General features: G+C 67.4%; 103 protein-coding genes, 2 tRNA genes, 1 pseudogene and 1 riboswitch (1 of these 107 cut by a window edge). Of the genes and pseudogenes, 50 read left to right on the top strand and 56 right to left on the bottom strand.

Annotation, left to right across the window (positions count from 1 at the left end; all coding sequences use genetic code 11):
- Positions 1-3393 carry the 5' portion of a methylmalonyl-CoA mutase family protein gene (locus tag IMW82_RS00535; RefSeq protein WP_211003558.1) on the bottom strand. 228 nt of this gene lie to the left of the window's left edge, so the window shows 3393 of its 3621 coding nt (coding positions 1-3393); it begins with the start codon at positions 3391-3393; the stop codon falls past the left edge of the window.
- A 274-nt stretch (positions 3394-3667) separates the two neighbouring features.
- On the opposite strand from IMW82_RS00535, the gene IMW82_RS00530 reads away from it, so the two are divergent.
- A complete protein-coding gene (locus IMW82_RS00530; protein ID WP_244754120.1) occupies positions 3668-4564 on the top strand; it encodes an energy transducer TonB in 897 nt (298 codons plus the stop codon).
- A 79-nt stretch (positions 4565-4643) separates the two neighbouring features.
- Here the strand turns inward: IMW82_RS00530 and IMW82_RS00525 are convergent, their stop codons facing one another.
- Together IMW82_RS00525 and IMW82_RS00520 are read right to left on the bottom strand one after the other, a co-directional pair.
- On the bottom strand, positions 4644-5549 hold the full coding sequence (locus IMW82_RS00525; protein WP_211003557.1) for an alpha/beta hydrolase: 906 nt from the start codon (positions 5547-5549) through the stop codon (positions 4644-4646).
- A 10-nt stretch (positions 5550-5559) separates the two neighbouring features.
- The gene (locus tag IMW82_RS00520) at positions 5560-6162 is read right to left on the bottom strand and encodes a TetR/AcrR family transcriptional regulator (RefSeq protein WP_211003556.1); all 603 of its coding nucleotides are present in this window, start codon (positions 6160-6162) and stop codon (positions 5560-5562) included.
- 107 nt (positions 6163-6269) lie between these two features.
- Between IMW82_RS00520 and IMW82_RS00515 the strand changes: the two genes are divergently transcribed.
- The 5 genes from IMW82_RS00515 (at position 6270) to IMW82_RS00495 (ending at position 11829) form a co-directional block, all read left to right on the top strand.
- Positions 6270-7067 carry a M48 family metallopeptidase gene (locus IMW82_RS00515; RefSeq protein WP_108471566.1) on the top strand — a complete coding sequence of 266 codons (798 nt, stop codon included), beginning with the start codon at positions 6270-6272 and terminating at the stop codon, positions 7065-7067.
- 115 nt (positions 7068-7182) lie between these two features.
- Entirely contained in the window at positions 7183-7518 is a 336-nt protein-coding gene (locus tag IMW82_RS00510; RefSeq protein WP_211003555.1) for a YXWGXW repeat-containing protein, read from the top strand.
- A 206-nt stretch (positions 7519-7724) separates the two neighbouring features.
- Positions 7725-8828 carry a Glu/Leu/Phe/Val dehydrogenase dimerization domain-containing protein gene (locus IMW82_RS00505; protein WP_108471568.1) on the top strand — a complete coding sequence of 368 codons (1104 nt, stop codon included), beginning with the start codon at positions 7725-7727 and terminating at the stop codon, positions 8826-8828.
- A 129-nt stretch (positions 8829-8957) separates the two neighbouring features.
- Entirely contained in the window at positions 8958-10505 is a 1548-nt protein-coding gene (locus IMW82_RS00500; protein WP_211003554.1) for a phospholipase D family protein, read from the top strand.
- A gap of 166 nt (positions 10506-10671) precedes the next feature.
- On the top strand, positions 10672-11829 hold the full coding sequence (locus IMW82_RS00495; RefSeq protein WP_211003553.1) for an isovaleryl-CoA dehydrogenase: 1158 nt from the start codon (positions 10672-10674) through the stop codon (positions 11827-11829).
- A gap of 160 nt (positions 11830-11989) precedes the next feature.
- On the opposite strand, the gene IMW82_RS00490 is transcribed toward IMW82_RS00495, so the two are convergent.
- Positions 11990-14848: a S8 family serine peptidase gene (locus IMW82_RS00490; RefSeq protein WP_211003552.1), complete on the bottom strand. Its 2859-nt coding sequence runs from the start codon at positions 14846-14848 to the stop codon at positions 11990-11992.
- A gap of 228 nt (positions 14849-15076) precedes the next feature.
- Here IMW82_RS00490 and IMW82_RS00485 point away from each other — a divergent pair, with 228 nt between their 5' ends.
- The gene (locus IMW82_RS00485) at positions 15077-16261 is read left to right on the top strand and encodes an acetyl-CoA C-acyltransferase (RefSeq protein ID WP_211003551.1); all 1185 of its coding nucleotides are present in this window, start codon (positions 15077-15079) and stop codon (positions 16259-16261) included.
- 155 nt (positions 16262-16416) lie between these two features.
- Positions 16417-16782 (top strand): hypothetical protein, encoded by a 366-nt coding sequence (locus IMW82_RS00480; RefSeq protein WP_108471572.1) that lies wholly within the window; start codon positions 16417-16419, stop codon positions 16780-16782.
- Positions 16783-17027: 245 nt separating this feature from the next.
- Here the strand turns inward: IMW82_RS00480 and IMW82_RS00475 are convergent, their stop codons facing one another.
- The gene (locus tag IMW82_RS00475) at positions 17028-19556 is read right to left on the bottom strand and encodes a TonB-dependent receptor (RefSeq protein WP_211003550.1); all 2529 of its coding nucleotides are present in this window, start codon (positions 19554-19556) and stop codon (positions 17028-17030) included.
- A 45-nt stretch (positions 19557-19601) separates the two neighbouring features.
- The gene (locus IMW82_RS00470; RefSeq protein ID WP_211003549.1) at positions 19602-21620 is read right to left on the bottom strand and encodes a tetratricopeptide repeat-containing sulfotransferase family protein; all 2019 of its coding nucleotides are present in this window, start codon (positions 21618-21620) and stop codon (positions 19602-19604) included.
- Between the two features lie 320 nt (positions 21621-21940).
- Here IMW82_RS00470 and IMW82_RS00465 point away from each other — a divergent pair, with 320 nt between their 5' ends.
- The 4 genes from IMW82_RS00465 to IMW82_RS00450 all read left to right on the top strand — a co-directional run bounded on the left by IMW82_RS00465 (position 21941) and on the right by IMW82_RS00450 (position 28188).
- Positions 21941-23011 (top strand): SRPBCC family protein, encoded by a 1071-nt coding sequence (locus IMW82_RS00465; protein WP_211003548.1) that lies wholly within the window; start codon positions 21941-21943, stop codon positions 23009-23011.
- Between the two features lie 55 nt (positions 23012-23066).
- Positions 23067-24389, top strand: a complete 1323-nt coding sequence (locus IMW82_RS00460; protein ID WP_211003547.1) for an amino acid permease — start codon at positions 23067-23069, stop codon at positions 24387-24389.
- A complete protein-coding gene (locus IMW82_RS00455; RefSeq protein ID WP_211003546.1) occupies positions 24386-26488 on the top strand; it encodes an FAD-dependent oxidoreductase in 2103 nt (700 codons plus the stop codon). The genes IMW82_RS00460 and IMW82_RS00455 overlap by 4 nt, the downstream gene beginning before the upstream one ends.
- 92 nt (positions 26489-26580) lie before the next feature.
- Complete coding sequence (locus tag IMW82_RS00450) at positions 26581-28188, top strand: carboxyl transferase domain-containing protein (RefSeq protein WP_211003545.1); 1608 nt, start codon at positions 26581-26583, stop codon at positions 28186-28188.
- Between the two features lie 19 nt (positions 28189-28207).
- Here the strand turns inward: IMW82_RS00450 and IMW82_RS00445 are convergent, their stop codons facing one another.
- The 7 genes from IMW82_RS00445 to IMW82_RS00415 all read right to left on the bottom strand — a co-directional run bounded on the left by IMW82_RS00445 (position 28208) and on the right by IMW82_RS00415 (position 32919).
- A complete protein-coding gene (locus IMW82_RS00445) occupies positions 28208-28948 on the bottom strand; it encodes a hypothetical protein (RefSeq protein ID WP_345777107.1) in 741 nt (246 codons plus the stop codon).
- Positions 28949-29042: 94 nt separating this feature from the next.
- Entirely contained in the window at positions 29043-29888 is an 846-nt protein-coding gene (locus IMW82_RS00440) for an FTR1 family protein (RefSeq protein WP_211003544.1), read from the bottom strand.
- A gap of 4 nt (positions 29889-29892) precedes the next feature.
- Entirely contained in the window at positions 29893-30219 is a 327-nt protein-coding gene (locus IMW82_RS00435; protein WP_211003543.1) for a cupredoxin domain-containing protein, read from the bottom strand.
- Positions 30220-30335: 116 nt separating this feature from the next.
- Positions 30336-31415, bottom strand: a complete 1080-nt coding sequence (gene cgtA / locus IMW82_RS00430) for an Obg family GTPase CgtA (protein WP_211003542.1) — start codon at positions 31413-31415, stop codon at positions 30336-30338.
- Positions 31416-31585: 170 nt separating this feature from the next.
- The gene (gene rpmA / locus IMW82_RS00425; protein WP_077514119.1) at positions 31586-31843 is read right to left on the bottom strand and encodes a 50S ribosomal protein L27; all 258 of its coding nucleotides are present in this window, start codon (positions 31841-31843) and stop codon (positions 31586-31588) included.
- 19 nt (positions 31844-31862) lie between these two features.
- On the bottom strand, positions 31863-32177 hold the full coding sequence (rplU, locus tag IMW82_RS00420; protein WP_108471581.1) for a 50S ribosomal protein L21: 315 nt from the start codon (positions 32175-32177) through the stop codon (positions 31863-31865).
- Between the two features lie 112 nt (positions 32178-32289).
- Positions 32290-32919 carry a DUF2059 domain-containing protein gene (locus IMW82_RS00415; RefSeq protein WP_211003541.1) on the bottom strand — a complete coding sequence of 210 codons (630 nt, stop codon included), beginning with the start codon at positions 32917-32919 and terminating at the stop codon, positions 32290-32292.
- Between the two features lie 149 nt (positions 32920-33068).
- On the opposite strand from IMW82_RS00415, the gene uvrA reads away from it, so the two are divergent.
- Both uvrA and IMW82_RS00405 read left to right on the top strand, forming a co-directional pair.
- Positions 33069-36008 (top strand): excinuclease ABC subunit UvrA, encoded by a 2940-nt coding sequence (gene uvrA, locus IMW82_RS00410; RefSeq protein ID WP_211003540.1) that lies wholly within the window; start codon positions 33069-33071, stop codon positions 36006-36008.
- Positions 36005-36448: a thioesterase family protein gene (locus IMW82_RS00405; protein WP_211003539.1), complete on the top strand. Its 444-nt coding sequence runs from the start codon at positions 36005-36007 to the stop codon at positions 36446-36448. The genes uvrA and IMW82_RS00405 overlap by 4 nt, the downstream gene beginning before the upstream one ends.
- A 13-nt stretch (positions 36449-36461) precedes the next feature.
- Here IMW82_RS00405 and IMW82_RS00400 read toward each other — a convergent pair whose 3' ends face one another.
- Positions 36462-36962, bottom strand: a complete 501-nt coding sequence (locus IMW82_RS00400; RefSeq protein WP_211003538.1) for a GNAT family N-acetyltransferase — start codon at positions 36960-36962, stop codon at positions 36462-36464.
- 193 nt (positions 36963-37155) lie between these two features.
- Here IMW82_RS00400 and IMW82_RS00395 point away from each other — a divergent pair, with 193 nt between their 5' ends.
- Entirely contained in the window at positions 37156-38613 is a 1458-nt protein-coding gene (locus tag IMW82_RS00395; RefSeq protein WP_211003537.1) for a DUF4139 domain-containing protein, read from the top strand.
- Between the two features lie 17 nt (positions 38614-38630).
- A complete protein-coding gene (locus tag IMW82_RS00390; protein ID WP_211003536.1) occupies positions 38631-39389 on the top strand; it encodes an enoyl-CoA hydratase/isomerase family protein in 759 nt (252 codons plus the stop codon).
- Positions 39390-39426: 37 nt separating this feature from the next.
- Here IMW82_RS00390 and IMW82_RS00385 read toward each other — a convergent pair whose 3' ends face one another.
- The 3 genes and pseudogenes from IMW82_RS00385 to IMW82_RS00370 form a co-directional block, all read right to left on the bottom strand.
- Positions 39427-40275 (bottom strand): sulfurtransferase, encoded by an 849-nt coding sequence (locus tag IMW82_RS00385; protein WP_108471588.1) that lies wholly within the window; start codon positions 40273-40275, stop codon positions 39427-39429.
- Positions 40272-41053, bottom strand: a pseudogene (locus tag IMW82_RS00380) (DUF1289 domain-containing protein). Before IMW82_RS00380 ends, IMW82_RS00385 begins: the two are co-directional and overlap by 4 nt.
- A gap of 27 nt (positions 41054-41080) precedes the next feature.
- Complete coding sequence (locus tag IMW82_RS00370) at positions 41081-41815, bottom strand: FKBP-type peptidyl-prolyl cis-trans isomerase (RefSeq protein WP_108471591.1); 735 nt, start codon at positions 41813-41815, stop codon at positions 41081-41083.
- A gap of 154 nt (positions 41816-41969) precedes the next feature.
- Between IMW82_RS00370 and IMW82_RS00365 the strand changes: the two genes are divergently transcribed.
- Positions 41970-42752 (top strand): enoyl-CoA hydratase-related protein, encoded by a 783-nt coding sequence (locus tag IMW82_RS00365; protein ID WP_108471592.1) that lies wholly within the window; start codon positions 41970-41972, stop codon positions 42750-42752.
- 13 nt (positions 42753-42765) lie between these two features.
- Here IMW82_RS00365 and IMW82_RS00360 read toward each other — a convergent pair whose 3' ends face one another.
- The 6 genes from IMW82_RS00360 to IMW82_RS00335 all read right to left on the bottom strand — a co-directional run bounded on the left by IMW82_RS00360 (position 42766) and on the right by IMW82_RS00335 (position 50060).
- The gene (locus IMW82_RS00360) at positions 42766-43674 is read right to left on the bottom strand and encodes a DUF1684 domain-containing protein (RefSeq protein WP_211003535.1); all 909 of its coding nucleotides are present in this window, start codon (positions 43672-43674) and stop codon (positions 42766-42768) included.
- A complete protein-coding gene (locus IMW82_RS00355; RefSeq protein ID WP_211003534.1) occupies positions 43658-44563 on the bottom strand; it encodes a DUF1684 domain-containing protein in 906 nt (301 codons plus the stop codon). Before IMW82_RS00355 ends, IMW82_RS00360 begins: the two co-directional genes overlap by 17 nt.
- 34 nt (positions 44564-44597) lie before the next feature.
- Positions 44598-46406, bottom strand: a complete 1809-nt coding sequence (gene mutL / locus IMW82_RS00350) for a DNA mismatch repair endonuclease MutL (RefSeq protein ID WP_211003533.1) — start codon at positions 46404-46406, stop codon at positions 44598-44600.
- Between the two features lie 41 nt (positions 46407-46447).
- Complete coding sequence (locus IMW82_RS00345) at positions 46448-47926, bottom strand: N-acetylmuramoyl-L-alanine amidase (protein WP_211003532.1); 1479 nt, start codon at positions 47924-47926, stop codon at positions 46448-46450.
- Positions 47927-48091: 165 nt separating this feature from the next.
- Positions 48092-48568, bottom strand: coding sequence for a tRNA (adenosine(37)-N6)-threonylcarbamoyltransferase complex ATPase subunit type 1 TsaE (tsaE, locus tag IMW82_RS00340; RefSeq protein WP_244754119.1), 477 nt, complete (start codon positions 48566-48568; stop codon positions 48092-48094).
- Positions 48561-50060, bottom strand: a complete 1500-nt coding sequence (locus IMW82_RS00335; protein WP_211003530.1) for an NAD(P)H-hydrate dehydratase — start codon at positions 50058-50060, stop codon at positions 48561-48563. The genes tsaE and IMW82_RS00335 overlap by 8 nt, the downstream gene beginning before the upstream one ends.
- 15 nt (positions 50061-50075) lie before the next feature.
- Here IMW82_RS00335 and queG point away from each other — a divergent pair, with 15 nt between their 5' ends.
- On the top strand, positions 50076-51173 hold the full coding sequence (gene queG / locus IMW82_RS00330) for a tRNA epoxyqueuosine(34) reductase QueG (protein ID WP_211003529.1): 1098 nt from the start codon (positions 50076-50078) through the stop codon (positions 51171-51173).
- 4 nt (positions 51174-51177) lie between these two features.
- Here queG and panD read toward each other — a convergent pair whose 3' ends face one another.
- The 5 genes from panD to pcnB form a co-directional block, all read right to left on the bottom strand.
- The gene (gene panD / locus IMW82_RS00325; protein ID WP_108471598.1) at positions 51178-51570 is read right to left on the bottom strand and encodes an aspartate 1-decarboxylase; all 393 of its coding nucleotides are present in this window, start codon (positions 51568-51570) and stop codon (positions 51178-51180) included.
- A 100-nt stretch (positions 51571-51670) separates the two neighbouring features.
- The gene (panC, locus tag IMW82_RS00320; protein ID WP_211003528.1) at positions 51671-52516 is read right to left on the bottom strand and encodes a pantoate--beta-alanine ligase; all 846 of its coding nucleotides are present in this window, start codon (positions 52514-52516) and stop codon (positions 51671-51673) included.
- Between the two features lie 17 nt (positions 52517-52533).
- Positions 52534-53325, bottom strand: a complete 792-nt coding sequence (gene panB / locus IMW82_RS00315; RefSeq protein WP_345777124.1) for a 3-methyl-2-oxobutanoate hydroxymethyltransferase — start codon at positions 53323-53325, stop codon at positions 52534-52536.
- Between the two features lie 93 nt (positions 53326-53418).
- Positions 53419-53898 (bottom strand): 2-amino-4-hydroxy-6-hydroxymethyldihydropteridine diphosphokinase, encoded by a 480-nt coding sequence (gene folK, locus IMW82_RS00310; RefSeq protein WP_211003526.1) that lies wholly within the window; start codon positions 53896-53898, stop codon positions 53419-53421.
- Complete coding sequence (gene pcnB / locus IMW82_RS00305) at positions 53895-55253, bottom strand: polynucleotide adenylyltransferase PcnB (RefSeq protein WP_211003525.1); 1359 nt, start codon at positions 55251-55253, stop codon at positions 53895-53897. Before pcnB ends, folK begins: the two co-directional genes overlap by 4 nt.
- Positions 55254-55439: 186 nt before the next feature.
- Here pcnB and IMW82_RS00300 point away from each other — a divergent pair.
- Positions 55440-55515: transfer RNA gene (locus tag IMW82_RS00300), tRNA-Glu, on the top strand.
- A 175-nt stretch (positions 55516-55690) separates the two neighbouring features.
- Positions 55691-56014 carry a ferredoxin FdxA gene (fdxA, locus tag IMW82_RS00295; protein ID WP_108471603.1) on the top strand — a complete coding sequence of 108 codons (324 nt, stop codon included), beginning with the start codon at positions 55691-55693 and terminating at the stop codon, positions 56012-56014.
- 67 nt (positions 56015-56081) lie between these two features.
- Here the strand turns inward: fdxA and IMW82_RS00290 are convergent, their stop codons facing one another.
- A complete protein-coding gene (locus IMW82_RS00290; protein ID WP_108471604.1) occupies positions 56082-56672 on the bottom strand; it encodes a hypothetical protein in 591 nt (196 codons plus the stop codon).
- Between the two features lie 34 nt (positions 56673-56706).
- Positions 56707-57603, bottom strand: a complete 897-nt coding sequence (gene dapA, locus IMW82_RS00285; RefSeq protein ID WP_211003524.1) for a 4-hydroxy-tetrahydrodipicolinate synthase — start codon at positions 57601-57603, stop codon at positions 56707-56709.
- Positions 57604-57729: 126 nt separating this feature from the next.
- Between dapA and IMW82_RS00280 the strand changes: the two genes are divergently transcribed.
- From IMW82_RS00280 to IMW82_RS00250, 7 genes are all read left to right on the top strand, one after another.
- Positions 57730-58305 carry a glycine cleavage system protein R gene (locus IMW82_RS00280; protein WP_234411321.1) on the top strand — a complete coding sequence of 192 codons (576 nt, stop codon included), beginning with the start codon at positions 57730-57732 and terminating at the stop codon, positions 58303-58305.
- Between the two features lie 105 nt (positions 58306-58410).
- Complete coding sequence (locus IMW82_RS00275) at positions 58411-58872, top strand: peroxiredoxin (RefSeq protein ID WP_108471607.1); 462 nt, start codon at positions 58411-58413, stop codon at positions 58870-58872.
- A gap of 64 nt (positions 58873-58936) precedes the next feature.
- Entirely contained in the window at positions 58937-60319 is a 1383-nt protein-coding gene (locus IMW82_RS00270; protein ID WP_108471608.1) for a PhoH family protein, read from the top strand.
- Between the two features lie 94 nt (positions 60320-60413).
- Positions 60414-61511 carry a class I SAM-dependent methyltransferase gene (locus IMW82_RS00265; RefSeq protein WP_211003523.1) on the top strand — a complete coding sequence of 366 codons (1098 nt, stop codon included), beginning with the start codon at positions 60414-60416 and terminating at the stop codon, positions 61509-61511.
- A gap of 62 nt (positions 61512-61573) precedes the next feature.
- Positions 61574-62527: an aspartyl/asparaginyl beta-hydroxylase domain-containing protein gene (locus IMW82_RS00260; protein ID WP_211003522.1), complete on the top strand. Its 954-nt coding sequence runs from the start codon at positions 61574-61576 to the stop codon at positions 62525-62527.
- 57 nt (positions 62528-62584) lie between these two features.
- Positions 62585-63487, top strand: coding sequence for an RNA polymerase sigma factor SigJ (gene sigJ / locus IMW82_RS00255; RefSeq protein WP_211003521.1), 903 nt, complete (start codon positions 62585-62587; stop codon positions 63485-63487).
- Between the two features lie 38 nt (positions 63488-63525).
- Positions 63526-63981, top strand: coding sequence for a carboxymuconolactone decarboxylase family protein (locus IMW82_RS00250; protein ID WP_211003520.1), 456 nt, complete (start codon positions 63526-63528; stop codon positions 63979-63981).
- A gap of 79 nt (positions 63982-64060) precedes the next feature.
- Here IMW82_RS00250 and IMW82_RS00245 read toward each other — a convergent pair whose 3' ends face one another.
- The 3 genes from IMW82_RS00245 to grxC all read right to left on the bottom strand — a co-directional run bounded on the left by IMW82_RS00245 (position 64061) and on the right by grxC (position 65884).
- On the bottom strand, positions 64061-65074 hold the full coding sequence (locus IMW82_RS00245) for an isocitrate dehydrogenase (RefSeq protein WP_108471613.1): 1014 nt from the start codon (positions 65072-65074) through the stop codon (positions 64061-64063).
- Between the two features lie 166 nt (positions 65075-65240).
- Positions 65241-65624, bottom strand: coding sequence for a carboxymuconolactone decarboxylase family protein (locus IMW82_RS00240; protein WP_108471614.1), 384 nt, complete (start codon positions 65622-65624; stop codon positions 65241-65243).
- Positions 65621-65884, bottom strand: a complete 264-nt coding sequence (gene grxC, locus IMW82_RS00235) for a glutaredoxin 3 (RefSeq protein WP_108471615.1) — start codon at positions 65882-65884, stop codon at positions 65621-65623. The genes IMW82_RS00240 and grxC overlap by 4 nt, the downstream gene beginning before the upstream one ends.
- Before the next feature lie 112 nt (positions 65885-65996).
- On the opposite strand from grxC, the gene IMW82_RS00230 reads away from it, so the two are divergent.
- From IMW82_RS00230 to IMW82_RS00195, 8 genes are all read left to right on the top strand, one after another.
- The gene (locus IMW82_RS00230; protein ID WP_211003519.1) at positions 65997-67619 is read left to right on the top strand and encodes a M48 family metalloprotease; all 1623 of its coding nucleotides are present in this window, start codon (positions 65997-65999) and stop codon (positions 67617-67619) included.
- Positions 67620-67694: 75 nt separating this feature from the next.
- Complete coding sequence (gene phoB / locus IMW82_RS00225) at positions 67695-68384, top strand: phosphate regulon transcriptional regulator PhoB (RefSeq protein ID WP_211003518.1); 690 nt, start codon at positions 67695-67697, stop codon at positions 68382-68384.
- A 74-nt stretch (positions 68385-68458) separates the two neighbouring features.
- Positions 68459-69727, top strand: a complete 1269-nt coding sequence (phoR, locus tag IMW82_RS00220) for a phosphate regulon sensor histidine kinase PhoR (RefSeq protein ID WP_211003517.1) — start codon at positions 68459-68461, stop codon at positions 69725-69727.
- A 52-nt stretch (positions 69728-69779) separates the two neighbouring features.
- A complete protein-coding gene (gene ppk1 / locus IMW82_RS00215; RefSeq protein WP_211003516.1) occupies positions 69780-71873 on the top strand; it encodes a polyphosphate kinase 1 in 2094 nt (697 codons plus the stop codon).
- Between the two features lie 84 nt (positions 71874-71957).
- Positions 71958-73475 (top strand): Ppx/GppA phosphatase family protein, encoded by a 1518-nt coding sequence (locus IMW82_RS00210; RefSeq protein ID WP_211003515.1) that lies wholly within the window; start codon positions 71958-71960, stop codon positions 73473-73475.
- Positions 73476-73544: 69 nt separating this feature from the next.
- The gene (locus IMW82_RS00205) at positions 73545-74255 is read left to right on the top strand and encodes a peptidylprolyl isomerase (protein ID WP_211003514.1); all 711 of its coding nucleotides are present in this window, start codon (positions 73545-73547) and stop codon (positions 74253-74255) included.
- A 7-nt stretch (positions 74256-74262) separates the two neighbouring features.
- A complete protein-coding gene (locus IMW82_RS00200) occupies positions 74263-74991 on the top strand; it encodes a UDP-2,3-diacylglucosamine diphosphatase (RefSeq protein ID WP_211003513.1) in 729 nt (242 codons plus the stop codon).
- 469 nt (positions 74992-75460) lie between these two features.
- The gene (locus IMW82_RS00195) at positions 75461-75748 is read left to right on the top strand and encodes a hypothetical protein (protein ID WP_211003512.1); all 288 of its coding nucleotides are present in this window, start codon (positions 75461-75463) and stop codon (positions 75746-75748) included.
- A 55-nt stretch (positions 75749-75803) separates the two neighbouring features.
- Here IMW82_RS00195 and mobQ read toward each other — a convergent pair whose 3' ends face one another.
- A complete protein-coding gene (gene mobQ, locus IMW82_RS00190) occupies positions 75804-76928 on the bottom strand; it encodes a MobQ family relaxase (RefSeq protein WP_211003511.1) in 1125 nt (374 codons plus the stop codon).
- Positions 76929-77145: 217 nt separating this feature from the next.
- Here mobQ and IMW82_RS00185 point away from each other — a divergent pair, with 217 nt between their 5' ends.
- Positions 77146-77433 (top strand): conjugal transfer protein TraD, encoded by a 288-nt coding sequence (locus IMW82_RS00185; RefSeq protein WP_211003510.1) that lies wholly within the window; start codon positions 77146-77148, stop codon positions 77431-77433.
- Here the strand turns inward: IMW82_RS00185 and IMW82_RS00180 are convergent.
- The 7 genes from IMW82_RS00180 to IMW82_RS00150 form a co-directional block, all read right to left on the bottom strand.
- Positions 77411-78985 (bottom strand): DUF6538 domain-containing protein, encoded by a 1575-nt coding sequence (locus IMW82_RS00180; RefSeq protein WP_211003509.1) that lies wholly within the window; start codon positions 78983-78985, stop codon positions 77411-77413. The genes IMW82_RS00185 and IMW82_RS00180 overlap by 23 nt on opposite strands.
- An 84-nt stretch (positions 78986-79069) precedes the next feature.
- A tRNA-Ser gene (locus IMW82_RS00175) sits at positions 79070-79162 on the bottom strand.
- A 77-nt stretch (positions 79163-79239) separates the two neighbouring features.
- Entirely contained in the window at positions 79240-79446 is a 207-nt protein-coding gene (csrA, locus tag IMW82_RS00170) for a carbon storage regulator CsrA (protein ID WP_108473126.1), read from the bottom strand.
- 267 nt (positions 79447-79713) lie between these two features.
- Positions 79714-82341, bottom strand: coding sequence for an alanine--tRNA ligase (gene alaS / locus IMW82_RS00165; protein ID WP_211003508.1), 2628 nt, complete (start codon positions 82339-82341; stop codon positions 79714-79716).
- Between the two features lie 84 nt (positions 82342-82425).
- Positions 82426-82962, bottom strand: coding sequence for a regulatory protein RecX (locus IMW82_RS00160; protein ID WP_211003507.1), 537 nt, complete (start codon positions 82960-82962; stop codon positions 82426-82428).
- Between the two features lie 32 nt (positions 82963-82994).
- The gene (gene recA / locus IMW82_RS00155) at positions 82995-84032 is read right to left on the bottom strand and encodes a recombinase RecA (RefSeq protein WP_108473123.1); all 1038 of its coding nucleotides are present in this window, start codon (positions 84030-84032) and stop codon (positions 82995-82997) included.
- Positions 84033-84177: 145 nt separating this feature from the next.
- Complete coding sequence (locus IMW82_RS00150) at positions 84178-84687, bottom strand: CinA family protein (protein WP_211003506.1); 510 nt, start codon at positions 84685-84687, stop codon at positions 84178-84180.
- 90 nt (positions 84688-84777) lie between these two features.
- On the opposite strand from IMW82_RS00150, the gene mutS reads away from it, so the two are divergent.
- Positions 84778-87369 carry a DNA mismatch repair protein MutS gene (mutS, locus tag IMW82_RS00145; protein WP_211003505.1) on the top strand — a complete coding sequence of 864 codons (2592 nt, stop codon included), beginning with the start codon at positions 84778-84780 and terminating at the stop codon, positions 87367-87369.
- Positions 87370-87562: 193 nt separating this feature from the next.
- The gene (locus IMW82_RS00140) at positions 87563-89005 is read left to right on the top strand and encodes a catalase (protein ID WP_211003504.1); all 1443 of its coding nucleotides are present in this window, start codon (positions 87563-87565) and stop codon (positions 89003-89005) included.
- A gap of 10 nt (positions 89006-89015) precedes the next feature.
- Here IMW82_RS00140 and IMW82_RS00135 read toward each other — a convergent pair whose 3' ends face one another.
- From IMW82_RS00135 to IMW82_RS00120, 4 genes are all read right to left on the bottom strand, one after another.
- Positions 89016-89666, bottom strand: a complete 651-nt coding sequence (locus IMW82_RS00135; protein WP_211003503.1) for a response regulator — start codon at positions 89664-89666, stop codon at positions 89016-89018.
- A gap of 93 nt (positions 89667-89759) precedes the next feature.
- The gene (locus IMW82_RS00130) at positions 89760-90158 is read right to left on the bottom strand and encodes an RNA-binding S4 domain-containing protein (RefSeq protein ID WP_108473113.1); all 399 of its coding nucleotides are present in this window, start codon (positions 90156-90158) and stop codon (positions 89760-89762) included.
- Between the two features lie 30 nt (positions 90159-90188).
- Positions 90189-90776 carry a response regulator gene (locus IMW82_RS00125; protein ID WP_108473112.1) on the bottom strand — a complete coding sequence of 196 codons (588 nt, stop codon included), beginning with the start codon at positions 90774-90776 and terminating at the stop codon, positions 90189-90191.
- A gap of 71 nt (positions 90777-90847) precedes the next feature.
- Positions 90848-91741 (bottom strand): AEC family transporter, encoded by an 894-nt coding sequence (locus IMW82_RS00120; RefSeq protein ID WP_108473164.1) that lies wholly within the window; start codon positions 91739-91741, stop codon positions 90848-90850.
- Between the two features lie 142 nt (positions 91742-91883).
- On the opposite strand from IMW82_RS00120, the gene IMW82_RS00115 reads away from it, so the two are divergent.
- From IMW82_RS00115 to IMW82_RS00100, 4 genes are all read left to right on the top strand, one after another.
- Positions 91884-93020, top strand: coding sequence for a phosphotransferase (locus tag IMW82_RS00115; RefSeq protein WP_211003502.1), 1137 nt, complete (start codon positions 91884-91886; stop codon positions 93018-93020).
- A 32-nt stretch (positions 93021-93052) separates the two neighbouring features.
- Positions 93053-93150: riboswitch (TPP riboswitch) on the top strand.
- A 54-nt stretch (positions 93151-93204) separates the two neighbouring features.
- Positions 93205-95388: a TonB-dependent siderophore receptor gene (locus tag IMW82_RS00110; RefSeq protein ID WP_211003501.1), complete on the top strand. Its 2184-nt coding sequence runs from the start codon at positions 93205-93207 to the stop codon at positions 95386-95388.
- 13 nt (positions 95389-95401) lie between these two features.
- A complete protein-coding gene (gene pnuC, locus IMW82_RS00105) occupies positions 95402-95971 on the top strand; it encodes a nicotinamide riboside transporter PnuC (protein ID WP_211003500.1) in 570 nt (189 codons plus the stop codon).
- Between the two features lie 89 nt (positions 95972-96060).
- Entirely contained in the window at positions 96061-96687 is a 627-nt protein-coding gene (locus tag IMW82_RS00100; protein WP_211003499.1) for a DUF4124 domain-containing protein, read from the top strand.
- 18 nt (positions 96688-96705) lie between these two features.
- Here the strand turns inward: IMW82_RS00100 and IMW82_RS00095 are convergent, their stop codons facing one another.
- The gene (locus tag IMW82_RS00095; RefSeq protein WP_211003498.1) at positions 96706-97329 is read right to left on the bottom strand and encodes a phosphatase PAP2 family protein; all 624 of its coding nucleotides are present in this window, start codon (positions 97327-97329) and stop codon (positions 96706-96708) included.
- Between the two features lie 212 nt (positions 97330-97541).
- On the opposite strand from IMW82_RS00095, the gene IMW82_RS00090 reads away from it, so the two are divergent.
- The 3 genes from IMW82_RS00090 to IMW82_RS00080 all read left to right on the top strand — a co-directional run bounded on the left by IMW82_RS00090 (position 97542) and on the right by IMW82_RS00080 (position 100339).
- Positions 97542-98111, top strand: a complete 570-nt coding sequence (locus IMW82_RS00090; protein WP_211003497.1) for a hypothetical protein — start codon at positions 97542-97544, stop codon at positions 98109-98111.
- A gap of 233 nt (positions 98112-98344) precedes the next feature.
- Positions 98345-99310 (top strand): restriction endonuclease, encoded by a 966-nt coding sequence (locus IMW82_RS00085; RefSeq protein WP_211003496.1) that lies wholly within the window; start codon positions 98345-98347, stop codon positions 99308-99310.
- A gap of 75 nt (positions 99311-99385) precedes the next feature.
- Positions 99386-100339, top strand: a complete 954-nt coding sequence (locus IMW82_RS00080) for an HNH endonuclease signature motif containing protein (RefSeq protein ID WP_211003495.1) — start codon at positions 99386-99388, stop codon at positions 100337-100339.
- A 246-nt stretch (positions 100340-100585) separates the two neighbouring features.
- On the opposite strand, the gene htpG is transcribed toward IMW82_RS00080, so the two are convergent.
- Both htpG and htpX read right to left on the bottom strand, forming a co-directional pair.
- Positions 100586-102454: a molecular chaperone HtpG gene (gene htpG / locus IMW82_RS00075; RefSeq protein WP_211003494.1), complete on the bottom strand. Its 1869-nt coding sequence runs from the start codon at positions 102452-102454 to the stop codon at positions 100586-100588.
- 177 nt (positions 102455-102631) lie between these two features.
- Positions 102632-103525: a protease HtpX gene (gene htpX / locus IMW82_RS00070; RefSeq protein ID WP_211003493.1), complete on the bottom strand. Its 894-nt coding sequence runs from the start codon at positions 103523-103525 to the stop codon at positions 102632-102634.
- 103 nt (positions 103526-103628) lie between these two features.
- Between htpX and gluQRS the strand changes: the two genes are divergently transcribed.
- The 3 genes from gluQRS (at position 103629) to IMW82_RS00055 (ending at position 106355) form a co-directional block, all read left to right on the top strand.
- A complete protein-coding gene (gene gluQRS / locus IMW82_RS00065) occupies positions 103629-104495 on the top strand; it encodes a tRNA glutamyl-Q(34) synthetase GluQRS (RefSeq protein ID WP_108473104.1) in 867 nt (288 codons plus the stop codon).
- 115 nt (positions 104496-104610) lie between these two features.
- Complete coding sequence (phbB, locus tag IMW82_RS00060) at positions 104611-105351, top strand: acetoacetyl-CoA reductase (RefSeq protein WP_211003492.1); 741 nt, start codon at positions 104611-104613, stop codon at positions 105349-105351.
- Positions 105352-105443: 92 nt separating this feature from the next.
- Positions 105444-106355 (top strand): sel1 repeat family protein, encoded by a 912-nt coding sequence (locus IMW82_RS00055; protein WP_244754117.1) that lies wholly within the window; start codon positions 105444-105446, stop codon positions 106353-106355.
- An 85-nt stretch (positions 106356-106440) separates the two neighbouring features.
- On the opposite strand, the gene IMW82_RS00050 is transcribed toward IMW82_RS00055, so the two are convergent.
- Complete coding sequence (locus IMW82_RS00050; protein WP_211004276.1) at positions 106441-107223, bottom strand: tRNA threonylcarbamoyladenosine dehydratase; 783 nt, start codon at positions 107221-107223, stop codon at positions 106441-106443.
- 147 nt (positions 107224-107370) lie between these two features.
- On the opposite strand from IMW82_RS00050, the gene IMW82_RS00045 reads away from it, so the two are divergent.
- Entirely contained in the window at positions 107371-107760 is a 390-nt protein-coding gene (locus IMW82_RS00045) for a cytochrome c (RefSeq protein ID WP_211003490.1), read from the top strand.
- A 56-nt stretch (positions 107761-107816) separates the two neighbouring features.
- Here the strand turns inward: IMW82_RS00045 and IMW82_RS00040 are convergent, their stop codons facing one another.
- The 6 genes from IMW82_RS00040 to IMW82_RS00015 all read right to left on the bottom strand — a co-directional run bounded on the left by IMW82_RS00040 (position 107817) and on the right by IMW82_RS00015 (position 111947).
- A complete protein-coding gene (locus IMW82_RS00040; RefSeq protein ID WP_211003489.1) occupies positions 107817-108119 on the bottom strand; it encodes a DUF962 domain-containing protein in 303 nt (100 codons plus the stop codon).
- A gap of 148 nt (positions 108120-108267) precedes the next feature.
- Entirely contained in the window at positions 108268-109143 is an 876-nt protein-coding gene (locus tag IMW82_RS00035; protein WP_211003488.1) for a pirin family protein, read from the bottom strand.
- 10 nt (positions 109144-109153) lie between these two features.
- Positions 109154-110215: an NADH:flavin oxidoreductase/NADH oxidase gene (locus IMW82_RS00030; RefSeq protein WP_211003487.1), complete on the bottom strand. Its 1062-nt coding sequence runs from the start codon at positions 110213-110215 to the stop codon at positions 109154-109156.
- Positions 110216-110267: 52 nt separating this feature from the next.
- A complete protein-coding gene (locus IMW82_RS00025) occupies positions 110268-111185 on the bottom strand; it encodes an alpha/beta fold hydrolase (RefSeq protein ID WP_211003486.1) in 918 nt (305 codons plus the stop codon).
- Positions 111186-111270: 85 nt separating this feature from the next.
- Positions 111271-111480 carry a cold-shock protein gene (locus IMW82_RS00020; protein ID WP_007507924.1) on the bottom strand — a complete coding sequence of 70 codons (210 nt, stop codon included), beginning with the start codon at positions 111478-111480 and terminating at the stop codon, positions 111271-111273.
- 257 nt (positions 111481-111737) lie between these two features.
- Positions 111738-111947, bottom strand: a complete 210-nt coding sequence (locus IMW82_RS00015) for a cold-shock protein (protein ID WP_056384767.1) — start codon at positions 111945-111947, stop codon at positions 111738-111740.
- A 327-nt stretch (positions 111948-112274) separates the two neighbouring features.
- Between IMW82_RS00015 and IMW82_RS00010 the strand changes: the two genes are divergently transcribed.
- On the top strand, positions 112275-112748 hold the full coding sequence (locus tag IMW82_RS00010; RefSeq protein WP_244754116.1) for a hypothetical protein: 474 nt from the start codon (positions 112275-112277) through the stop codon (positions 112746-112748).
- Between the two features lie 37 nt (positions 112749-112785).
- Here the strand turns inward: IMW82_RS00010 and IMW82_RS00005 are convergent, their stop codons facing one another.
- Complete coding sequence (locus IMW82_RS00005; RefSeq protein WP_211003485.1) at positions 112786-114021, bottom strand: crosslink repair DNA glycosylase YcaQ family protein; 1236 nt, start codon at positions 114019-114021, stop codon at positions 112786-112788.
- Between the last annotated feature and the right edge of the window lie 223 nt (positions 114022-114244).

Here is a 114244-nt window from a genome sequence, read left to right as displayed (position 1 = left end):
CTCGATCTCGGTGGCAATCTCCCCGCCATGATCCTTCGGCAGGAACGTATTCACGCCGATCAACGGCAACGAGCCATCGTGCTTCTTGTGCTCGTAATACATCGACTCTTCCTGGATCTTGCCGCGCTGGTACATAGTGTCCATCGCCCCAAGCACCCCGCCCCGCTCGCTGATCGCCTCGAACTCCTTGTACACCGCTTCCTCGACCAGGTCGGTCAGCGTGTCGACCACGTAGCTGCCCTGCCACGGGTTCTCGTTGAAGTTGAGGCCGAGCTCCTTGTTGATGATCATCTGGATCGCCACGGCGCGGCGCACGCTTTCCTCGGTGGGCGTGGTGATCGCTTCGTCGTAGGCGTTGGTGTGCAGGGAGTTGCAGTTGTCGAACAGCGCGTACATCGCCTGCAGCGTGGTGCGGATGTCGTTGAACTGGATCTCCTGCGCGTGCAGCGAGCGGCCTGAAGTCTGGATGTGGTACTTCATCATCTGGCTGCGCGCGCTGGCGCCGTAGCGCTCGCGCATGGCGCGGGCCCAGATGCGGCGGGCGACGCGGCCGATCACGGTGTATTCCGGGTCCATGCCGTTGGAGAAGAAGAAGCTCAGGTTGGGCGCGAAGTCGTCCACCTTCATGCCGCGGGCGAGGTAGTACTCGACGATGGTGAAGCCGTTGGAGAGGGTGAAGGCGAGCTGGCTGATCGGGTTGGCGCCGGCTTCGGCGATGTGATAACCGCTGATGCTGACCGAGTAGAAATTGCGCACCTTGTGGTCGACGAAGTACTGCTGGATGTCGCCCATCATGCGTAGCGCGAATTCGGTGGAGAAGATGCAGGTGTTCTGCGCCTGGTCTTCCTTCAGGATGTCGGCCTGCACGGTGCCGCGCACCTGGGTCAGGGTTTCGGTCTTGATGCGCGCGTAGGTTTCGGCATCGACCAGTTCGTCGCCGGCGACGCCGAGCAGGCCTAGCCCTAAGCCGTCGTTGCCCTTGGGCAGGTCGCCCAGGTATTGCGGGCGCTGGCGGCCTTCGTAGAGCTTGGCGATTTTCTTTTCCGCGGCCGCCCAGCGAGCGTCGTCGGCCTTGAGGTATTTCTCCACGTTCTGGTCGATGGCGGTGTTCATGAACATCGCCAGGATCATCGGCGCGGGGCCGTTGATGGTCATCGACACCGAGGTGCTGGGCGCGCTCAAGTCGAAGCCGGAGTACAGCTTCTTCATGTCGTCGAGCGTGGCGATGTTGACGCCGGAGTTGCCGATCTTGCCGTAGATGTCCGGGCGCGGCGCAGGGTCTTCGCCGTACAGGGTGACCGAGTCGAACGCGGTGGACAGGCGCGTGGCGGCGCCGCCCTGACTCAGGTAATGGAAGCGGCGGTTGGTCCGCTCGGGCGTGCCTTCGCCGGCGAACATGCGGGTGGGGTCTTCGCCGCTGCGGCGGTACGGGTAGACGCCGCCGGTGTACGGGTAGTGGCCGGGCAGGTTTTCCTTGCCGAGGAAGGTGACGAGTTCGCCCCAGTCCTTCGACTTCGGCGGGGAGACTTTCGGGATTTTCTGGTGGCTCAGCGATTCGCGGTAGTTGTCGACGCGGATGACCTTGTCGCGGACCTTGTATTCGTTGACGTCGGCGGTGACCGAGGCGAACAGCGCCGGCCATTCGCGCAGCTGGTGGATGGCCTCGTGGGTGAGTTCCTTCAGCGCGGCGTTGTAGCGCTGGCGCAGCAGCAGGAGGCTGCGGTCCACTCCGTGCTCGTCATTCCGGCGCAGGCCGAAATCGCTCTTTTGCTGGTCGTTCGCAGGTGATGCGATCCCGGTCTGCGCCGGGATGACGGACTGGGAGGTTGGCGGCATTTGCAGATCGGCGCTGCGGTACAGCTCCAGCGGCCGCGGCAGCTTGTCGTCGCCCAGTTCCTTCAGCGACTCGTAGTAGTGCTGCGCCTTGCTGGCGTATTCGGCCTGGGTCTCGATGCCCTTGTTGATGGCGCGGCCCTGCTCGGCGATCTCGGCGAGGTAGCGCACGCGGCTGCCTGGGATGAGCACGGTGGCGCGGGGTTCCTTGAGGGTGGTGTCGAGCTGCGGGGTCCAGTTACATCCGGCTTCGGCTGGGGCTACCCCACCCTGCCCTCCCCTGGAAGGGGAGGGTTCAACAGCGCCGAGATGCAACTTCTCGCGCATCAGGCGGCACAGGTTGGTGAACATCCAGGTCACGCCCGGATCGTTGAACTGGCTGGCGATGGTCGGGTAGACCGGCACGTCCTCGTCTTTCACGCCGAACGCGGTGTGGTTGCGCTTCCACTGCTTTCGCACGTCGCGCAGCGCGTCTTCGGCGCCGCGCTTGTCGAACTTGTTGAGCACCACCAGGTCGGCGAAGTCGATCATGTCGATCTTCTCCAGCTGGCTGGCGGCGCCGTAGTCGCTGGTCATCACGTAGACCGGGAAGTCGACCAGGTCGACGATCTCCGAATCGCTCTGGCCGATGCCGGCGGTCTCGACGATCACCAGGTCGTACGGCTGGCTCTTCAGGAAGTCGATGCAGTCGTGCAGCACCACGCTGGTGGCGGCGTGCTGGCGGCGGGTGGCCATCGAGCGCATGTAGACGCGGTGGCTGCGCAGCGAGTTCATGCGGATGCGGTCGCCCAGCAGCGCGCCACCGGAACGGCGGCGCGTGGGGTCGACCGCGAGCACGGCGATGCGCATCCCGGGGAAGGCGTGCAGGAAGCGCAGCAGCAGTTCGTCCACCACCGACGACTTGCCGGCGCCGCCGGTGCCGGTGAGGCCGAGCACGGGCGTGTGCTTGCCGGCCAGCTTCCACTGCTTGCGCTGGTGGTCGAGTTCGGTGTCGCCGAGCTTGCCCTCCTCGATCGCCGAGAGCATGTGGCCGATCGAGATCTCGTCGTCGATGTCGACCTTGGGCAGCGTGTGGGTTTCGGACTCCGCGCGTTTCGCGGCGGCGCTGCCGGCGCGCTGCATCACGTCCTCGATCATCTCCACCAGGCCGAGCTTCATGCCGTCGTTGGGGTGGTAAATGCGCTCGACGCCGTAGGCCTGCAGCTCGCGGATTTCTTCCGGCGTGATGGTGCCGCCACCGCCGCCGAACACGCGCACGTGGCCGGCGCCGCGCTCGCGCAGCATGTCGACCATGTACTTGAAGTACTCGACGTGGCCGCCCTGGTAGGACGACAGAGCGATCGCGTCGGCGTCTTCCTGCAGCGCGGCGCGTACCACGTCTTCCACCGAGCGGTTGTGGCCCAGGTGGATCACCTCCGCGCCCTGCGACTGGATGATCCGCCGCATGATGTTGATCGCCGCGTCGTGGCCATCGAATAGGCTGGCCGCGGTGACGAAACGCAGTGGGGTGGTTTCCGTCTGCGGGGCGCTGGCGGGGACGTGCTTGGCGGGGGAACTCATGGCAACTCCGGACATCGGTGCTTGAACCCCGTGATTCTAGTGGGAATCGGCATCAAGAGCTTGTTGCGACGCGCTTACCGGGAGGCATGGCCCCGAAGCCCCGGACGAAGTCCGCTGCGCAGGATCGTGTTCCGCGGGTAACTGTTTGACCGCATACTGGGCGCCAGCAAGGGGACACATGACGCACTGGAATGGACGGCCGCCGATCCCGGGATCGCGCTGTCGAAAGGGCAAGGTCTGACGCATGGCGGATGGAAGCCGACTCGATCGACTCATGCCGGCCGCGCCGAACGGCATCAACTTCAACGCAACTTCAAGGACAGCACGCATGAAGAAGGTCATATTCGCCGCATGCCTCGCCATGGCCACGCTGGCCGCCCAGGCCAGTTCCCGTCAGGACGTCGAATCTTCCGCCGTCGTCAGCGGAACCATCGTGCTGGCCAAGGACGGCACGGTGCAGACTGCCGTCATCGACGATGGGGCCAGGTACGGGCAGCCCATCGCGGACATGGTGCGCAAGGCCGCGTTGCAGTGGCGCTTCCAACCCGTGCTGCGCCATGACGAACCCGTGGTCGCCAAGAGCAGCATGCATGTCCGGGTGGTGCTCAGGAAAATGCCTGACGGCAACTACAATGCGCGCATCAAGGGCGCCACGTTCGGCGACAGCCGCACGGACTCCACCGACTCGCTGCGCGATATCGAAAGCCGCAAGAAAATTCCGCCGCAATATCCCCAGCGCGCGATCCAGGCCCGCGTGCAGGGAACGGTGTACCTGGCGCTGCGCGTGGACCGCAGCGGCCACGTGGTCGAAGCCGTCGCCGAGCAGGTCAACCTCGGCAGCATCGGCCCGGACAGCCTACTCGAGCAATACCGCAAGATCCTGGCCGAATCGGCCCTCAGGGCGGCGCGCCAGTGGAACTACGCGATCCCCACGACAGGCCCGCTGGCACGGCAGGACAGCTGGACGGCGCATGTTCCGATCAACTACACCTTGAACGAGCTGGGTGCGCCCAAGCCCGATCGCACCTGGGTGAGCTACGTCCCCGGGCCTTACGTGCCAGCCCCCTGGGTCGACAAGCCCGACATCAACGCGGCCGATGCCCTCGCCGACGATACCGTGCGGACCGACGGCGCAGGCCCGACCCTGCTCTCCCCGTTCAACCACGGCTGAGTTGCTGCAGCGCCCGCCGACGGGCGGGCGCATCGGCATGTGCGGCAGCGCGCCCACTGGCCGGAGGTGAATGCCTGGCTCAGGCCACGCCGTATGGCAGGTTTGGCGAACCGACCACGCGCTCGCCCACCAGCTCGCCGCGCATGAAGGCGAGCGCGGCGTCGATCACCTCGGGTGCATCGAGCACGCGCCGATGGCCCAGGCCCTGCGTGGTGTACAGGCGCGCGCCGGGCCAGAGCCGGGCGTAGCGTTCACCTTCGGCCCACGGCACGTCGGCGTCCTCCAGGTCGTGCACGATCAGCGCGGGCTGGCCCAGCGCGGGCAGCCGGCGTTCCACTCGCAGCTCGTCGATGTGCATGCCGGTGCGTCGATGCAGCCATGCGTAGAACGGTTCGCGCAGGTAGCCGGCCAGGTGTACGAAGCGGAAGAAGCGCCCTGCCGCCGCATTCATGTCGGCGGCCGGCGCCACCAGAATCAGCCGCCCGGCCTGCCAGTGTTCGTCCTGCGCAAGGGCGAGCGCGGCACCGCCGAGCGAATGGCCAATCGCCAGCGCGGCATTGCCGTAGTGCGCGCCGACCGCGCGGATCGTGGCGATGAACTCCGGCAGGGTGCACAGCCTGCCGCTGCTGTGGCCGTGGCCGGGCTGGTCGAACGTCACCACGGCGAATCCCTGCGCGCGCAGCTGCGCCACCCACGGCAGGAAGCGCAGGCCGAAGCTGGACCAGCCGTGCGCCAGCAGCGCGTAGGGTTGGGTCGACGGATTGCCCCAGACGTAGGTGGCGACGGTTTCGCCGTCGACCTGCAACGCGCCGCGCTGCATGTCCGCGTCGCCCTGCGCTGCCTGCGCGCGGCTGCGGCTGCTGGCGAACGGGGTGGCGAACAGGCGCGCGGCGCGGTTTGCCGTGCGCTGCGGCGCGAGCCGGCCGCCCAGCACGAAGCCGGTGCGTACGGTGGTGAGCTTGAGTCGGTCGATCATGGTGGACATGGGTGTTGTCTCAGGGTTGCCAGCTGCGCCACAGGCGCTCAAAGGCCGCGCGGGTACGCTGGCCGGCTTCGTCGAATCCGAACAGCCCGGCGTCGTGGTGCAGGCCAAGCATCAGCGCATAGATCTCGAAGGAGAGCTGGGCGACGTCGGTGTCGGCACGCAGTTCGCCCAGCCCGACCGCCTGCGTGATCGCCTTCTGCAACTCGTCGCGCCAGCCGGCCTGCTGCTGCACCACGCCGTCGTGCAGCGCCCCATCGCGGCCGTCGTACTCGCTGGCGGCGGACAGCAGCACGCAGCCGCTCTGGTGCTCGCGGCCCCATTCGAACCAGTTCGCCACGATCGCGCGCAGCCGCGGCAGGCCGCGCGGCTGCTTCAACGCGGGCAGCAGCACCTGGGTCAGGAAGCGCTGGCGACCGGTATCGAGCACGGCCAGTTGCAGGTCTTCGCGCGAGCCGAAATGGGCGAACACGCCGCTCTTGGACATGCCCACGTCCGCCGCCAGGCCACCGATCGACAGGCCTTCCAGCCCGTCGCGGCGGGCCAGCGCGTAGGCGTGGTCGAGGATGGTGTCGCGCGTGGCTGCGCGCTTGCCGGGGTGAGTGGCGATCGTCATGGTACCGAAAATAGCACGACCGTTCGTTCTATATCAAACGCGAGCTCACGCGGTCTCGGCAAACCCAACGGGTATGCTCTGCCACTGCAAGCCAAGGAGGATCCCGCATGAACATCCGCAACCTGACCATCCCGCTCGCCACCGCCCTGCTGGCCGCCTGCGTCACCTCGCCGACCGGCCGCTCGCAGCTGATGATGGTGTCGGACAGCCAGATGAGCCAGATGGGCCTGAGCGCATTCAACGACATGCGCAAGCAGGGCAAGTTCGTGGACGCGCCGCGCGAACGCGCCTACGCCACCTGCGTGGCCAACGCGCTGATCGCGGTGCTGCCGCCGCCGTGGAACACCCAGCAATGGGAGGTGCAGATCATCGGCGACGACACGGCCAACGCGTTCGCCCTGCCCGGCGGCCGGATCGGCGTGAACCGGGGCATGTTCAAGGTCGCCACCGACCAGGACCAGCTGGCGGTGGTGCTGGGCCACGAGTTGTCGCACGTGGTCTCGCGCCACGGCGCGGAGCGGGTGTCGGACAACATGGCGACCCAGGCCGCGGTAGCCGCCGGCACGATCTACGCCGGTTCGCGCGGCAGCGATGCGGGCAACGCCGCGGCGCTGCTCGGCGTGGGCGCGCAGGTAGGCATCCTGCTGCCGTTCTCGCGTACCCAGGAAAGCGAGGCGGATACGCTGGGCCAGCGCTACATGGCGCAGGCCGGTTTCGATCCGCGCGCGGCGGTGACGCTGTGGGACAAGATGGGCGCGCAGGGCGGCAGCAAGCCGCCGGCGTTCCTGTCCACCCACCCCTCGTCGGGCAACCGCGCGCAGGCGCTGGACCGGCAGGCACAGCAACTGCTGCCGGTGTACCAGCAGGCGCGGGCCAGCGGCCACGCGCCAAACTGCCGGATGTAGGCCGACCCGGACGTAATCGCCCGCTGAACGAGGGGCGGCACGCCGTCAACTGCGCGCGCAGCCCCCTCGTTTTCCGTCCTGCCTGCCGCAGTTCGCGGCGCTGACGGAGAACACGATGACCCGCACCCCTCTCAAGCTGGCCCTGTTGGCCGGACTCGGCCTGACATTCGCCGGCGCCCTGTACGCGCCGCCCGCCGCGGCGCGCACCCAGGTGGCGGTCGGCATCGACATCGGCGTGGCCCCGCCGCCGCCCCGTTTCGAGCGGCTGCCGCCGGCGCGGCGCGGTTATGCGTGGGCGCCCGGCTACTGGCGCTGGGATGGTTATGCTCATCGCCACGTATGGGTCGGCGGCTCCTGGGTCAGGGTGCATCCGGGCCGCCACTATCGGCCGGCGCATTGGGTGCATCACGGCCACCAGTGGCGCTTCCGGCCCGGTTACTGGGGTCGTTGAGCACTCCGTACGCCGCTGGCTTGTTGCGTCGCGTCACCAACTGCGGGAGCGACGTATTAAACTTGACGCTTTGATTCATCGCCCCGACCCCGGTCGGGGCGATGAGTTTCAGGCGTTTTCACACCCTCCGGCGGATTCCCGCGATCTCTTCCGCCACCCTCTTGCAGATGCCCACCGGCACCGTAAATCATGGAGTCACTGTTCCAATGATCTTTGAAACCATCGCCAACACGGGTCACGAAGAAGTCGTCTTCTGCCACAACAAGGACGCCGGCCTGAAGGCCATCATCGCGATCCACAACACGGTGCTGGGCCCCGCGCTCGGCGGTCTGCGCATGTGGCCGTACAAGACCGAGCAGGAAGCGGTGAACGACGTGCTGCGCCTGTCGCGCGGCATGACGTTCAAGAACGCGGTGGCCGGCCTGAACCTGGGCGGCGGCAAGGCAGTGATCATCGGTGATCCGAGCAAGGATAAGTCCGAGGCGCTGTTCCGCGCGTTCGGCCGCTTCGTCAATTCGCTCAACGGCCGCTACATCACCGCCGAGGACGTCGGCATCGACGTCAACGACATGGAATACGTGTTCCGCGAGACCGAGTACGTCACCGGCGTGCACCAGGTGCACGGCGGCTCCGGCGACCCGTCGCCGTTCACCGCCTACGGCTCGCTGCAGGGCCTGATGGCCGCCCTGCAGTTCAAGCACGGCAACGAGGACGTGGGCAAGTACAGCTACGCGGTGCAGGGCTGCGGCCACGTCGGCGGCGAGTTCATCAAGCTGCTGCGCGAACAGGGCGCCAAGGTGTTCGTCACCGACATCAACAAGGAAGCGGTGCAGCGCTGCGTGGACGAGCTGGGCTGCGAGGCGGTGGGCCTGGACGAGATCTACGACGTCGACGCCGACGTGTATTCGCCGTGCGCGCTGGGCGGTACCGTCAACGAGCAGACCATCGACCGCATCAAGGCCAAGATCATCTGCGGCCCGGCCAACAACCAGCTGGCCACCGATGCGATCGGCGACGAGCTGCAGCGCCGCGGCGTGCTGTACGCGCCGGACTACGCGGTCAATGCCGGCGGCGTGATGAACGTGTCGCTGGAGATCGACGGCTACAACCGCGAGCGCGCGATGCGCATGATGCGCACGATCTACTACAACCTGGGGCGCATCTTCGAGATCTCGAAGACCGAGAACATCCCGACCTACCGGGCCGCCGACCGCCTGGCCGAGGAGCGCATCAACGCGATCGGCAAGCTGAAGCTGTCGCACATGGGCAACGGCGGCACCCGCTTCCAGGGTCGCATGCGCGGCCAGTAAGCCGTGCCGTTACGGGCATGCCGGCTTTTGCCCGGCTACACGAAGGCCTGCCGCCACCCGCGGCAGGCCTTTGCTTATGCGGGGCAGTAATCGAATAATCGGGCGTCGGAGGTGCCACGGGTGCGCACGATGATGATCTGGCTGGGCTGGGGGTTATTCGCGCTGGTGTTGCTGGTGATCAGCGGGCTGCTGCTGGCCGACCGCCTGACCCCGCGTGCCACCGGCGTGCCCAGCACCGCGTTGCCGCCGCAGCCCGCGCAGACCCCGATCGACCGCGAGCTGGCCCCGTACCTGGCCGCGCACCCGGGCGAGACGGCGGCCACCCTGCTGCCCGAAGGCCTGGATGCGTTCGCCGCGCGCGCCGCCTCCGCACGTCTGGCCGGGCGCAGCCTCGACCTGCAGTACTACATGTGGCACGACGACCTGGTCGGTCACCTGCTGGCGCGCGAGGTGTACGCCGCGGCCGAGCGCGGCGTGCGCGTGCGCCTGCTGCTGGACGACATCAACACCAAGGGACTGGACCCGGCGCTGCTGGCGCTGGACGCACACCCGAACATCGAGGTGCGGCTGTACAACCCGTTCCGCAACCGCAGCGGCGTGTGGCGATTGCTGGAGATGGTGCAGCGCTTCTTCAGCGTCAACCACCGCATGCACAACAAGGCGTGGATCGCCGACGGCCGGGTCGCACTGGTCGGCGGCCGCAACATCGGCAACGAGTATTTCGACGCCGACCGCAGCGTGAATTTCCGCGACCTGGACATGCTGCTGCTCGGCCCGGCGGTAGCCGACGCCAGCGCGATCTTTGACGATTTCTGGAACTCCCGCGCCGCCGTGCCGATCGAGGCGCTGAACCCGCAGACACCGCAGCGCCTGCACCAACTGATGGCCGGCTTCACCCACGAATCCAGCGGGCCGGAGGCGCGGGTCTACCTGAGCCGGGTCGCCGCCTCGCCCTCGGCGCAGCGCCTGGTCAACCACGACCTGTCGCCGCACTGGAGCACGAACATCACGGTGGCGTCCGACCCGCCGCTGAAGACAAAGTCTGCCGACCGCAGCGATTGGCTGCAGCCGCGGCTGGCCACCCACCTGGGCGGCGTGCACGGCGAGGTGCTGCTGATCTCGCCCTACTTCGTTCCCGGCAGGAAAGGCACGGCGACCCTGCTGGGGCTGGTACGCGGCGGCACCCGCGTCGGCGTGGTCACCAACTCGCTGGCCGCGAACGACGTGCCCGCCGTGCACAGCGGCTACGAGCGCTACCGCAGGCAGTTGCTGAATGGCGGCGTGAGCCTGTTCGAGATCCGCCGCCACGGCCCGGTCACCACCCACGGCCTGTTCGGCAGCAGTGGCGCCAGCCTGCACACCAAGGCGTTCGTGATCGACGGCACGCGCGGCTTCGTCGGCTCGTTCAACCTCGACCCGCGCTCGGCCAACCTCAATACCGAGATGGGCGTGTTGTTCGACGACCCCGGCCTGGCCCGCGACCTGCGCCAGGAATACCTGCGGCTGGCCGCGCCGGCGCTGAGCTACCAGCTCCGCCGCGGCGCGGACGGCTCGCCGCAGTGGCTGGACCACACCACGCAGCCGCCGCAGGTGCTCGAACACGAGCCCGACACCGGCTGGTGGCAGCGTGCGGTCACCCGCGTGATCAGCTGGCTGCCGATCGAGTCGCAGCTGTAGCGTTTTTACAGGGCGGACACTGGCCGCCACCCGACGCCGGTGCACGCGCCAGAAGCGAGGGACAATGTCCGGGCTGCAAAAGCCGGGCGTTCCAGACACCTGCGACTCACCGGCGCTGCCGGGCAACGTAGGCTAAAATCGCCGGCCTGCATCCAAGGAGTTCGCCATGCGTCCGTTTCCGCTCGGAGAAGACATCGACCTGCTGCGCGAGTCCGTGCATGTGTTTGCGGAAAAGGAGATCGCCCCGCGCGCGGACAAGATCGACCGCGACAACCTGTTCCCGGCCGACCTGTGGCGCAAGTTCGGCGAGATGGGCCTGCTTGGCGTGACGGTTGCCGAGGCATACGGCGGCAGCGGCATGGGCTTCCTGGCGCACATGGTGGCGATGGAGGAGATCTCGCGCGCGTCCGGCTCGGTCGGCCTGTCCTACGGTGCGCATTCCAACCTGTGCGTCAACAACATCTTCCACAACGGCAACGAAGCGCAGAAACAGAAGTACCTGCCGAAGCTGTGCAGCGGCGAACACGTCGGCGCTCTGGCGATGAGCGAGCCGGGCGCCGGTTCCGACGTGGTCGGCTCGATGAGCTGCAAGGCCGAGCTGCGCGGCGACGTGTGGGTCGCCAACGGCAACAAGATGTGGATCACCAACGGGCCCGACGCCGACGTGCTGCTGGTCTACATGCGCACCGCGCCGCGCACCGCCGGCAGCCGCTGCATGACCGCCTTCATCGTCGAGAAGGGCATGAAGGGTTTTTCCACCGCGCAGAAGCTGGACAAGCTGGGCATGCGCGGCTCGAACACCTGCGAGCTGGTGTTCGACAACTGCGAGATCCCCGCCGCGAACATCGTCGGCGAAGTCAACGAAGGCGTGCGTGTGCTGATGAACGGGCTGGACACCGAGCGACTGGTGCTGTCCGGCGGCCCGATCGGCCTGATGCAGGCGGCGATCGACATCACCCTGCCCTACGTGCGCGAGCGCAAGCAGTTCAACGCGCCGATCGGCACCTTCGAGATCATGCAGGCGAAGGTCGCCGACATGTACACCGCGCTGCAGAGCTCGCGCGGGTTTGCCTACATGGTGGCGCAGCAGTTCGACAGCGGCGTCAAGTCGCGCATCGATCCGGCCGCCTGCCTGCTCAACGCCTCGGTCAACGCGGTGAAGGTGGCATTGGAGGCGATCCAGTCGCTCGGCGGCAACGGCTACATCAACGAGTTCCCCGCGGGCCGGCTGCTGCGCGACGCCAAGCTGTACGAGATCGGCGCCGGCACCAACGAGATCCGCCGCATGCTGATTGGCCGCGAGCTGTTCCACGGCAAGGCTTGAGTTACATACACCGACAAAGGCATCGGCGCCGGCACATCGAACCGAATTCCGCCGCATGCTGATCGGCCGCGAGCTGTTCCACGGCAAGGCGTAATTTCGCCACATCGGAAAACAAAAGGCCCGCACCATGCGGGCCTTTCGTTTGTGTGCACCGATATGCTCAGAACGCCCAGCTGAAACTGGCGCTGGCCATCTGCGCCTGCCGGCCCTGGCCGAGATAACGGTCGTAGCCGAACTGCAGGCTGGCGCGCGGCGTCATCTTCCAGTCCAGCGTGGTGCCGAGCATGCCGCCGTAACGCGACAGGCCGATGCCGCCCACGGGAGCGAACTGGTTGATGCCACTGAAACTGGCATCGAACACGTCGCCGCGCAGGCCGAACGATTGCTGCCACAGCATGCGTCCCTGCAGGCTGAGGCTGCCGCCACCGGCCAGCGCCCATTCGTGGCTGGCACGCAGGCCCGTGCCGGCCTGCCAGCGCGCCGTGCTCTGCGCCGCCGATTTCAGGCCAAAACCGTAGGCGCCCAGCTCGTCGAAACCATCGCGCCGGATCTGCGCGTACTGCAGGTTCATGTACGGGGTGAGCTGCGTGCGGCCCAAGGCGAAGCGGTAACCGCTTTCGCCATAGGCCACGCCATAGCGGCCATGGACGTCGCTGGCGACCCCGGCGAACTGGTTGCCCAGTTGCAACTGGCGACGCATGGTTTCCCGATAGTTGCCGACGCCGAAGCGGCCCATGGCGTACCACGAACCATGCACCATGCCGCCGTAAAGCATGCCTTCCAGCGCGCGGCTGCGGCCCTGGTCTGCGCTTTCGGCCAACCGCCCCAAGCCCTGGCTCTGGCTGAGCGCATAGCCGGCGATGCCATTGCTGCCGACGCGCAGGTCCTGCCCCACCAATGCACCGCTGAGGTCGTAGCCGACGTGCCCGTAGCCGCTGCGTGACATGCCGCCGTGATAACCAAGGCCCTGCGTCCAGGCACCGGCCTGTGGTGCATCGAGCAGGCGGTCGAAACGGTCGGACAGTGCCCGCGTACCGGCGTCGATCGCCTCGAAGGTCATCGCCGCGCTGGCCGCGTGCAACTGGCCGGATAGGCTTTCCAGCGAACGCTGCATGACATCGGTGGACACCGCGTGCTGCAGACTTGCGGCGCCGGCGACAAAGCCCGCGCCGGTGGGTGTGCCGCCGGCGACACCCTGCAACTGGCTATTGATCTGCTGGAACGCGCTCTGCGTGCGCAGCGCGGCGCCGAAGCTGGCGGCGGTGTACGGCAGGCCCTGGATCTGGCTCAGGTTCACCTGCTGCACGTCGAGCCAGGCGCTGCTGGCGTCGTAACCCAGCGTAGCGGTCAGCGCCACGCTGGGCGCCGCGCTCAGCGCCGAAAAAGTGCCCGTCAAACCACCATAAGCGGACAACACCGTCGTATGCGAGTTGAGCGTGTAATTGGCATTGGCGCCGTACACGTAAAGATCGCCGCCGGACAAGGTGGCCGTGCCGTTCACGTACAGCTGCGAGCCCAGCGATACCGCCATTCGCCCGTTGCCCTGCTGCACGTAGTTGCCACTCAGATGGACGTCGCCCTGGCTCACCACCAGCACGCCGGCATTGGTCACGTCGTTGTAGACCGAGAAGCCGGTGGGATTCAGCTGCGTGGAAGCGGACATCAGCGTGCCCGCCGCGCCAATCTCCACCGGGCTGTGCAACCCCGCCACGGCGAGCGTGCCGCCCTGCACCTGGGTGAGGCCGGTATAGCTGCTTTCGCCGCCCCAGAGGTTCAGCCGGCCCGACCCCTGCTTGATCAACCCGCCGGCACCGGAGATCGGATTGCTCCAGGTCGAGGTACCGCTGAAATTCACAGTGACATCGCCCCAGTCGAACTTTGCCGGCCCCTGGACTGCCGCGAACACGTCCAGGGCTCCGTAGCCGAACGTGGGGTCGGGACCGGGCGCGCCGAGATCGCGCGCGGTGCCGAGCAGGGTCTGCCGCACCAGGTCGTTGCTGAAATACGGAAAAGCCTGCCACACCAGCGCTGCCGCGCCCGACACCTCCGGCGCCGCGAATGAGGTACCGCTGACGACCCAGTAGGTGGGGTTGGTGGTGCTGGCCGTGGTGTCCTTGTCCAGCACGATCACGTCACCCGGCGCGGCCAGGCAATAGTTCATGGTCCGCCCGCAGGCGTTGGAATAGCTCGCCAGCTGGGTGGGATGGTTGCTGTCCAGCGCCACCGCGACCAGCCAACCCTGGTCCAGCCCCAAGCCCGGCGCCACCGTGGGCAGGCTGGCGATGTCGCTGGGACTGGTGCGTGATTCGTTGCCCGCCGCGAACACCACCAAGCCGCCATGCTGCACCACGAACGGCTGGTAGGCCTGGCCGAAGGCCTGGTTGATCGAGGCGTTGGTGGTGTCCCAGTAGATGCCGCCCCAGGAGTTGTTCATCACCTGCACGCCGGCACTGATCAGGGCCGGGTTGAGCGTCTGTGCGAAGAAGGCCGCGTCGGCGGCGGTCACCGCGTTGCCCTGGCCGGAACCGTCATCCTTCGGTGTGACGTCGCTGATGATGCGTGCCGAGACCAGGCTGGCACCGGGCGCGATGCCACCGGGAAACTTGTCGAACGCCCGGCCGGCGGCGATCTCCGACACCCAGGTGCCGTGGCCGACCACGTCGTCGATGGACGTGTTGTTGGTCGTGGGGTCAACGTAGATCAGTTCCTGCGTGACCCGCCCGGTCACGGTGGGATTGCTGCGCATGATGCCGCTGTCGACCACGCCGATGGTCACGCCGGCGCCGGTGTAGCCCAGGCTTTGCGCGGCGTTGGCCCGGGTGATCGAGAGCTGGGCATCCAGCGGTGGTTGGGTACTGGGCGGCGGTGAGGGTGGTGGCGCCGGCGGCGGGGAAGACGGCACCGCTGGCGGCGGCGTGGGCTTGCTGCCGCCGCCCCCGCCGCAGGCACTCAGCCCCAGTGCCATGGCCACCAACCAAGCCATTTCGCGACGTCGCCAACCCGAGTCGAGCATTTTCATTCCTACCCCTGACCACACCATCCGATCCCATGCAGCGATGGCGCGATGGATACGCCGCCGCTTGCCCCGACGCGTATCTTGGCACAACGAAAATCCAATGAAACAGGGTGCAAATCCAGGCGCCGCAAGGACTTGCGGCTGTTTGCCGAGCTTTGCGGCAGGCTGCGATAATTGTGCGGTTGTCTGTCAGGCGTTCGCGCCCCTCAAGTCTTGCAAGCGGAGTTACCCATGTCGGATGTCAGCGTCGTCATCGTCGGTGCCAAGCGCACCGCCATCGGCTCCTTCCTCGGCCAGTTCACCGGCGTCCCCACCCCGAAGCTCGGCGCCACTGCGATCCGCGCCGCGCTGGAGCAGTCCGGGGTCGCCCCGGCCGACGTCGGCGAGGTGATCATGGGTTGCGTGCTGCCGGCCAACCTCGGCCAGGCGCCGGCGCGCCAGGCGTCGCTGGGCGCCGACCTGCCGGCCGGCACCGGCTGTACCACCATCAACAAGGTGTGCGGCTCGGGCATGAAGGCGATCATGCTGGGCCATGACCTGATCAAGGCCGGCTCGGCGAGCGTGGTGGTGGCCGGCGGCATGGAGTCGATGACCAACGCGCCGCACATGGTGCAGGCGCGCACCGGCATCCGCTACGGCGACGGCCAGCTGGTCGACCACATGGCCTGGGACGGCCTGACCAACCCGTACGACGGCAAGGCGATGGGTGTGTTCGGCGAGCTGTGCGCCGACAAGTACCACTTCACCCGCGAAGCGCAGGACGCGTTCGCGATCGAGTCGGTCAACCGGGCCAAGGCCGCGCAGCAGAACGGCGCGTTCGCCGGCGAGATCGTGCCGGTGACAGTCAGCGGCCGCAAGGGCGACGTGGTGGTCGACACCGACGAGCAGCCCGGCCGTTCCGACATCGCGAAGATCCCCTCGCTGAAGCCGGCCTTCCGCAAGGAGAACGGCACGATCACCGCGGCCAGCTCGTCCAGCATCTCCGACGGTGCCGCCGCCGTGGTGCTGCTGTCGGCCGACGATGCGAACAAGCGCGGCCTGAAACCGCTGGCGCGCATCGTGGCGCACGCCACCCACTCGCAGGAACCGGAGTGGTTCACCACCGCGCCGGTCGGCGCGATCCAGAAGGTCCTGGACAAGGCCGGCTGGAAGGTGGGCGAGGTCGACCTGTTCGAGATCAACGAGGCGTTCGCGGTGGTCGCAATGACCCCGATGAAGGAACTCGGCATCCCGCACGACAAGCTCAACGTCAACGGCGGCGCCTGCGCGCTGGGCCACCCGATCGGCGCCAGCGGCGCCCGCCTGGTGGTGACCTTGTTGAACGCGCTGAAGACGCGCGGCCTCAAGCGCGGTGTCGCGTCCCTGTGCATCGGCGGCGGCGAGGCAACGGCAATCGCCGTGGAGCGCGTCGACTGACGCCGATCCATGACCAGCAGGTGATATCCACATGACGGCCGGATAAATCGGTTTTTAATACGCACTGAAGCACCACGACAAAAATGTGGCGCAATTAACGCGAAAGCGCTATTAATACACGGCCAAACGGCATTCCACGGCAAAGGAGATCCACCATGAAATTTACGCGTACCCTACTCGCCGCCGCGCTCGTCGCGCTGTTGGCGGCATGCAGCAACGGCGCGCAGGATTCCGCGCAAGAAGCCCAGAAGTCGGCCGACACCGCTCAGCAAGCTGCCGATACCGCGCAGAAGGCTGCTGAGGCTCCGGCTCCGGCTGCTGCTCCGGCTTCTACCGCCGCGGCTCCGGCTGCTGCTCCGGCGTCCACCGCTGCGGCTCCGGCTGCTGCCGGCACCGCCGCCCCGAGCGCTGCTGACAGCATGAAGAGCGCTGCCAGCAACGCCGCTGACGCCGCCGGCAAAGCTGCCGCCGCCGCCAAGGACGCTGCTGCCGCCGCCAAGGACGCCACGAAGGGTCATTGATCCTTCCGGCCATGGCTCCAGAAAAACGGCCGCCTCGTGCGGCCGTTTTTTTTGGCCCGTGCCACCCGTTTGCAGGCGCCTGGGTGCCCGAGCGCGGCCACTGCCGATGATTCGATTGGCATCGAATGGAAGGAAGCGATCCCTCCACGAAAATCCGCCTGCTCATCCTGCAGGGTGCCGTCCACCCATGAAAAGCCCCGGCTCGCGCCAGGGCTTTCCGTCCTGCATGACCAACAGTCGATCGCCTAGAATTCCTGCTTGAAGCGGATGCCGAACGTGCGCGGCTGGCTGAAGCCCGTGTACACCTGCCCGTTCGGATACTGCGGCACCACATTGTGGGCACCGCAGATCGTCACGCCGCACTCGGTGAACTTGTACAGCGCCGCCCGCTTGTCGAACACGTTGTCGACATAGGCGTTGAGCGACCAGCTGCCCTTCTGGATACCGGCGGAAAAATCGACCGAGTTGTACGCCGGCAGGTCGCCGAGCAGGCTCCGCTCGAGCAGGCGCAGGTCGGTCGTCCGCCGGCCCACGTGCACGAACGCGGCCTGGACGAACGCATCGTTCTCGCCCAGGCTGAAGGTGTAGCGCGCCACCAGGTTGGCCTTGAAGCGGGGCGTGATCGGTAGCTGCGTACCCTTCGGGGCCAGCGGTCCGCTCACCACCGCGCCGGTGGACGGGTTGACCGTGCCGGCAGGGCAATAGGTGACCGTGTTGCCGTTGGCATCGGTGAAGCCGCAGTAGTTCGCGGTCAGCTTGGCGTCGTACAGCGCGATGCCCGTACTGAGATTCAGGTTGTAGGTGGCCTGCCAGACCAGTTGCGACTCCAGTCCGTCGATGCGGGCCGAGTTGGCGTTCTTGATCTGGGTGAGGCCGTTGGCGCCGAGGATGTTGAACTGGAAGTCGTTCCATTTCTCGCGGAACACTGCGCCGTTGAACGACAAACGGTTGTCGAACCAGGAGGTCTTCCAGCCCAGCTCCAGGTTGGTCAGGAAGTCCGCCTGGTAGGGCGGCAGCTGGCCGGCACGGTTGACGCCGCCCGGGCGGAAGCCCTCGGAGCGGGTGGCATAGATCATCTTGGTAGGCGAGATGTTCCAGGTCACGTTGACCTTGCTGAGCGAGCCGCTTTCCTTCACGTGCTTGTTGAAGTCCAGGCACGGCGCATCGATGAACGGCTGCGGCGAGATGCAGCCGGCCTCGCCGTAGCTCGAATTCGGCGAGAAGCCCTTGCTGAAGCCGTAGAAGCCGTACAGGTCGTTGCTGGTGCGGAAATAGCGTTCGCCGACCGTGGCGGTGAGTACCTCGGGAATGAGGTCGTAGGACAGTTCGCCGAACAGCGCCTTGTCGTAGTCGTAGCGCATCTGCCGGGTCAGCCAGATCGTGTTGGGCCAGCCGGCGACCGACAGCGAGGTGGCCAGGTTGTTGATCTGGTAGTCCTGCATGATGTCGTGCTTCTGCTTCTGCCAGAACGCGCCGGCGACGAGCCGCAGTCGGTCCTCGCTCGGCGAGACGATGCGCAGTTCGTGGCTGCTGTTGGTGTAACGATCGCGGTCGCTGATGAACTCGGACGGGTTGATCAGGTTGCCGCTGTTGTCGTTGATGTAGGCGCCGTAGGACAGCAGGGTGTCGTACCAGAACGAGTAGTCGTTGTAGTCGGTTTGCTCTTCCTGGTTGCGCTTCAGATGCGCGTAGGCGTAGGTCAGGTCGAAGTTGCCGATCTTACCCTGCACGGTCAGCGCCCCCTGCCACCAGCGGTCGTTGACGCGCTCGGGATAGAAATGAGTGACCGCCAGGTCGCCGACGGAAGGGTCGCTGGCGAAGGTGCCGTGCGAGATGGTCTGCTGCCCCATCAGGGTCGGGCTGATCGACCAGTTGTCGTCAAGGTCGACCTTCAGCGCGGCGCGGGCGCCGTTGGTGTTGACGTCGTTGTAGTGCTTGCGGGCGTGCCCGAAGCACTCCAGCATCGGGCCCGGCGTGCAGTTGTCGGCATTGCTGACGGTGATGCCGGACACCGGGAAGGTACGCGAGCCGGCCTTGTTGTCGATGTAGCCGGCGTCGTGCTCGCGCCAGCCGACCAGGCGCACCGCCGCGTTCTTGCTGATCGGCAGGTTGAGCATGCCTTCGGCAGTGAAGCCGACGCCGCCGTGCGCCACCTTGTTGACGCCGAGCGTGTAGTTCGCCGCAAAGCCGCCGGGATCGGGCTTGTTGGTGATGATGCGCAGCGCGCCTGCCTCGGCGCTGGCGCCGTACAGCGTGCCCTGCGGTCCGGCCAGCACCTCGATGCGGGCGATGTCGTACATGTGGATGTCGAGCGGGCCCTGGATGGTGGTGACTGGCTGGTCGTCCAGGTACACGCCCACGCTGGGCTGCGAGCCGGAGTGGTTGGTGTTGCCGCCGCTGGCGACGCCGCGCATGTAGATGCTGGCGAAGCCGGGGCCGGTGGCGATGCCGCCGCCGCCCTGCTGGAAGGTGACGCTGGGCAGGTACTTCACGTAGTCGTTGAAGTTCTGCACGTGCAGCGCTTCGAGCTGGTCCGTCTCCAGCACGTTGATGCTGATCGGCACCTTCTGCAGGTTCTCGGTGCGCTTCTGCGCGGTCACGTTCACCACGCTGAGCGTCGTGGTCTTTGCCTTTGGTGCCGGCGCGGCGGCCTGGCCCGCATCCTGCGCGAAGGCCGGTGCCGCCATCGCCACGCAGATCGCCGCCGCGAGCGGCAACCTGACCAGCCTGACCCGCCGCGTTCCCGCGATCTGTTTGAATCTACTCGTGTGCATAAGCCCTCCCCTCGCAAGTCCACGAAAATCCATCGAATTCAGCCGTCACTCCCATACCGGTACTGCCGGATAGCTCTCCAGCACTGACCCCAACGCCGATGCCAGAGGTTCCAGCCATGTTTCGTAGTGCCGCCAGTGATCCACGCCCTCGCGATAGATCGGCTGGCGCACCTGTTCCGAACTGGCCGTGCGCACCGGCCGCGGATTCCGGAAAAACTGCAGGCACGATGCCTCGAACGGCAGGCCGCAATACTCGAGCAGGCGGCGCACCTCGCCCTCGGTGTCGTCAACCATGCGCTCGTACACCACGCGATGGATGCGCCCGGGCAGCACAGCGTCGAAATGCGCCATCAGCGCCACGTAGTCGCGGTAGTAGCGCCCGATGTCCGTGAGGTCGTAGCTGAAGCCCTGCCCGCGCGCGAAGTGCTGCTTGAAGGCCGAGAAGCCGCAAGCCAGCGGGTGCCGGCGCGCGTCGATGATCTTCGCGTTCGGCAGCATCAGCTGGATCAGGCCGATGTGCATGAAGTTGTTCGGCATCTTGTCGATGAACAGCGGCGCCGCGGTCTTGCGCTGGATCCGCGTGTGCGCGAGGTAGCGCTCACCGAGCGCGCGCAGGGCACCGGCATCGAGTGCCGCCAGTGCGCCGTGATAAGGCATGGCCTCATCGGCGTCGCCCTGCAGGCGCAGCAGGCGCGTGATCGAGGTGATCTCGGGCAGTTCCATCGTGCCCTCGACCTGGCTGTGGCTGGACAGGATCTGCTCGATCAGGGTGGAGCCGGCGCGCGGCAGCCCGACGATGAAGATCGGGTCAGGCGACGGGCTGCCGGCACCCGCACGCGCCGCGAAGAACTCGCGCGTGTAGTGCTCGCGGATGTGCCGCACCCGCGCGCTGGTGTCGTCGGCGCTGTAATGCACCTGCGCGCGGCGGATCGCATTGCCCCGCGTGTAATGCCGGAACGACGGTTCGTAGTCGCCGGCATCTTCCAGTGCCTTGCCGACGGCGAACTCCAGGTGCAGGCGATCGTCCTCGGCGAGATCCGTGCGTGCCAGCTGCCCGCACATCGCGGCCAGCTCGGTGGCGCTGAAGCGGAAAGTCTTCAGGTTGGCCAGGCTCCACCAGACTTCGCCGAACGATGGCTCCAGCTCCAGGCTGCGGCGATAGGCGCCGATGGCGCGTTCGGTATGCCCCGCGGTTTTCAGCGCGTGGCCGTAGCTCACCCACACTTTCGCATGGCGCGGGTAATGTTCCAGCAGGTCGGCATAGATGCGGATCGCCGGCTCGTAGTCGCCGATCCGGCACAACACCACCGCCTTGAGATTGCGGTTGCCCAGGTGTGCCGGATCGACCGCCAGCAGTTGTTCGATCTGCACCAGTGCCTGCTCGGGCTGGTTGCTACGATGCAGGAGCAGCGCGTAGTTCTGGCGCGCTTCGTGGAAGCTGGGAGCCAGCTCCAGGCAGCGCTCGAGCAAGTGCAGGGCGTCCTCATTGCGACCCAGCCGGGCAGCGACCTCGGCGAACATGCGGATCGCCGCCACGTCGGTCGGCGCCTGCTTCAGGTGGTCGCGCAACAAGGCCTCGGCCTCGGGGATGCGGTTCTCGACCAGGGCGACGGCAGCCGACAGCAGGCGTGGATCGCGCGTGGAATGACGCACGTGGCTGGCATACGCCGCATCCGCCGCCTCCTGTTCGCCGGCGGCCATCAGATGGTCGCCGAGCGCACGCCAGGCCTGCGGCAGCTCGGGCTTCAGCGCCACCGCGCGACGCAATGCCTGGATCGCCTCCTGCCCGCGTCCGCAGCGGCCCAGGGCCAGCCCCAGGTCGAGATGGATCATGGCCCAGTTTGGCTGGGCCTGCGCCAGCGGCATCAGGATGTCGAGCGCGCCCTGCAGGTCTCCCTGCAGCGAGCGCGCGGCGGCCAGCAACTGCAGCGCGACCGGATGACCCGCGGCCACCTGCAGGATTTCGTCGAGCTGTTCGACGGCCAGCGCCGGCTCCCGCTCCAGCAGGCGTGCCGCGTGGGCCAGCGCCTGCTCCAGCGTACCTGTGGCCGACGCGTTCGTCATGGCCGCCCCCGCCGTGACAATGCGCCCTGCCCATGCGGGTCGGGTCTCGCGCGGCAGCACAGCCGGAACACAGCGCGTTGCATGGACGGCAGCAGCTCCTCACGGGTATCGCTGCAATCTACAACCGAACCCGGCCGGTAGATAGTAGGTCCGCAAACACGCCGGGCGCCGGCATCACCGGCACCGGTTGCCCCGGCTTCGGCGGAGGCGCTAGGCTGGATCGGCGAACACTGCTGCGGGCACGCGGCGGCAGGCGGGACACGGAAGCTCCGCAAGACGACTGCCCGCCGCGTCCATCCATCCGGGGACCACACCTGCTCATGCCAGACGACACCATGGTCGAGGAACTCAACCGCGCGCACGCGCTGCCCGCCCGCTACTACGCCGGCGACGCGACGCTGGCAATGGAACAGCGTGCGGTGTTCGCGCGCAGCTGGCAGCTGGTGGCGCAACAGGGGCAACTGGCCGGGCCGGGCGACCACGCCGTCGGGCAGATCGCCGGGGTACCCATCCTGCTGGTGCGTGGCGCCGACGGCGTGCTGCGCGCCTTCCCCAACGTGTGCCGCCACCGCGCCGGGCCGCTGGCGCTGTGTGACGGCAAGGGCGCGCGCGCCCTGCACTGCAAGTACCACGGCTGGACCTATACGCTGGAGGGCCAGCTGCGCAGCGCGCCGGAGATGCAGGACGCCTGCGACTTCAAGGTCGAGGACATCCACCTGCCGCCGCTGCGCGTGCACGAATGGCAAGGCCTGGTATTCGTGGCGCTCGACCCGGAGGTGCCGGCATTCGAGGAGGTCTACGGCGGCATCGCCGAGCGCATCGCGCCGATCGACCTGTCGGCGATGCGCTACCTGCGCCGCGACAACTACGACATCGACTGCAACTGGAAGGTCTACGTCGACAACTACCTCGAGGGCTACCACCTGCCGCACGTGCATCCTGGCCTGTCGCGCGTGCTCGACTACCGCGCCTACGACACCGAGCTGTTCCCGTGGCATTCGCTGCAATCCTCGCCGCTGCGCAACAGCGCCGACATCTACGGCGACGGCCAGGCGTTCTACTACTTCATCTACCCCAACGTGATGCTCAACATCATGCCCGGCCGGCTGCAGACCAACCGCATCCTGCCGCTGGGGCCGAACCGTTGCCGCATCGTGTTCGACTACTACTACGCGCAGGACGAGAGCGCGCAGGCGCGGATCGCCGCCGACCAGGCCTTCAGCGACGAGGTGCAGAACGAGGACATCGCGATCTGCGAGGCGGTGCAGCAAGGCCTGGCCTCCGGCCATTACATTCCCGGCCGCCTAAACCCGAAGCGCGAGAGCGGCGTCTGGCATTTCCAGAACCTGCTGCGCGGGGCCTATGCCAGCCCCGCCGGCGAATCCGCATGAGCCCGCGCCACTCCCTCCGGCCACAGCCCTGAACCGAAACCTGGCGGAAGCCGACATGCGCAATGGCAACACGATCGGCTTCTGGACCTGCACCGCGCTGGTGGTGGGCAACGTCATCGGCATGGGCATCTTCGTGCTGCCGGCGTCGCTGGCACCGTTCGGCTTCAACGCACTGATCGGCTGGATCATCGTACTGGCCGGCTGCCTGGTGCTGGCCCGCGTGTTCTCGCACCTGGCCCGCGCCCTGCCCGATGCCGAAGGCCCGTACGGCTACATCCGCCGCACGCTGGGCGAGTTGCCGGCGTACCTGGCGCTGTGGGCGTACTGGGTGTCGCTGTGGCTCACCAATGCCGCGCTCGCCACCGGCGTGGTCGGCTACATGGCAGTGGTGTTTCCGCCGCTGGGCACGCTCCAGCCGGCGCTGTTCGCGCTCGGCCTGCTGTGGGCGGTGGTGGCGATCAACCTGTTCGGCGTGCGCACCGGCGGCGGCGTGCAGATCGTCACCACCGCGCTGAAGCTGCTGCCGATGCTGGCGATCGCCCTGCTCGGTGGCTGGCTGCTGCTGACCGCGCCGGCGAGCTACACCGCGGACCCGCCGACCACGCCGGTCACCCTGGGCGGCGTGATGGCGGCCTCGACCATCGCCCTGTTCGCGATGCTCGGCATCGAGTCGGCCAGCGTGCCGGCAGCAAGGGTGGACGACCCGGCGCGCACGATTCCGCGCTCGACCATGACCGGCACCGTGCTCACCGCGATCATCTACATCATCGTCTCGACCGTGCCGCTGCTGCTGATCCGGCAGCAGGAGCTGGCCGAGGCAAGCGCCCCGTTCGCGCTGCTGATGGACCGCTTCGCCGCCGCCGGTTCCGGACGCTGGCTGGCGTTGTTCGTGGTGATCAGCGGGCTGGGCGCGCTCAACGGCTGGACCCTGCTGGGTGGCGAACTGACCCGCACGATGGCCGGCAGCGGCGTGCTTCCCGCCGTGCTCGCGCGCAACAACCGTCACGGCGCACCGGCGGTGGCGTTGCTGGTCACCGGCACGCTCGCCTCGGTGATGATCGCCATGAGCTACAGCAAGTCGCTGGTGTCGGCGTTCACCTTCCTCACCCGCGTGGTGACCGCCGCGAACCTGCCGCTCTACCTGTGCTGCGCGCTCGCGCTGATCGTGCTGTGGCGGCGGCGCAGCGCGACGTGCGCCACCTGGCGGGCGCTGCTTGCCGGCGTCACCTGCGTGGCGTTCGTGATATTCGCTTTCGTCGGCATCGGCCACGAGCCGTTCGTGTATGCGCTGGGACTGATCGCGGCGGGCCTGCCGCTGTATGCGCTGATGCGCCTGCGCCGCCGCGCCGCGCCGTCTATCGAGGTCATTCCGGAATGAGAGATCCGCGTTACGACATCCTGTTCGAACCTGTGCGGATCGGTCCGGTCACCGCGAAGAACCGCTTCTTCCAGGTGCCGCACTGCAACGGCATGGGCCACGCGATGCCGCTGGCGCACGCGGCGATGCGCGAGACCAAGGCCGAGGGCGGCTGGGCAGTGGTCTCCACCGAGGAATGCGAGATCCACCCCAGCGGCGACCTCACGCCGTACGTCGAGGCGCGGCTGTGGGATGACCGCGACATCCCCGCACTGGCGCTGATGTGCGACAAGGTGCACGCGCACGGTGCGCTGGCTGCGCTGGAGTTGTCGCACAACGGCCCCACCGCGTCGAACCTGTATTCGCGCGAAGTGCCGATCGCGCCGTCGCACCAGCCAACCAAGTACGGCTACCCGCACCAGGCGCGCGCGATGACGCTGCACGACATCCGCGAGTACCGGCGCTGGCACCGCGAGGCGGCGATCCGCGGCAAGCGCGCGGGGATGGACATCATCTACGTCTACGCCGCGCACGACCTGTCGCTGGCGATGCACTTCCTGCAGCGCCGGCGCAACCAGCGCAGCGACGAATACGGCGGCTCGCTGGAGAACCGCGTGCGCCTGCTGCGCGAAGTGCTGCAGGACACGAAGGACGCAGTCGGCGACACCTGCGCGGTGGCGTTGCGCTTCGCCACCGAGGAACTGCTCGGCCCCGGTGGCGTGGAGCTGGCCGAGGCGAAGGAGATCGTGGGCATGCTGGCCGAGCTGCCCGACCTGTGGGACGTGAACCTCGCCGCCTGGTACAACGACTCGGTGCCCTCGCGCTTCGCCGCCGAGGGCGCGCAGGAACCTTTCATCGACTTCGTGAAGAAGACCACCAGCAAGCCGGTGGTAGGCGTGGGCCGCTTCACCTCGCCGGACACCATGGTGTCGCAGCTCAAGCGCGGCGTGCTGGACATGATCGGCTGCGCGCGCCCCTCGATCGCGGATCCCTTTTTGCCGGAGAAAATCGAGCAAGGCCGCGTCGACGACATCCGCGAGTGCATCGGTTGCAACATCTGCGTCTCCGGCGACATGACCATCTCGCCGATCCGCTGCACGCAGAACCCGACCATGGGCGAGGAATGGCGCAAGGGCTGGCACCCGGAACGTATCGCGCCAAAGCGCAGCGCCGCGCGCGTGCTGGTGGTGGGCGCCGGTCCGGCCGGACTGGAGGCCGCGCGCGCGCTCGGCCAGCGTGGCTATGACGTGAGCCTGGCCGAAGCGCGCAAGGAGCTCGGCGGCCGCGTCACCCGCGAAGCGCGCCTGCCCGGCCTGGCCGAATGGGCGCGCGTGCGCGACTGGCGCGTCGGGCAGATCAACAAGCTCGCGAATATAGCCGTCTATCTCGATTCGGTCCTGACCGCGCAGGATGTGCTCGACTTCGGCGCCGAACACGTGGTGCTGGCCACCGGCTGCCACTGGCGCCGCGACGGCTACGGCCGCAGCAACGGATTCGCCATCCCCGGCTTCGCTGACAGCGCGCGAATCCATACGCTGGACGACCTGATGGACGGCCACCTGCCGGAGGGACACGTGGTGGTGTTCGACGACGACGGCTTCTACTACGCCAGCGTGGCGGCCGAACTGCTGCGTGCCCACGGCTGCGACGTGACCTACCTGACCCCCGACGACAGCATCGCGCCGTGGAGCCAGCACACGCTCGACTACCGGCATATCCGCAAGCGCATGGCCGAACTGGGGATCGAGTCGCTGGTGTCGCACGACATCGCCGGCTACGACGGCACCACGCTCAGCGTCGAAGACGTCTGGAACCACCGGCGCCGCGAACTGGCCTGCGAGGCGGTGGTTACCGTCACGGCCCGCCTGCCCGACGACGCGCTGCACCAGGCACTGCGGCAGCGCGAAGCGGAGTGGGCCGATGCCGGCATCCGCTCGCTGCGCTGCATTGGCGACGCCGAAGCGCCAGGACTGATCGCGCATGCGGTCTACGCCGGCCACCGCCATGCCCGCGAGCTGGAGGAACCAGCCACCGGCGAGGTCGCGTTCAAGCGGCATTTCCACACCGCGCACGCCGACGACCTGCGGCGCGATCCACCGGCGCAGGGTTCCCGCACGTAGCACGATCGGGAGGACCTGCCGCAGCCCATGGTTCTGGCGAACAGCCGTCAACGCTATCATCGGCGTTCGATTCCTTCCGGCCAGCACGCACCATGAGCATCATCGCCTCGCAGATCGACCCGCGTTCGCCCGAGTTCCAGGCCAGCAGCAGCCAGCTGCGCGCCGTGGTGGACGACCTCCAGCGCGAACTGGTACGCAGCGCGGAAGGCGGTGGCACGAAAGCGCGCGACAAGCACGTCGCCCGCGGCAAGCTGCTGCCGCGCGAGCGCATCCGCGCCCTGCTCGATCCCGGCTCACCGTTCCTGGAACTGTCGCCGCTGGCCGCACACGGCATGTACGACGATGCCGCGCCCGCCGCCGGCCTGATTACCGGCATCGGCCGGGTCAACGGCATCGAGGTGGTGGTGGTCGCCAACGATGCCACAGTCAAGGGCGGCACCTATTTCCCGATGACGGTAAAAAAGCACCTGCGCGCGCAGGAAGTGGCGCTGGAGAACCGCCTGCCCTGCATCTACCTGGTCGACTCCGGCGGCGCCTTCCTGCCGCTGCAGGACGAGGTGTTCCCGGACAAGGAACACTTCGGCCGGATCTTCTACAACCAGGCGCGGATGAGTGCGTTGAACATCCCGCAGATCGCGGTGGTGATGGGCTCGTGCACCGCCGGCGGCGCCTACGTGCCTGCGATGAGCGACGAGACCATCATCGTGCGCGAGCAGGGCACCATCTTCCTCGGCGGCCCGCCGCTGGTGAAGGCCGCCACCGGCGAGGTGGTCGATGCCGAAACGCTGGGCGGCGCGGACGTGCACACGTCGATCTCCGGCGTGGCCGACCACTTTGCCGAGAACGACGCGCACGCGCTGTCGATCGCGCGCGACATCGTGGCCAGCCTCAACCGCAAGAAGGACATGCCGCTGGCGCTGCGCGCGCCGGTCGAACCGAAGTACCCGGCCGAGGAACTCTACGGCGTGATCCCGCAGGACACCCGCCGCCCGTTCGATATCCGCGAGGTGATCGCGCGCATCGTCGACGGTTCCGAGTTCCACGAGTTCAAGGCGCGCTACGGCAAGACCCTGGTCTGCGGCTTCGCGCACATCCACGGTTACCCGGTGGGCATCGTCGCCAACAACGGCATCCTGTTCGCCGAGAGCGCGCTCAAGGGTGCGCATTTCATCGAGCTGTGCAACCAGCGCAACGTGCCGCTGGTATTCCTGCAGAACATCACCGGCTTCATGGTCGGCAAGAAGTACGAGCAGGCAGGCATCGCGAAGGACGGCGCGAAGATGGTGACCGCCGTGGCCTGCTCGCACGTGCCGAAGTTCACCGTGGTGATCGGCGGCAGCTTCGGCGCCGGCAACTACGCGATGTGCGGCCGCGCCTACGGCGCCCGCTTCCTGTGGATGTGGCCGAATGCGCGCATCTCGGTGATGGGCGGCGAGCAGGCCGCCAGCGTGCTGGCTACGGTCAAGCGCGACGGCATCGAGGCGGCGGGCAAATCCTGGAGCGCGGAGGACGAGGAGGCGTTCAAGGCGCCGATCCGCGAGCAGTACGAGCGCCAGGGCCACCCCTACTACGCCAGCGCGCGGCTGTGGGACGACGGCATCATCGACCCGGTGGACACCCGCCGCGTGCTCGGCCTGGCGATCTCCGCCTCGCTCAACGCGCCGATCGAACCGCAGCGCTACGGCGTGTTCCGCATGTAGCGCCGCGGTGGCCGATGGCTCAGAAGAACTCGTATTCGAGCTGGGCCAGCCAGGTGCGACGCGGGGCCGCCGCGTTGATGCCCAGCAGCACGCCGAAGCGGTATTCCAGGTTGCCGCTGCTGTGCGGTACATGCCATTCGCCGGCGACGATCGGGCCGGCCTGGTACGCGTTGTCATCGGGGCGACCATAGGCCTCGATGCCCGGACGGAACGCGCTCGACACGGCGTAGGTCCCTGCGTAGCTGTAGCGGAACTCGGTTCCGGACGCGGCACCCGCGCCGACGTGCTTCTCCCAGATCAGGTTGACCCGGTGGTCGAAGCGGCCCACGGTCTTCTCGATCAGCGGACCGAACTCGATTTCGCCGGGCCCGCCACCCTTGGGGCGGCCATAGGATGCGAGCAAGCCGAAGTCCGCCCAGTAGCGCCCCGGTTCGGTGAGCTGAAAGGTGTTTTCGAACTCGTAGCCCACCAGGCTTCCGCCAGCACCCGGCTCCTTTTCGTATTCGGCGAGATAGAGCTCGGGCTTCCACCAGCCGGTGAAGGCGTGCGCCACGGACAATTCGGCGGCGCGCTGGCCACCCATGTCCGATCGGCCGTCGTCGAAGCTGTAGCCGCGCAACTCGATCTCGGTCTGGGTCGCGATCACGTGCGGCGAATACACGATGAAGTCATCGGCATGCGCACGCCCGGCACCTGCCAGCGTGATGGTAGCGAACAACATCAGGCAGGCGCCGCGGGAGAATCGGAAGTGGGTGATCACGCAGGAGCTTCCTTGGAGTCAGGTTCGGGGAAATCGGGCGCGCACCGCACCCGCTTGAGACGACAAGCCGCGACGGCGTGGCCGGTATGCGGAATCAGGATTGGGGTGCTGCGATCGCCGCGGCCGCATGGCCGGCACGCGGGGCGGCAGCGCGAGCGACCCAGCGCACGCCGCCCAGCAGGAGCAGCAGGGTGGCGGTGTAGAACACCAGCATGATCCCGGACGGGCGGGCGTCGTAACCGATCAGGATATGCAGCGTCTGCCCCGGCAGCGAGTCATTCGACAACAGCCAGGAACTGTCCCACAGCGGGTCGGTGAGCGCCGGCAGCAGATCGGCCTGCACCAGATATCGCGCCGCTGACGACGCCAGGCCCGCAGCCAGCAACATCAGCATCGCATTGGTCGCATCGAAGAAATGCCGCAGCGGGATCCGCAACAGACCGTAATACAGGGCGAAGCCCACTGCGGTACCCGCGATCACGCCCAGCGCCAGCCCGCCGAGTACGCCCACCGCGCCGCCGGCCACCATGCCATACAGAAACAGCACCACTTCCGAGCCCTCGCGCAGCACGGCCAGGGCCACGACCAGCAACAGCATCATCAACGAGCTTGAGCCGCTCTGAACGGCGCCGCCCAACGCCTTCATCTCCGCCGCCATCGCCCGTCCATGGCTGGACATCCACAGCACATGCCAGCTGATCATGAGTACGGCGGCCAGCAGCACGCCAGCGTTGAAGACTTCCTGGCCGACGCCGCTGAAGGCGTTCGCCAGCGAGCCGGCGAACAGCGCGACCAGCAGCGCGCCCAGCACGCCAAGGATCAGGCCGCCGCCGACAAACAGCCCGCGCCGCGGTACCCCGCGGGTGGCCGCACAAACGATGGTGATGATCAGGGCAGCTTCCAGGACTTCCCGGAAAACCAGCAGTGCGATACCTGGCATATGGCTACTCCACCACCAGCGTGCCTTGCGCCGTGTCCTGATGGAAGTCGCCGAAGAACTTGTAGTGTCCGACGGCAAGCGGGCCTACGTAGATATGGGCCGAGCTGTTCGGCATCACGATCTTCTCGCGATTGAACTCGGTGCTCTCGAACTCCTCCGGGGAAGCGTCGCGGTTCTCGATCACCAGCTTGAACTTGGTGCCGGCCGGCACCTTCAGTTCGGTCGGCTGGTAGACGTGGTTCTGGATGACCAGCTTGTATTCCTGCAGATCTCCCGCCATTGCCGCCACACTGGCCAGCATCAGGCCGAGAACGATGAGAAACCGCTGCATGTGACCAACCCTCTACCCGTCGAGAAGGTCTATATGATAATCATTCTTATTTGTGTCCGCAATACATCCGGCTGCCGTTCCGGCCGGGTTGCGTCAACCGGCACGCCTCGCCGGATTCAGCCTTGCGGCGCTTCCCCGCGCAGACGCACGTCGTTCGGCAGCATGTCGGTACGTTCCACGCTGGCCTCGCGCTGAGATTCAAAGAAACGCTGCACCTGCTGACACACGGCCATGGTGTTCTCGCGCGCGATCGCCGAGACCAGGAACCACGGCTCGGACCAGCCCAGCTCGGCGATGATCTTTTCCGCCACCGCCTGGCGCTCGTCCGCGGCCAGCATGTCGGCCTTGTTCAGCACCAGCCAGCGCGGGCGTTCCAGCAGTTCCGGGTTGAACTTCTGCAGCTCCTGCTCGATCGCGCGCACCTGGGCGGCTACGTCGGAACCATCGATCGGCGCAATGTCGACGATGTGCAGCAGCAGGCTGGTGCGCGCCACGTGACGCAGGAACTGGATGCCCAGCCCGGCGCCCTCGGAGGCGCCCTCGATCAGGCCGGGGATGTCGGCGATCACGAAGCTCTGGTCGGTGCCGAGGCTGACCACGCCCAGGTTCGGGTGCAGCGTGGTGAACGGGTAGTCCGCCACCCGCGGCGTCGCCGCCGACACCGCGCGGATGAAGGTGGACTTGCCGGCGTTGGGGAAACCGAGCAGGCCGACGTCGGCCAGCAGGCGCAGTTCCAGCTTCAGCTCGCGCACCTCGCCCGGCGTGCCCGGGGTGGCCTTGCGTGGCGCCCGGTTCACCGACGTCTTGAAGTGGATGTTGCCCAGGCCACCCTTGCCGCCCTGTGCCACCAGCATGCGCTGGCCATGGGCGGTCAGGTCGCCGATCACCTCGTCGGTGTCGACGTTGGTAATCATGGTGCCGACCGGCACGCGGATCGTGGTGTCCTCGCCGCCCTTGCCATACATCTGGCTGCCCATGCCGTTCTCGCCGCGCTTGGCCTTGAAGCTGCGCTGGTGACGGAAGTCGACCAGGGTGTTCAGGCCCTCGTCGGCGACCAGCCAGACCGAGCCGCCGAAACCGCCATCGCCGCCGTCGGGGCCACCGAACGGAATGAACTTCTCGCGGCGGAAGCTGATGCAGCCATTGCCGCCGTCACCGGCCTGGACCTTGATGTTTGCTTCGTCGACGAATTTCATGGGGGTGCCGGGAATGGGGAATGGAGAATCGGGAATGGGAGGGGCGCACAATCAGGATAGGGTACGGGACTTGTGGAAACCCCGCTTTTTACCGTTCCCCCTTCCCCATTCCTTGCCGCAAACGAAAAACCCCGCCGAAGCGGGGCCTTCGCTATCGCGTCGCGGAAGGCTTACGCCTGGACGACGTCGACGAAACGGCGGTTCTTGTCGCCGCGCACGGCGAAGTGGACCTTGCCGTCGACCAGCGCGAACAGCGTGTGGTCACGACCCAGACCCACGCCGGTGCCCGGATGGAACTGGGTGCCACGCTGACGCACGATGATGTTGCCGGCTTCGATGGCCTGGCCACCGTAGACCTTGACGCCGAGGTACTTCGGGTTCGAATCGCGACCGTTGCGGCTGGAACCTACGCCTTTTTTATGTGCCATGACTCAATGCTCCAGTTGCTCAGGCGTTGATGCCCGTGATCTCGATTTCGGTGAAATGCTGCCGATGGCCCTGCTGGCGCTTGTAATGCTTGCGGCGGCGGAACTTGATGATGCGGATCTTGTCGGCACGGCCGTGCTTGCGCACGGTGGCGCTGACGGTGGCGCCCGCGACGACCGGCGCACCGACGGTGACCGACTCGCCGGAACCGACCAGCAACACCTGGTCGAAGCTCACGCTGGCGCCTTCTTCGGCGGTCAACAGCTCCACGCGCAGCACGTCGCCCTGCTGCACACGGTACTGCTTGCCACCGGTTTTGATGACTGCGTAACTCATGGGAATGCCCTTCTGTCGTTATTCTCTTGGGTATCGCCATGACCCATTCAGGTCTGGCGAACTGCGGATTGTAGCGGCGCACCCATGCACTGGTCAAATACTAAGCAGCCGGCTAGGACCGGGCCGGGGCCGGCGTTCCGGACTTTGCCGGAACCGGCGTGGCCGACTTGGGCCGGGGCTTGGCCGCCGGCTTGTGGTGGTGCGTCGTTTTGTGCCGAACGTGCTTTTTCACTGGCCGGGTCGCCGGCCTGGTCTCGCTCTTGGCAGCCTCCGGCGCGGCCGGACAGCGGCCCTGCGCGTCGAGGCTGCCCTTCTTCTCCAGCTCCTGCAGCATCGTGCGGGTGCGCTCCTGCCCCCACTGCTGGCCCACCTGGGTCGCCTCGGCCATGGCCGCAGGCATCTCGGTCAGCACCTTCTGGCCCAGCGGCGAGCGGTAGAACTTGAGCAGCCCGTCGATCTCCTCGCCACTGAAATGGCGCTGGAACACCGGGACCATGCGCTGCATCACGGCCGCGGCGCCGTCGCTGTCGACGAACCCCTGCCAGTAGGCCGCCGGCACGCAAGGCAGCTTCTGCTGCATCAGCGTAGCCATCTGCGTGTTCATCTGGCCGAGGGTCTGTTCCATCCGCATCACCTTGAACAGGTCGCGCACCTGCTGCTCGCTGGGCGCCACGGCTGCCGCGACCGCTCCGCAGAAAGCGAGCAGCCACAGCAGGACGCCGATCCGGATCCGGGTGCCCATGGGCGGTGATCTCCGACGTGGCGGCCTCGCGGCCGGGAAGCCATGCATTAGGCCACACGCCATCGCCCACCGGAACTTTCCGGCTGAAGCGGCAATAACTGACCTGCCCAGGTTGGTATAGTGCATGTTCCCCCCCATATCCGGCGTCCATGGACACCATTCGCATCCGCGGCGCACGCACGCACAACCTCAAGAACATCGACCTCGACCTCCCCCGCGACCAGTTGATCGTGATCACCGGCCTGTCCGGCTCCGGCAAATCCTCGCTGGCGTTCGACACCATCTACGCCGAAGGCCAGCGCCGCTACGTCGAGTCGCTGTCGTCCTACGCGCGGCAGTTCCTGTCGATGATGGAGAAGCCCGACGTCGACCATATCGAGGGCCTCTCGCCGGCGATCTCGATCGAGCAGAAATCCACCTCGCACAACCCGCGCTCCACCGTCGGCACCATCACCGAGGTGTACGACTACCTGCGCCTGCTGTACGCCCGCGTCGGCACGCCGCGCTGCCCCGACCACGGTATCCCGCTGGAGGCGCAGACGGTAAGCCAGATGGTGGATGCCACGCTCGCACTCGACCCCGAGCAGCGCTACATGCTGCTGGCGCCGGTGATCCGCGAGCGCAAGGGCGAGCACGTGCAGGTGTTCGAGCAGCTGCGCGCGCAGGGCTTCGTGCGCGCCCGCGTCGACGGCGCGGTGTACGACCTGGACGCGGTGCCGCCGCTGGGGCTGCGCATCAAGCACACCATCGAGGTGGTGGTGGATCGTTTTCGCCCACGCGAAGACATCAAGCAGCGCCTGGCCGAATCGTTCGAGACCGCGCTGCGACTGGGCGACGGGCTGGTGATCCTGGCCAACATGGATGCAACCGACGCGCCCGAACAGATGCTGTCCTCACGCTACTCCTGCCCGGTCTGCGACTACTCGCTGCCGGAGCTGGAACCGCGCCTGTTCTCGTTCAACTCGCCGGTGGGCGCCTGTCCCACCTGCGACGGACTGGGCGTGACCCAGGTGTTCGATCCGGCGCGCGTGGTCAGCCATCCGGAGCTGTCACTGGCCAGCGGCGCGGTGCGCGGCTGGGACCGGCGCAACGCGCACTATTTCCAGCTGATCCTCTCGCTGGCCGCGCACTACGGCTTCGACGTGGATACGCCGTGGCAGAAGCTCCCGGCGGACGTCCAGAAGGCCGTCCTGTACGGTAGCGGCAAGGACCGGATCGCGTTCCGCTACCTCACCGAACGCGGCGGCAAGGTCACCCGCGAGCACGCGTTCGAGGGCATCCTGCCGAACCTGGAACGACGCTACAAGGAAACCGAATCCGCTGCCGTGCGCGAGGAACTGGCCAAGTACATCAGCGACCAGCCCTGCCCTGCCTGCGAAGGCCAGCGGCTGAACCGCTCGGCCCGCAACGTGTTCGTCGCCGACCACGCGCTGCCCGCGCTCACCCACCGCTCGATCGACGACGCGCTGGCGTTCTTCGAGGAGCTGAAGCTCACCGGCTGGCGCGGCGAGATCGCGGTGAAGATCGTCAAGGAGATCCGCGAACGGCTGAGCTTCCTCAACGACGTGGGCCTGAACTATCTCACCCTGGACCGCCAGGCCGACTCGCTCTCCGGCGGCGAAGCGCAACGCATCCGCCTCGCCTCGCAGATCGGCGCCGGCCTGGTCGGCGTGATGTACGTGCTGGACGAACCCTCGATCGGCCTGCACCAGCGCGACAACGAACGCCTGCTGGGCACGCTGACCCGGCTGCGCGACCTCGGCAACACTGTGATCGTGGTCGAGCACGACGAGGACGCGATCCGCATGGCCGACCACGTGCTCGACATCGGCCCCGGCGCCGGCGTGCACGGCGGCGAGATCGTGGCGCAGGGCACGGTGCAGGACATGCTCGATTCGCCGCGCTCGGTCACCGGCCAGTTCCTCTCCGGCGCACGCGCGATCGAGGTGCCGAAGGAACGCCGCCAGCCGATCGACAACGATTCGTGGCTGCAGCTGAAGGGCGCCAGCGGCAACAACCTGAAACACGTCGACCTGGCCATCCCGGCCGGGCTGTTCACCTGCGTCACCGGTGTCTCCGGCTCGGGCAAGTCCACGCTGGTCAACGACACCTTGTTCCGGCTCGCTGCCGCCGAACTCAACGGCGCCGGCACGCAAGCCGCTCCGTACCAGTCGGTGCAGGGCCTGCAGCTGTTCGACAAGGTGGTCGACATCGACCAGTCGCCGATCGGCCGCACGCCGCGCTCCAATCCTGCTACCTACACCGGCCTGTTCACCCCGCTGCGCGACATGTTTTCGCAGGTGCCGGAAGCGCGCTCGCGCGGCTACACTCCCGGCCGCTTCAGCTTCAACGTGCGCGGCGGCCGCTGCGAGGCCTGCGAAGGCGACGGCATGCTCAAGGTAGAGATGCACTTCCTGCCCGACGTGTACGTGCCCTGCGACGTCTGCCACGGCAAGCGCTACAACCGCGAGACGCTGGAAATCCTGTACAAGGGCCACACCATCGCCGACGTGCTCGACATGACGGTGGAGGACGCGCTGAAGCTGTTCGAGAACGTGCCGACCATCGCGCGCAAGCTCGACACGCTGCGCGCCGTGGGCCTCGATTACATCAAGCTCGGCCAGAGCGCGACCACGCTGTCTGGCGGCGAGGCGCAGCGCGTGAAGCTGTCCAAGGAGCTGTCCAAGCGCGACACCGGCAACACCTTGTACATCCTCGACGAACCCACCACCGGCTTGCACTTCCACGACATCGAGCAGTTGCTCGACGTGCTGCACCAGTTGGTCGACCAGGGCAACACCGTGGTGGTGATCGAGCACAACCTGGACGTGATCAAGACCGCCGACTGGGTCGTCGATCTCGGCCCCGAGGGCGGTGCCGGCGGTGGCCGCATCCTGGTTGCCGGCACGCCGGAGACCGTGGCCGCCACTGCCGAATCGCACACCGGCCATTTCCTCGCGCCCCACCTGAAGCCAGCCAAGCCGAAACAGCCCGGCGCCCCCAAACGCGTCAAGGCTGCCACCAAACACATCGCCTCGGCCGACAAGTACAAGCCGATGCGCGGAAGCGGAAAGAAAAAATCCTCATGAGCACCCACTCATCCGGCACCACCGAAACCGGGACCGACACCTCAGACGTGCCGCTGTTCGTCGCCTCGCTCGGCGTGCGCTGGCGCGACCTCGACGCGTTCAACCACGTCAACAATTCCAGCTACCTCACCTACCTGGAAGAGGCGCGGCTACAGTGGCTGAGCCACGTGCCCGGGCCGTGGTTCGACGAGCACGCGATGCCGGTGATGGCCGCCAGCCAGGTCAACTACCGCCGCCCGATCGCCTGGCCCGCGCAGTTGCAGGTGCAGCTGTTCTGCGAGCGCATGGGCAACAGCTCGATGACGATCGCGCATCGGGTGATCGATGCCGAACGCCCCGACCAGCTTTACTGCGACGGCCACGTGGTGATGGTGTGGATGGACCCGGCCAGCGGCAAGCCGGTGCCATTGCCCGAGGCGATCCGCAGCACCGCGGGATAAACCGCCCACGCTCCTAGCCGCCGCCCGCCTCCAGTTCCAGCGCCATGTACAAGGTGCCCGGCACCGGGTTGTCGTAATACGGCGCGACAGGGCAAAAACCCAGCGCGACGTAGAGCTGCCGGGCCGCCTGCATCGAGGCCAGCGTGTCCAGCAGCATGCGCACGTAGCCAGCCTTGGCGGCCCATGTGATCACCGCCTCGGCCAGTCGCCGCCCCAGCGCCTGTCCGCGCGCCGCGGGCCGCACGTAGAGGCGCTTGATCTCGCATACGCCCGCCTGCCGCCAGGGTCGCAACGCCACGCAACCCTGGGTCACTCCTGCGCCATCACGCGCGATCAGGATCACGCCCCGCGGAGGCGCGTACTTGCCGGGCAGCTGTGCCAGCTCCGCGTCCACGTCCTGGAAGGAAAGGTCGATGCCGAGGCTGTCGATGTATTCGGCGAACAGCTCGCGCACGACCTCGATATCGTCCGGCAGTCGGACGGGTGCGATATGGATCGTCGAAGATGCAGACATGGCCGGAGCGTCCACAAGGAATCCGCACACCACGATAATGAATCCGCACCAGCGACGCTTGGACAATCCTGACCAACGGCACGGGAAGCGGCGCGAATGTCGCATTCCCCGGTACGCAGCGACGCAGTCGGCGCACGGCAGGTACGTACCGTCGCTATGATGACGATCCGGTCCCCACGATGGAAGGCGCCTCATGACGACAGCACATCGCTCCGCACTTGCCCTCGCCTGCATCGCTGCCCTGGGCGGCGCATGGCCGGCATATGCCGCCGACACCACCGCGCTCACCCTGTATCGCAGCGACAGCGCCGCCCTGTACGCCAGCAAGGGAGGCGGCGACGTCGATGATGGCTACGCGGTGGTACGCGAGCAGCGTTCGCTGAGCCTCGCCGCCGGCACCCACGACGTGGTGATCGGTGACCTGCCGAATTCGCTCGACGCCGAGGCACTGGCACTGGGTTTCCCCGACGGCAACGCGAGGGTGATCTCGCAGCGTCTGTTGCTGGCGCAGGGCACGAGCGCAGCGTTGACCGGACTGGTCGGCCACACCGTGGACGTACTCGGTGCCGGCGGCCTGCCGCTGGCCAGCGGCACCTTGCTGCGGGCCGGCGACGGCCTGCTGGTGCGCGACGACAACGGGCATGCCACCCTGGTCAGCAACTATGCCGCCGTGCGCAGCAGCGGCGCGGATTTCCCCACCGGCTCCAGCCTGAGCCTGCGCGTGGATGCCACGCGCACCGGCCCGACCCGCGCCGTGCTCAGCTACCCCACCGCCGGCCTCGGCTGGCGCGCTGCCTACGTGGCCACGCTGCAACCCGGTGCAGCCTGCCGCATGCAGTTCGAGTCGCGTGCCAGCATCGCCAACCGCAGCGGCCGCGACTGGCACGATGCACGGCTCACCCTGATCGCCGGCGAACCGAACATGGCCAAGGCCTCGGCGCCGCGGCCGATGGTGTCGATGGCGCGCGGTTTCAACGCGAAGGCCGAAGCCATGCCGCAGCAGGACAGCCTCGGCGACTACCGCAGCTACACCCTGTCCGGCGCGGTCGAGCTGCCCGACGGCAGCATCAGCCAGGTGCCGCTGTACGCCACGCGCACGCTGGATTGCGTGCACACCGCGCTGTACGAGAATGGCAACAGCTACCAGCCGCCACGGCCTATCCTGGAACGCGACTACAACCCGGGCGGCGGCAGCACGATCGTCAGCACGCTGCAGCTGCAGGCGTTCGACAGCCTGCCGGCCGGCTACCTGCGCGTGCTCACCGCCGACAGGAACGGCACGCCGCAATTCATCGGCGAGGGCCGCATCGAGGACACCCCGAAAGGCAGCGACGCCACCATCACCCTGGGCACCGCGTTCGACCTGCGCGCCGAACGCGCACGCACCGCCTTCCATGTCGACAAGGCTGGCCGCACGCTGGACGAGGCATTCCGCATCAGCCTCAGCAATGCCGGCGACAGCGCTCGCACAGTGACCGTGCGCGAGCATCCCGGCCGCTGGCGCCAGTGGACACTGGTTTCTTCCAGCAGCAAGCCGGGCAGACAGACGCCGGACACGCTGGAGTTCCGCGTCGACGTGCCGGCCAACGGCAAGGCCGTGCTGGACTACGCGGTGCGCTACCAGTGGACCGCCGACGAACAACCGCAATAACCCGACCGGAGTTTTCCATGCTCAACCTCACCAACCACGACCACGGCATCCGCGAGATCCAGCTCGCCCGGCCGCCGGTCAACGCGCTGAACCTGGAACTGCTGCACGCGTTGCACGCCGCCGTCGACGACGCCGTGCAGGGCGGCGTGCGCGGCATCGTGCTGTCCGGTGCGCAGGGGCTGTTCTCCGCCGGCGTCGACGTGCCGGCCCTGCTGCAGCGCGACCGTGCCGGCGTGCGCGAGTACTGGCGCGAGTTCTTCGCGCTGTGCGGCAGCCTGGCCCGCGCGCCGATCCCGCTGGTCGCGGCGATCACCGGCCACAGCCCGGCCGGCGGCGCGGTGCTGGCGCTGTTCTGCGACTACCGCGTGATGGCCGAAGGCCCGTACCGGATCGGCCTCAACGAAGTGCAGGTCGGGTTGATCGTGCCCGAGGCGATCCAGCTGGCGCTGCGCCGCGTGGTCGGTACCTACCGCGCCGAACGCCTGCTGGTCGCCGGCGCGATGATCGAGTCCGCCGAGGCGCTGGCCTGCGGTTTCGTCGACGAACTCACCGGTGTCGACCAGGTCGCGACCCGCGCGATCCGCTGGCTGGAAAATCTGCTGGCGCTGCCCTCGCACGCCATGCTTACCACCCGCGCACTGGCCCGCGCCGACCTCGCCGCCGCCTACGCCGACATGGACGCGCTGCCGCTGGACGATTTCGTCGAGGCGTTCTTCCACCCGCAGACGCAGGCGGTGCTGCAGCAACTGGTCGCGCGGCTCAAAGAGAAGAAATGAACGTGCTGCAGGAGCGCACAGGGTGCGCTCCTGCACGTCAGCCGGTTGCCACCGGCCGCGACGGGTCGCTGACCCAGCCGCTCCACGACGGCGCGTACAGGCGCGAGCCATGCAGGCCGGCGTGTTCCATCGCCAGCAGGTTGTAGCAGGCGGTGACGCCAGAGCCGCACATGTGCACGACCTGGTCGGGCGTGGCCTCGCCCAGCACCGCGGCGAATTCCTCGCGAAGCTGCGCCGGCGGCTTGAAATGGCCGTCGGCGAGCAGGTTGTCGACGTACGGCCGGTTGCGTGCGCCGGGCACGTGGCCGGCGGCACGGTCCAGCGGCTCGACGTCACCGCGGTAGCGTGCGGCGGCGCGGGCATCGAGCAGCAGCGGCGCCGGCACGGCATGCAGGGCGGCATGGTCGACGATCACCTGCCGCGCATCCCAGGCCAGCGTCACTTCGGTCGGCGCGCGCGGAGGGACCGCCGTTTCCAGCGGCTGCCCGGCCGCCTGCCATGCGGCGATGCCGCCGTCGAGTACCGCCACGTCCCGTACGCCGGCCAATCGCAGCAGCCACCACAGGCGGGCGGCCGCCAGCGCACCCGGCCCGGCGTCGTAGCTCACCACCTGCAGGCCCGGCCTCCAGCCCCAGCGGCCGAGCACGGCGCCGAACGCCGTCGCCAGCGGCAGCGGATGCCGGCCGAGCCCCTCGGGCACGCGCGACATGTCGGACAGGTCGCGTGCCAGGTCGGCGAACACGGCACCGGGGATATGCCCAGCCAGATACTGGCGTTCGCCCTGCGCGCGATCGGCCAGGTCGACGCGGCAGTCGACGATCAGCACGTCGCTGGCCGGCAACGCGGCCAGCGCGGCAACGTCGATCAGGGTGGTCTTCAGCGTCATGTGCGTCCCATCCTCTGCAGCAGGTTGTACAGCATCGCGGCGGTGGCGCCCCAGATGCGATGGCCACCGTGGACGAATTCCACCATCGGCCGCTGCTGGCCGCGGAATTCCATCGTATAGCGGCGCAGGTTGGCCGGCTCCAGCAGGAACGCCAGCGGCACTTCGAACACTTCGGCCACCTCGTCCGGCGCCGGGTACAGCCGGGCCGCGGCGGCGATCTGCGCCACCACCGGGGTAATGCAGTAGCCGCTGATCGTCTCGAAGCGGTCGAGGTAGCCGAGCGGCGTCACCAGCGTGCGGTCCAGGCCGATCTCCTCCTCGCTCTCGCGCAGCGCGGTGGCCACCGCGTCGCCGTCGCCCGGGTCGCTGCGCCCGCCGGGAAACGCCACTTGGCCAGCATGCGCCTGCAGGCTGTCGTTGCGCACGGTAAGCACCAGCCGCGGCTGCACGCCTTCGCGAAAGCCCACCAGCACCGCGGCCGGCAAACGCTGGCTGTTGCCGAGCAACAGGGACATGTCCGCGTGGTTCCAGCCCGGCCCGGTCGGCGGCGTCGACAACGGCCGCAGCGCTGCCACCAGTGTGTCGATCATGGCGACGGTCGCAGCGGCAGGATGTCGCGCATCACGCGCAGCCGTTCGGCGTCGCTCATCCCGCGCCAGCGGCCGATTTCCTCGCCAGTGCGCCGACAACCGACGCAGTAGCCATCCGCATCCAGGCGGCAGATGCCGATGCAAGGGGTCAAGGGCGGAATGGGTGCGGGATCGGCGGCGTTCGACATGCCCCGCCATGCTACCACCGGAGCAACTTACGGCTGGCCGGAACCGGGCTTGATCGCGAGCAGTTCGATCTCGAATACCAGCGCCTCGTTCGGACCGATCCGCGGCAACGCGCCGGTTTCGCCGTAGGCCAGCTGCGGCGGGATCACCACCTTCCAGCGATCGCCTACGTGCATGCGCGGGATCACGTCCTGCCAGCCGCGGATCACCTTGTCGACGCTGAAGCTGACCGGTGCCCCACGCGCCCAGGTGCTGTCGAATTCGGTACCGTCCACCAGCATGCCGCGGTAGTTCACGGTGACCGTGCTGCTGACGGTGGGGCTGACCTTGCCGCTACCCGTGCTCAACACCGCGTACTGGATGCCCGACGGCAACTGCACCACGCCGGGCTGCTGGCGGTTTTGCGTCAGGTACCGGGCGCTCTTGCGCGCGTTGATGGTGGCGATCCGCTTGAACTCGGCCAGTGCATCGGCGTGCATCTGCTGGTCGAGCCGCTGCAACTGCTGATGCATCTCCTGCATCGACACACTGGGGTGGCGCTTGGCGTACGCGTCCTGGATCGCTCGCACCAGCACCGGGATCTCCACGTCAGGCTTGCCGTCGGCGAACTGGCTGCCGATCTGGTAGCCGATCGCGTAGGACAGCTTGGCCTTGTCGGGCTTCGGTGCCGACGTCGATACGGCACTCTGCGCGTGCGCCACGCCGCCCAGCAACAGCACTGCACCGAGCAGACCGCAACGCAGATGTGTGATGCCTTTCTCCACCGGGCCTTTCCTTATCGCGACAGTCGATCCTGACGGATCATCCTAAGCGGTTCGCGCGATTCGTGCAGCGCTGGCGCTCGTGGCTTGAGAAACCCTGCGGCGACAAAGGTTCCCGCTGCTACCATCGCGGGCTTGCACCTGTCAGGAGCCGCTCATGGCCTATCGCAACCTGGAAATCAGCAACCGCGGCGCCGTCCGCACGATCGTGGTCAATCGTCCGGACAAGCTCAACGCGCTGAACCGCGACACCCTCAACGAACTAACCATCGCGTTCACGCAGGCCGCGCAGGACGACGCCGTGCGCGTGGTGGTGTTGACCGGCGCCGGTGAGAAGGCGTTCGTCGCCGGCGCCGACATCGCCGAAATGAACGGCTACACGCCGGTGCAGGCACAGGGTTTCTCGCGCGCCGGCCAGCGTCTGATGACGTCGATCGAGCGGCTCGGCAAGCCGGTGATCGCGCGGGTGCAGGGTTTTGCACTCGGCGGCGGCATGGAGCTGGCGATGGCCTGCCACCTGCGCGTGGCCAGCGAGAAGGCAAAGTTCGGCCAGCCGGAAATCAATCTCGGCCTGATCCCGGGCTTCGGCGGCACCCAGCGCCTGCTGCGCCTGGCCGGCCGCGGCGCGGCGCTGGAGCTGTGCCTGACCGGCGCGCCGATCAACGCGCAGCGTGCGTACGAGCTGGGCCTGGTCACCCGCGTGGTGGCGCCCGAAGCGCTGGACGAAGCAGTGAACACGCTGGCTGACCAGCTTGCCGAGGCCGCGCCACTGGCCGCCGCCGGCATCCTCGACGCCGTGCTGCAAGGTGGCGAGACCGCGATCGACCAGGGCCTGGAGTTCGAGACGCAGGGTTTCGCGCTGGCGTTCTCCACCGAGGACATGCGCGAGGGCACCACGGCGTTCCTGGAAAAGCGCAAGGCCGAGTTCAAGGGACGCTGATCGCAGGAGCCCGCTAGTCGTTAGGGTGGCCGCGGAACTTCATCTCACCCGCGGTCACCGACAGCTTCAGCCGATTCTCCGGCGGCGCCAGCGGGCAGACCACGTGCGGGGTGATCGCGCACGGCGGGTTTTCGGCCAGGTTGAAGTCCAGCAGCACCTTGCCGTCCTTCGGCGCCGCGGCGTACAGGAAGCGTGCGCCGCCGTAGGTCAGCCGCCCCGCCGTGCGGTCGCTGAACACGAAGAACAACCGACCGTCCTCGTCGATCGGCAGCAGCTCCCAGGTGTGGCCGTCGCGGTGGAACACCGCCTTGCCCGCGATCGGCGTATCGCTCACGGTGCCGGTGACGTAGGCGATCTTCAGCATGTGCGGCACGGGGAACGGCACCCAGTCCGCCTCGATCCGCCAGGACGGGTCGATCGGGAAATAGTCGAAGCCGGGAAAATGCGTGCGCAACGGCGCGTCATTGTTCTTCGCGCGCAGGCCGCGCTGCGTGCCGTTCTCGATCACGTACAGGTAGCTGCTGCCGAAGCCCGCGCGGGTCGGCTGCTTGCCGTCGGGACCTTGCGTACGCAATACGTTGACGATCGCCGCGGGCTGGCCGTCGATCGTGATCCCGCGGGTTTCCGCCAGGTGCAGGCTGACCTGTCCGTCCGCCGTCAGCTGCAGCGTCCCCAGGTGCGCGGGTGCGCCGGGAATCTCGAAGCGATTGTCTGCCGCGCTGCCCACGCTGTTCGCGCCTGGCTGCAGCCAGCCCGAGGCGGTGAGTGCCAGATAGCCGTCCATCTGCTTAAGCTGCTCGACGCGCTCGGCACGTGCCTGAGTCACCGCAGCCGCATAGTCGGCCGGCGTGGTGGCGCGCAGCGGGAATGCGGCCAGCAAGCCCAGCGCGACAACCGCGCAGCACTCAGTGATGCGAGCCACGGTAGTTCTTCTCGCCGGCGGTGACGCGCAGGTCCAGCCGGTTTTCCGGCGGCGCCAGCGGGCAGGTGGCGAACGGCGTGAACGCGCACGGCGGGTTGTACGCCTTGTTGAAGTCCAGCACGACCTTGCCGTCTTTCGGCGGGTCGATGTACAGGAAGCGCGCGGCGCCATAGGTTTCCTTGCCGCTGGTGCGATCGGCGAACACGATGAAGTACTGCGCGTCGCCGGGCACCTCGATCACCGGCAGGATCTCGAAGTGCTTGCCGTCGCGGCCGAACTCCAGCTTGCCCGGCACCGGGTACTTGTCGATGGTGCCGATCGCCGTGCCCATCTCCAGCGTCTCGCCCGGCTGCGCCGGCACCCAGGTCGCCTCGATTCGCCACGACGGGTCGACCGGAAACGCATCGATGCCGGCGAAGTGCTTGCGCGAGGGCGCTTCCGTGTCCTTGACCCGCAGCCCCTTGCGGCCGTCGCGGTCGATCACGTAGAAGCTCGCGCTGCCGAACGCTACCCGCGTGGGCGCGGCGTCGCCGGCAACGTGGGCGTCGTCCAGCAGCGGCGCTTCGGCCACGGCCTTGCCGTCGATCGTCGCGCCGCTGTCCTTGTCCAGCACGATGCGCATGCTGCCATCGCGCGCCAGCGTGACCACACCCAGATGCGCCGGCCCGGTACCCAGCACGATGTCGTTGTCGGCGGCACTGCCGACGCGGTTTGTCCCTTCCTTCAGCCACTCCAGCCCGATCAGGCTCAGCCAGCCGTCCGGCGTGGTCAGCCGTTCGACCCGACCAGCCCGCCACTGCTCGATGCTGTGCTTGTAACTATCGACGTCGGCGGCTTGCACGGTAGCGACTCCCAGTATGGCGGCAACAAACAGGCTGGTACGTATCATCACTATCTCCAGCGAAACGTTTCTTGAAGGCGCGTCAACGGCCGCGCATGAACAACTTGTCGAGCTCGGCCACGCTCAGCTGGACCCAGGTCGGACGCCCATGATTGCATTGTCCGGAGCGCTCGGTCGCCTCCATCTCGCGCAGCAGTGCATTCATCTCGGGAATGGTCAGGCGCCGGCCAGCACGCACCGAACCGTGGCAGGCCATGGTCGAGAGCAGCTCGTTTTCCAGCTCCTGCAGACGGCGTGAGCTGCCGTGCTGGGCCAGTTCGGACAACACGTCGCGGCTGAGCTGGCCCACGTCGGCGCCTTCCAGCAGCGCGGGAATACGCCGCACCACGATCGTCGCCGGGCCGCTGCGCGACAGCTCCAGGCCCCATTCGGCCAACGCCTCGGCGTGCTCCTCGGCGGCGGCGGCTTCCTTCGCGCTGACCGCGATGGAAAGCGGCACCAGCAGCACCTGCGAGCGCAGGTTGCTGGTAACGCGGCCGGACTTCAGCTTCTCGTAAGTGATCCGCTCGTGCGCCGCGTGCATGTCGACCAGCACCAGGCCGTACGCATTCTCGGCCAGCACGAAGATGCTCTTCAGCTGGGCGATCGCGAAACCGAGCGGTGGTGCCTCGCCCTCTGCCGTTTCCGGCAACGGCGCGGGCGCACTGGCGATGGATGGCGCAGCACCGAGCAAGGCCGCGTAATCGGCCAGCGGCGCCTCGCGCGTACCCAGGCTCAGTCGGCTCTGGCTGGACGGGCTGGGCCAGGTCGCGCCACCGGATGAGGGGGAGCCCGCATACGCGTAGCTGGTCATCGGCGCCGGCTCCGCCGCCGGCAGCGTGCCCAGCCCCGCGCGCGTCTGTGCCAGCGCCTCGTGCAGGGTGCGGAACAGGAAGTCGTGCACCAACCGCTGTTCGCGGAACCGCACCTCGTGCTTGGCCGGGTGCACGTTCACGTCGACGCCGGTCGGGTCGAGTTCCAGGTACAGCACGAACGCGGCGTGGCGGCCGTGGAACAGCACATCGGCATACGCCTGGCGCACCGCGTGGGCGACGATGCGGTCGCGTACCAATCGTCCGTTGACGTAGAAATACTGCGCGTCGGCCTGCGCCCGCGAGGCGGTGGGCAAACCGACCCAGCCGGACAGGTGCAGCCCGGCCGCGGCGTGGTCGATGCGCAGGCTCTGCGCCGGGAACTCGTCGCCTAATACTTCGGCCACCCGCTGCAGCTGCGCCTGCTCGTCGCGCGCGGCCGTCCAGATGCGCACCGGCTTGCCATTGTGGCTGAGCCGGAATTCCACCGAACCGCGCGCCAGCGCCAGCGATTTCAGCAGGTCGTCGATGTGCGCGAATTCGGTGCGTTCGGCGCGCATGAACTTCTTGCGCGCCGGCACGTTGTAGAACAGGTCGCGCACCTCGACGCTGGTGCCCGGCGGGTGCTGCGCCGGACGCGCCGCCTGCAGCTTGCCGCCGTCGACCTCGATGCGGAACGCGGCGTCCTGGTCGCGCGCACGCGAGGTCAGAGCGAAGCGCGCCACCGACGACACCGAGGCCAGCGCCTCGCCGCGGAAACCCATGCTGGCGACGTGTTCCAGATCGTCGAAGCTGCCGATCTTGCTGGTGGCGTGCGAGGCCACCGCCAGCGGCAGCTCGTCGACATGGATGCCACCGCCGTCATCGCGCACGCGGATCAGGCGCGCGCCGCCAGCCTCGATCTCCACTTCGATGCGCGCGGCGCCGGCGTCGAGGCTGTTCTCGACCAGCTCCTTGACCACCGAGGACGGCCGTTCGATGACTTCGCCGGCGGCGATCTGGTTGATGAGTTCGGGGGGAAGCAGGCGGATGACGGTCATCCGCGAACTTTAGCAGCGAACGCCCAAGTGCCGCCGCGAAGTCAGCCGGCGGGAATGGTCAGCGTGGTGCCGGCACGGACCGTGTTGCTGTTGATCTGGTTCGCGTTCTTCAGCGCACCGACGCTGACGCCATACTGCTTCGCGATGCTGCTCAGGCTTTCGCCACGCCCGACCTTGTGCACGTCGCGCACGGACGCCTGGCCGGATGACTGCCTGGTGCTGGAAGCCAGCTGCACGCCATTACGTCGCGCCGCCTCGGCAGCGAACCAGGTGCCCGGCGGCGGTGTGGATTCGAAATAATTCCTGACGCCGCCCATGACCGCTTCGGCGAGCTTTTTCTGGTGCGCCGGATCGCGCAGCTTGCGCTCCTCGGCGGGATTGCTGATGAAGGCCGTCTCGACCAGGATCGACGGCACGTCCGGCGAACGCAGCACCACGAAGTTCGCGCGCTCGACATAACCGCGATGGGTCGGACCCAATCCTGCAAGCGCCTTGAGCACGTTGCCGGCGACCACGTCGCTGGCCTGCATCGCCCAACCCTGCTGCAGGTCCAGCAGCACCTTGGCCAGGCTGTCGTCCTTGTCGTCCAGCGAGGTGCCGCCGATCAGGTCGGCGCGGTTCTCGCGATCGGCCAGCCAGCGCGCGGCCTCGCTGGTCTTGCCGCGCGGCGACAACACCCACACTGACGAACCCTTGGCATCGTCGCTGGTGAAGGCGTCCGCGTGAATTGACACAAACAGGTCCGCATTGTGTTCGCGGGCGATCCGGTAACGTTGCGCGAGCGGGATGAAGAAGTCGCTGTCGCGAGTCAGCACCGCCTTCATGCCGGGCTGACGATTGATCTGCGCCGCGAGCTCGCGCGCCACCGCCAGCGTGACGTTCTTTTCCAGCGTGCCGCCGGGGCCATGCGCGCCCTGATCCTTGCCGCCATGCCCGGCGTCAATCGCCACCACCACCTGGCGCTGGCCGTTGAGCATCGCCGCAGCCTGCTCGGCGGCGACCCGGCGGCTGTGCGTGGGATTGCTGTAGGACGCGGCGGCCACCGGCCTGGCTGCCGGCGCTTGCGCGACCTCGGCTGTGGTGCTTTCAGTGGCGGCAACGTCACCGGCGACCTCGGCCGCGTGGCTGGCCGGGTAGAAATCCAGCACCAGCCGGTAGTTGCCGTCGTCATTCGGCTTCAGCAGGAAACTCTTCAGGCGGCTGGCCGGGTCGACCTTGGCGGTGACCTGCATGCCGCGGCCCAGCCGCGAATGACTCATGCCGCGAAGCAGGCCCTGCGCGGACGGATCGGAAAAATCGCGGCTGGGGCTGCTGTCCGGCAGTTCCACCACGACCTGGCCATTCTTCTGGCTGATCGTGTACTGCAGCGGACCGGAGGCATCGAGCACCAGGCGGGTGTACTCGGGACCTGCCCAAACGCGGGCATCCTTCACCTGGGCTGCACTGAGCGCTGCCACGGGCATCAGCGCCGCGATTGCGACGACAAAACCGCCTGCCCACTTGTTCAGGTAGCCCCTCATGCCCTGCATTGAAGCGCAGCCCCGTCGGCATTGCAAGACTTTTCCCTTGAATATCCATGACCTGCGGATCATTCATCAGGTGAGATCAAGTTACGGGGTGCAACTTGCGTATTCCACTGGAATCGTTTCCTGAATGCCGTCCGGCAAATTTTCCAAGGGAAATAATTACTTGGCGAGCCGGTCGAGCAGGCGCCTGCCACGCGGGCCCTGTGCGCGCAGCAAGGCATGACGGCCGGCGCCGGCGTAATCGAGCAGCAGTTCCGCATCCGCTGCCGGAAGCGCTCCGGCGCCTCGCTCGGGCCATTCCACCAGTACCACGGCAGCCGGATCGGCCAGCGCGTCCAGGCCCAGCCACTCCAGCTCGGCAGGATCGGCGATCCGGTACAGGTCCAGATGCCAGGCCGGGCGATCCTTCGCCAGATAGCCTTCGATCAGGCTGTAGGTGGGACTCTTGACCCGCTCACCGACGCCGAGGGTGGTCAGCAATGCGCGGGCAAAACTGGTCTTGCCGGCACCCAGCGGGCCATGCAGGTAGAGCACCAGGCCCTCATCCAGCGCCCCCGCGACCTGCGACCCGAATGCCGCCGTGGCAGCTTCGTCGGCCAGCGACCAGCGGAGTCCGTCATCGACTTGCTCAATCATGTTCACGCTCATAACCGGTCACGCCATTGCCCAGCGCACGAATCGGCGCCAACAGATCACTGGCCAGCAAGCCACGCTCACCCTGGCGGGCGGCAAGATCGCCCGCACGGGCGTGCAGGCCCGCGCCAAGACAGGCCGCCTGCCATGCACTGCAGCCTTGCGCCAGCAGTGCCGCCACGACACCGGTGAGCAGGTCACCCATGCCGCCGCTGGCCATCCCTGAATTGCCCCACGGACAGACGTCCAGACGTCCATCCGGATCGGCAACAAGACTGCCTGCACCCTTCAACACCACGACGGCGTGGTAGCGGCGCGCGATTTCGCGTGCCGCGGCGAAGCGATCCTGTTCGACCTCTCCGGTGGTGATTCCCAGCAAACGTGCCGCCTCACCCGGATGTGGCGTCAGCACGGTCGACGCGGTGAACCGGCGCGGCTCGCGTGCGAGCAGGTTCAGTCCGTCGGCATCGAGCACCAGCAGCTTGTTCGCATCCAGCGCGGTCAGCCACAGGGCATGCCCCCAGCCCGCCTGTCCCAGGCCGGGTCCCAGCGCCAGCACGCTGGCCCGTTCGAGCAGCGGCGCCAGTGCTTGCGGCCCGTCGACACCGTGCGCCATCAGTTCCGGCCGCGCCGCATTCAGCGCGAACACATGTGCCGCCCGCGTCGCCACGCTGACCAGGCCAGCGCCGGCGCGCAACGCCGACTCCCCGGCCAGGCGTACGGCGCCGGCCATGCCGTGCTCGCCGCCAATTACCAGCACGTGGCCGTAGTTGCCCTTGTTCGCGTAGCGCGCGCGCGGCGGCAACGCCTCGGCAACCAGCAAACGTGCGTCGGGCAGCGTGTCGGCATAGACGCTGTCCGGCACGCCCAGGGTCGCCAGTTCGAGCACGCCGACCTGATCGGCCGCGCGTCCGGTGTGCAGCCCGCGCTTGCCGGCGATGAAGGTCACCGTGACATCCGCGCGGATCGCCGCGCCGGGACAGCTGCCGGTATCCGTATCCAGGCCGCTGGGCACGTCCAGCGCCAGCACCGGGCGGCCGCTGCGATTGATCGCCTCGATCAGCGTGGTCGCGGCCGCCTCCGGCGCGCGGTTGAGGCCGATGCCATACAGCGCATCCACGTGCAGCTCGGCGTCGGGTAGCGCTCCTTGCGCATCCCACAAGCGCACCCGGCCACCGCCCGCTTCCCACGCTGCGCGTGCCGACGCGGCGTCGCCGTGCGAGGTAGCCGTCAGCGCCACCAGCTCGACCTGCAGGCCCGCCTCGCGCGCCAGCACGCCGAGCAGGAAACCGTCGCCGCCGTTGTTGCCGGGGCCGCAGTGGATGCAGACCTGCTGCAGTTGCGGCCAGTGCCGGCGCAGGCTGTTCAACGCGGCACTGGCCGCGCGGCGCATCAGCTCGGGGCCGGAGATGCCCAGCGCCGACAACGCCGCACGCTCCATCGCGCGCAACTGTTCGACGGTATGCAGATGGCGGCTGTAGGGATGGGCAGGCATGCGCGGATTATAGGCATGGGCCGCCTCTACAATAGGCGGATGTCCAGCACCACCTCGTCCGCTTCGCCCGATTACGCCGCGCTCGCGCGCGACATCAAGCGCTGGGCGATCGAACTGGGTTTCGCTGACGCCGGCATCAGCGGCACCGACCTCGGCGACGACGAGCAGCACCTGCAGCGCTGGCTCGAGGGCGGTCATCACGGCGAGATGGAATACATGGCGCGGCACGGCACCAAGCGCACCCGCCCGGCCGAACTGGAGCCGGGCACGCAGCGGGTGATCTCGGTGCGCATGGACTACATTCCGCCCGGCACCGCGAATGCGTGGGACGTGCTCGGCGACGCCGAAGCGGGTTACGTATCGCGTTATGCGCTGGGGCGCGATTACCACAAGCTGATGCGCAACCGTTTGCAGAAGCTGGCCGAGCGCATCCACGGCGTGGTCGGCGACTTCGGCTATCGCGCCTACGTGGACTCCGCGCCGGTGCTGGAGAAGGCGCTGGCACGCAACGCGGGACTGGGCTGGATCGGCAAGCACACCGTGCTGATCAACCGCCATGCCGGCTCGTACTTCTTCCTCGGCGAGCTGTACACCGACCTGCCGTTGCCGCTGGACGAACCGGCCAGCGCGCATTGCGGCACCTGTACGCGCTGCATCGAGGTGTGCCCGACGCAGGCAATCCTGGGGCCGTACCGGCTCGACGCCAAGCGCTGCATCTCGTACCTCACGATCGAGTTGAAAGGCAGCATCCCGGAAGAACTGCGCACGCCGATGGGCAACCGCATCTTCGGCTGCGACGACTGCCAGCTGGTGTGCCCGTGGAACAAGTTCGCGCAGGCGACCGCCGAGCCGGATTTCGCGCCACGGCACAGCCTCGATGGCGCGAAGCTGGTCGAGCTGTTTGCATGGCGCGAGGACGAATTCCTGAAGCGCACCGAAGGCATGGCGATCCGCCGCACCGGCTACGAAGGCTGGCTGCGCAACATCGCGGTGGCGCTGGGCAATGCGCCGAAGTCAGTGGCAGCAATCGAGGCGCTCAACACCCGCGCCGACCACCCGTCGGCGGTCGTGCGCGAGCACGTGGCGTGGGCGCTGGCGAAGCAGCGCAGCTGACAGCTCAGGCCGCGGCCATCTGCTTGGGGATGGAACGGTTGGTGTGGCTGATGCGGTTGCCCGCGCCCGCCGCGATGTAGACGCAGGTGGGCTGGTACTGTTCCAGTTCCGCCTCGCTCAGCTGCACGAAGGCCGCGATGATGATGACATCGCCTGCCTGCGCGCTGCGTGCCGCGCTGCCGTTGACCGAGATGATGCCCGAGCCTTCCTCGGCGCGCAGCGCATAGGTGACGAAGCGCTGGCCGCTGTTGACGTTCCAGGCGTGGATCTGCTCGTACTCGCGGATGCCCGAAGCATCCAGCAGCAGACCGTCGATCGCGATCGAGCCCTCATAGTGCAGCTCGGCATGGGTCACCGTGGCGCGGTGGATCTTGGCCTTGAGCATGTTCAGGTGCATGACATTCTTTCCGGCAGGGACAGCCTGCAAAGTCCGCAATTATCGAACCGATGACGTTGCACCGCAACATCAGCGGCAACGCCCCCGATATGCGGGCAACTCAGTCGAGCAGCAAGTTGTCGATCAGGCGGGTATGGCCAAGACGGGCCGCGACCAGCGCCACCAGGCCTCCGCGCTCGTTTTCAGCCGGCTCGGCCAGGTCCTCGGCACGGCGGATTACCACGTAATCGGGAACGAAGCCCGCCCGTTCGAGGCGCGCGGCGGCGGTCTGCTCGATGGCCTGCCACGGATGCCCCTGCGCCAGCAGTTCACGCATCTTCTGCAGGGTGTCGTGGATCAGCGGCGCGCGTGCACGCTCCCCGGCGCTCAGGTACTGGTTGCGCGAGCTCAGCGCCAGGCCGTCGTCGGCGCGCAGGATCGGCGCTGCCACCACCTTCACCGGCAACCCCAGGTCGCGCACCATCCGCTCGACCACCTTCAGCTGCTGGAAGTCCTTCTGCCCGAACACCGCCACGTCCGGCTGCACCAGGTTGAACAGCTTGCACACCACGGTGGCCATGCCGTCGAAATGCCCGGGGCGATGCGCGCCTTCCAGCGTGTCGGTGATCTGCGGCACGCGCACGCTGACGCTGTGCGCGGGACCAAACGGATACATCGTGGTCACGTCCGGTGCGAACAGCAGGTCGCAATCCTGCTCGGCCAGCGCCGCCTGATCCTGCACCAGGGTGCGCGGGTAGCGGTCGTAATCCTCGTTCGGCCCGAACTGGGTGGGATTGACGAACACGCTGGCGACCACCCGCTCGGTGCGCGCGCGCGCCAGCCTGATCAGCGACTGGTGGCCCGCGTGCAGGTTGCCCATGGTCGGCACGAAACCCACCGTCTGGCCTTGCGTGCGCCAGCCGCGGATCGCGGCGCGCAGGGCCGGGACGTCTTGTACGGTCTGCATGGGCAGGCTCGCTCAGGTCAGTTGAAGCAATGCTCGGGGGCCGGGAAGGCGCCGCTGCGCACGTCCTCGGCGTAGGCAGCGATTGCCGCGCCGACAGAATCGCGCCCGGCCAGGAAATCCTTGCTGAACTTCGGCCGCTTGCCCGGAGTGATGCCCAGCATGTCGTGGATCACCAGCACCTGGCCGTCGCAATGCGGGCCGGCACCGATGCCGATCACCGGGATCGTCAGCGCCGCGGTCACCCGCTGGCCCAGTTCGACCGGCACGCCCTCCATCACCAGCAGGTCCGCCCCCGCCGCCTGCACCGCCAGCGCCTCGGCCAGCACGCGGTCGGCGGCAGTCTGCTCGCGACCCTGGATCCTGAAGCCGCCGAACTTGTGCACCGACTGCGGAGTGAGCCCGAGATGCGCGCAGACCGGGATCGCGCGTGCGGTGAGCGCCGCGATCGCCTCCAGTACGTGCGGCGCGGCGCCCTCGATCTTCACCATCGCCGCGCCGGCCTCGCCGACCAACCGCGCGCCCGCTTCCAGCGCATGCGCCACGTCGCGGTCGGCCATGAACGGCAGGTCGGCCACCAGCAGCGTGGCCGACAGCCCGCGCGCCACCGCCGCGGTGTGGTAGACCATGTGCTCCAGCGTCACCGGCAGCGTGCTGGCATGTCCCTGGATCACCATGCCGAGCGAATCGCCGACCAGCGCGATGTCGACGCCGGCCGCCTCCAGCTGCCAGGCAAAACTGGCGTCATAGGCGGTGAGCATCACGATGCGCCGTCCCTGCGCCTTCATCGCAAGCAGGCCTGGCACGGTCACCGGCTTGCGGTCGGGGACACTGGCGTTCTGCACGTACACGGCAATTCCTGGGATGGGGTGGCCGCCGATTATCCGGCGCGCCGCGGTGATGGCTCAAGCCACGCGTTCACAGCCGGTCAGATCGAGCCGGGCGAGCAGCTCCGCTACCGTAGTCTGCCCGGACAAGCGCAGCGTGGGCGCAATATCGTGCAGGGGCAACAGCACGAACGGCCGCTCGGCCATGCGCGGATGCGGCAGGGTCAGCTGCGGGTCGTCCAGTTGCACGTCGTCGACGTGCAGCAGGTCCAGATCCAGCGTGCGCGGCCCGTTGCGCTCGCCGCGCACGCGGCCGGCGTGCTGCTCGATCGCCAGCAAGGCGTTCAGCAAGGCGTGCGGCGACAGCGCAGTGTCCAGTTCCACCGCGGCATTGATGAAGGGTGGCTGCTCCAGCACGCCCCACGGCGGCGTGCGGTACAGCCGCGAACGCTGCAGCAGGCGGGTGTCGGGCAGGTTCGCCAATGCCTCCATGGCGTCGAGCAACTGTTGCCGCGGGTCGCCGAGATTGCTGCCCAGCGCGACGTAGGCCAGGGTCACACGGAGCCCGATTTGTCGACTGACCGGCGCCGCCGGCGGCGCGGGCGCGGCGGCCTGGCGGCTACCGGCGGCGCCACATGATCACTGGCACAGCTGCCGCCGCCGGCCGGCAGCGCGGCGGCCAGCACATCCTGCGGCAGCTGCTGCGCATGCGCCCACCACTGGCCCAGCTCGCGCATTGCCGGTGATTCGTCGCCGCGCAGCAGCAGGAAATCGAACGCGGCGCGAAACCGCGGGTGCGTCATCAGGCGGAACACCCGCTTGCGCTGGACCTGCTCGAAGCGCGGCTGCAGTGACCAGATCTCCTCCATGGTGAAGGTGAACCGGCGCGGGATCGCCACCCGCTGACACTGTTCACCGACCACCTGCGCCGCGGCGCGCGACCATGCCTCGTTGCCTTCGACGCCGCGGCCGATCAGCTGGTGCGCCACATCGCGCACCTCGCCCCACAGCAGCACTGCGAACAGGAACGCCGGGGTCACCGACTTGCCCTCGGCGATCCGCGCGTCGGTGTTCGCCAGGCCATGCTCGACCAGCGCCCGCAGCGCCTCGTCGCCGCGCTTGAGCGCACGCGCGGTCGCCGGGAACAGGAATTTCAGCAGGCCGCTCTGCTCCAGCATGCGGAAACTCTTCAGGCCGTTGCCGGCCAGGAACATCTTCAGCGACTCGTCGAACAGCCGCGCCGGCGCGGCGTCGGCCAGTAGCGGCCCCAGCGTCTCGAACGGCGCCATCGCGGCCGCGTCGATGCGCATGCCGAGCTTCGCCGCCAGCCGCGCTGCACGCAGCATGCGTACCGGGTCTTCGTGGTAACGGGTGTCCGGGTCGCCGATCAGGCGCAGCACGCGGTCTTGCAGGTCCTGCATGCCGCCAACGTAGTCGCGCACGGAGAAGTCGCTGATGTCGTAGTACATCGCGTTGACGCGAAAGTCGCGGCGCAGCGCGTCCTCCTCGATCGTGCCCCAGATGTTGTCGCGCACGATGCGGCCGTCGATGATGTGGCGGTCGCCCTCGCCGCCCTCCTCGCCGGTGCCGCGGAACGTGGCCACCTCGATGATTTCCGGGCCGAACACCACGTGCGCCAGCCGGAAACGGCGGCCGATCAGGCGGCAGTTGCGGAACAGCTTCTTCACCTCGTCCGGGGTGGCGTCGGTGGCCACGTCGAAGTCCTTCGGCTGCAGCCCCAGCAACAGGTCGCGTACCGCGCCGCCGACCAGGTAGGCGGCGTAGCCGGCCTCGTTGAGGCGGTACAGCACGCGCAACGCCGCCTTGCTGATGTTCTTGCGCGAGACGATGTGCTGGTCGCGCGGAATGACCCGCAGCGTCGGCGTGGCGTCGGTCCTCGATTCGGGATTCAAGCGGTCGGAGTCCTTGCAGGGCGAAGCTGCCCGTGGGTTGCAATATATCGCGACGTGGCGCATCGCGAACCGCCCCGCAAGACGCGGGCGCCCGATGGTTCCTGTCTTGCGACAGCGCAGACCCATGCGCTGCAGGCATTGCCGGGCGAAACAATTCCGCTATACTAGCGCGCCTCGCTGCATAACGCTCCCTTCGTCTAGTGGCCCAGGACACTGCCCTCTCAAGGCGGGAACACGAGTTCGAGTCTCGTAGGGAGCACCATTTGCTTTTGCAATCTTCCGTGATTGCTCCAGTTGGGCCGACCAGTGCCAACGTACAGCCCGGCGCCACTGGCTGGATCAAAAGCGGCCATCCATGGCTGCATTTTCCACAAAAACCGACGCGCTGATTTGCCGGGTCGCCTGACACACTTCCCACAAGCAGGCCAAAACCGCCCATGACCTTTGTCGTCATCGACAACTGCATCAAGTGCAAGTACACCGACTGCGTCGAGGTCTGCCCGGTCGACGCCTTCCACGAAGGCCCCAATTTCCTGGCGATTGATCCGGATGAGTGCATCGACTGCACGCTGTGCGAGCCGGAGTGCCCGATCAACGCGATCTACCCGGAAGACGACGTGCCGGCCGGCCAGGAAGGGTTCGTGGCGCTGAACGCCGAACTGGCCAGGAGCTGGCCGGTGATCACCGAACGCAAGGACGCCCTGCCCGACGCCAGGGACTGGGAAGGCAAGCCGGACAAACTCGAACTGCTGCAGCGCTGAAGTCCATCTGCAAAAAAAGAACGCCGCCCCGAGGGCGGCGTTCTTTTTGGTGGCTGTGCGCCGGCGATCAGCCGCCCAGGCGCGACTTCAATGCATCGATCACCTTGCCCACGGCGGCAGCGTTGCCTTCGGCGCGGACTTCGCTGGCCGCCGTGCCGCTGCCGTTGACGCTGATCTGCACCTGGTGCGAGCCGGCGCCCGGAGCGGATGCGGAACCACTCTTGTCGCGCCCGAACAGGCGGCCGAAGAAGCCTTTCTTCTTCTGCTGAGCCACGGCGTCGGAAACATTCAGCGTGTAGCTGTGGGTGGCGTCGTCGTGACCGGCCAGTTCGCCCAGGCTGCCGCTCTCCAGTACCTGGCCGACCCGGCGATAGGCGTTGTCGACGCTGTCGGCCAGCACGAAGCCATCGCTGATCTGGCCGCCGGCCGAACCGACGCGGGCGGTGGCGCCATTGGCGGTCGGCTGGTTCGCACCCGGTGGCGGGATGACCAGCGCTTCGCTGGTCGACGGCCGGTCGAGGCTCGGCGGGATCTCCAGCGGAGCTTCCTGCACGGCCCTGTCCCACGCCTTGTGCGAGCGGAACGCGCCGCAGCCGGTAAGCAGCAGGCCACCGAGGGCCACGGCCGGCAGGGCCACGAGGAGCGAGGTTTTCTTCATGTAATCGGATTCCGTGAGGTAAGTCAGGCAACCGTCAACCGGCTGCAGTCGCCAAGGATGCCAGACTGGACAGCGCTTGGTGCAATCGGGCGCGATCCGGACCGTCGTTCAGTTCCACCAGCGGCAACCGCGGCAGGCCCAGCCCCAGTCCCAGCACGGGCAGGCCGGCCTTGACCGCGATCGGGTTGGGCGCGCAGTTGAGCGCCTGCACCAGCGGCTCCAGCGCGGCATGGCAGCGCGCCGTCGCCACCTGGTCGCCGGCAGTGGCCGCATCGCACAGGGCGCGGAACGCCTGCGGCACCAGGTTGGCCACCACCGAGATGGTGCCGGCGGCGCCGGCCAGCATCGCCTCGCCGGCGCTGCCGTCGTCGCCGGACAGATAGACGAAATCTTCGCGCACAAGTTCCGCCAGCGCCAGAATCCGCTCGCGATCGCCGCGCGCCTCCTTGATGCCGATGACCGCCGGGTGCCCGCGCAACGCGGCCACGGTCGACGGCAACAGGTCGCAACCGGTGCGGCTGGGCACGTTGTACAGCAGCACCGGCAGGCCGCCGTGCTCGGCCACTTCCAGGAAATGCCGACGCAGGCCCTCCTGGGTCGGGCGCACGTAGTACGGCGTCACCAGCAGCGCCGCATCGGCGCCCAAGGTCTTCGCGCGGCGGGTCAGCGCCACCGTCTTGGCGGTGCCGGCCTCGCCGGTGCCAGCGATCACCGGCACCCGCCCGGCCACGCGCTCGAGCGCGAACGCCAGCAGGCGATCGAACTCGTCGTGCTCCAGCATGTGTGCTTCGCCGGTGGAGCCGGCCACCACCAGCGCCTGGGTACCGCCGGCCAGCTGATGATCGATCAGCCGACCGAACGCATCCAGGTCGAGCGCGCCATCGGCCGCGAACGGCGTGGCCAGCGCGCAGATGCTTCCGCGAATGTTCAAGACACGATTCCGCTACAAGGCTAGCTGTCCATGTTACTTGCCGCCTCGCGAGGCGGGCAAGTAAGCTCGACCGGAGTAGTCTCATGACCCCGCACCGCGCGGACAGACGTCCACAGGCAGACCCTCTTGAAACCTTCCCCCGGCCCTTCCTCCGCTGCCACGCGCTCGGGCAATGACAACCAGTTGCTGATCCACGCGCTCACCGCGACGACCAAATCGCCGCTGCTGGCGCTCGCCCGGCGCATCGCCGACGCCGGCTGCAACCTGTCCGAGTCGCGCGTATCCACCATCGGCACGGAAATCTCGCTGATGCTGCTGGCCACCGGCGCGTGGGACGCGCTGGCCAAGCTGGAAACCGCGCTGGCCAAACTGGGCCGCGACGAGAGCATGCACCTGGTGCATTACCGCACCGGCCCACGCCAGGACAGCTCGCACCTGCTGCCATACCTGGTGGAAGTGGTGGCGGCCGACCGGCCCGGCATCGTGGCGCGCATCGTGGATTTCTTCAGCCAGCACGGGATCAGCGTGGAGCAGTTGAACTCCACCCGTTACCAGGCGATGCAGACCGGGGCAGAGATGTTCCAGGCCCAGTTCACCATCGGCATCCCGGCGGAAATCCATATCGCCGCGCTGCGCGACGACTTCCTGGAACTGTGCGACGGCCTGAACCTCGACGCGATCATGGACCCGGTGAAATTCTAGGATGCGCCAGCGCGACAGGCCTGGCAAGGCTGTCATCCGCCACGGCCGTCGCGCTAGTCTCTGCCACGCACACAGGCGAAACCCCGTCGGGTTTCCGGAGAGACCATGCCAGACATCGGAAAGAAGGCCCCTGCCCTCAGCGGCACCACCGGCGACGGCAGCATCATCAAGCTCGCCGACCTCAAGGGCCAATGGGTGGTGCTGTACTTCTACCCGAAGGATTCCACCCCCGGTTGCACCAGCGAGGCGCAGGATTTCCGCGACCTCTACCCCGCGTTCCGCAAGCGCCATGCGCAGATCGTCGGCGTATCGCGCGACTCGGCGAAATCCCACGCCAACTTCGCCGCCAAGCAGGCACTGCCGTTCCCGCTGGTGTCCGATGCCGACGAAACCTGGTGCAAGGCGTTCGACGTGATCCACGAGAAGGTGCTGTACGGCAAGCGCCACCTGGGCATCGTGCGCAGCACCTTCCTGATCGACCCCGACGGCAAGCTCGCCGCCGAATGGCGCGGCGTGAAGGTGCCCGGCCACGCCCAGGCCGTGCTCGACGCCATTCCCGCGCGTTGACCGCCACGCCATCCATGGCCATCGCCCGCCGACTCCCTCCACCCACCAGCGAGGACACTTCCGCATGACCGGAAGCAAGCGCATCTACGCTCTCGACACCAACGTCCTGCTGCATGACCCGACCTCGCTGTTCCGCTTCGAGGAACACGACGTCTTCATCCCGATGACCGTGCTGGAGGAACTGGACGAAAAGAAGAAGGGCGCCTCCGAAGTCTCGCGCAACGGCCGCCAGGCCAGCCGCTTCCTCAACGAGCTGATCGAGCGCGGCAAGCAGCACGACCTCGCCGACGGCCTGGAACTGAGTAACCCGCAGGGCGTCAAGCTCAAGCGCGGCACCTCGGTCGGCCGGCTGTATTTCCAGCACCGCACCAGCAGCAACGGCCACGCCAAGGCGGACAACCAGATCCTGGCGGCGGTGATCGAGCTGCGCGACCAGAACCCGGGCCGCGACGTGATCCTGGTCACCAAGGACATCAACCTGCGGATCAAGGCCAGCATCAACGGGCTGGTCGCCGAGGACTACGAGAACGACCGCGCACTGGACGACTTCTCCCTGCTCTACACCGGCTCCACCGCGTTGCCGGAGGATTTCTGGGATCGGCACCCGGAGGTACGCTCGTGGACCGAGCGCGGTCGCACGTTCTACGAGGTGAAGCGGCGCGAAGAGGAAACCTGGTACCCGAACGAATGCCTGTATCTGCCCGGCGAGAACGCGGTCGAGCTGCGCGTGCTGCACCTGGACGAGGCCAGCGCCACGCTGGTGCTGCTGGACGACCACTCGCACGCGAACCACCACGTGTGGGGCATCGGCGCGCGCAACCGTGAACAGAACTTCGCGCTCAACGCGCTGATGGACCCGGACATCGACTTCGTCACCCTGCTCGGCAACGCCGGCACCGGCAAGACCTTGCTGGCGCTGGCCGCCGGACTGGCCCAGGTGATGGACCAGCAGCGCTACCGCGAGATCATCATGACCCGCGCCACCGTCTCGGTGGGCGAGGACATCGGCTTCCTGCCCGGCACCGAGGAAGAGAAGATGACGCCGTGGATGGGCGCGCTGACCGACAACCTCGAAGTGCTGGCCAATCCGGAGGACGGCGGCAGCTGGGGCCGCCAGGCCACCAACGACCTGCTCGCCTCGCGCATCAAGATCCGCTCGTTGAACTTCATGCGCGGGCGCACCTTCCTGTCCCGTTACCTGATCATCGACGAGGCGCAGAACCTCACCCCGAAGCAAATGAAGACCCTGATCACCCGCGCCGGCCCCGGCACCAAGATCGTCTGCCTGGGCAACGTCGAGCAGATCGACACGCCGTACCTCACTGAAACCACCTCCGGCCTCACCTACGCGGTGGACCGCTTCAAGGACTGGGAGCACTCCGCGCACATCACCCTGCGCCGCGGCGAACGCTCGCGGCTGGCGGATTTCGCGGCGGAGGCGTTGTAACGTCAGAAGCTGGAAACCGGGGCCTGCCGCGCGGCGACGGCCCCGGTTTTCGCGCCCCACCCATTCCCCGACATACCCGACCGACACCGCCTCCATGTCGTTGAAGAGTTTCGCCTACCGCCACCGGCTGCCGGCCAAGCGCGCCATTGCAGCGCTGGCACGCTCGCTGCCCGCAACGGCTCGCCGTCGACTGCTGGCCGTGGCCGAGCGCATTGCGTTCAGCGTCACCCCGCAATACCAGGGCGAAACGCTGCCACCGATCTTCGAATACTGGTCGGGGCGCTTCCTGGCGCCGGATGCGCAGCGGCTGGGCATCGGCTCGCCGGAAGGCTTCTTCCTCGACCACATTCGGCGCCGTGCAACCGGCGCAAACGCACCGGTGCGCGTGCTCAGCGCCGGCACCGGTTCCTGCGGCATGGAGATCGCGCTGGCCGCGCAGCTGCAGGCTGACGGCGTCGCGGCACAATTCACTTGCCTGGACTTCAACCCCTCACTGATGCGCCGCGCCGTCACCACGGCACAGGAACGCGGCGTCGATGCGACGATGACGTTCGAGGCACGCGACTGCAACCTGCCGTTCGAACTACCCGGGCAGGACGTCATCATCGTCAACCAGTTCTTCCACCACGTCACCGAACTGGAAACCTTCTGCGGATCGCTGCGCCGTTCGCTGGCCGCGCACGGCGTGCTGCTCAGCTCCGACATCATCGGCCGCAACGGCCACCAGTTGTGGCCCGACGTGGAAACCGCGGTGCAGGAAGCGTGGGCGACTCTGCCGACGGACAAGCGCCACGATCGCCATTTCAATACGGCATCGCCGCATTACCGCCCGATAAATCATGCCGCGTATTCCAACGAGGGCGTGCGCGCACAGGACATCGTGGGCTGCCTGCTGGCCGAGTTCGATTTCGAACTGTTCTTCAGCTTCGGCGGCGCAATCATGCCGTTCGTCGAACGGCGGGTCGGTTTCAACTTCGATCCGCAGCTGGCCGAAGATCGCGGATGGATCGACCGCCTGCACGCGATCGACGCAGCTGCCCTCGCCGCCGGCCGCTACCCTGCTGCCAACATGATCGCCGCACTGCGCCACAAGGGTGCTGCCGTCCAGCCGGTGTTCGAGCCGATCAGCCCGCAACGACACGTCGAGCTGACCCGGGAACAGCAGGTGAAGGCCGCGCCCGCTCCGCGCTAGCGGCGGCGGCCAAGCGAGTAGAATGCCTGCCTGACAGTCATTCCACGGTTGCAAGCGTAGACATGATCCTCACTCCCCGCCTCGTCCTGCTGGCCCTGTTCGCCTTCTTCGCGCTGTGCGTGCTGCTGGTGCATTTGCGCGGCCGCGTGCGCCTGCGCTTCGATCGCCAGCTGGTGGACCACTCGGCGGTGTTCGCGCCGTACAACCTGCTGATGTACGCGTTCTCGGCGGTGCCGGCCAAGCCCATTCTCGATCGTCGCGGTTTTCCCGAGCTGGACCTGCTGCAGGCGAACTGGCAGGCCATCCGCGATGAAGCCTTGCACCTGACCGACCAGGGCCACATCCGCGGCACCAGCCGGAACGACGACGCCAGCTTCAACAGTTTCATCAAGCAGGGCTGGAAGCGCTTCTACCTCAAGTGGTATGGCGAGCCGCTGGCCTCGGCACAGGCGCTGTGCCCGAAGACGGTCGAACTGCTCAACGCCATTCCCGGCATCAAGGCAGCGATGTTTGCCACGCTGGCGCCGAACAGCAAACTCAACCCGCATCGCGATCCGTTCGCCGGCTCGCTGCGCTACCACCTGGGTCTGATCACGCCGAACTCGCGCGACTGCCGCATCTTCGTCGACGGCGAGGAACACGCCTGGGGCGACGGCAAGGACGTGGTGTTCGACGAGACCTACGTGCACTGGGTGGAGAACAAGACCGACCAGACCCGGGTGATCCTGTTCGCCGACGTGGAGCGCCCGCTGCGCACGCGCTGGATGAGCGCGGTCAACCATCGCGTGGGCGCGTTCATGGGCAGGATCACCGCCTCGCCCAACAGCGACGCCGGCACCGAGAAGACCGGCTTCATCAACCGCCTGTACGCATGGAGCCAGCGCAAGGGCGCCATGCACCAGTGGAAGGCGGCGTTCAAGCGGCGGCACAGGAAGCTGTACAAGGCCGGCAAGTACGTCGGCATCCTGCTGCTGATGTGGCTGATTTTCCTGGCGCCCTGGCCGCTGTTCCGCTAGCTGTCACGTTTCGCTCCACCCGTGCGTCCTGGCAGCGTCCCTCCCCCGGAGCGCCTCATGGATTCGCAAACCGCCCTGTTCCAGCAGCATCGCCAGCGCCTGTTCGGCCTGGCCTACCGCATGCTTGGCACGCCCAGCGACGCCGAGGACGTGCTGCACGACGCGTGGCTGCGCTGGCATGCGCAGGACGTCGACGCGCTGGATGACCCGGAGGCCTGGCTAGTCACCGTCACCACCCGCATCGCGCTGGATCGCCTGCGCCGCGCCAGGACCGAGCGCGCGCACTACCCCGGTCCCTGGTTGCCCGAGCCGCTGGTGCCGGATGCGGAACATCCCGAAGCGACGCTGGAACGTGGCGAAACGATCGCCATGTCCTTCCTGCTGCTGCTCGAACGGCTGAGCCCGGAGGAGCGGGCCGCCTTTCTGCTGTTCGAGGTATTCGACTACAGCCACGCGGAGGCCGCGGCGATCCTGGGCATTGGTGAGGACGCCTGCCGCCAGCGCGTGCACCGCGCGAAGACGCGCCTGCGCGAGGGACGCCCGCGCTTCAGCGCGGACGTACGGGCCAGGCAGCGCATGATCCAGCGCTTCGCCGAGGCGCTGAAGAACCCCGACCTGGAATCGCTGCGCGCGCTGTTCGCCGAAGATGCCATTGCCATTTCCGACGGCGGAGGCGTCGTGCGCGCCGTACTGCGCCCCCTGCAAGGCGCCGACCGCCTGGCCCGGCTCTACACGCAGATCGCGACCCGCTTCTATTCACGGACCGACGTGCGTTTTACCACCACCCTCCTCAACGGCGAACCCGTGCTGCTGGCGTGGATCGACGAGACGCTGGTCAGCGCGACCTGGATCGAGTGCGAAGACGATCGCATCACCACCACGCTCGCCTTGCGCCACCCGGCAAAGCTGGCTCGCCTGGCGATGGTCACGAAGGGCGGGGCCGCAACGTCCTTGCATTGAACGGCCCACCCCGGGCCGCACACTGCAAGGAAAACCCCATGCCCCGTTTCAATGTCTACAAACACCCCGATGTCACCAGGCCGTTGCTCGCCCTGGCCGACTACGTCAAGAACTCCGGCCTCGAGCAAAGCCTGATCGAACTGGTGCTGATGCGTGCCTCGCAGCTCAACGGTTGCGCCTACTGCCTGGACATGCACAGCAAGGACGCCCGCGCCGCCGGCGAGACCGAGCAGCGCCTTTATGTACTGCAGGCCTGGCGCGAGGCGCCGTTCTACAGCCCGCGCGAGCGCGCCGCGCTGGCCTGGTGCGAGGCGGTGACCCGGCTCGACCCGATCCACGGCGTGCCGGACGACGTCCACGAACAGGCCCGCGCCGAGTTCAGCGAAGCCGAACTGATCGACCTCAACATGGCGGTCATCCTGATCAACAGCTGGAACCGCATCGCCATCCCGTCGCGTGCGGACGTGGGCAGTTACCAGCCGGCGAAGCACTGACGCGCGGGCAGCTGCGGCTGCACCTCAAAGGAAAAGCCGCGGCATGCCCGCGGCTTTTTCCTGGGAGCGGCAGCGCGGGTCAGGCCGCGAGGCGCTTCACGATCGCATCGGCGAAGCTGTCGGTGCTGCCCTTGCCGCCGAGGTCCGGCGTCACGCTGTCGCGATCATTCGTCATGGTGTCGCGGATCGCCTGGCGCAGCTTGTCGCCCTTGGCGACCATGTCCAGGTAGTCGAGCATGTCGGCGGCGGCCAGCAGCAGCGCGCACGGGTTGGCGATGCCCTTGCCCGCGATGTCCGGCGCCGAGCCGTGCACCGCCTCGAAGATCGCCGCGCCCTCGCCGATGTTGTCGCCCGGAGCCAGGCCAAGACCGCCGACCAGACCGGCGCACAGGTCCGAGAGGATGTCGCCGAACAGGTTGGTGGTGACGATCACGTCGAACTGCTCCGGCTTCATCACCAGCTGCATGCAGGTGTTGTCCACGATCATCTCGTTGAACTCGATCTGCGGGTATTCCTTGGCAATCTCGCGTGCCACGTTGAGGAACAGGCCCGAACTGGTCTTCAGGATGTTCGCCTTGTGCACCGCGGTGACCTTCTTGCGGCCCTTCTTCACCGCCAACTCGAACGCGTAGCGCACGATCCGGCTGCTGCCACGGCGCGTGTTGCGGGCCACCGACTCGGCGATCTCGCCGTCCTCGGACAGCGTCTGACCTTCGGAGCGGTAGGCGCCCTCGGTGTTCTCGCGCACGGTGATGATGTCGATGTTCTCGTAGCGCGACCTGGTGCCGGGGAAGCTCACCGCCGGGCGCACGTTCGCGTACAGGTCGAAGTGGCGGCGCAGGGTCACGTTGACCGAGGTGAAGCCACCGCCGATCGGCGTGGTCAGCGGGCCTTTCAACGCGACCTTGTGCTCGGCGATCTTGTCCAGCGTGGCCTTGGGCAGCAGGTCGCCGTGCTTCTCCAGCGCGACCATGCCGGCGTCGACGAAGTCGTACTTCAGGCCGCAGTTCAGCGCGTCGAGCACGCGCAGCGTGGCGGTCATGATCTCCGGGCCGATGCCATCGCCGGGGATCACGGCAATCGTCTTGCTCATGGGGGGAACTCCTTGGAACGGAATGCTGTGGGCAGTGCGTGCGCATGGGGAGGCGCACGCATCGAAACCGGACGATTATCGCCGATCGGCCCCGTCGCGAACAGGGCAGCTGCCCCGCAAGGCGTTGAAAATACTCGCACGCAGCATTGCAAAAAGCCGCAGGAGGCTATGCTCCGGCGTGGTCGGCGCAGGCGGGGCCACCCTCGGCGCCCGACTCCAGCTGGTCGAGCAGGTCCACCGCGCGGCGCAGGTGCGGGATCACGATCGAGCCGCCCACCACCAGGCCCACGCTGAACACCTCGAAGAACTCGTCGCGCTGCACGCCGGCGTCCTTGCACTGGGCCACGTGGTAGCTGATGCAGTCGTCGCAGCGAAGCACCATCGAGGCGACCAGGCCCAGCATCTCCTTGGTCTTCACGTCCAGCGCGCCGGCCTTGTAGGTCTGCGTGTCCAGCGCGAAGAAGCGCCGCACGACCTGGTTGTCCTCGGCCAGGATGCGCTCGTTCATGCGCTGGCGGAACGCGGTGAATTCGGCAAGTTTGTCGCTCATGCCACCTGCTCCAGCAGCTCGGCCAGCTTGCCGCTACGATCGGCGGCAACCAGGTCGTCGTAGCCGCCCACGTGCCGGTCGTTGATGAAGATCTGCGGCACCGTGCGGCGGCCGCCGCTGCGCGCCAGCATCGCGTCACGCTGCGCCGGATCGGTATCGACGCGCACCTCGGTCCACTCCAGCCCCTTGGCCTTGAGCAGGTTCTTGGCCGCCACGCAGTACGGGCATACCGCGGTGGAATAGACCTCGATCTTGGACATCACAACACTCCGCAACTTGGGGAAAGGCCGTCACTAAATGGGGGCGCGCACCGGCAGCTCAAGCGGAACCGATGCGGCGCGCCACGGTCACAATGCTATTGTCACCCACCTTATGAGCATGGCACCACGACGACCCGCACCGCGCCTGCTGATGGCGCTGATCAGCGCCGGACTAGCTTGCGCCGCCGGCGCCCAGCAGGACGTGCGCCTGCCCGACCTGGGCAGTTCGGCGAACGCGCTGATCTCGCCGCAGGAGGCACAGGATTACGGCGCCTCCATGCTGCGCCAGATGCGCGCGCTGGACATGGTGGTGGACGACCCGCTGCTGGACGACTACATCAACGACCTCGGCTACCGGCTGGTCGCCAGCAGCGACAAACCGAAGGAACACTTCGCGTTCTTCATCGTCAAGGACCAGGAAATCAACGCGTTCGCCGCGCCCGGCGGCTACATCGCGGTGAACGCCGGACTGATCACGATCACCCGCGACGAGAGCGAGCTGGCCGGCGTGGTCGCGCACGAAATCGGCCACATCACCCAGAACCACCTGCAACGCGCGTTCGAGGACTCGAAGAAGGACGCACCGCTGATGGCGCTGGTGCTGCTGGGCGCGATTGCCGCCGGCGCCAGCAGCCACAGCGGCGACGCGCCGATGGCGGTGCTGGCCGGCGGCCAGGGCCTGATCGCACAGAAGTCGATCAACTTCACCCGCAAGGACGAGATCGAGGCTGATCGCGTCGGCATCCAGACCCTGGCCAGGGCCGGCTTCGACCCGAACGCGATGGCCGGCTTCTTCCAGCGCATGCAGGACGTCATGAGCGCCGGCGCCGGTGGCGAGGATGTGCCGGCCCTGCTGCAGACGCACCCGGTGACGACGATGCGCATCAGCGACGCGAAGGCGCGCGCCGGCGCGCTGATCGCCGCGCAGAAGCTGCGCCCCGCCGGTACCGCGATGGACAAGCTGCAGTGGGAGAAAAGCACCGCGCCGATCGCCTTCGTGAAGGACCCCGCCACGCTGGTCGCCGCACCGGCGAGCGGCAGTCTGGACAACTACGCCTTGATGCGCGAGCGCGTGCGCGTGCTGGCCGGTGATGCGACCAAGCTGGCCACCTACTACGGCGCCAGCCTGCAGACCCGGCCGGAGTTCGACACCCCGGCGAACCGCTACGGCTACGCGCTGGCACTTACCCGCAGCGGCCGCGGCGCCGCGGCGGCCGAGCAATTGCAGCCGCTGCTGCAGGCGCACCCGGAAAGCCTGGTGCTGCAGCTGGCGCTGGCCGACGCCCACCTGCAGGCCGGGCAGCGCGCCGCGGCGCTGGCGGCGTATGCCGGGCTCAACACCCAGTCGCCGCGCAACCGCGCGGTCGCGCTCGCCTATGCCAAGGCGCTCACCGCCGGCGGCGACCGGCGGCAGGCCCACCTCGCTGCCGACCTGCTGCGGCCACTGCTGGACAACGCCAGCGAGCCGGAGATCTACAGCACCTACGCCCGCGCCAGCGACAAGGCCGGCGACAGCGTGCGCGCCGGCGAGGCCTTCGCCGACGCCAGCTACTACTCCGGCCGTCCGTACGATGCGATGGAGCAGCTCAAGCGGCTGCTCAAGCGTGACGACCTGGACTACTACGCGCGAGTGCGCATCCAGGCGCGCATCGCCGAACTGACCCCGCTGGTACTGGAGCTGCACAAACGCAAGATCAAGACCGAAGACAGCCCTGGCGACGGTTCCCGGCAGTAGGCTGCGACCCATGTCATCGACGCGTAACATTGATCCGCTGCAATATGCCGGTCACAAGCCAAGGCGGACCACGGCGTGCACAAACGCATCCTGATCGTTGAAGACGAGACCTCCATCCGCGAAATGATCGCCTTCGCCCTGCGCAAGGCCGGCATGGACGCGATCCAGGCTGCCGACGCCCGTGCCGCCCAGCTGGCGCTCGCCGAACAGGTACCCGACCTGATCCTGCTCGACTGGATGCTGCCGGGCATGAGCGGCCTCGAACTGGCCCGGCGCCTGCGCAAGGAAGAACTCAGCCGCGAGATCCCGATCATCATGCTCACCGCGCGCGGCGAGGAAATGGACCGTGTCAACGGTCTCGAGGCCGGCGTCGACGACTACGTGGTCAAGCCGTTCTCGACCCGCGAACTGGTCGCCCGCATCAAGGCCGTGCTGCGGCGCAGCCAGGGCGATGACGGCTCCGGCATGGTCGAGCTGGGCGGCCTGCGCATCGACGGCCCGGCGCACCGGGTATTCGCCGGCGATGCACCGGTGCCGATCGGCCCGACCGAATACCGCCTGCTGTATTTCTTCATGACCCACCCCGAGCGCGTCTACTCGCGCACGCAACTACTCGACCATGTCTGGGGCGGCAGCGTGTACGTGGAGGAACGCACCGTCGACGTGCACATCCGCCGCCTGCGCAAGACGCTGGAACCATGGAAGCTGGACGAACTGGTGCAGACCGTGCGCGGCACCGGCTACCGCTTCTCGACCAGCACCTGAGCCGGCCCCCGGCAGGCTTGCGGTATCCGCGGCTTTTGCCGATGCTGGCTCGCCTTCCATACTCTGGCGCCAGCATGACTCCGCCCACCACGCCTTCCTGGAAACTGCCCATGGCACTCGCCGCGGCGCTGTGCGCCGGCGCCGTGCTGGGCTGGCTTGCCGGCGGGCGCGTGGCGACGGGCATCGCGGTGGTCGCGGTGGCCGAAGTCGTCTTGCTCTTGACCCGGATCCGTCATCAAGCGCAGGCCATGATGACGACACCGACTGCTGCCAGCCCTCTCCAGCATGACCGTTTCATGACGCGCTCCCGCCGCATTGCCTCCTCCCTGCGTGACCTCCGCAACGCCGCCAGCCAGTTGCCCGATGCGGTGGTGCTGCTCGACCGCCAGCAGCAGATCCGCTGGTTCAATCACGCCGCCGAGAACCTGCTCGGGCTGCGCCGCCCGGACGACCGCGGCGCGCCGCTGCAGCAGCGGATGGCCGGCTCGGAGCTGGCCAGCTGGCTGCGCGAGGGCGCGCGCGAGCCGCTCACCGACGCCACCGCCCCCGGTCGGGCGGACAGCCAGCTCAACGTCAGCCTGCTGCCGTTCGGCGATCACGAACAGTTGCTGCTGGCGCACGACATCAGCCACCAGAACCGGCTCGAACAGGTACGCCGCGACTTCGTGGCGAACGTGTCGCACGAGTTGCGCACGCCGCTGACGGTGATCCACGGCTACCTTGAACTGCTCGACCCGGAAGACGTGCCCGAGCTGGCGCCGGTGCTCGGTGAAATGCGCACCCAGTCGAAGCGGATGGGGCAGATCGTGGAAGACCTGCTGACCCTGTCGCGGCTGGAGACCCAGCACGAAGTGGCCGAAGAACGCGTGCCGATGGCGGCGTTGCTGGCCACCGTGCGCAAGGAAGCCGAGGCGCTCAGCCAGGGCCGCCACCGCATCGTGCTGGAAGCCACCGCCGAGGCGGACCTGCTCGGCTCGCCGAAGGACCTGCACAGCGCGCTGTCGAACCTGGCCAGCAACGCGGTGCGCTACACCCCGGTCGGCGGCAGCATCACCATCCGCTGGCAGCGCGTGCCCGACGGCGCGGTGTACTCGGTCAGCGACACCGGTTTCGGCATTCCGGCCTCGCACCTGGTTCGGCTCACCGAACGCTTCTACCGGGTCTCCTCCAGCCGTTCTCGCGAAAGCGGCGGCACCGGACTGGGCCTGTCGATCGTCAAGCACGTGCTGAATCTGCACCAGGCGCAACTGAAGATCGAGAGCGCGCCGGGCGTCGGCTCCACCTTCGCCTGCCATTTCGGCGTAGCCCGGCTGCTCGCTCCAGGCGGCAGCGACGAGAGCTGAAAACCGCGGCGGCGCGGCATGCATTGGCCCAGGCCATGCGCCAGAATGTGGCATGGCCCAAGCTTCCCCCACTCCACCCGATGCCACCGACCTGACCACCCCCGGCCTCTACCTCAGCCGGGAACTGGCCGCGCTGGAGTTCAACTTCCGCGTGCTGGCGATGGCCCGCGACGCTGCCGTGCCATTGCTCGAACGGCTGCGCTACCTGAGCATCGTGGCGAACAACCTCGACGAGTTCTTCGAGGTGCGCGTGGCGATGCTCAAGCACCACCACGCCTACGGCTCGGCCGCGCCGGGGCCGGACGGCATCCCTTCCGGCGAACTGCTGGCGCGCATCCGCAGCCGCGTGCTGGACCTGGTCGCCGAGGTCTACGCCGCCTGGCAGGAGCAGATCGGCCCGCAACTTGACGCCGAGCAGATCCACATCCTCACCCGCAAGCGCTGGACCCCACGCCAGCACCGCTGGCTGCGCGGCTACTTCGAGCACGAGGTGCTGCCGGTGCTGTCGCCGCTGGGGCTGGACCCGGCGCACCCGTTCCCGCGCATCCTCAACAAGACGCTGAACATCGCGGTGGTGCTGCGCGGCCGCGATGCGTTCGGCCACGAAGGGCACATGGCGCTGGTGCGCGCGCCGCGCTCGCTGCCGCGGATCATCCGCGTGCCGGCCGAGGTCAGCGGCCCCGGCGAGCATTTCGTGTTCCTCGCCGAGCTGCTGCAGGCCTTCGTCGACCTGATGTTCCCCGGCCTCAAGGTGGTCGGCTCGTACCAGTTCCGGGTCACCCGCAACAGCGAGCTGATCGTCGAGGAGGCCGAGGTGGAGAACCTTGCCCTCGCGCTCAGCGAGGAACTGGTCGGGCGCGGCTACGCGCGGCCGGTACGGCTGGAGATCGCCAACGATTGCCCGCAGGCGATCACCGCGATGCTGACCCGGAACTTCCAGCTGGACGACGCCGACGTGTACCGTTGCGACGGCCCGGTCAACATCATCCGCGCCGGGCTGATCTACGACTGGCTGGACCGGCCGGAACTGAAGTTCCCGCGCTTCAACCCGCAGCTGCCACCGGCGCTGGAAAGCGGACGCAACAAGTTCGACCTGATCGGCCAGCACGACGTGCTGCTGCACCACCCTTACCAAAGCTTCAACGCGGTGATCGACCTGCTGCGCCAGGCCACCGCCGACCCGCAGGTACTGGCGATCAAGCAGACCTTGTACCGCGCCGGCGAGGATACCCCGCTGGTCGACCTGCTGGTGGAGGCCGCGCGCCACGGCAAGGACGTCACCGTGGTGATCGAGCTGCGCGCACGCTTCGACGAGGAGGCCAACATCCGCCTCGCCACACGCCTGCAGGAAGCCGGCGTGCAGGTGGTCTACGGCGTGGTCGGCTACAAGACCCATGCCAAGATGATGCTGATCGTGCGCCGCGAGGGCGAGGCGCTGCGCCGCTACGTGCACCTGTCCACCGGCAACTACCACCAGGCCAACAGCCGCATGTACACCGACATCGGCCTGATGACGGCGAACCCGGAGATTGGCGAGGACCTGCACAAGGTGTTCCAGCAGCTGTCCGGGCTGGGGCCGATCATCGAGCTGAAACGGCTGTTGCATTCGCCGTTCACGCTGTACCCCAGCGTGCTGGCGAAGATCGAGCGCGAAACCGCGCACGCGCGCGCCGGGCGGCCCGCCCGCATCGTGGCCAAGTTCAATGCGCTGAACGAGGCACGCGTGATCGAGGCGCTGTACCGCGCCTCGACGGCCGGCGTGGAGATCGACCTGATCGTGCGCGGCGCCTGCACGTTGCGCCCTGGCCTGCCCGGCATTTCCGAGCGCATCCGCGTGCGCTCGATCATCGGACGCTTCCTCGAACACAGCCGGGTGTACTGGTTCGCCAACGACGGCAACCCCGAGATCTACTGCGCCAGCGCCGACTGGATGGAGCGCAACCTGATGCGGCGGATCGAGGTGGCGTTTCCGATCCTCGATCCCGAACTGGCTGCGCGGGTGTTCGAGGAAACCCTGGCCAACGGCCTGGCCGACAACACCCAGGCCTGGCTGCTCGGCAGCGACGGCCGCTACGTGCGCGCCGAGCCGGACGGCCATCCGCCGTACAGCGCACAGCAGGGCCTGCTCGAGCGTTACTGCAAGTGAATCGGCGCACCGCATGAGCCCTCGTTTTCCCCACGCCACGCCTGCGTGCGAGAATCCGCACTTTGCCGTCGCGGGAGCCCGGGCGTGAGTCCAGCCGAACAGACACCGATCCGCGACGGCGAACTGATCGCCGCCGTGGACATGGGCTCGAACAGCTTCCACCTGGTGGTGGCGCGCATGGAACACGGCGAGCCGCGCGTGATCGACCGCCTGCGCGACACCGTGCGCATGGCCGCCGGCCTGCGCGCCGACGGCACCCTGGACGCCGAACGCCGCGCGCGCGCGATGGCCTGCCTGGCCCGTTTCGGCCAGCGCATCGCCGGCCTGCCATCGATGCGGGTGCGTGCGGTGGCCACCAACACGGTGCGCCGGCTGGCTTCGCCGCAGACCTTCCTGACCACCGCCGAGGCCGCGCTCGGCCACCCGATCGAAGTGGTCTCCGGGCGCGAGGAAGGCCGCCTGATCTTCCTCGGCGCCGCGCACGACCTGCCCGCCTCGCGCGAACCGCGGCTGGTCATCGACGTCGGCGGCGGCAGCACCGAGTTCATCATCGGCCGCGGGCTGGCGCCGCTGCACACCGAAAGCGTGCAGGCCGGTTGCATCGCCTCGACCTTGCGCTTTTTCCCCGGCGGCAAGATCAACCGCAAGCGCTGGCAGCGCGCGCGCAGCGAGATCGGCGTGCTGCTGCAGCAGTTTGCCGAGGACTATCGCGAATCCGGCTGGCAGGATGCCTACGGCTCGTCCGGCTCCGCCAAGTCGATCGGCGCAGTGGTGCAGGCGATGAAATTCTCCGACGACGGCATCACCCCGGCGTCGCTCGCCGCGCTCGCCGACGCGCTGATCGAGCACGGCCAGATCGGCACGCTCAAGCTGCCCGGCCTGGTCGAGGAACGCGCACCGGTGATCGCCGGCGGCGTGGTGATCATGGAGGCCGCGTTCGCCGCACTCGGCATCGAGCGCCTGCACGTGTGCGAAAGCTCGATGCGCGAGGGCCTGCTGTGGGACCTGCTCGGCCGCGCCGGCGGCAGCGACCCGCGCACCGCCAGCATCGACGCGCTGGCGACCCGCTACGGCGTCGATCGTGCCCAGGCGCGCCGGGTCGAATCGACCGCCCTGATGCTGTTCGACCAGGTCGCGCGCGCCTGGAAACTGGACGCCGATGCCCGCGAGTGGCTGTCATGGGCCTCGCGCGTGCACGAGATCGGCCTGGCCATCGCGCACAGCCAGCACCACCACCACGGCGCCTATATCCTGCGCCACGCCGACCTGGCCGGCTTCTCGCGGCAGGAACAGCAGTTGCTGGCGGCGGTAGTCGAGATGCACCGGCGCAAGCCGGACAAGGCGGTGGTCGCGACCTTGCCGCAGCGCTATCGCCAGCTGGCCCGCTACACCACCGCCCTGCTCCGCCTGGCGGTGCTGTTCCGCCGCGCGCGCCGGGCCGAGTCGTTGCCGCAAATGCGCCTGGCCGCCAGTAGCAAGTCGCTGCGGCTGACCCTGCCGCTGGCCTGGTTCGAGCAGCACCCGCTGAGCGAGGCCGACCTGCAGCAGGAACAATCGCCGATGGCCGAACTGGGCATCAAGCTGGATATCTCCAGCAGCTGACTGCGCCGACGAACCAGCTTCCGCCGTTGCCGCGTATCATGTCCGGACGCCCAGACGATCTTGATGCCCATGTTGAAATCCCTGCTCGCCACGTTGCTCCTGATCCTGTCGCCGACGCTGGCAGCACAGACCGCCAAACCGCCGGCGCCAGCCACCACACCACCGCCCCAGGTCGTGCTGCGCACCTCGCAGGGCGACATCACGCTGGAGCTGTACCCGGACAAGGCGCCGAAGAGCGTGGCCAACTTCCTGCAATACGTGCGCGATGGCTTCTACGACGGCACCCTGCTGCACCGTGCCATCCCCGGCTACCTGGTGCAGGGCGGCCTGTACACCCGTGACCTGCAGCCCAAGCGCACCCGCTCGGCCGTGGCCAGCGAGGCGGACAACGGCCTGTCCAACCTGCGCGGCACCGTCGCCGTCGCCCGCGGCGCCGACCCGAACTCCGGCACCGCACAGTTCTTCTTCAACCTGGTCGACAACCGCCGGCTGGATTTCGTCGGCAACCAGAGCGGGCTGACCTGGGGCTATACCGTGTTCGGCAAGGTCATCAAGGGCATGGACGTGGTCGACAAGATCGCCGCGCTGCCCACCCGCCCGCTGGGTCCGTTCGCCGGCGATGTGCCGAATCCGCTGGTGCTGATCGAAAGCGCCCATGTGGTCGGCGAGGAAACCCCGGCCCCGGCTGCCAGCGTGGCAGCACCGGCCACCGCGGCGACAACCGCGCCAGCCGCTGCCAAACCGGGCAGGAAAGCCGCCAGACCCGCCGGCAAGGGCTGACGCCGCGATGGCCACCCTGTTCATCGCCGACCTGCACCTGGACCCCGGCCGCCCGTCCATCACCGACCTGTTCGAGCGCTACCTGGCCAGCGACGAAGTCCGCCACGCCGACGCGCTGTACATCCTCGGCGACCTGGTCGAGGCATGGATCGGCGACGACGACGATGCCGAGCTGCCCGCGCGCATCGCCGCCGCCACCCGCGCCGTGCGCGACGCCGGCGTACCGGTGTACTTCATGGTCGGCAACCGCGACTTCCTGCTCGGCCCGGCGTTCGCCGCACGCGCCGGCCTGACCCTGCTCGACGACGGCACCGTGCACGACATCCACGGCCGCCGCACCCTGCTGATGCACGGCGACGTGCTGTGCACCGACGACCTCGCCTACCAGGCCGTACGCCGGCAGGTGCGCACGCCCGAGTGGCAGGCACAGATCCTGGCAATGCCGTTGCAGGCCCGCCGCGCGTTCGCCGCCAGGGCGCGCGAGGACAGCAAGGCACATACCGGCAACACGATGGAAAGCATCATGGACGTCAACGCCGGTGCCGTGGCCGAGACCATGCGCAAGGCGGGTGTGACCCGGCTGATCCACGGGCATACGCATCGGCCAGCCATCCATCGTTTCGAGCTGGACGGAAAACCGGCCGAGCGGATCGTGCTGGGGGACTGGTACGAGCAAGGGTCGGTGCTGGCGGTGGACGGCGATCGCGTGGAGCTGCGCGGATTGGCGGTGGGGTGATGCCCGCACGGGCCAGAGACCCGGCGGATTGGCTCCCCCAGCCGCGCGGGCTGAGCGCAGCGCCGAAGACGCGGAGTCGAAGCCTCCGCTAGATACGCAAACTCCCCGTGCGGGGCGGGTCCTTGATTGGCCGTGCGGAATTGCGGCGAAGCCGCTGGCCCGAAGAGCGAGGCGCAGGACGCTCCGAGTCACCGTCAGGGTTCGTCCACCACCTCTCCGCCAGATACGCAAAACGCCCCATGCGGGGCGTTTTGCGTATCTGGCGGAGAGAGAGGGAGATGATTCTCCTTCAACCCCACCAAGCCCTTGTGGCGCTTGGCCTGCCGGAAAGTTTGACCTCCCGAGTTGACCAAGTTCGGCGAACCGTATCAGGTCACCTTGTTCTCCAGCAATCACTCACGCTCTTGAAACGGCTGAGCTCGCCCAAACGTGAAATTTTGGTCCATGTGGACTGCGAGAGGCGACCAGCATGACTCAGCAGGAGCAGGAACTTGAACACGCCAAGGGCGACTGGTCCAGGCATGACAACAAGCGATACATCGGCAAGATCGACCGTGTGAACGTATCGCTTAGCGAATCCTGGGAAGTCAAATACTTCATCGATCATTACCTTCAGACCCGCGGGCGCGCCGTTTCCAACGGGAATCGGGACAAAGTCGTCCATGCCCTGGAGAACTTCCCGGGCCGCGCACCTTACAAGCGTGACGAACTGAATGCTTACCTGGACAAGCTTTGGGGTCTGTCACCCAAGGCCTAAACCAGAGGGGCGCTGCTCCGTGGCGCCCATTCTTTTTGACCTACGCAAGCAACAGCTACCAAGGGAGTGGCTCAGCGAAAATGTCCGTGCGGCTTGGGGCTTCGTAACGCTGTTCCCATGCTTGCTTTAGCAGATCCACATCACGCAGGCCGGTGTCCCACACGAAATCGAGGTAAGGCTGAAGACCACGCACCGAGCACTCGTGGATGTCGCAGCGAAAGTTCATCGCAAACGCCCGGGACGAGAACTGCCAGCCCTCTTTGGATGACCAGCCCTCCTCGCCGCTGTCCTCCCACCTGTCCGTGATCTCATCAGAGCTGTCGCCGTCGGTCTGCTCCCATCGAGCTTGCGCCACCTCGCACCATCGGTCCCTCTGTTCTTGCTTGAAGCACTGGGGCTCAACGCGGGCAAGACCAGCCAACACACCGATGAGGTTGCTGTAAACAAACACTGCCGGAACTCGGTAGACCACGTCGGCCTTGCCGGCAGACACAATGAACACCGTCCGCCACCGATCCCTTGCCAAGTCGTGATGCTGTCCATCCACTTCGATGGCAACGCGCCGTCCTGGCCTAGTCAGCAGGAGATCGAGCCGGAAGGGGCCCGCCTCTGTGTCAACCCATACTTGCGTGGTCACCTGACCGGCTTGGAACAAGGCCCGGTTGGTGTGCTCTGCCCACTTTTCCCGCCACTGCTCTAACGTGGCTTTCTCGTTCCATTCGCGCGCCTTTGGCCCGAACCCATCGCCGTCAAACTTTCTCATGGTCAGCATGATGTGAACGTGGGGGTTATTCGCGTCGGGATCGTGAAACGCCACGTCCGCAACCATGCCCCGATCTGTGAACTGTTCCCGGCAAAAATCCACCACCAGCGCCCGGCGCTGTTCGGGGTTCAACTCGACCGGCAACGCCACGTTGATTTCCCGGGCTGTCTGGGCGTCCTTTCGTTTCTCGTTGGCCTCGACTCGGTTCCACAACTGCGCCGGATCGCTGGCCCATTCCGGTGCGCCCTCGGGCAACAGCATCACCGTTTCCGCCACGCCCGCCTTGCGGGTGTAATCGTGTACCAGCCCGGTGCGCTCGTCGATCATGCGGGCACCGTGGCGATACGCGCACGCCGCTACCGAACTCCTGCCGGAACTCCTGCCGATGACTTGGGCGGACAGGTGGAAAATGGCCATGCTGCGGCTTTGCTCTTGCTCCGCTTCTGCCCCCGGCAGGGCGCACACGTTGACCCGTAGGGGCAACGTATAAGTGCGCACTTGCTACTTTCGTCGCCGTGAACTTTGCGGATTTGCTCACCCCTTCAGCATACGAAACCACGGCAAACCGCAACCGCCCTTGACGTCCTCCGATGCTTGGCTAAACCAAAGGCATCGAAACCACTCCGGCAACGTCATGGCACAACGAACCAAAGAACAGCAACTGGCCGCCGCGCTTGATCGGGTTGCCCACCTCCGCAAATCCATCACCTCGGCAACTCGTAAAGCCGACGCCCATCGAAAAATCAAACTGGGTGGATTGGTGATCGCTGCTGGGGCCGATGACTTGGATCCCGCCGTGATCGTTGGCCTGCTGCTGGCTGGCTTGGAATACACCGCCCGCGAACCTGAAAATCTCCGCCGTATCCAAGAGCAGGGCATCGCCCACCTTGCCGACCGGGCTAACGCTTCCTCGACTTCTTAGGTGGTGGCCGTTTGACCGCTCGCCGCTGCCCCTTCTGGCCCTGCGACAACACAAGCTGCAGGCCGTCAAAGTCCAGCCACTCGCCCCAGCGAATACCCTCAAACACGGCGGCCACCTCGCCCGCCGTCCACGGCCTCATATAGTCCACGGCGTGGGCATCGTCGTCGCCGGGTTCGTGCCCGAGAAACGCCCGGCGGCGTTCTGATGGAACGCTTGTTCCTTGAAGCGTCTGCGTCATGGTTTTCCGGAACGAATGGAAACCCACCCGCCCATTTTCTCGACGCGGACGAACGCCAAGGCCGCCGATGTATTTGATAAATCCCTTGCTAACCGCATTGCCAACGCCGCCCCCGTTGGCGTCCAGCCGAATGGCGAAAAACTGGGCGTTGTTGGCCGCCGCGCTGGCGGCCAACCCATCGCCCCCAGTCTCCTGGGCGGCGGCGTACTCACGCGCCCGGCGGCGTTCGACTTCATCCAGCAACCCCAGCCGGATCAGGTCAGGGTGAAGAGGAATAATCCTGGCACTCGCGTCCGTCTTGACGCTTTGCCCTTGGGCCTCGGCCCGGATCATCAGGCACGGGTGGCCTTCGCGTTCCACGAAATCGCGCAGGCACAGTTGGGCCACTTCGCCAACGCGCGCGCCGGTGTACAGCCCCAGGACGGCGCCCCAGCGGACATGATCCATCCGCGTCCGGCCAAGGTTGGCCGGGTCAAACAGCGCGCGCAACGTGCCCGTGTCGAACGGCTCCCATCCGAACCCTTCCCGCCGCCGCTGCTTCTTCTCCTTGGGCTTGAACGATCCCACCCGCTCAAATGGGTTGCCGTTGGCCTCTCCACGCTCAACCAGCCACGTGAAGATGGTGCGGACATGGCTGGCCATGTTGGCCGCCGTCGGTTTGGCAACGCCGCCCATCGTCCGCAGGTGGTCAATCCATGCCACCGCTTGCGCCTTGGAAACCTCCACCACCGGCCGCTTACGGCCGACGGCATCGAAATCAGCAAACAGCCACGCGGCCCGCTTCCGGGCGCGCATGGTTCGCGCGTTCTTGCCCTCCACCTCGGTGGAAAAATACAACGTCAGGGCGTCTTCCAGTGTCGGCCCAGCCGGGGCCGACCTTGGAACAAGCGCGGGCATGTTGATCGACGCCACCGCCTTGCGGTATGCGTCGGATTCAAACATCGACGCCACCGCCCGTTCACCGCTGGCATTGTCTTCCGCCGTGCCATTGGTCTTGATCTTGAACGGTTGCCCGCTGGGTGTTGTGCCCTCAATCTCCCACCTCTTAGCCGTGTCGCCGTAAAGACTGGCTAACCCGGCTTTCAAGGCGTCCTCGTCGTCCTTTCCCATGCCCCTGCCCGCTGCTATTCGGAAAGCCTGAGCATAGCCCGCCATGAGGCAAAGCGCGGCCCGCTGGGCCGTGCGCATGTCGTGCGTTCGCAGGCTGCGCACTAGCCATTTTTTCCCAACCGCCTCGATGAGGTCGGCGGGCACGCGCTGGACGAACTGCCAACACCCGGACGGTGTCCGGCGTAAATGATGGGGTATGCGCATCGGTCGTTGTTGACCGAGTTGTTGACCCTCACGGAAAAACTCGCACCCACAAAAAACCGCGCAACAGCGCGGCTTTTCGTGTACTGGCGGAGAGAGAGGGATTCGAACCCTCGATAAGGCTTTTGACCCTATACTCCCTTAGCAGGGGAGCCCCTTCGGCCACTCGGGCATCTCTCCGGGGTTTTCTTCGCACAGCTGCGGAGCCGGCAAGGATACCGACCGACGCGGTCGAGGTAAAGCCTTAATTCACACGATCAATGTTCGCTGGAATCGTCGGCGGGCGTGCCACTGGTGTCGTGTTCGCCCTTGATTCGCTGATAGATCTCTTCGCGATGGACGGCCACGGTCTTCGGCGCATTGATGCCGATGCGTACCTGATTGCCTTTCACGCCAAGAACGGTAACGGTCACCTCGTCACCGATCATCAGGGTTTCACCGACCCTGCGGGTCAGAATCAACATGATTGCTACTCCATAATGCTGTTGGTCACAGGCCTGTGAATCGACGGAACCTCACCCCTGAGCACCGCCCTTCCACAGTTCGACGATTGATCCGTCGAAGGCCCTACCGCCTTCCCGGCTCACAGCCAAAACACTCCTGAGCGTCCTGACTGGCGACACGACCGTTCCCGGTAGCATCGACACCTGGCCGATAGTACTTGAGCCTTATTCGTAAGCGCAACGCGTCCGGATCCTGCCAAACGGCCCGCCGTTCATGCTCCAAACGGGCTACTGGGCCGCGATCCACTCGGGCAGGGCAGACAGGATCGCCGGCAGGTTCGGCGCGTCGGTTCCGCCGCCCTGGGCCATGTCCGGGCGCCCACCACCCTTGCCGTCGATTTGTGCGGCGACATGCGCCACCACGCCACCGGCCTTGATCCGGCCCAGCGCCTTGCCGTGCACGCCGGCGATCAGCGAGACACGACCATCGGCCGCGCCGGCCAGCAGGATCACGCAGTCGCCCAGCTGCTGCTTGAGCTGGTCCACGCTGTCGCGCAGCGACTTCGCATCCAGTCCTTCCAGCCGCGCGGCGACTACCTTGATGCCATCGACATCCCGGGCGGAACCAGCCAGATCGGCCGTGGCGGAACCTGCTGCCTTGCTGCGCAGCGATTCCAGCTCGCGTTCCAGCTTCTTCTGGCGATCGAACAGCTGGCGCAGTTTTTCCACCGCCTCGTCGCCGCTGCTGGAAAGCAGTTGCGAGAACTCGGCCAGGCGACGCTCCTCGTCGGCCACCCAGGCCAGCGCGCCGGCGCCGGTGACTGCCTCGATGCGGCGCACACCGGAAGCCACGCCAGCTTCGCTGACGATCTTGAACAGGCCGATGTCGCCGGTGCGCCCGACGTGGGTGCCGCCGCACAACTCGGTGGAGAAGTCGCCCATCTTCAACACGCGCACTTCGTCGCCGTACTTCTCGCCGAACAGAGCCATCGCGCCGAATTCGATCGCCTGGTCGTAGCCCATGTTGTGCACTTCGGCGAGCGCGTTGCGGCGCACCTCGGCATTCACCAGCGCCTCGACCCGGGTCAGCTCGTCATGACTCATCGGTTTGAAATGCGAAAAGTCGAAACGCAGGCGTTCCGGTGCCACCAGCGAACCCTTCTGCGTGACATGGGTGCCCAGCACCTGACGCAGCGCCGCGTGCAGCAGGTGGGTGGCCGAATGGTTGAGCACGATCGCCTGGCGCCGCGACGCGTCCACCTGGCTCTCGACCACGTCGCCGGTGCGCAGCGGCTGCCCGCCATGCCAGCGGCCGGCGTGGCCGAAGAACACGCCGCCCATCTTCAGCGTATCGCCGACCTCGAAGCGGCCGACGGCATTGGACAGCGTGCCGGTATCGCCGACCTGGCCGCCCGACTCGGCGTAGAACGGCGTGCGATCGAGGATCACGAGGCCCTCTTCGCCTTCGCCCAGCTGCTCGACCTGCTTGCCGCCACGCACGATGCCGAGCACCTTGCTACCGCTGGCCTGTAGTGCGTCGTAGCCCAGAAATCTCGTGGGCTGCAGTTGACTGGCCAGCTCAGCCGGCATCTGCCCCTTGGCCTCGAACTTGCCTGCGGCGCGGGCGCGCTCGCGCTGTTCGTTCATGGCCTGCTCGAAGCCGGCCATGTCCACTTCAAGTCCGCGTTCGCGTGCGATATCCGCGGTGAGGTCGACCGGAAAGCCATAGGTGTCGTAGAGGCGGAACGCATCGACACCCGGGATGGTTTTGCCCGCCTTCGTCGCGACTTCGTCGAACAGGCGCATGCCGTGCTCCAGCGTCTCGCCGAAGCGCTGCTCCTCGGTGCGTAAAGCGTCCTCCACGAACGCCTGCTTCGCCGGCAGCTCGGGATAGGCCTGGCCCATTTCCTCGACCAGCGGCTGCACCATCTTCCAGAAGAAGTCTCCGCGCACGCCGAGCATCCAGCCGTGCCGCAGCGCGCGGCGGATGATCCGGCGCAGCACGTAGCCGCGGCCTTCGTTGGACGGCAGCACGCCATCGACGATCAGGAAGGAACAGGCGCGGATATGGTCGGCGATCACGCGCAGCGACTTGTTGCCCAGGTCCTTTGTGCCGGTGAGTTCACCAGCCACGCGGATCAGGTGCGCGAACAGGTCGATCTCGTAGTTCGAATGCACGTGCTGCAGCACCGCGGCGAGGCGCTCCAGGCCCATGCCGGTATCCACGCACGGCGCCGGCAGCGGGCTCAGCGTGCCGTCGGGCGCGCGGTCGAACTGCATGAACACCAGGTTCCAGATCTCGATGTAGCGGTCGCCATCCTCGTCCGGCGAACCGGGCGGACCGCCGGCGATCTCCGCGCCGTGGTCGTAGAAGATCTCGGTGCACGGGCCGCACGGACCGGTATCGGCCATCTGCCAGAAATTGTCGGACGCATACGGCGCGCCCTTGTTGTCGCCGATGCGCACGATGCGTTCGGCCGCCACGCCGACCTGCTTGTTCCAGATGTCGAAGGCTTCGTCGTCGGTGTGATAGACGGTGACCCACAGCTTGTCCGCCGGCAGCTTGAACACGCTGGTCAGCAATTCCCATGCGAAGAGAATCGCGTCGCGCTTGAAGTAGTCGCCGAACGACCAGTTGCCCAGCATCTCGAAGAAGGTGTGGTGGCGCGCGGTATAGCCCACGGCGTCCAGGTCGTTGTGCTTGCCGCCGGCGCGCAGGCAGCGCTGCACGTCGGCCGCGCGCACGTAGGACAGTTTCTCGCTGCCCAGGAACACGTTCTTGAACTGCACCATGCCCGAGTTGGTGAACAGCAGGGTCGGGTCGCTGGCCGGCACCAGCGAGCTGGACGGCACGATGGTGTGGCCCTTGGAGCGGAAGTAGTCGAGGAAGGCGGAGCGGATGTCGGAGGTTTTCATGCGGATCAAAGGTGGCAGGCGATAAAGGCCACGCCGCGGCCAGGCCGATCGACCCGTCGACCCGTCATCCTCGGATGGCGGGTTTCAGGAAATATCGTCGGCTTCGTCCACATCGGCGTGGGTAACACTTCGTACTGTGGCGGCGGCAAAGCCGCGGCGCAAGAGGAATTGCGCCCGCCGGGCACGCTCGGCGGGGTCTGCCGTGCCTGCGCCGCCGTAGCGGCGGCGCAGCTGGGCGGCGGCCGAGGCCTGCCAGTCGACCTCGGCCGCGTCCAGCAGCTCGCGGATGCGCGCATCGGCCAGGCCGTGGCTTTTCAGCTCCACGCGCAGGCGCAGCGGGCCGTAGCCTTGGGCGATCCGGCTGCGCAGCAGCACCTCGGCGAAGCGGTCGTCGTCCTGGTAATGCTGCTCGCCGAGCCGGTCCAGCGCGGCGCCCGCTTCGTCGCCCTCATAACCACCCTGGCGCAGCTTGGTCTTCAGCTCCTTGCGCGAGTGCTCGCGGCGCGCCAGCAGGCCCAGCGCCTTGTCGTACGCGCTGCGCTTCGGCCTGGCCGGATCGTCCTTGCCGGGTGGGCGTTTCATGGCCACGCAAACGGACATGGCCCGGACGAGCCGGGCCATGTCTTGTGCCGGAGAAGACCAGCGATCACCGCTCAGACTTCCTCGAGCGCCTCTTCCGGCGCGGCAGGTGCTGGCTTGCCGACCGGCACCAGCAGGCGCTCGCGCAGCTGCTTGTCGATCTCGTTGGCGATCGCCGGGTTGTCGCGCAGGAACTGGCGCACGTTCTCCTTGCCCTGGCCGATGCGGTCACCGTTGTAGCTGTACCAGGCGCCGGACTTGTCGATCAGGTTCTGCGCCACGCCCAGCTCGATGATCTCGCCCTCGCGCGAGGTGCCCTCGCCGTACAGGATCTCGAATTCGCACTGGCGGAACGGCGGCGCCACCTTGTTCTTGACCACCTTGACGCGGGTTTCCGAGCCGATGATCTCGTCACCCTTCTTCACCGCGCCGATGCGGCGGATGTCCAGCCGCACCGAGGCGTAGAACTTCAGCGCGTTGCCGCCGGTGGTGGTCTCGGGGCTGCCGAACATCACGCCGATCTTCATGCGGATCTGGTTGATGAAGATCACCAGGCAGCCGGATTTCTTGATGTTGGCGGTGAGCTTGCGCAGCGCCTGGCTCATCAGGCGGGCGTGCAGGCCGACGTGGGAGTCGCCCATCTCGCCCTCGATTTCCGCCTTCGGGGTCAGCGCAGCGACGGAGTCGACCACGACCATGTCGACCGCACCCGAACGCACCAGCATGTCGGCGATTTCCAGCGCCTGCTCACCGGTGTCCGGCTGCGAGACCAGCAGGTCGTCGACCTTGACGCCGAGCTTTTCGGCGTAGGTGGGATCGAGCGCGTGCTCGGCGTCGATGAACGCGGCGGTGCCGCCGGCGCGCTGGCAACTGGCGATCGCCTGCAGCGTCATGGTGGTCTTGCCCGACGACTCCGGCCCGTAGATCTCGACCACGCGGCCGCGCGGCAGGCCGCCGACGCCAAGCGCGATGTCGAGCCCCAGCGAACCGGTGGAGACCGTCTCGATCGCCTCGTTGACGCGGTCGCCCATGCGCATCACGGCGCCTTTGCCGAACTGCTTTTCGATCTGGCCGAGGGCGGAGGTGAGCGCCTTGCGCTTGTTGTCATCCATCGTCTTGTGTTCCGGTTGGGCTGTGAATGTGGGCATGATGCCCGGCTCGGATCTCACGGGCTGCGATCTGCGCCATCGGCACGGAGCGACATCTGCCTGCGCAGTATCCCACACCGGTCAAGCCAGTCTGGCGGCGAACCGCGCGTCATTCCGTCAGCGCTTTGCGCAGGCCGATGAGCGCCGCCGCCACGGTCTGCCGGCGCACTGCCTCACGATCACCGGGGAAGTGGAACAGCTGCGCGTGACCGTAGCCGCCGCGCCGCTTCCAGCCGATCCATACGGTGCCGACCGGCTTGTCCGGCGTGCCGCCGGACGGCCCGGCGATGCCGGTCACCGCCACCGCCACACCCGCGCCGAAGCGGGCCAGCGCGCCGGACACCATCTCCAGCACGGTTTCCTCGCTGACCGCACCGGCATGCTCCAGCGTGCGCGGGTTGACCCCGAGCAGCGCTTCCTTCGCCTCGTAGCTGTAGGTCACCACGCCGGCGTCGAACCAGGCCGAACTGCCCGGCAGGTCGGTCAGCGTCTTGGCGATCCAGCCACCGCTGCAGGATTCGGCCGTCACCAGCATCAGCCGGCAGCGTTGCACCTCGTCAGCCACCTCGCTGGCCAGCGCCAGCAACTCGGCATCGGTAGGAACGGACGACAACTCCATGCGAGACTCCCGGACTTGGACGAAACTCTGCGCCGCGCGCAGAGGCACCGTTCTACCCGTTCCGCGCGATCACGCCAAGACTTGCATTGCATGAGCCAAGACGATCTCACCAGGCACACCCCGTTCATGCGCCAGTACCTGTCGGCCAAGGCCGAGCACCCGGACGTGCTGCTGTTCTTCCGCATGGGCGATTTCTACGAGCTGTTCTACGACGACGCGCGCAAGGCGGCGCGGCTGCTCGACATCACCCTGACCCAGCGCGGGCAGTCGGGCGGCGCGCCGATCCCGATGGCCGGCGTGCCCTACCACGCGGTGGAAAACTACCTGGCGCGGCTGGTGCGGCTGGGCGAATCAGTGGCGATCTGCGAGCAGATGGGCGACCCGGCGCTGGCCAAGGGCATCGTCGAACGCAAGGTGGTGCGCGTCGTCACCCCCGGCACGGTGACCGACGCGGCGCTGCTGGAGGAGCGCCGCGACAACCTGCTGCTGGCGATCGCGGCCGGTGCGCATGGCGCCTATGGGCTGGCCTGGGTCGATCTGTCCAGCGGCCGTTTCCTGCTCAGCGAAGTGCCCAACGCCGAGACGCTGGCCGCCGAGCTGGCCCGCCTGCAGCCGGCCGAGACCCTGGTCGGCGAAGACGTGGCCTGGCCGAAACTGGTCAGCGCCCTGCCCGGCCTGCGCAAACGGCCACCGTGGCATTTCGACAGCGATGCGGCGCGGCGCGAACTGAACCGTTTCTTCGGCACCCGTGATCTCGGCGGCTTCGGCGTGGACAAGCTGCCGCTGGCCATCGCCGCCGCCGGCTGTCTGCTCGGCTACGTGGAGGAAACCCAGAAAAGCGCGCTGCCGCACCTCACCGGCATGGCGGTGGAAAGCGCCAGCGAGACGATCGCGCTGGACGCGGCGACGCGGCGCAACCTGGAACTGGACACCCACCCCAGCGGGCGCACCGAACACACCTTGCTCGGCGTGCTCGACGAGACAGTGACGCCAATGGGCGCGCGGCTGTTGCGCCGCTGGCTGACCCGCCCGCTGCGCTCGCGCGACGTGCTGCGCCGACGCCATCAGGCGATCGGCACGCTGATCGACAGCCGCCGCGGCGAATCCTTGCGCGAGCAGTTGCGCGGCATTGGTGACCTCGAGCGCATCCTCGCCCGCGTGGCGCTGCGCTCGGCCCGCCCGCGCGATCTTTCGACACTGCGCGATGGCCTGCTGGCCGCACCGGAGTTGCAGCAGCGCATCGACGGTCTGGACAGCCCGCTGCTGCACACTCTGGTCGAACGCATCGGCGACCACGCGGACACCGCCACCCTGCTCGCCCGCGCCATCGTCGAGCAACCGCCGGTGCTGCAGCGCGACGGCGGCGTGGTCGCCGACGGCTACGACGCGGAACTCGACGAACTGCGCCGACTCTCCACCCACGCCGACCAGTACCTGGTCGAACTGGAGGAACGCGAGAAAGCCGCCAGCGGCATCCCCACGCTGAAAGTCGGCTACAACCGCGTGCATGGCTACTACATCGAGATCAGCCGCGCGCAGTCGGACAAGGCGCCCACCCACTACACGCGCCGGCAGACCACGAAGAACGCCGAGCGCTACATCACCGAGGAGCTGAAGACGTTCGAGGACAAGGTGCTGTCGGCCAAGGAACGCTCGCTGATGCGCGAACGCGCGCTGTACGAGTCGCTGCTCGACACGCTCACCGAAAAACTCGAACCGCTGAAAATTGCCGCCGCCGCGATGGCCGAGCTCGACGTGCTGGCCACCCTGGCCGAGCGCGCCGAAGCGCTGGACTGGAGTACGCCGCAACTCATCGACGAACCCGGCATCGCGATCGAGCGCGGCCGTCATCCGGTGGTCGAGAAAGTTCGCGACGAACCGTTCGAGCCGAACGACCTGGAGCTCGACGACACCCGCCGCATGCTGGTGATCACCGGCCCGAACATGGGCGGCAAATCCACCTACATGCGCCAGAACGCTCTGATCGTGCTGCTCGCCCACATCGGCAGCTACGTGCCGGCGGCGAGCGCGGTGATCGGCCCGATCGACCGCATCTTCACCCGCATCGGCGCCGGCGACGACCTCTCGCGCGGCCAGTCCACCTTCATGGTGGAGATGAGCGAGACGGCCAACATCCTGCACAACGCCACCGCCGACAGCCTGGTGCTGATGGACGAGGTCGGCCGCGGCACCAGCACCTACGACGGCCTGTCGTTGGCGCGCGCTGCCGCCGTGCACCTGGCACGTCACAGCCGCGCCTACACCTTGTTCGCCACCCACTATTTCGAGCTGACCGAACTGGCCGGCGAGTTCGCGGCGATCGCCAACGTGCACCTGGACGCCGTGGAATATCACGACAAGAAGCAGGGCGAGCAACTGGTCTTCATGCACGCGGTGAAGGATGGCCCCGCCAACCGCAGCTTCGGCCTGCAGGTGGCCGCGCTGGCCGGCCTGCCGAAATCGGTGATCGCCGAGGCGCGGCGCACGCTGGCCGAGCTCGAGCGCGGCATGCACCAGCACGCCAGCACGCCCGCGTCGGCCACCGAATCCTCGCCGCAACTGGGCCTGTTCACCCCGGCACAGCCCTCCGCCGCCGAACGTGCGCTGGAAGAAATCGACCCCGATGCGCTGACCCCGCGCGAGGCACTGGAAGCGCTGTACCGCCTGAAACAGCTGGGCTGACCGCGGCGGCGGCCATGCCGCTGGTCACCACCACCCTGCGCTCACGTCTGATCGGCGATGCTGGCCCGCCGGATCCGGGAACAGCCGCCTCATCCATAGCCAAGGACTATCGACCACATCGAAACATTCGAATTCCATTGATCGTCAGGCCTGCGTAGATTGACCGGACAGCGAATCACCCCAGGAGCCCGCCATGAGCCAGAACCGCAAGACGCTGACCACCGACGCCGGCGCCCCGGTGTCCGACAACCAGAACAGCCTCACCGCCGGCCCGCGCGGCCCGCTGCTGGTGCAGGACGTGGCGCTGTTCGAGAAGCATGCGCACTTCAACCGCGAGCGCATCCCCGAACGCGTGGTGCATGCCAAGGCCTCCGCCGCGTTCGGCACGCTCACCATCACCCACGACATCACGAAGTACACCCGCGCCAAAGTATTCAAGCCGGGTGCGCAGACGCCGATGCTGGCGCGCTTCTCCACCGTGGCCGGCGAGCGCGGCGCGGCCGATGCCGAGCGCGACGTGCGCGGCTTCGCGCTGAAGTTCTACACGGAGGAAGGCAACTGGGACCTGGTCGGCAACAACACGCCGGTGTTCTTCATCCGCGACCCGTACAAGTTCCCCGACTTCATCCACACGCAGAAGCGCGACCCGCGCAGCAACATGCGCAACGCCATCGCGATGTGGGACTACTGGTCGCTGTCGCCCGAATCACTGCACCAGATCACCACGCTGATGAGCGACCGCGGCATCCCGGCCACGCTGCGCCACATGCACGGCTTCGGCAGCCACACCTACAGCTTCTGGAACGAGGCCGGCGAGCGTCACTGGGTGAAGTTCCATTTCAAGACGCAGCAGGGCATCAGGAACCTCAGCAACGCCGAGGCGGCGAAGCTGATCGGCGGCGACCGCGAATCGCACCAGCGCGACCTGTACGAGTCCATCGAGCGCAAGGATTTCCCGAAGTGGACGCTGTACGTACAGCTGATGCCCGAGGCCGACGCGGAGAAAACTTCGTACAACCCGTTCGACCTGACCAAGGTATGGCCGCACAAGGACTACCCACTGGTCGAGGTCGGCGTGATGGAGTTGAACCGCAACCCGGACAATTATTTCGCCCAGGTCGAGCAGTCCAGCTTCTCGCCCGCAAACGTGGTGCCTGGCATCGGCTTCTCGCCGGACAAGGTGCTGCAGTTCCGCCTGTTCTCCTACGCCGACGCGGCGCGCTACCGGCTCGGCGCGAACCACGACCAGCTGCCGGTGAACCAGCCGCGCTGCCCGGTGCACAACTACGCGCGCGATGGACAGATGCGCTACGGCGACAACGGCGGCGGCAGCGTGAACTACGAGCCGAACTCGTTCGGCGGCCCGGTCGAGGATCCGTCGGTGAAGGAACCGCCGCTGAAGATCTCCGGCGACGCCGACCGCTACGACCACCGCGCCGGCAACGACGACTATACCCAGCCTGGCGACCTGTTCCGCCTGATGAGCGACGATCAGAAGCAGCAGCTGTTCGACAACATCGCCGCGGCGATGCAGGGTGTGCCGGAAGACATCGTGCGCCGCCAGCTTGGCCACTTCGCCAAGGCCGACCCGGCCTACGCGGCAGGCGTGGCGGAGGCGCTGGGGCTGACGCTCTGAAAGCGAACCGTCAGCTACCGGGACCGTGCACCACCTGCAACGGGGCCACGCCAGCCAGGTGCGGCGTGACCTCCGCGTCGGGCATCGCGATGTCGGGAATGTCGGCCAGCTCATCGGCCGACAGTTCCGCGGCCAGTACCGGCAGCGCCTCGACGGGCACCGGTGCCAACGGCAGACGGCCGTCCAGACGTCCGGACTGCACCAGCTGGCCGATGCGCAGGTAGACCTCGTCGCGATCAAAGGGCTTCTGCATGAAGTCGTCGGCGCCAAAGCGCTGCACGTAGAACTGCTCGGTCGCCTGCGGGTTGCCGCTGATCATCACGATCGGAATGTCCCGGGTCAGCGGGTCGTGGCGCAGCGCGCGCAACACGGCAAACCCGTTCATTCCCGGCATCACGATATCCAGGAAGATCAGCGCCGGTCGCTCGCTGCGGGCCAGCTCGATCGCCTCCTTGCCGTCGGTGGCCTTGAGCACGGCGTAGCCATCCTGGCGCAGCATCTTGCCGAGCACGGCGCAGATCGTGGGCGAGTCGTCGACCACCAGCATGCGGGCGCCCAGCGCAGTCTGCGGATGCGCCTCGTCGCGAGCCGCGTCAGTTGCATGGCTACCCAGCAGGCGCTTGAAGAAACCGAGGCCATTCATCAGTGCGTGTCCGTCCATGCGAGCCCTCCGGTCTGATGGGATGGCGGCGCCAACCCTCTGGATTGGCATGGATATTCCCGCAGATCCGGCCGGCATTCTGCGATGCACTGCTCAGCGTCTGTCTCTGAGCCGTCGCAATTCGCGCCGCGCCTGCTTGTCCGGGCGCTTGGGCGGGCCACTTGCACCGACCAGGCGGTGCTGCTCGCGGGCAAGCTCGCGCGCCACCCGGCTGGCCTCGGTCTCGGCGTACAGCGCCTGTGCCTCGCTGGCCGGGCCGCGCCTGCCGGACAATGCCAGCACCTCGACTTCCAGTCGCTCCTCGCCACGACTGATCCTCAAGCGGTCGCCCGCATGCAGGGGCCTGGCCGGCTTGCAACCCATCGCGTTGACATCGACGTGGCCACCGTCGATCGCCTGCCTGGCCAGGCTGCGCGTCTTGAAGAAACGCGCGGCCCACAGCCACACGTCGACACGCACGTCAGTCATCGGAGAGGTGGCAGGCTTGCTCATCGCGCGGATTATCGCGCGATCGCGCGCAGTTCAGTCCTGCCCGGCAGGCGGCACCACCATGTCGTGCGGGTCCGGCATCGCGATGTCCGGAATGGCGTCGTGCCCGGCCGCGCCGGACTCCGGCTCCGCCAGGATCTTTTCCGCCTCCGCCCGCTGGCGCACCACCAGGCGGCCGCTGCGTGTGAGGTGTTCGATGCGCGCGAACACCTCGCCGCGGCCGAACGGCTTCTTCATGAAATCGTCGGCGCCGAAGCGCTGCACGTAGAACTCCTCGGTCGCCTGCAGGTTGCCGCTGATCATCACGATCGGGATGTCGCGGGTCAGCGGATCGTGGCGCAACGTGCGCAACACCACGAAGCCACTCATGCCGGGCATCACGATGTCGAGGAAGATCAGGTCGGGAAGCTCCGCCCGCGCGATCTCCAGCGCGCTTTCGCCGTCCGCCGCCTTCAGCACCACGTGGCGGTTCTGCGCCAGCATCTTGCCGAGCACCGCGCGGATGGTCGGCGAATCGTCCACCACCAGCACGCAGGCTTCCTTCGGCTCGCCGCTGCGCGGCACCGCACGGCGCTCGCCGTGATCGCCGAACATGCGCTTGATCAGTTCGAAAGCGGCCATGACACGAGCTCCCCCTGCCCATGAGATTCCGGCGCTAGTCTCGGTGCAGCGCGGGCCGGACGCAAGCTGCTCTAGGCTCCCAGCAGCAGGTTGCCCAGCGGGATGGTGAGCAGCGACAGCACGATGCCGGCGCCCAGCACGGTATTGGCCAGCGCCGGTTCCAGCCCGTATTCGTCGGCCAGGATCGTCGCCGACACCATCGGCGCCATCGCCGCCTGCAACACGCCGACGGTCAACACCAGCCCGTCGACACCGGCAGCCGCGCCCATCGCCCAGCATGCCAGCGGCGCCAGCAGCAGTTTCCAGCCCAGCCCCCAGCTCGCCGCGCCAAGCTGCCGCTGGCCCGGATGAAACTTGAACTGCAGGCCGACCGAGAACAGCGCCAGCGGCGTCAGCGTGGCGCCGATCGGTGCAAACACGCCATTCAAAACCTCGGGCCAGCCACCGCACAGGCCGGCGATGACGCCCACCACCAGCGCGACGAACGCCGGGAACGTGACGATGCGCCGGACGATCAGGCGCAGCTGCAGCGTGCGTCCCGAATACACCGAAGCCACCACGATGCCGGCCGACGCCAGCACCGGAAACGCACCGAGCTGGTCGGCCACCACCGCCAGCGCCAGGCCCGCCTTGCCGTGCAGGGCCTCGATCATCGGGTAACCCATGTACGCCGTATTGCCCAGCCCGCAGACCAGGATCAGCGCCCCCGTGCGCTGCCGCGACCAGCCCAGCCGCGGCCCGAGCAGGCCGAACAGCAGCCACGCGCCGCCAAAGGTGAGCCACATCGCCGCCACCGGGAACCACAGCTGCGAATCGAACTTCAGCTTCGGGATCAGTTCCAGCACCAACGCCGGCAACGCCACGTTGAGCACCCACCAGTTGATGCCCGGCACGATCCCCGCCGGCGGTTTCGCGTAGCGCGCCACCAGGGTGCCGAGGATCAGGCAGACGAACAGCAGCAACATCGCGCTCATGGAACGGGGTACCGCGGGGAAAGTCGGCCATTATAGGGATGGCACGCCGTGCGCCGATGGCGGCCGAACGTGATGCCCTGTCCTTTCAGGGATAATCCACGGCCTGCCCTGCCTGCGGACGCCCCGCCCTTCCATGAACAACCCGCTCCATCTTGCCCACGGGCTAGCCGGTGACAACACGCCGCCGGACTGGCCGCCACTGGCCGCCGGCGAGGTCGAAGCAGTCCTGCGCGGCTATCCGGCGCTTGGCGCGCCGGCCCGCATCGCCTGGCACAGCCCGCGCCCGCTGTCGGCCGCCTGCCTGGTCGAGACGGCGCACGCCACCGTCTTCGTCAAGCGCCATCACCGCAGCGTGCGCTCGGCCGCCACGCTCGCCGAGGAGCATCGCTTCATCGCTCACCTGCGCGACCGCGGCATGCCGATCCCGGCGGTGCTGCGCGATGCGCACGGACAGACCGCGGTGGCAGCCGGCGACTGGGTTTACGAGGTGCACGAACAGGCCGCCGGCATCGACCTGTACCGCGAGGCGATTTCGTGGGAACCGCTGCCGGACCTCGAACACGCCCGCACCGCCGGCCGCATGCTGGCCACGCTGCACGACGCGGCCGCGGACTACCGCGCGCCCCAGCGCGACACCCACATCCTGGTCGCGCGCAGCGAACTGATCGCCGCGCCCGATCCCGTCGCCGCGCTGCGCGCGCAACTGCCGCAGCGCCCGGGCCTGGCCGACTACCTGCGCGATCGCGACTGGCCGCGCGACTTCGCCGAACTGCTTGCTCCGTGGCACGCCGCCGCCCAGCCAGGACTGGCGCGGCAGGCGCCACTGTGGACCCACGGCGACTGGCACGTCTCCAACCTGTGCTGGAGCGACGGCGGCAGCGACGCGCGGATCAGCGCCGTGCTCGACTTCGGCCTCGCCGCCGCCAACTTCGCGCTGTTCGATCTCGCCACCGCAATCGAGCGCAACGCGATCGCCTGGCTGGCGCTCGACACCGGCCTGGATGCCGCCCACCCCGGCATCGCCCACGCGCTGATCGAGGGTTACCGCCGGCAACGTCCGCTGCAGGCGGCCGACCTGCACCTGCTGGCCGACCTGCTGCCGCTGGTGCACGTGGATTTCGCGCTGTCCGAGGTGGAGTACTTCCACGCCATCACGCACTCGCGCGCGAACGCCGACGTGGCCTACGACACCTTCCTGCGCGGCCACGCCGCGTGGTTCCACACGCCGGCCGGTCACGCCATGTTGCAGGCCATCCGCGAGTCCGCCTGAGCCTCCCGCGCCGATTCGTGGTTCAATAGACGTTCTTGAAGCGGGGGTGCCCGGCAAAAAGCCGGGCTGAGAGAGTCCCTTGGAACCTGACCCGGTTAGTACCGGCGTAGGGAGCTTGCAGATCCAGCCTGTCCTGGCGACAACCGGATCGCCGTCGCTTCGTCCGTACCCATTGACGACGACGATGACGATGCCATTTCCCCGCACTCCCCTGATCCTCGCCCTGCTCGCGGCCATGGCGCCCGTCCATGCCGGCGACACCACCGACAAACCACAAACCACGCAGCTGGCGCCGGTGCACGTGGAAGCCGACAGCGCCAGCGGCTACCACGCCGACAACTCGCAGCTGGACACCTTCGGCAGTTTCGGCAACGCGCCGCTGCAGGACACGCCTGCCGCGATCACGGTGATCACCCGCGACCAGATTGATGACCGCCAGCCGCGCACCCTGAGCGAACTGGCACGCGCCGACGCCGCACTGGGCGACAGCTACGCGCCGGTCGGCTACTACCAGGACATCGCGATCCGCGGTTATGCGCTGGATCCGGCCACCGGCTTCCGCTTCAACGAAATGAGCATGGCCGGCGAACAGCTGCAGCCGCTGGAAGACAAGCAGCGCGTGGAAATCCTCAAGGGCCTCGGCGGCCTCGAAGCCGGCGTGGTCGCGCCGGGCGGCCTGATCAACTACGTCAGCAAGCGTCCGGCCGACGTGCATACCGCCACCGTCGGCACCGACTCGCACGGCTCGCGTTACCTCGCGCTGGATGTGGGCGCCTGGCTGACGCCCGGCTTCGGCGTGCGCGTGAATGCGGCCCACGAGGACATGAACTCCTACGTGCGGCACGCCGATGGCCGCCGCACGTTCTTCTCGCTGGCCGCCGACTGGAAGATCAATTCGAACGCCACGCTGCGGCTGGACACCAACTACCAGACCAGCGGGCAGCGCTCGGTTTCCGGCAACCAGTTGCTCGGTGGCACCACGATCCCGGCGCATCCCAGCCGCACGCGCATGCTCGGCTTCGAGCCGTGGCAGCAGCCGGTGGGCATCGACGCCAGCAACAGCACGCTGCGCTTCGACTATCGCTTCAGCGACCGATGGAGTGCGCAATTGTCGGCTGGCCACAGCCATGTGGTGATCGACGACAACGTGGCGTTCGCCTACGGCTGCTTCTATTCGCCGGACTGCGCCAGCGGCGCCACGCCCGGCTGGTTCTTCGCGCCGAACGGCGACTACGACGTCTACGACTACCGCAGCCCCGACGACACGCGCGTCAACGACGAGGCGCGCGCCGTAGTGAAGGGGTCGTTCGACACCGGCCCGCTCAACCACGAAGTCAGCGTCGGCGCCAGCGCGTTCCGCCGCACCATCGACCAGCGCCCCTACGTCTACGACTACGTCGGCACCGCCAACATCGACCAGGTCGATCCGCCCTACTTCGCGCCGTCGCCGAACCAGCCCGGCGCGTCGGCGCGGCGGCTGACCAGCTGGCAGCATTCGGTGTTCGCGCTGGACCGCGTGCATCTCGGCCCGCAGTGGCAGGTGCTGCTCGGCGGCCGCTACGTGCGCCTGCATGAGCGCGCCTACGACGACGCCGGCGCGCCCGAACGCGACACCCGCCTCGGCAAGACGCTGCCGCAGGCCGCCGTGCTGTGGCAGCCCACCACGCAATTGACCACCTACGTCAGCTACAGCGAAAGCCTGTCGCTGGGCAACGAGGCGCCGTACTGGACCTCGAACGGCGGCACCACGCTGGCCCCGCTGCTGGCGCGCCAGACCGAAGCCGGCGTGAAGTACGCCTGGAGCGACGCGCTGAGCCTTTCGGCCGCGCTGTACCGCCTCCGCCAGCCGTACCAGTTCGCCCGGCCGGACAGCACCGCCGCAGGCTTCACCTTCGTGCAGCAGGGCAATGAGGTGCACAGCGGGGTGGAACTCAACGCCGCCGGCCAGCTCACCGACAACCTGCGCCTCACCGCCAGCCTCAACCTGATCCGGGCGCGCGCCGAAGGCACCGGCGCGCCGAGCTACGAAGGCCACCAGGTGGTCAACGTGCCGCGCCTGCGCAGCGCGTTGTATGTCGACTACCGCCTGCCGTTCGCGCCCCGGTTCGGCCTGCTCGGCGGCTGGCGCTACGCCAGCCCCAACGTGGCCACCCCGAACGGTCTGACCCGCGTGCCGGCGTACCACGTGTTCGATGCCGGCCTGCGCTACGCCAGCGAGTGGAACGGCCATGCGCTGACCTGGCGGCTCAGCGTCGACAACCTGTTCAACCACTTCTACTGGCGCGATACCGGCAACTCCGGCGGCGACAGCTACCTGTTCCCGGGCGCACCGCGGCTGGCCCGGCTGTCCGTGACGTACGCGTTCTGAGCGGCCGGCAGCCATGACCTGGGTCGAACTTGCCGCCGCGCTGGTCAGCGCCTGGGCCGTCTGGCTCACCGCCCGCCGCCGTCCGTGGTGCTGGCCGGTGGGACTGGCCTCGGTGCTGGCCTACGCGTGGGTGTTCGTCGACGCCAGGCTCTACTCCGACGCGCTGCTGCAGCTGGCGTTCGCGCTGCTGATCGGCTACGGCTGGTACCGCTGGCTGCAGCACATGGGCGAGGACGGTCGCGTGGAAGTGGCCGCGCTGCCGCCGCGACAGGCGCTCGCGCACCTGGCCATCGGCAGCCTCGGCGCGCTGGCGCTGGGCGCATTCATGCACTACCGCACCGACGCCGCCCTGCCCTGGCTGGACGCGGCGCTGACCGCCTTCAGCCTGGTTGCGCAGTGGTGGCAGGCCAAGCGGCACGTTGCTGCGTGGTGGCTGTGGATCGTGGTGGACGTGATCTACGTGGGCGAATACGTCTACAAGCACCTGCTGATCACTTCGGTGCTGTACGCCGGCTTCGTGCTGCTGGCGGTGATCGGGCTGCGCGCATGGCAGCGCGCGGACCAGGCACCGGCCTTGACCTGAAAGCCGGGCCCCGGCATGTTCAGCCCGTCGTAACGCCCCCGCGGTGACACTACGGCTGCACGCAACGCCGATGCTGGATGGATGCCACGATGAAAACCCTGCCGGGTGGAATGCCGTTCCTGTACGCCGCCATCCTGCTGCTGGCCGCGGCGGGCACGGCCGGTGCGCAGAACATCTACAAGTGCACGCAGGGCGGACAGGTCGCCTACACCGACCACCCCTGCCCGAACGGCAGCGGCAAACTGCTGCACCAGGCCGACGACACCGAAGTCATCGATCGCTACCTGCGCCTGGGCCAGGACGAACTGGCCAAACGCTACGCGGATTCGCGCCACCTCGAAGCGCTCTACCGGCAACGCGTCGAGGCCCGCCAGCAGGCACTGGACGAAAAGGCCCAGCGCGATGCCGACGACGCCTACGCGGCGCAGCAACGCGCCGAGGAAGCACAGCAGCAGGCGCTGGCCGACCAGGCAGCGGAGCGCGATCGGCTGCAGCTCGAGAACGAGGCGCTGCGTCAGCAGAACGCGGATTACCAGAACCAGCTGAGCCAGCCGGTCTACAACGCCCCGCCCGCCTACTGGGTCGCGCCGCCGTACCCGCGCCGCCATCGCGACCATGACCACGACGGCGATGGCGACCACCAACCGCCACCGGTATCGGACCAGCCAATCTTCCATCCATGCAAGCAGCTGGCCGGCGGCCGCACGCAGTGCTGAGGCAGTAGCGTACCGCGCTTACTTGAACCGGTGAATGAAACCCACCTTGAAGCCGCCCGGCAGCCAGCTGACGATCAGCGGCGAGTCCCGGTGCGCCGCCCACAGGCCGATCCCGGTGCCCAGTGCGGCGCCGACCAGCACGTCACTCTGCCAGTGGCCACGCGTCTTCACCCGCGCCACCGCGTCGTAGACCGGCAGCAGGGCCAACGCGTACACGGCCGGGTGGTCGCGGCCATAGGTGACGATGAACGGCGTGACCGCCGCCGAGATCGCCGCCACTTCCCCGCTGGGAAAGCTCTGCGCGTGGCTGCCGGCAAAGAAGTCGTTAGGGTCGTCGGTCTGCGATGGCCGCTTTCGTTGGAACGTGTATTTCATCGCCTCGGCACTGAGGCCGGTAACCGCCATGGCGTCCACCGAGCGCCAGAACGTGTCGCCCAGCTGGTCGTTGTCGCCAAAGGCCAGCGCGCCCCCGAAGACTGCCGTGATCGTGCCGTACATCAGCACATTCTGGTTGGTGCGCTTCCAGATGCCGCTGTTGTCGTAATGGATGCGGTGGTCGATCCCGAAGGGGCCGCCTCCCGCATGGGCGCCGCCCGAAAGCAGGATGGCGACGACGAAGAACCAGGATCGAAATGCAGGCATCTCGCGGCTCCCACATGGCAGGCAGCGCCTGCCTTTCCGCCGCAAGCTACGCGGCCCGCCTTTCAGCTGGCTTTTGGAACGGGCCAGTACGCGGTTCCGGCAGACCGCTTCCGATTGACGAGGTAGCCGGGGCAGAGGACAGTGGCGATATTGGAGAGCAGGGCGCTGCACCGTGCTCGCGCCGCCCCCAACGATGACCCGAGGAGGCTGTCATGGAATCCATTCAGCTACCCCTGCTGCTCGGCATGTTGCTCGCCGGAACCGGCGTTGCCATGGCTTCCTCCGGTTCGCTCAACGAATTCAGGCCCAAGGTCCTGCCGGTGCTGGTGCAGGTGAACGCCCAGGGCAAGGTCACCAACGCCTCGCCGGCCACGGAGCTTTCGCCACGGCTCAACCGGTTGCTGCGCCAGAACCTGGACGAACTGATCAGCAAGCCGGCCACCGAACACGGGCGCCCCGTGGCCAGCCAGTTCATCGCCAACCTGGCGCTGCGGGCGACACCTCGCCAGGAGGGCGACTACGACGTCCAGTTCGCCTACGTGTCCAGTTCCCCGGTACCTCCCGGTTCCTGGTACTGGGTGCACATCGACGGCCACCGGCTGGCGCTCGCCAGCCAGGGTTCCTTCAACCGCGAGGTGCGGCTGCGCTACGGTGACCACCGCGACATGAGCCGGAACTGGAACAGCCAGGGCTATCGGTCCACGCCCATGCCCGCCATCCAGAACACGATGCGCAACGCCCCCGCCGCTGCGCCCGCGCGCGCTCCCGCACCCGGCCACTGAACCTGCGTGGCGGTCATGCGCAAGGTTCAAGGCCTTGCGCGCCACATCGACGACTCTGGCCGCAGCGCCTTGACCTTCGCGCGCAAGCTTCCGCAGCCCTGCGCTTCGGAGTTTTCGCTTCGCACGCCAGGATAAAACTGTTGCGGACGGATGTTCCGGCGTGGCCAGCCGGTGTTCCCGCGCGGAGGTTTGCAGTACGGTGGCCGGGCCAGGGATCGCTCAGGGGGAGTGAAATGGCCAAACGCACGAAAAGCGGCTTCGAACAGGTCGCGGCCATGCCATGGTGGCTCGGCATCCTGATCGGCCTGATCGGGTATGTCGCGATACGACACGGCATCGGCTGGTACCTCGCGTCCAGCCACAGCCCCGTCCTTGCCGGCATGGGCCGGATGTTGGCGGCTGGCGCCTACGCACCGCTCGCCTGGATGCTGCTGATCGGCTGCTGGCTCGCCGCCCTCGCCTCCTTCATCGGCCGCGGCCGCCGGCGACAGCTGCTCGACAGCCAGACCGGCATCGACAGCCTGCGCCGGACGAGCTGGCGCCAGTTCGAGCAACTCGCCGACGAAGCCTTCCGCCGCCAGGGCTACGCCGTCGAAGAAACCGGCCTCGGCGGCGCCGACGGCGGCATCGACCTGATCCTGCGCAAGGATGACCAGACCACGCTGGTGCAGTGCAAGCAGTGGCAGAACTGGCAGGTCGGCGTCAAAGTCGTGCGCGAGATGTACGGCCTGCTGATGCATCACCGGGCCGCCGCGGTGAAGATCATCGCGCTCGGCGACTACACCAGCGAAGCACGGCGCTTCGCCCACGGCAAACCGATCGAACTGATCCACGGCGGCGAGCTGATCGCCACCGTGCATTCGCTGCAAAAAACCCGGGCGCGCGCTACGAGTCCTCTGGATACGCCGCTGGCTTTGTGCGGAAGCATGGCTGCAAGCTTGTTGCTGATCGCCGCGCTATCACCCTCCACCGCAACCGCGCCATCGCCAGTCGCTGCAGCGCCCGTCGTCACCAGGACCGCATATGGACCGGAATCACCCTCCCTGCCCCGCCCCGCTGCGGCACCCGCACCGCACGCTCAGGCAACGATCTATGCAGGCGATTCGCAAAACGACGCGGAGCTGCGCGAGTGGAAAAAGCGGAACGCCGAGTCGATGAAAATTTTGGAGAAGACCACGAAGGAAATGCCGCTGCGGTAGCGGTTTTTGCGCGCATCGCGAATGAGTGCCCGATTCGACAGGTTTTTCCATTAACCTGGCCGACGGGAGTATTCGATGGCTTACTGGTGGGTCAACCACAAACAGACGCGCGACCACGAGGTTCGTGGCGGCTATCTGTGGTCGCCTTACCGCAACACGAATGGCGCATTCAACCAGACCTACGAGAACATGAAGCTCGTTCGACCGAGCGACGTCGTGTTCTCGTATGCGAACGGCCGCATCGGCGCCGTGGGTCGCGTAACTGTCGCTGCATCACCGAGCCCCAAGCCAATCGAATTCGGCAACGTGGGTGACTATTGGGCTCATGAAGGTTGGCTGGTGGAAGTCGAATTCAAAGCCGCGCACCGCCCGTTGCAGCCCAAGGATCACATTCAAGCCATCGGTCCGATGCTCCCGGAACGCAACTCACCTCTGCAGAAAAACGGTAACGGCAATCAAGGCTGTTACCTGGCCGGCATCTCCGATGCACTCGGCCACGTACTGATGGCGCTGCTGGACATTCGTCAAGTACGAGAGCTCGATCAGCCACCAACCTATCTGGTCGACCACGAGCCCAATGCTCAAGTGCTCGACGACATCCACCGCATCGAGACGGATGCATCGATCCCGGAGACGCAACGCCTGCAGCTCACCCGGGCTCGCGTTGGCCAGGGCTTCTTCCGCAAACAAGTCATCCTGCTCGACCCGGCATGCCGCGTCACGGGCGTCACCGACACCCGTCTACTCATCGCCAGCCACATCAAACCATGGCGCGAAGCCTCCAACGCAGAACGTCTCAGCGGTTACAACGGCCTGATGCTCTCGCCGCATGTCGATGCGTTGTTCGACGAGCAATTCATCACTTTTGAAGATGACGGTCAGATGCGCGTGCATCCCTCACTTTCGCGTGAGGTACTCGATAAGTGGTCTATCGACCCGGATAAACGCGTTGATCGGTTCCGGCCGGAGCAGGCGTCGTTCCTTGCGCACCATCGTGAGCTGTTTAATCGAAAGATGCTCTCCTCGTAGTCTTTGGCCACGCAAGAGATAAATGCTTCGGGCGCCGAAGGCGGACGGAAGCTCTTGGCCAGGAACGACAACAGCAAGTGCGATTCCGGCCTTCGCCGGAATGACGGCATGGGGGAAAATGACGCGGTTCCGGCCTGCGCTGGAATCACGAACGTTGATGGATGGAGCGGCGAGTAGTCGGGGATGGCATCAATGAAAAGGCCGCCAGATCGGCGGCCTTTTCACATCAGCAGAGCGCTTCGCGCCTCACCCCATCAACACCCGGTTCATCCGCTGCACAAACGCCGCCGGATCAGGCAACTGCGCTCCAGCGGAAATTTCCGCCTGCTCCAGCAGCAACATCGCCAGATCACGAGCCTTGCCTTCGTCGGTTTCGCTCTCGACGCGCTTGACCAGCGCATGTTGCGGATTGATCTCCAGCGTCGGCTTCGACTCCGGCATCTCCTGCCCCGCCTCGCGCAGCAGCCGCGCCAGATGCGGCGCCATCTCGTAATCGGAGAGCGCCAGGCACGAGGGCGAGTCGGTCAGGCGCGCCGACACCTTGACCTCGCCCACGCGATCGCCGAGCAGTTCCTTGAGCTTCTTCAGCAGCGGCTCGGCCTCCTTGGTCGCCTCTTCCTGCTTCTTCTTGTCGGCTTCATCCAGCGGCACCTCGCCCTTGGCCACGCTCTTGAGCTTCTTGCCCTCGTACTCGCTCAAGCTGCCGATCATCCATTCGTCGATGCGGTCGGACATCAGCAGCACTTCGATGCCCTTGGCCTTGAACGCTTCCAGCTGCGGGCTGCCGGCGGCGGCGGCGTAGCTGTCGGCGGTGATGTACCAGATCGCGTCCTGGCCGACGGCCATGCGGCCGATGTAGTCGTCGAACGAGACGGTCTGCGCGGTGCCTTCGCCCTTGGTGCTGGCGAAGCGCAGCAGCTTGGCGATGCGCTCGCGGTTGTTGGCGTCCTCGCTGATACCTTCCTTGAGCGTGTTGCCGAAGGCCTTGTAGAAGGTGGCGAACTTTTCCGGCTCGTCCTTGGCCAGCTTCTCGATCAGGTCCAGCACGCGCTTGACGCAGGCGGCCTTGATGCGATCGAGCTGGCGGTTGTGCTGCAGGATTTCGCGGCTGACGTTGAGCGGCAGGTCGTCGGCATCGACCACGCCGCGCACGAAGCGCAGGTAGTTCGGCAGCAGTTCTTCGGCAGCGTCCATGATGAAGACGCGCTTGATATGGAGCTTGAGCCCCTTGCGCTCGTCGCGACCGCCCATCATCAGGTCGAACGGCGGCTGCGACGGCAGGTACAGCAAGGTGGTGAAGCTCTGGCTGCCCTCGACGCGGTTGTGCGTCCAGGCCAGCGCGTCGTTGAAGTCGTGACCGAGCGACTTGTAGAAACTCTGGTAGTCCGCGTCGCTGATCTCCGACTTCGGCTTGGTCCACAGTGCCGAGGCGGCGTTGATGGTCTCGAACTCGTCGGTGGGCTTGCCGTCCTTTTCGGTCGGCATACGGATCGGGAATGCCACGTGGTCGGAGTAGCGGGTGATCAGCGCGCGCAGCTGCCAGCGGCTGAGGAACTCGTCCTCGTCGGCCTTCAGGTGCAGGATCACCGCGGTGCCGCGCTCGGCCAGTTCGATCGGCTCCAGCGAGTACTCGCCCTTGCCGTCGCTCTCCCACTTCACGCCCTCGCCCGCGGGCGCATCGGCGCGGCGGCTCAGCACGGTGACCTTGTCGGCCACCACGAAGGCGGAATAGAAGCCCACGCCGAACTGGCCGATCAGGCGCGCGTCCGCCTTCTGCTCGCCCGACATCGCTTCCAGGAAGCGGCGCGTGCCGGAGCTGGCGATGGTGCCGATGTTGGCCACCACCTCGTCGCGGTTCATGCCGATGCCGTTGTCGCGCACAGTGACGGTGCGCGCGTCCGGATCCCAGCTGACGTCGATATGCAGCTCGCTGTCGCCGGCGGACAGTTCCGGCTTGGCGATCGACTCGAAGCGCAGCTTGTCGCAGGCGTCGGAGGCGTTGGAGATCAACTCGCGCAGGAAGATTTCCTTGTGCGAGTACAGCGAGTGGGTGACCAGGTGCAGCACCTGGGCGACTTCGGCTTCGAACTTGCGGGTTTCGGCGGGTGCGTTCATGCGTGGATGTTCCGTACTGAAGTTGACGATGGACATTTTGACTCCTCCCCCTGCATGCAGGGGGAGGTTGGCAGGGGGTCGCCTTTGATCCTGGCTGTTCAGATCAAGATCAAGATCAAGAACGAACCCCACCCCGGCCCTCCCCTGCGAGCAGGGGAGGGAGAAAGGCGGCGGCGGTCAGCGACCGCTCTGCAGCGCGGCGATGCGCTCCTCCAGCGGCGGATGGCTCATGAACAAGCGCTTGAAGCCGTCGGCCAGCGGGCCGGAGATGCCGAACGCGGCAATCGTCTGCGGCAGCGTGTTTTCGCCGTGGTTGGCCTGCAGCCGCTGCAGCGCCGAGATCATCGCGCCGCGGCCGGCGAACTGTGCGCCCGCCGCGTCGGCGCGGAACTCGCGCCAGCGCGAGAACGCGGCCACGATCATCGAGGCGAACAGGCCGAACACCAGTTGCAGCACCATCACCACCACGAAATAGCCGATGCCGCCGCCACCTTCGCGGTTGTCGCGGCCACCGCTCATCCAGCTGTCGACCAGCCGCCCGACGATGCGCGCGGCGAGGATCACCAGCGTGTTCAATACACCCTGGATCAGGGTCAGGGTGACCATGTCGCCGTTCGCCACGTGGCCGATCTCGTGGCCGAGCACGGCGCCGACCTGCTCACGGTTCATCTGCTGCAGCAGGCCGGAACTGACCGCCACCAGCGAACTGTTCCTGGTCATGCCGGTGGCGAACGCGTTCATTTCCGGCGCGTCGTAGATCGCCACCTCGGGCATGCCGATGCCGGCGTTCTGCGCGTGGCGGCGCACGGTGTCGACCAGCCAGCGCTCGGTCTCGTTCTGCGGCTGCTCGATCACCCGCGCGCCGGTGGACCACTTGGCGATCGTCTTGGACATCGCCAGCGAAATGAACGCGCCGCCCATGCCGAACACGGCAGCGTAGGCCAGCAGGCCGCCCATGCCGCCGTAGCCGCGGGCGGCGGCCATCTGGTCGATGCCGAACAGGTGGCAGACGATGCTCAGCAGGAGCAAAACGGCAAGGTTGGTACCAATGAACAATGCGATGCGACGCATGGCTGTCTCTCTTGTGGCAGTCATGAAGGGGATGGGGTGGATTGAAAATTCGGGGCGACGGCCGGCGCTTTCAAGGGTTCGGCACGGCATCTAAGATGCGCCGATGAGCTATCGCGGCCGCTTCGCCCCCTCGCCCACCGGACACCTGCACTTCGGCTCGCTGGTCGCCGCGGTGGGCAGCTGGCTGTGCGCGCGGCATGCCGGCGGCAAGTGGCTGCTGCGGGTGGAAGACATCGACCCGCCGCGCGAGGTTCCCGGGTCGGCCGCGAGCATCCTGGCCGCGCTGCCGGCGTTCGGGCTGGTCGCCGACGCGCCGGCGTTGCTCCAGTCGCAACGCATCGCGGCGTACGAAGCGGCGTTCGAACAACTGCGTGCGGCGCAGCAGGTGTTCCCGTGCTGGTGCAGTCGCGCCGAGCTGGCCGGGACGGGTGGCATTCATCGCGACGGCCGCTGCATCGCGCCACCACAGGCCGGTCAACCACCGGCTTGGCGCTTGCGCGTGCCGGACATCACCATCGAATTCGACGACGCCCTGCAGGGCCCACAGCGGCAGAACCTCCGCGAAGAGGTGGGCGACTTCGTGATCCGCCGGGTCGAGGGGTTCCATTCGTACCAGCTCGCCTGCGTGGTCGACGACGCGTACCAGGGCGTCACCGAGGTGGTGCGCGGGCAGGACCTGCTCGACTCCACCGCGCGGCAGATCTGGCTGCAGCGTTGCCTGGGGCTGCGCACGCCGGCGTATCGCCACCTGCCGCTGGTGCTGGATGGCGAGGGACGCAAGCTGTCGAAGTCCGAACAGGCCTTCCCCGTCGACCCGGCCGACCCGCTGCCGGCGCTGCGGCGGGCGCTGGCGTTCCTGCGGGTACCGGCGCCGGCCGCGGCGGCGGATGCCCGCGACCTGCTGGCGCAGGCGCTGGCGAACTTCGATCCGGCGCAATTGCCGCATTGCAGCGATCACTCCTTCGCCTGAAACGCTATAAATGCAAAACGCATCGGCGCCCCGCGGCCATGGCTGAAACATGTCGCCGCCATGATCCGGTACGACAGACAGCCCTCCGCTACACCTGCACAGGAGATTCAAGGACATGACTCAGCGCACGGCATTGGTCACAGGCGGCACCGGCGGCATCGGCAGCGCGATCATCCGCTACCTCGCCGGACAGGGGCACCGGGTGGCCACCAACTATCGCGACCCGGGCAAGGCCGAAGCCTGGCGCAAGGCGATGGCGGCGGACGGCATCGAGGTGTGCATGGTGTCCGGCGACGTCTCCGATCCGGTCGCCTGCGAGGCGATGATCCGCGCCCTGGAAGAAAAGTGCGGGGCGATCGACATCCTGGTCAACAATGCCGGCATCACCCGTGACACCACCTTCCACAAGATGAACTACCAGCAGTGGACGGACGTGATCAACACCAACTTGAACGCCTGCTTCAACGTCACCCGTCCGGTGATCGAGGGCATGCGCGCGCGCAAGTGGGGCCGCGTCGTGCAGATCAGCTCGATCAACGGCCAGAAGGGCCAGTACGGCCAGGCCAACTACGCCGCGGCGAAGGCCGGCATGCACGGCTTCACCATCTCGCTGGCGCAGGAGAACGCGAAGTTCGGCATCACCGTGAATACCGTCTCGCCAGGCTACGTCGGCACCGACATGGTGATGGCAGTGCCGGAGGAAGTGCGCGAGAAGATCGTGGCGCAGATCCCGGTGGGCCGCCTCGGCCGGCCGGACGAGATCGCCCACGCGGTGGCGTTCTTCACTGGCGACCAGGCCGCCTGGATCACCGGCGCCAACCTGGCAATCAACGGCGGGCATTACATGGGCTGGTGAGTCGACATGACCTGCGCCGGGCTTGCATGGCCGATCACCCCGGGCGTATATCCCATGGTTACCAACCTGGTGAAAGGAGATCGCTCATGGTCATGGAACGTGTTTCCGGCAACTGTGCATGGCTGCTTGCTGGTCTGGCCCTCGCCGTGGTGTTGCCGGCCTGGGGACAAAGCGGCGCAGCGGCCACCGGCACCCCGACTTCCCCAGCCCACCTTGCGTCCACCGACGCCCCCTCGTACGACAGCGACCCGACCTTCGGCGCCTCATCGGTCGAGGACTTCACCAGCCCCGAGAGCGACGCCAGGCCGGGAGTGTATTTTTTCACGATCGCCGCCCGCGCCTACCAGCAAAAGAACTACCGCCACGCGATCGACATGTACAAGGTTGCGGCGTCCTGGGCCTACAAGCCGGCCGAATACAACCTCGGGGTGATGTATTACCGCGGCCAGGGCGTGCCGGTGGATCGGCCGCTGGGCGCCGCCTGGATGGTGCTGGCAGCCGAGCGCAACACACCACAGTACGTCGCGGCGCGCGACCTGATGATCACACCACTGAGCAAAGCCGACTTCGCCCGGGTCGATACCCTGTGGAACCAGCTCAAGCCTACTTACGGCGACGCTACCGCCCTGCATCGGGCCAAGGTGCGTTGGGCCCAGGTGCGCGCAGGAATGACCGGCTCGCGCACCGGCGGCGCCACCGGGCCGCTGAAGGTTGGCTCGAGAGGCGGCCCCTCGTCGCCCAGGACGGGCAAGAGCATGACGGGTGCGCCCTTGCATACGGACACCGCCGGCTTCGAGATCACCAGCGGTCATGACATGCATGGCGTGGTGGCCTATCAGCAGTTCCGCGAAAGCGACAACCCCTACGATCCGAAATTCAAGACGGATCCGGTTGGCACCACCTCGGTGGGCGCCCTGATCCCGGTTCCCGCCAGCGAGGGCAAGGCGGCTACGGACAAGACCCCGGATAACAGCCCACCGGCCAACCAGCCCGGCCATCAGTAGCCGTTCGCCAGCGGGGCGCGGCGAAGTGGACCCGACCTCGTTCGTCTCGGCACACGGACACGGGTGTGCGCGCTCCCGTGTCCAGTCACCCCAGCAACTTCTCCAGCACCTTGCTCACAGCCGCGAAGGCGAATGCGCCGGTGACGTGGGTAGCCGCGCCCAGGCCACCACCGCAGGCCAGGTTCAACGCGTCGCCGCCGGGCGGGCGGGTGCCGCAGACGGTGCCGTCGGGTTGCGGGTACTGCACGTTCTGCAGCGAATAGACGGCTGACACGCCGAAGTAGCGATCCGGGTTGCGCGGGAAGTTGAAGTCGGCGCGGAGCTTCTTGCGGATCAGGCTGAACATCGCGTCGTGCTCGGTGCGCGACAGGTCGCGCACACGGATCTGGGTGGGGTCGGTACGCCCGCCGGCCGAGCCCACGCTGACGATCGGCAGCTTGCGCCGGCGGCACCAGGCGATCGTCTCCAGCTTCACGCGGAACGCGTCGCAAGCATCCAGCACCACGTCGTAACCGCGATCGAGCAGTTCGTCCAGGGTGGACGGAGTGAGGAAGCGCTCGACCGCCTCCAGCCGGATGGTCGGGTTGATCGCGTGCGCTCGCTCCGCCATCACGCCCACCTTCGACTTGCCGTACTCGCCGTCCAGCGCATGCAGCTGGCGGTTGGTATTGGACACGCAGACCTCGTCCGCGTCGATCAGGGTGAGCCGGCCCACGCCGCTGCGCGCCAGCGCCTCGACCGCCCACGAACCGACGCCGCCGATACCGATCACGCAGACGTGCGCGCGCGACAGCGCGGCCACACTGCCAGTGCCGTACAGGCGCTCGACGCCGGCAAAGCGTTCGGCCGGAAAGGTCGCCTCGCGCATGGCGTCGCCACTGGTGTCCGGGGTCGTATCCGCGTGTGTCACAGGTCTGCCTTGCTGCTGCGTATCCGCCATTTTATCGCGCCCGCGTGGCTGCGACGCGTCTGCACAAGCTATCCTTGCGGACTCTTCATCCTTGGAATCGTGGCAATGCGCGTAGCCCTGATGATCCTGCTCGGCCTGGTGATCGGCGTGATCGGCACCGCCAACGTGATGAATGCGCTGGCCGCGCGCAACCCGATGCCGAAGGCCGTGATGGAAACCATGGGCTACCACATGGGCGAATTGAAGAACGCGATCAAGGCGAAGCAGTGCGACCCGGCCAAGGTGCAGCACCACCTGGCCCGCCTGCAGTCCACCGCCACGGACATTACCCCGGTATTCGGCATCGACGAAAAGGCCTTCACCGACGACGCCAGCCAGTTGCAGAGCCGCCTGCAGCAGGCGGTGCAGGCAGCACCGGCCACCTGCGAGGCGCTGGCCGCGGCGGTCAAGCCGGTCGGCGAAACCTGCAAGAGCTGCCACCAGCAGTATCGCTGAGGCGAAAAGCGACCCCACCCCGGCCCTCCCCTGCCTGCAGGGGAGGGAGAAAATCGTCAGAAGCGGATCTTGCCGCGCAGCATCTGGCCGTACATCACCCAGTCGCCCATCAGGCTGTACAGCGGGTGTTTGAACGTGGCCGGGCGGTTCTTCTCGAACCCGAAGTGGCCGATCCAGGCGAAACCGTAGCCGGCCACCGGCGCCAGCCACAACCAGCGCAGCTGGCCGCTCGCCAGGGCCAGCACGATCACCGCCAGCACCAGCGTGCTGCCGATGAAGTGCATCCGGCGACAAATGCGGTTGCCGTGCTCGCTGAGGTAGAACGGATAGAACTCGGCAAAGCTGCTGTAGCCGGACATGTTTCGACTCCGCGACGGTATGCGCCGATTCTGCCACTCAACCGATCCGTGCGCGCTGCGGGGCGGGCACTGCCGCGGGCCTTTGCCTTGTTGAAGGCGAGAGCAGCGGACAGGGTCCACCCTACGAAGCAAGGCAATCCGCGTGCGCCTACTCCGGCAGCGGGATGAACTCCTTGTCATCGCCGGGCACTTTCGGGAAGCGCCCCTCGCGCCAGTCGGCCTTGGCCTGCTCGATGCGCTTGCGCGTGCTGGCCACGAAGTTCCACCACAGGTGCCGTTCGCCATCCAGCGGCGCACCGCCGAACAGCATCAGGCGGCTCGCTTCCTGCGCGCGCAGCGGCGGCGCGGCGGGACCTGCCTGCACCGCCATCTGTTGCGCACGGACCTCCAGTTCGCCCCAGCGGACGGCACCCTCGACGACATGCACACCGCGCTCGTCGTGCTCCGGCGGGAAGGCCAGTTCGGCGCCCGCGGCCAGCTGCACTTCCAGGAAAAACATCGGCGCGAACACCTTCACCGGCGAGCGCTCGCCATAGGCTGTGCCGGCAATCAGCACGGCCTCCATGCCGGGTCGGCGGATCTTTGGCAGCGCAGCGCGGTCGTGATGATGGAACTCCGGATCCACCTCGGCATCGGCCTGCGGCAATGCCACCCAGACCTGGATGCCGTGCAGCAATTGGCCGCCCTGGCGCGCCTCCGGCGGCGTGCGTTCGGAATGGGTGATGCCGTGACCGGAGGTCATCCAGTTCACTTCGCCGGGGCGGATGTCGGCCAGGCTGCCCAAGCTGTCGCGATGGCGGATCACGCCGTCGAACAGCCAGGTCACCGTGGCCAGGCCGATGTGCGGATGCGGCCGCACGTCCATGCCCTTGCCGGCGGCGAAGGTGGCCGGCCCGATGTGGTCGAAGAACACGAACGGGCCGACGTGGCGCGCCTGCAGCACCGGCAGCATGCGGCGCACCATGAAACCGTCGCCCAGATCGTGCACGCGGGCGTCGGCAATCAGCATCGGGGTGGCTTCCATCGCGCCCTCCTCACCAGGCTCGTTGATATTGCACCGGCGCGTCGATCTTCGCACCCAGCTGCTGCGCCGCACGGCGCGGGAAGTACGGGTCGCGCAGGCTCTCGCGGGCGATCAGCACCACGTCGGCGTCGCCGTTGGCGACGATCTGCGCGGCCTGCTCCGCGCCTGTGATCAGGCCCACTGCACCCGTGGCGACACCGGCCTCGCGCCGGATCTGCGCCGCGAACGGCACCTGGTAGCCCGGCGCCAGCGGGATCTTCGCGTGCGGCAGCAGGCCGCCGCTGGAGACGTCGATCAGGTCCACGCCCAACGGTTTCACCTGGCGCGCCAGTTCGACGCTCTGGCCGATGTCCCAGCCGCCTTCGTCCGCCCAGTCGGTGGCCGAGAGGCGCAGCCATAGCGGCAGTTCGGCCGGCCACACTTCGCGTACGGCAACGATTACTTCGCGCACCAGGCGGGTGCGGTTCTCGAAGCTGCCGCCGTAGCGATCATCGCGCCGGTTGCTCAGCGGCGACAGGAACTGGTGCAGCAGGTAGCCATGCGCCGCATGCACCTCGATCAACTCGAAGCCGGCTGCCAGCGCTCGCTGCGCGGCGGCGCGGAAGTCCGCGATCACCGCCTGGATGCCGGCTTCGTCCAGCGCTTGCGGCGCCGGCCAGCCGGCATCGAACGGCAGCGCCGACGGCGCCACGGTAAGCCAGTCGCCCTGCCCGGCCGGCACCGGGCCATACCCGTCCCACGGCCGCAGCGTGCTGGCCTTGCGCCCGGCATGCGCCAGTTGCACGCCGGCGATCGCGCCATGCGTCTTGATGAAGCGGGTGATCGGCTGCCACGCGTCCTGCTGGGCCTGGTTCCACAGGCCGGTGTCCTGCGGCGAGATGCGGCCCTGTGCGGAGACCGCCGAAGCCTCGGCGATCACCAGCGCGGCGCCGCCGACCGCGCGACTGCCCAGGTGCACCATGTGCCAGTCGTTCGGCACGCCGTCGGTGGCCGAGTACTCGCACATCGGCGACACCACCAGGCGGTTGCGCAAGGTCAGGCTGCGTTGGGTGAAGGGATCGAACAGTTTCATGGGGACATCCGGCGGACTGGACACATCGACATGCTGGCGGGCTCGCGGAGAATCAACCTGTCGAGCCGTCGCGCGCGGCGAACGCTGCGTCCGCCGCAGCCAGCCAGTCGGCGATGCGCGAGGCCACCGGCGCCGGCGTCTTCATCCAGCCGAAGTGATCGGCCGGCAGCCCGTCCATGTCCTCCCGCGTGATCACGGCCACGCGGCGCTCCCCCGGACCCAGCTTGCCCAGCAGCCACTCCAGCGACGCCAGCGGGCCCAGCCAGTCCTGCTGCAGGCGCAGCGCCAGCAGCGGCAGTTGCAGCGCGGCCAGTTGCCGCTCGAAGTCCCGGGCCATCCCGGCTGCCGCGTAGCGGCCAGTGCGCCCGCTGCGTGCCCAGTCGGTGATCACCCCGCGCGCCTCGTTGCCGCCAAAACCGATCCGCCGCCCGGGCAGGTAACCCACCAGGCCAGTCAGCAGCGGAGCCAGCGCATAGGCCACCCCGATCAGCCAGCCATGCCGGAAGCGGCGCCAGTACGGCGCACCGCTGGCGACCAGCAACAAACCGGCGAAGTCGTGCGGGTGCTCGCTGGCGTAGAGCAGGCCGAGTTGGCCGCCCAGGCTGTGCCCGCCCAGCCAGCGGCGCGCCTGCGGCCAGCGTTGGTGCACCGCCACCAGACCCGCAGGCAGGTCATCCTGCAGCAGTTCGCGATAACCCCAGTTGCTGCCGCGACCGGCGCGCCGCTCGCTGGAGCCGATGCCGCGCCACTCGTGCAGCACCACCGCGATGCCCCGCGCCGCCAAGGCCTGGGCCAGCGGCAGGTAATGCCGGGCCGGTATGCCCATCGCCGGAAGCCAGTACAGCAAACATTGCCAGGCACCGGCGGGCAGCACGGCCAGCAATTCATAGCGGGTGCCATCGGCGGCAATTACCGGAATTGCCAGCGGCTCGGCCGCTGCAGGCATGTTTTCAATGGAATGCTCGGACATCCCCACAGGCTAGCGAATTGCCCCCGTCACTACAAAAAAGAGGCCGGCTTGCGCCGGCCTCCTCAAGCGGATTCCGCCACCACGATCAGACGGGGGTGACGTCTTCGGCCTGCAGGCCCTTCTGGCCGTCGACGACCTTGAAGCTGACCTTCTGGCCTTCTTGCAGGCTCTTGAAACCCGAACCAGTGATGGCGCGGAAATGCACGAATACGTCAGGGCCATTTTCACGGCTGATGAAACCGAAACCCTTGGCGTCGTTGAACCACTTCACTGTACCTACTTCACGATCCGACATGACTCACTCCGATCCTATCCAGACGCTGAGACAAACCGGCCCCAACGGGCCGACGGTTTACTGAGCATGCAGGGTCCGGTGCAACAGTCGGATTCAGGAAATCCCTACCGGGCACTCACGTAGCCAAGCAGACGCAGTGGCCCAAGCATAACGGATTTTCAGCTCGTGAGTGATTTGTCAAGCAGGCTGTCGCGGACATTATCCGGGCAGGAAAAAACCGGGCATGGCTGCCCGGTTTTCCCCTGCAAACGCGACACTCAGGCCGGGGTGACTTCCTCAGCCTGCAGGCCCTTCTGGCCCTGCACCACCTTGAACGAGACCTGCTGGCCTTCCTGCAGGCTCTTGAAGCCGCCGCCGGTAATGGCGCGGAAATGCACGAAAACGTCCGGGCCATTGTCGCGGGCAATGAAACCAAAGCCCTTGGCGTCGTTGAACCACTTGACGGTACCCATCTGACGATCAGACATGTTAATCACTCCACGGGTTTATGGACGCGGCCACCATGGGCGACCGGCCGACTTGACTGGTGTGCAAGGAAACAACCCAGGGGTGAACGATGAGGCAGATCGCGGATCGGCTGCATCGGGCCACAAACTCTGCTGACCCCGGCAAACACAGTGGGCGGATCATAACGGCACATCGGGGCTGAACGGAATGGAGTGAATTCTGCGTTTTTTGCCGATTCGGCGGTAAATTCAGATTTTCTTGACCTCAGGCGCGGTCTAGTGGCGGCCAGCCCCGGATCAGTATCCACCGGCCGCCCGACCGGCACGGTCGTCACCTTGAGGAGAGTCATGATGCCTGCCCTGTCCCGCCTGACCCTGATCAGCGCGTTCGGAGGTCTCCTGCTGCTGGCCGGTTGTGCGCAGCATCCCCAGAGCACCCGGACCACGGCCACCTCCACCACGACAGCCCCGCCCGCCTCCACCACGAAAGCCGCCAGCAGCCCCACCCACCGGGAGCGTGCCGCGAGCACCCGCGGCAGGCCCGCCGCCGAGCCCGAGCTGTCCGAAAACACCGGCATCGCCGCCTGCGACGACTACCTCTCCAGCTACCTGGTCTGCCACCGCGCGGCGGCGATCTTCCCGCCGGACCAGCTGCAGTCCCGCTACGAGGCGATGCGCAGCAGCCTGCTGCGCGACGCGAAGAACCCGGAGATCCGGCCGCAGCTGGCGGCACGCTGCAACTCGCTGGCCAACCAGCTGCGCGAGGCCCTGCACGGCAAGTCGTGCGCGGCGAATCCGGCGCCGGCCAACAGCACACCGTAGATCCGTCAATGACGAGGGCGAGTCCCGAAGGCGCCGGCTAGCCGGCATCTCGCCAGGCTGCGCGCAACAACCGCGCCAGCGCCACCGGCTGGACGCGCCCCAGCTGGATCTCCGGGGTGCCGTGCCAGCGGGCGGTCTCGGCAATGGCCCCGGCCACCGCCTGCGCCAGTGCCGGTTCCGGTGACACCCCAGGCTCCAGGAACAGGGCCTTGACCTCGAACACGCCGGTGCCGCGATGGGCTTTCGCATCGAGCCGGCCGACCAACCGGCCCCGATGCAGGATCGGCAGCACGAAGTAGCCGTAGCGGCGCTTTGGCGCCGGCGTGTAGCACTCGAGGGTGTACTCGAAATCGAACATCGCCAGCAGGCGCACCCGATCCCACACCAGCGGGTCGAACGGCGACAGCAGTGCGGTACGGGTAGCGCGCAGGCGTCCGGCCAGCGCCTTGTCCAGCGCGTCGGCGTGATCGCGGTGTACATAGCCGGGCGTGGGCCAGCCCTGCACCGGCACCGCCAGCAGCTCGCCGCTGGCCACCAGCGGCAGCAGTTCGCGATCGCTGACCTTCGGCTTCAGGCGGAAGTAGTCGGCGATCCAGGCCGCCTGCGTCACCCCCAGCGCGCGCACGCTGTCGACGATGAAACGCTGGCGCCGCTCTGCCGCCGAAGGCGCGGCGGCGGAATCGAATGGCGGGTCGAGCCGGGCCAGCACGTTTTCGGCCAGATCGTAAACGCGCTGGAAGTTGTCGCGCCGCGCCACCATCAGCTCGCCCAGCGCGAACCACGCCTCCAGCCAGCGCTTCTCCGGCTTCCATTCCCACCAGCCCGGCTTGCTGGCGGTGTCCCTGCGCGCGAAATCCGCCGCCCGCACGGGACCGGAAACACGAATCGCCTGCAGCAGCGCATCCATGTCGGCGCGTTGTTCGCGATGCATCCGCGCCGCGTTCCGATGTGCCCAGTGGTGCGTACGATGGTCGTGTCCACCACGGTGCCAGGCGATATCGGCGGCACTGACGAAGCACGCCTCGTGCGCCCAGCACTCGGCCAGCCGCCCCTGCGCCAGCGCCTCGTCCAGCCAGACCGCGGGGTAATCGCCCAGGCGCGAGTGCAGCACCAGGTAGGGGCTGCGCGCCACCACGTGGATGGTGTCGATCTGCAGCAGGCGCATGCGCCCGACCGCCGCCACCACCTCGTCGCGCCGGGCCCTTCGCCGCGGTGGCTGCAGCAGGCCCTGCGCCGACAATTGCAGCGCCCGCGCCTGCGCCAGACTCAACACGCGGCCAGCACCTGAAGCGGCGCCCAACGGCAGCCTGTCTTCACGCCCTCGTGACCCGGATTTTGAGCCGACATTTACAAAGTCCCTGCTAGCGTGAAACCCGAATTGGGCCGGACGGAACTCCCGCCCGATGGAGTGCGGGCATCCGCACAAGCTCACCGATCATTCTGGCATGGAGTACCGATGATGAAATCCCGCAAGCCATTGCTGACCGCCCTCGCCG

The sequence above is a fragment of the Rhodanobacter sp. B2A1Ga4 genome (genome assembly GCF_018101315.1).
In the GTDB taxonomy this organism is placed as follows: domain Bacteria; phylum Pseudomonadota; class Gammaproteobacteria; order Xanthomonadales; family Rhodanobacteraceae; genus Rhodanobacter; species Rhodanobacter thiooxydans_A.
Note: the sequence above shows the minus strand (reverse complement) of the source record. Positions and strands in the feature narration are given on the sequence as shown.

Coding starts and splice junctions, on each gene's coding strand:
- IMW82_RS00035 (WP_211003488.1), bottom strand. CDS start 109,143: ATGGAAGCCACCCCGATGCTGATTGCCGACGCCCGCGTGCACGATCTG.
- IMW82_RS00125 (WP_108473112.1), bottom strand. CDS start 90,776: ATGGCCGCTTTCGAACTGATCAAGCGCATGTTCGGCGATCACGGCGAG.
- tsaE (WP_244754119.1), bottom strand. CDS start 48,568: ATGATTGAGCAAGTCGATGACGGACTCCGCTGGTCGCTGGCCGACGAA.
- IMW82_RS00500 (WP_211003554.1), top strand. CDS start 8,958: ATGATGATCTGGCTGGGCTGGGGGTTATTCGCGCTGGTGTTGCTGGTG.
- csrA (WP_108473126.1), bottom strand. CDS start 79,446: ATGTTGATTCTGACCCGCAGGGTCGGTGAAACCCTGATGATCGGTGAC.
- IMW82_RS00015 (WP_056384767.1), bottom strand. CDS start 111,947: ATGTCTGATCGTCAGATGGGTACCGTCAAGTGGTTCAACGACGCCAAG.
- IMW82_RS00530 (WP_244754120.1), top strand. CDS start 3,668: ATGCCGGCCGCGCCGAACGGCATCAACTTCAACGCAACTTCAAGGACA.
- gluQRS (WP_108473104.1), top strand. CDS start 103,629: ATGAGCTATCGCGGCCGCTTCGCCCCCTCGCCCACCGGACACCTGCAC.
- IMW82_RS00205 (WP_211003514.1), top strand. CDS start 73,545: ATGTTGAAATCCCTGCTCGCCACGTTGCTCCTGATCCTGTCGCCGACG.
- IMW82_RS00250 (WP_211003520.1), top strand. CDS start 63,526: ATGCCCCGTTTCAATGTCTACAAACACCCCGATGTCACCAGGCCGTTG.
- IMW82_RS00455 (WP_211003546.1), top strand. CDS start 24,386: ATGAGAGATCCGCGTTACGACATCCTGTTCGAACCTGTGCGGATCGGT.
- phbB (WP_211003492.1), top strand. CDS start 104,611: ATGACTCAGCGCACGGCATTGGTCACAGGCGGCACCGGCGGCATCGGC.
- uvrA (WP_211003540.1), top strand. CDS start 33,069: ATGGACACCATTCGCATCCGCGGCGCACGCACGCACAACCTCAAGAAC.
- IMW82_RS00460 (WP_211003547.1), top strand. CDS start 23,067: ATGCGCAATGGCAACACGATCGGCTTCTGGACCTGCACCGCGCTGGTG.
- IMW82_RS00335 (WP_211003530.1), bottom strand. CDS start 50,060: ATGCCTGCCCATCCCTACAGCCGCCATCTGCATACCGTCGAACAGTTG.
- IMW82_RS00400 (WP_211003538.1), bottom strand. CDS start 36,962: ATGTCTGCATCTTCGACGATCCATATCGCACCCGTCCGACTGCCGGAC.
- IMW82_RS00055 (WP_244754117.1), top strand. CDS start 105,444: ATGGAACGTGTTTCCGGCAACTGTGCATGGCTGCTTGCTGGTCTGGCC.
- IMW82_RS00180 (WP_211003509.1), bottom strand. CDS start 78,985: ATGCGCATACCCCATCATTTACGCCGGACACCGTCCGGGTGTTGGCAG.
- IMW82_RS00010 (WP_244754116.1), top strand. CDS start 112,275: ATGATGCCTGCCCTGTCCCGCCTGACCCTGATCAGCGCGTTCGGAGGT.
- panD (WP_108471598.1), bottom strand. CDS start 51,570: ATGCACCTGAACATGCTCAAGGCCAAGATCCACCGCGCCACGGTGACC.
- panC (WP_211003528.1), bottom strand. CDS start 52,516: ATGCAGACCGTACAAGACGTCCCGGCCCTGCGCGCCGCGATCCGCGGC.
- IMW82_RS00365 (WP_108471592.1), top strand. CDS start 41,970: ATGGCCTATCGCAACCTGGAAATCAGCAACCGCGGCGCCGTCCGCACG.
- IMW82_RS00085 (WP_211003496.1), top strand. CDS start 98,345: ATGGCCAAACGCACGAAAAGCGGCTTCGAACAGGTCGCGGCCATGCCA.
- IMW82_RS00115 (WP_211003502.1), top strand. CDS start 91,884: ATGAACAACCCGCTCCATCTTGCCCACGGGCTAGCCGGTGACAACACG.
- IMW82_RS00245 (WP_108471613.1), bottom strand. CDS start 65,074: ATGAGCAAGACGATTGCCGTGATCCCCGGCGATGGCATCGGCCCGGAG.
- IMW82_RS00415 (WP_211003541.1), bottom strand. CDS start 32,919: ATGGGCACCCGGATCCGGATCGGCGTCCTGCTGTGGCTGCTCGCTTTC.
- IMW82_RS00390 (WP_211003536.1), top strand. CDS start 38,631: ATGCTCAACCTCACCAACCACGACCACGGCATCCGCGAGATCCAGCTC.
- mutS (WP_211003505.1), top strand. CDS start 84,778: ATGAGCCAAGACGATCTCACCAGGCACACCCCGTTCATGCGCCAGTAC.
- rplU (WP_108471581.1), bottom strand. CDS start 32,177: ATGAGTTACGCAGTCATCAAAACCGGTGGCAAGCAGTACCGTGTGCAG.
- IMW82_RS00435 (WP_211003543.1), bottom strand. CDS start 30,219: ATGCAGCGGTTTCTCATCGTTCTCGGCCTGATGCTGGCCAGTGTGGCG.
- IMW82_RS00200 (WP_211003513.1), top strand. CDS start 74,263: ATGGCCACCCTGTTCATCGCCGACCTGCACCTGGACCCCGGCCGCCCG.
- IMW82_RS00495 (WP_211003553.1), top strand. CDS start 10,672: ATGCGTCCGTTTCCGCTCGGAGAAGACATCGACCTGCTGCGCGAGTCC.
- IMW82_RS00490 (WP_211003552.1), bottom strand. CDS start 14,848: ATGAAAATGCTCGACTCGGGTTGGCGACGTCGCGAAATGGCTTGGTTG.
- IMW82_RS00020 (WP_007507924.1), bottom strand. CDS start 111,480: ATGTCGGATCGTGAAGTAGGTACAGTGAAGTGGTTCAACGACGCCAAG.
- IMW82_RS00025 (WP_211003486.1), bottom strand. CDS start 111,185: ATGTCCGAGCATTCCATTGAAAACATGCCTGCAGCGGCCGAGCCGCTG.
- IMW82_RS00160 (WP_211003507.1), bottom strand. CDS start 82,962: ATGGCCCGGCTCGTCCGGGCCATGTCCGTTTGCGTGGCCATGAAACGC.
- IMW82_RS00405 (WP_211003539.1), top strand. CDS start 36,005: ATGAGCACCCACTCATCCGGCACCACCGAAACCGGGACCGACACCTCA.
- IMW82_RS00515 (WP_108471566.1), top strand. CDS start 6,270: ATGAACATCCGCAACCTGACCATCCCGCTCGCCACCGCCCTGCTGGCC.
- IMW82_RS00040 (WP_211003489.1), bottom strand. CDS start 108,119: ATGTCCGGCTACAGCAGCTTTGCCGAGTTCTATCCGTTCTACCTCAGC.
- alaS (WP_211003508.1), bottom strand. CDS start 82,341: ATGAAAACCTCCGACATCCGCTCCGCCTTCCTCGACTACTTCCGCTCC.
- IMW82_RS00260 (WP_211003522.1), top strand. CDS start 61,574: ATGATCCTCACTCCCCGCCTCGTCCTGCTGGCCCTGTTCGCCTTCTTC.
- sigJ (WP_211003521.1), top strand. CDS start 62,585: ATGGATTCGCAAACCGCCCTGTTCCAGCAGCATCGCCAGCGCCTGTTC.
- IMW82_RS00395 (WP_211003537.1), top strand. CDS start 37,156: ATGACGACAGCACATCGCTCCGCACTTGCCCTCGCCTGCATCGCTGCC.
- grxC (WP_108471615.1), bottom strand. CDS start 65,884: ATGTCCAAGATCGAGGTCTATTCCACCGCGGTATGCCCGTACTGCGTG.
- IMW82_RS00450 (WP_211003545.1), top strand. CDS start 26,581: ATGAGCATCATCGCCTCGCAGATCGACCCGCGTTCGCCCGAGTTCCAG.
- IMW82_RS00240 (WP_108471614.1), bottom strand. CDS start 65,624: ATGAGCGACAAACTTGCCGAATTCACCGCGTTCCGCCAGCGCATGAAC.
- IMW82_RS00485 (WP_211003551.1), top strand. CDS start 15,077: ATGTCGGATGTCAGCGTCGTCATCGTCGGTGCCAAGCGCACCGCCATC.
- rpmA (WP_077514119.1), bottom strand. CDS start 31,843: ATGGCACATAAAAAAGGCGTAGGTTCCAGCCGCAACGGTCGCGATTCG.
- IMW82_RS00270 (WP_108471608.1), top strand. CDS start 58,937: ATGACCGGAAGCAAGCGCATCTACGCTCTCGACACCAACGTCCTGCTG.
- IMW82_RS00130 (WP_108473113.1), bottom strand. CDS start 90,158: ATGAGCAAGCCTGCCACCTCTCCGATGACTGACGTGCGTGTCGACGTG.
- IMW82_RS00355 (WP_211003534.1), bottom strand. CDS start 44,563: ATGATACGTACCAGCCTGTTTGTTGCCGCCATACTGGGAGTCGCTACC.
- IMW82_RS00195 (WP_211003512.1), top strand. CDS start 75,461: ATGACTCAGCAGGAGCAGGAACTTGAACACGCCAAGGGCGACTGGTCC.
- mobQ (WP_211003511.1), bottom strand. CDS start 76,928: ATGGCCATTTTCCACCTGTCCGCCCAAGTCATCGGCAGGAGTTCCGGC.
- IMW82_RS00290 (WP_108471604.1), bottom strand. CDS start 56,672: ATGAAGAAAACCTCGCTCCTCGTGGCCCTGCCGGCCGTGGCCCTCGGT.
- IMW82_RS00100 (WP_211003499.1), top strand. CDS start 96,061: ATGAAAACCCTGCCGGGTGGAATGCCGTTCCTGTACGCCGCCATCCTG.
- IMW82_RS00520 (WP_211003556.1), bottom strand. CDS start 6,162: ATGACGATCGCCACTCACCCCGGCAAGCGCGCAGCCACGCGCGACACC.
- IMW82_RS00150 (WP_211003506.1), bottom strand. CDS start 84,687: ATGGAGTTGTCGTCCGTTCCTACCGATGCCGAGTTGCTGGCGCTGGCC.
- recA (WP_108473123.1), bottom strand. CDS start 84,032: ATGGATGACAACAAGCGCAAGGCGCTCACCTCCGCCCTCGGCCAGATC.
- IMW82_RS00080 (WP_211003495.1), top strand. CDS start 99,386: ATGGCTTACTGGTGGGTCAACCACAAACAGACGCGCGACCACGAGGTT.
- ppk1 (WP_211003516.1), top strand. CDS start 69,780: ATGGCCCAAGCTTCCCCCACTCCACCCGATGCCACCGACCTGACCACC.
- queG (WP_211003529.1), top strand. CDS start 50,076: ATGGGCCGCCTCTACAATAGGCGGATGTCCAGCACCACCTCGTCCGCT.
- IMW82_RS00110 (WP_211003501.1), top strand. CDS start 93,205: ATGACGATGCCATTTCCCCGCACTCCCCTGATCCTCGCCCTGCTCGCG.
- IMW82_RS00185 (WP_211003510.1), top strand. CDS start 77,146: ATGGCACAACGAACCAAAGAACAGCAACTGGCCGCCGCGCTTGATCGG.
- htpG (WP_211003494.1), bottom strand. CDS start 102,454: ATGAACGCACCCGCCGAAACCCGCAAGTTCGAAGCCGAAGTCGCCCAG.
- pnuC (WP_211003500.1), top strand. CDS start 95,402: ATGACCTGGGTCGAACTTGCCGCCGCGCTGGTCAGCGCCTGGGCCGTC.
- IMW82_RS00510 (WP_211003555.1), top strand. CDS start 7,183: ATGACCCGCACCCCTCTCAAGCTGGCCCTGTTGGCCGGACTCGGCCTG.
- htpX (WP_211003493.1), bottom strand. CDS start 103,525: ATGCGTCGCATCGCATTGTTCATTGGTACCAACCTTGCCGTTTTGCTC.
- phoR (WP_211003517.1), top strand. CDS start 68,459: ATGACTCCGCCCACCACGCCTTCCTGGAAACTGCCCATGGCACTCGCC.
- IMW82_RS00030 (WP_211003487.1), bottom strand. CDS start 110,215: ATGAAACTGTTCGATCCCTTCACCCAACGCAGCCTGACCTTGCGCAAC.
- cgtA (WP_211003542.1), bottom strand. CDS start 31,415: ATGAAATTCGTCGACGAAGCAAACATCAAGGTCCAGGCCGGTGACGGC.
- IMW82_RS00385 (WP_108471588.1), bottom strand. CDS start 40,275: ATGACGCTGAAGACCACCCTGATCGACGTTGCCGCGCTGGCCGCGTTG.
- IMW82_RS00090 (WP_211003497.1), top strand. CDS start 97,542: ATGGAATCCATTCAGCTACCCCTGCTGCTCGGCATGTTGCTCGCCGGA.
- IMW82_RS00505 (WP_108471568.1), top strand. CDS start 7,725: ATGATCTTTGAAACCATCGCCAACACGGGTCACGAAGAAGTCGTCTTC.
- mutL (WP_211003533.1), bottom strand. CDS start 46,406: ATGACCGTCATCCGCCTGCTTCCCCCCGAACTCATCAACCAGATCGCC.
- IMW82_RS00345 (WP_211003532.1), bottom strand. CDS start 47,926: ATGAGGGGCTACCTGAACAAGTGGGCAGGCGGTTTTGTCGTCGCAATC.
- IMW82_RS00050 (WP_211004276.1), bottom strand. CDS start 107,223: ATGCGCGAGGCGACCTTTCCGGCCGAACGCTTTGCCGGCGTCGAGCGC.
- IMW82_RS00120 (WP_108473164.1), bottom strand. CDS start 91,741: ATGTTGCTGCTGTTCGTCTGCCTGATCCTCGGCACCCTGGTGGCGCGC.
- IMW82_RS00525 (WP_211003557.1), bottom strand. CDS start 5,549: ATGTCCACCATGATCGACCGACTCAAGCTCACCACCGTACGCACCGGC.
- IMW82_RS00275 (WP_108471607.1), top strand. CDS start 58,411: ATGCCAGACATCGGAAAGAAGGCCCCTGCCCTCAGCGGCACCACCGGC.
- fdxA (WP_108471603.1), top strand. CDS start 55,691: ATGACCTTTGTCGTCATCGACAACTGCATCAAGTGCAAGTACACCGAC.
- IMW82_RS00135 (WP_211003503.1), bottom strand. CDS start 89,666: ATGGACGGACACGCACTGATGAATGGCCTCGGTTTCTTCAAGCGCCTG.
- IMW82_RS00480 (WP_108471572.1), top strand. CDS start 16,417: ATGAAATTTACGCGTACCCTACTCGCCGCCGCGCTCGTCGCGCTGTTG.
- IMW82_RS00475 (WP_211003550.1), bottom strand. CDS start 19,556: ATGCACACGAGTAGATTCAAACAGATCGCGGGAACGCGGCGGGTCAGG.
- IMW82_RS00045 (WP_211003490.1), top strand. CDS start 107,371: ATGCGCGTAGCCCTGATGATCCTGCTCGGCCTGGTGATCGGCGTGATC.
- IMW82_RS00465 (WP_211003548.1), top strand. CDS start 21,941: ATGCCAGACGACACCATGGTCGAGGAACTCAACCGCGCGCACGCGCTG.
- IMW82_RS00140 (WP_211003504.1), top strand. CDS start 87,563: ATGAGCCAGAACCGCAAGACGCTGACCACCGACGCCGGCGCCCCGGTG.
- IMW82_RS00095 (WP_211003498.1), bottom strand. CDS start 97,329: ATGCCTGCATTTCGATCCTGGTTCTTCGTCGTCGCCATCCTGCTTTCG.
- IMW82_RS00230 (WP_211003519.1), top strand. CDS start 65,997: ATGAGCATGGCACCACGACGACCCGCACCGCGCCTGCTGATGGCGCTG.
- IMW82_RS00440 (WP_211003544.1), bottom strand. CDS start 29,888: ATGCCAGGTATCGCACTGCTGGTTTTCCGGGAAGTCCTGGAAGCTGCC.
- IMW82_RS00265 (WP_211003523.1), top strand. CDS start 60,414: ATGTCGTTGAAGAGTTTCGCCTACCGCCACCGGCTGCCGGCCAAGCGC.
- IMW82_RS00470 (WP_211003549.1), bottom strand. CDS start 21,620: ATGACGAACGCGTCGGCCACAGGTACGCTGGAGCAGGCGCTGGCCCAC.